The organism is Mesorhizobium ciceri WSM4083 (assembly GCF_000519305.1).
Taxonomy (GTDB): domain Bacteria; phylum Pseudomonadota; class Alphaproteobacteria; order Rhizobiales; family Rhizobiaceae; genus Mesorhizobium; species Mesorhizobium ciceri_B.
Genome location: NZ_KI912610.1, coordinates 214972 through 324640, shown reverse-complemented (window position 1 = coordinate 324640; position 109669 = coordinate 214972). Strand labels below are relative to the sequence as shown.

Below are 109669 nucleotides of genomic sequence, written 5' to 3'. Positions count from 1 at the left end.
CGCCGGCTACCGGCGTGCCGAGGCAAAACAACGCCGCAATCAGCGACAGGAACGAACCGATCGTCTTCAAGCCCAATACATCCCCCATCCACGAGCAATGCTACAGGCCTTGCGCACTCTCGGCCAGAGCGGTGAGGTCGTCATGCCAGAACCGCCGCGGTTTGGAAAAATGCTGTGACTTGGCGCAACCATTGGGATAATTGTTTGTTGGGTTGAGCCCCGGAGCAACGGGGGAAGTTCGCAGCGCGAGGAGTTGCCATGCTCTGGAGAGGCCGTCGTCAGAGTGACAATATCGAGGACGACCGTAGCGGCGGTGGCGGACTCGGCGGCGGCGGTGGCCAGTTCCGCATTCCGATCGGCGGCCGCACCGGTGGCGGCGGCAGCATCTTCCTCGTCATCCTGGTGGTGCTGGCCGGATGGTATTTCGGCTTCGATCCGTCGACGATCCTGGGTGGCGGCGGCGGACTGGCGCCGGGCGGCGGCGGCCAGATCACCGATAACAGCGGCCAGGACAGCGGTGCCACACCGGCCAATGATGAGATGAAGCAGTTCGTCGCGACCGTGCTGGCCGAGACCGAGGACACCTGGACCGGCATCTTCAAGTCGCAGGGGTTGACCTATGAGGATCCCAAGCTGGTGCTGTTTTCCGGCCAGGTCCGTTCCGCCTGCGGCTTTGCCTCCGCCGCGGCCGGACCGTTCTATTGTCCCGGCGACCACAAGGTCTATCTCGACATGACCTTCTTCCAGCAGCTCGATCAGCAGTTCGGCGCTTCGGGCGAATTCGCCCGGGCCTATGTGATCGCGCATGAGATCGGCCACCATGTCCAGAACCTGACCGGCATCATGTCCAAGTTCAACCAGATGCGGCAAAGCATGGGCGAGGTCGAGGCCAACCAGATGTCGGTGCGCATCGAACTCCAGGCCGACTGCTTCGCAGGTGTGTGGGCGCATTACACCGCGCAGAAGGGCATTTTGGAGCAGGGCGACATGGAGAGCGCGCTGAATGCCGCCAAGCAGATCGGCGACGACACGCTGCAGAAGAAGACGCAGGGCTATGTCGTGCCGGAAAGCTTCAACCACGGCACCTCGCAGCAGCGGCAGACCTGGCTGGCGCGTGGTTATAAGAGTGGCAAGCTGTCGGAATGCAACACGCTGAGTGGGCCGATCTGATAGCCGCTTCCGGACACTGACCTGACGGCCAAGACGCCGTCAGGGACTGTCAGGATGAACGCATCCGGATTGTTCCCTTATTGTTCCTTGCGGCGGGCTCGCCTATAAGGTGCGTCCGCCTGCGCCCCAGGGCGAGCAGAGGAGCTTGACCCAGCATGATCGACCCCAAAACCGCCAGACGGGGCCTTGCGCTCGTCTTCACCACGCTGCTGCTCGACATTATCGGCTTCGGCATGATCATGCCGGTGCTGCCGGCCTATCTCCGGGAATTGACCGGGGTCAGCATCAGCGGCGCGGCGATCGAAGGCGGCTGGCTGTTCTTCGTCTATGCGGCGATGCAGTTCGTCTTCGCGCCGATCATGGGCGGCTTGAGCGACCGGTTCGGACGGCGGCCGATCCTGCTCGCGTCGGTGCTGACCTTCTCCATCGACAATCTGATTTGCGCGATCGCCTGGTCCTACCCGATGCTGTTCATCGGGCGTGTGCTGGCCGGCATTTCAGGCGCCAGCTATTCGACGACGTCCGCCTTCATCGCCGACATTTCGAACGATGAGAACCGGGCAAAGAATTTCGGCCTGCTCGGTATCGCGTTTGGCGTCGGCTTCGTCATCGGGCCGGTTCTGGGCGGGCTGCTCGGCACGTTCGGGCCGCGCGTGCCGTTCTATTTCGCCGCCGGGCTCGCCTTCGTGAACTTCCTGATTGCGCTGTTTTTCCTGCCGGAAACGCTCGATGACAAGCATCGCCGCCGCTTCGAATGGAAACGCGCTAACCCGGTCGGCACGCTGCTGCAGATGCGCCAATACCAAGGCATCGGCTGGATCGGGCTCACCTTCTTCCTGATGACGCTCGGGCACATGATGTATCCGGCGGTTTGGTCGTTCGTCTCCAGCTACCGCTATGGCTGGAGCGAGCAGCAGATCGGCTTCTCGCTCGGCGCCTTCGGCCTGTGCGGCGCGATCGTCATGGCGACGGTGCTGCCGCGCGTGATCCCGAGGCTTGGCGAGTGGAAGACGGCGGTCATCGGCCTGACATTCACGGCAGCCAGCGCCTTCGGCTACGCCTTCGCGTCGCAAGGCTGGATGATCTATGCGGTGATCGTCGTCGGCTGCCTGGAAGCGCTGGCCGATCCGCCGCTGAGGAGCCTCGCCGCCGCCAAGGTGCCGCCCTCGGCGCAAGGCGAGTTGCAGGGCGCGATGACCTCGATCTTCTCGATCACCTCGATCATCACGCCGCTGCTCTATACAGCGATCTTTTCCTGGTTCACCGGGCCAAGCGCGCCGGTGACCTTCGGCGGTGCGCCCTATCTGGTCGGCGCATGTTTTCTGACGCTGGCGGTCATCGTCTTCGTTACCAAGGTGGCGAGGCCCGTGGCGCGCACAAACGTCGCCACCGGCGTTGCCGAAGATGGAGCACAGGTATGAGCCATGACAGGCGCATTGCCCTCACCAGGGAGGGCCATCCCATAGGCCAGCGAGGGCCGGGCGGTGGCTTGGACATTCCGATGCGTTCGCTGTGAAGCGCCAATCGTACCTGACGCTTGCGCCGCCCCTCATTGCCCTGCCGGGCATTTCTCCCCGTATAGTGACGGAGAGAAAGATGCTGTTGTCCGATGGTTTCACCAATTATCAATGTTGCGAGAAGAACGCCAAGAGTGCGGCCAGCTTCCTTCTCCCCGCCACTATACGGGGAGAAGATGCCGGCAGGCAGATGAGGGGCGGCGCAAGCGGATCGCGCTAAGCCCGTTCGGCCAGCAATTCCTCGCCGCGCTTTTCGCGGATCAAATTGACAAAGCGGCGGAACAGGTAGTGCGAATCCTGCGGGCCGGGGGAGGCTTCGGGGTGATGCTGGACCGAGAACACCGGGCGGCCGGTCAGCGTGATGCCGCAGTTCGAACCGTCGAACAGCGAGACATGGGTTTCCTCGACGCCTGACGGCAGCGAGTCGGCATCGACGGCAAAGCCGTGGTTCATCGAGACGATCTCGACCTTGCCGGTGGTGTGGTCCTTGACCGGATGGTTGGCGCCATGATGGCCCTGGTGCATCTTGGCGGTCTTGCCGCCCAGCGCCAGTGCCAGCATCTGGTGGCCGAGGCAGATGCCGAACACCGGGATATCGGTCTTCAACAGATCCCGGATCACCGGTACGGCATAGTCGCCGGTGGCTTCCGGGTCGCCGGGGCCATTGGAGAGAAAAATGCCGTCCGGCTGCATTGCGAGGATTTCCTCGGCGCCGGTCTTGGCCGGCACCACGGTGACCTTGGCGCCGAGGCCGGCGAGCAGGCGCAATATGTTGCGCTTGACGCCATAGTCGATGGCAACGACATGCATGGAGGGCTCGGCCTGTTCGCCAAAGCCTTCGTTCCAAATCCAGGGCGTCTCGCGCCAGACCGAGGACTGGCCCGAGGTGACTTCCTTGGCAAGGTCAAGCCCGATCAGGCCCGACCATGCGGCGGCGCGGCGCTTCAGATCGTCGATGTCGAACACGCCATCGGGCGCATGCGCGATGACGGCGTTGGGCATGCCCTTTTCACGGATCAGCGCGGTGAGCGCGCGCGTGTCGATGCCCGACAGGGCGACGATGCCGCGCTTCTTCAGCCATTGGTCGAGACCCGTGCCGGCGCGGTAGTTGGAAGGGTTGGTGACATCGGCCTTGAACACGGCGCCGACGGCACCAGCGCGGGCGGCGGGATTGAGGTCCTCGATGTCCTCGTCATTGGTGCCGATGTTGCCGATATGCGGGAAGGTGAAGGTGACGATCTGGCCGGCATAGGAGGGGTCGGTGAGGATTTCCTGGTAGCCGGTCAGCGCCGTGTTGAAGCAGACTTCGGCGACGGCGGAGCCGGTGGCGCCCAGGCCGCGACCTTCGATGACGGTGCCGTCGGCCAGCACCAGAAGGGCGGTCGGCTTTTCAGTGGCCCATGCGGGCGTCGAGGCGGGCGTCATCTCGGCCATGCGGCACTCCTATCAGGCCGCGCGCTGCAACCGGCCCGGCGGGCCATCTGCGCGGCAAACGGCGCGAAGCGGCGATTTCGCGGCTTCCACGCAGTCAAATTTCCGTTCATGCAAGGCCCAGTACATAGGGGAAGGGGGCAGGGCGGTCAATGACCATGAGAAATGCCGGAACGTTTTATTTCACCTAGCAAAATCAGTGGCTTGGTCCGGCATATCAGGGTTTGCCTTGGCTCGCCCCCGGCGCTATTGTCCGCGCCGATCGAAGGAGAATGCACCATGCGCGGCAAAATCGCCGAATCCCTGAAGAGCGCGATGAAGGCGCAGGACAAGCATCGGCTGCCGACATTGCGGCTGATCCAGGCGGCCATTCACGACCGCGACATCGCCAATCGCGGTTCGGGCAAGGAGCCGGCCAGCGATGAGGAGATCCTGCAGATCCTGGCCAAGATGGTGAAGCAGCGCGAGGAATCCGCCAAGGCCTTCGACGACGGCAAACGGCCGGAACTGGCCGCGCAGGAGCGTGGCGAGATGGAGATCATCCGCACCTTCCTGCCGACACAATTGGACGATGCGGCGGTGACCGCGGCGGCGCGTGAGGCGATCGCCGCGACCGGTGCGGCCAGCCAGAAGGACATGGGCAAGGTGATCGCCGCGCTGAAGCAGAAATATGCCGGCCAGATGGATTTCGGCAAGGCGAGCGGCATCGTCAAGGGGCTGCTGCAGTAGGCGGCCGACCGGGCGCTCCCCGAATCAGGTCCGTCCGGAATCCAAGTCCGGGAATTGGAACCCGGACAGCGCCGAGATGTTTATCCGTCATGCAACGGGAGAGATGTCATGACTGAGAACGAAACCCGCTATGAAACCGGTGCGACGAAATATCCGGCAAAGACCGATGCCGACGCTTCCGATGAATTCTCCCAGGATGCCGCCGCCAACAAGAAGCCCGCCGGCGGAATGGGGCTCACCCGCAGGAAGGATGAAGTGGACGACCGAACCCGCCAGTCGGACGGACAAAACCCGCCGCGGCAAGCCACGCCGAGCGCCGCAACCGAAAAGACGTCCGGGGCCGGCCCCGCTATCGCGGAGCGTTCCAAGGACGCCAAGGCCCCGAAGAGCGGCCGCCAGCCTGGAGCGTATGTCAAGAAGTGACCGCTGACGAGACCCGAGAGGTCTTGGCATTGCATGGCCGGTCATTAACGACCGATTTCCACTTGCGCCTTTCGCGACTGGTTGGTCGGTATCCTCCTCGGCTCTAATGCGCGGCGCAATGCCGGCGCCTCCTGCTGGATGTGATCCCACAGCCGGTTCGCGATCGGCCCATGCGGCCGGTCGCGGCGCCGCGCCACCACCAGTTCGTCGGTGCGGCCCGGCAGATGACGGCCGGCAATGGAGCGCAGGCGCCCGTCCTGCAGTTCGTCCTCGATCAGGAAGCGGGGCAGGTGGCCCCAGCCCAGGCCCTGCAGGATGATCTCCTTCTTCATGCCCTGGTCGGCGACGAGGCATTGCGGCGCGCCTTCGAGCAGCGAATAGTTTTGTTGTGGCGAATGGCGGGCGCTGTCGCGCATGACGCATTGGGTGAGTGCCTGCATCTGGTCCAGGGCGATCGGCTGCTCGATACGATCGGGCAGAAAGCCCGGCGCCACCACGGGAATGAAGGACACCTTGCACAGATCGACCCATTCCACCCGCGCATCGCCCTTGTCGACCCAGTGCAGGATCAGATCGGCTTCGTCATCGAAGAGGCGCTCGCATGGGCCGCCCACCGCTTCGAAATGCAGATGCAGGCGCGTGCCGGGGCACTGTGCGAAGAACCGCCCTAGCATGCCCAGCACCTGCGGGCGCGGGCACAGGTCGCCTATCACCACATGGATCTCGCTTTCTTCACCCATCGCCAACTGGGCGGCATGGACGCGCAAGCCGTCCAGCTCGCGCAGCAGCGATAGCGCTCGGCGGTGGAACGAAAGCCCGGCCTCGGTCGGACGCACGCGATAGCCGCTGCGATCTAGGAGGCTAAGGCCGAGCTGTCGCTCCAGCTTGGCGACGGCGGCGAACACCGCGGGGTGCGAGCGATGCAGCACGGCCGCCGCAGGCTGAAAGCCTCCGGTGCGAACCACCGCATCGAAGCATTGAAGGTCGTGGAGGGTAAATTCGGCCATGTCGGTTTTTATTACAGAGATTGTCCTGTCTTTGTAATATAAACAAAATTGTCCCTCCGCTACGTTTGGCCTCATTCAAAACGTTCCAAAAGGAATTTTCATCATGAATGAGCTGAATTTCGTCACAACCGGCGACGGCACGCGCATCGCCTACCGCTTCGATGGCGAGGCAAGCAAGCCGGTGCTGGTGCTGTCGAATTCCATCGGCACCACGCTGCACATGTGGGACAGGCAGATCGACGAATTGTCGAAGCACTTCCGTGTCCTGCGCTACGATTTTCGCGGCCATGGCGGATCGAGCGTTCCCGTCGGCGCCTACTCGCTCGACCGGCTTGGCCGCGACGTCATCGAGTTGCTCGACGCGCTCGACCTGCAACGCGTACATTTCCTTGGCCTGTCGCTCGGCGGGTTCGTCGCGCAGTGGCTCGGCATCCACGCGCCCGAGCGGATCGACCGGCTGATCCTGAGCAACACCTCGTCTCATCTGGCGCCGGCAAGCTATTTCGACGAGCGGATCGCCGCCGTGCGACAGGCGCCGGACATGTCGGAAACCGCCGAGACGTTCCTGAGCAACTGGTTCCCCGCGTCGATGGTTGCCGCCAACGAGCCCGTGGTCGAAGAGTTTCGCACCATGCTACTGGCTATCGACCGGCAAGGCCTGGCGGGTCTGTTCGCGGCGGTTCGCGACGCCGATCTTCGCCGCACCGTAGCACTGATACCCCGGCCGACGCTGGTGATCGCCGGTCAGCACGACACGGTGACAGCAGCCAGCCACGGTGAGATGATTGCCGCGGCGGTGCCCGGCGCGAAGCTGGTTGTGCTGCCCGCGGTCCATCTGTCGAACATCGAATATCCGGCAGAGTTCATCCAGGCTGTGGTCGATTTCCTGCGCTGAGCCGGAGCGCAAACCGACGGTGATTGAGGTTCGCAGCCTGCCAGGGTGCGGACTTCAAGATGCTTCGCAGATCGGCAGCGGCTGCGGCGGCGGTGCCGGGTGATCCTTCCTGTATTGGGCGATGATCGGCTCGAGGGTCTTTCGCGGCCAGAATTTCGGCGTACCGATTTCCTTCAGACAGGACGCGTTCCAGTAGGCGCCCGGCTGTGAATGGTTGGCTGCGACCGCGGCGATGTCGCGCGATTCCGGATAGATGTAGAGCGTTGTCGGATTGTCCTTGACCATCGGGATGATCTGCTGGGCATCCGCCGGCGACCAGCTGGTGCAGCCATTGCTGCGACCGCCGGCATAGTCCACCAGCTTGCCGAACGGCACGAAGCCGTCACGGTCGGCATGCGAGCTGTTCGGGTTTTTGCGCAGGCACATGCCGCGCAGAACCTGGGCCGCATGGCCGCCGATCACCCGCTGCCTGGCGTTCGCAGCCTCGCCTTCGCCGTCGAACTGTATGAAGGTGCGCTGGAAAGCCACGTCCTGTTTCGCAGCGGTGCGGTAGTAGCCCTTGAACGACGTTTTTGCCTCGCGGGTGATATAGCCGCCGCCGGCCGTCAACGACGAATCCATCGCATTGCCGAAGTTCTTCGCGCACCGTTTGCCATTTGAAAAATCGACCACGCCGTTCAAATTCCGGCCACTGCCGTGGCCCGACGAAATCGCGCGAAACGACCGGCTGGCTTCGCAGATGACGTAGTAGCGACGGCCAAGCACGCCATCGCCCAGATCGCTGGGGCGCGTCGCATCCATGGCGAAGTAGCAGGGGTTCTTGACAGCACCTTGCGCGACCTTCTTCCGGTAAAGCGCGCGGGCTCGTTCGAGGACAATTTGTGAGATCTGGCCGTCGCTGTTGCCGACATGAGCCTGCAGCCAGGCCGGAACGTCAGATGGTGCGGCAAAGGATCGAGCCGACATCGTCAACGCAATGGCGGCGACGAAAAAGCTGGCGACGACGCCCAGAGAAACAGATCTCAACCGCACCGGATCAATTCTCCTGTCGAAGCGAATGGCGATTCCTTGCGGCATTGCCGCGAGAATCGATCATAGATGGCCTCGCATTATCAGGCGAAACACATCTTGTTTAGCGTACCCGCATGAGATCCGTAGAGCAGGTCGATCCATGCAAACAGCCTACGCCGACATGCTGGCTCCGGGCTTGCGGCGGGCGGCTTCGCATCCTTGAAGCAGGGCAACGAACCCGGGTTGGCGGATTCCTTCGGAGCCCTCGGCGTCTTGGCTGACGGAGCATCAAACGAAAAACCCGCCTGTGCGGCGGGTCACTGGCGCAAATCAGCACCATGGACAAATATGTACCATAGCTGAGGGCAGGGAGTCAAGAAAAAATTCCTATCTTGAAAAGCCGCGAATTCGGAGCCCTGATCCCTGGAGGTCCACGATTTTCGATCCGCAGGGATTGAGTTATGATCTGATTCTGGCGCGGTCCACGCCACCTCCCTCGCCGGGAAAGCATCGTTCATGCAGGGCGCTATCCAATCACTGAACCGACTGTCGAGCGCCAGGCATAAGGAGGGGTTGCGAAAAGGCTCGCACCAGGAGGTTTGCATGAAGCTGTCCGCGCCCGTCTACCATTTGAAGCGTCAAGCCAGGCTTTTGTCCCGCGAGGGTAAAATTGCGCTGCACGAGGCGCTTGACCGTGTCGCAGCGCAGGAAGGTTTCACCAGTTGGAGCTTGCTTGCAGCCAAGGCAGCCAAGGCGGCGCCTGCCGGCGTACTGTTTGCGCAACTTGCGCCCGGCGATCTTGTCTTGGTCGGGGCGCGGCCTGGCCACGGCAAGACGCTGATGAGCCTCGAGCTCGCGGTCGAAGCCATGAAATCAGGTCATCGCGGCGTGTTCTTCACGCTGGAGTATACGCAGCGGGATGTGCTCGACCGGTTTCGCGTCATCGGGGCGGACCCGGTGCAGTTCAACGACCGGTTCGTGTTCGACAATTCCAACGCGATCAGCGCCGACTATATCGTCAAGGCATTGGGTTCGGCACCGCGCGGCACGCTGGTGGTGATCGATTATCTGCAACTGCTCGACCAGAAGCGTGAAAACCCCGACCTGATGGCGCAGGTTCGCACGCTGAAGGCCTTTGCCGGCGACAGGGGATTGATCCTCGTCTTCATCTCGCAGATCGATCGGTCATACGATCCGGCGAAGAAATCGGTTCCCGATATCGCCGATGTGCGGTTACCGAATCCTCTGGACCTGTCGCTGTTCAACAAGACCTGCTTCCTGAACAAGGGCGAAATCCGGTTCCACGCTGCAGGCTGACGATCCGGTCAGCCAGCCTTCATTGGGCCGCTGCCGGTAGATTCAGAGGCCGCGCAAGCAATGCCGAACCGTGCTGTGCGCGCAACGTTTCGGCCGCCTGGCGAACCACTTCGGATATAAGCAGCAGCTGTTTGGCGATCGGGCTTGTCTTGCGCCAGATCATGCCGATCGTCCGCGACGGTTGGGGGTTGGCGAAGTGGGCGATAGAGACCGACGCCGAGCGTGTCTCCACCGGCACGGCCATTTCGGGGATCAAGGTGACGCCGACGCCGGCGCCGACCATCTGCACCAGGGTCGACAGCGAGCTGCCGTCCAGCAACTCCCTTGGGCGCGCCGAATGCATGTTGCAGAACGATAGCGCCTGATCGCGAAAACAATGGCCTTCCTCGAGCAGGAGCAGCCGCATCTCGCGCAGCATTTCGCGGTTGGGCACCGGCTTTCCCTCATCCTCGCCGGGCCGGACCAGCACGAAGTTCTCGGCAAACAGCACGATTTCCGTCAGTGAGGGTTCCGACACCGGCAAGGCGACGATGGCCGCGTCGAGCCGGCCGTCGGCCAGTTCCTGGATCAGCTTCTGCGTCTGCGTTTCGCGCACATGGATATCGAGTCCGTCATGCATGCGGGCGAGGTTGCCGATGATGGCAGGCAGAAGGTAGGGTGCGATCGTCGGGATCACGCCGATGCGCAACCGTCCCACCAGCCGGTCGCGAGAGGCGCGGGCCAGATCCGTCAGCTCATCCACCGAGCGCAGGATGTCGCGAACGCGCAAGGCGAATTCCTCGCCGAAATTCGTCAGCCGGACCTGGCGTGGGCCTCTTTGGAAAAGCTCCGTGCCCAGCGTTTCCTCCAACTCCCGGATCTGCACCGAGATGGCGGGCTGCGAGATCGCGCAGGCATCCGCCGCGCGTCCGAAATGGTTGTGCCGCGCCAGTGCCTCGAAATAACGCAACTGCTTCAGCGTCAGGTTTGTCATAATGTCATCTTATCGCTGTAATCAGGAAATCCAACTTAAATTAATCAAGCGGCTTTGCTATAGGAGTCGCAACGAAGATGAGGAGCAGCCGGGACCGCCTGGTGAGGCGCATGCCCGCAGCAACAGGACATCCAACATATTCGGTCGCGTATCGGGCATATGGTCATCGCGCCAGCCATGAAACGGACCGCCTCCAGGGACATTCGTGTCCCTGTTCACGCAGCAGTTGAACAGCTCAACACAGCCACGATCGGAGAAGAACATGGACGCACAGACCGATGATCCCAGCGCCGGCAAATGCCCCGTTGCACACGGATCCTCCAGCAGGAGCAACCGTGACTGGTGGCCCAACCAACTCGATCTTGGCGTCCTCCATCAGCAATCGAACCTTTCGGATCCGATGGGCGAAGAGTTCGACTATGCCAAGGAATTCAAGTCGCTCGATCTCGATGCGGTGATCAAGGACCTGCACCACGTGATGACGGATTCGCAGGAGTGGTGGCCGGCCGACTTCGGCCATTACGGGCCGCTGTTCATCCGCATGGCCTGGCACAGTGCCGGCACCTACCGCATCGGCGATGGCCGTGGCGGCGCCGGGGCCGGCCAGCAGCGTTTTGCTCCGCTCAACAGTTGGCCGGACAATGCCAATCTCGACAAGGCGCGCCGGCTGCTGTGGCCGGTCAAGCAGAAATATGGCCGCAAGATCTCCTGGGCCGACCTGCTGATCCTCACCGGCAACGTCGCGCTGGAATCGATGGGCTTCAAGACCTTCGGTTTCGCTGGCGGCCGTGCCGACGTCTGGGAACCCGAACAGGACGTCGATTGGGGTTCGGAAACCAAGTGGCTCGACGACAAGCGCTACTCCGGTGACCGTGAACTCCACGGTCATCTCGGCGCCGTGCAGATGGGCCTGATCTATGTCAATCCGGAAGGGCCGAACGGCAAACCGGATCCGCTGGCTTCGGCACGCGACATCCGCGAGACCTTCGCGCGCATGGCCATGAACGACGAGGAGACCGTGGCGCTGATCGCCGGCGGTCACACCTTCGGCAAGACGCACGGCGCCGGCGATGCCGCGCTGGTGGGTGCGGAGCCGGAAGGCGCCGGCATCGAGGCGCAGGGCCTCGGCTGGTCGAGCAAGCATGCCACCGGCATTGCAGGCGACGCCATCACCTCGGGCCTCGAGGTGACCTGGACCACGACGCCGACCAAGTGGAGCAACAGCTTCTTCGACAATCTGTTCAACTTCGAATGGGAACTGACCAAGAGCCCGGCAGGCGCTCATCAGTGGACGCCGAAGGGTGGCGCCGGCGCCGGAACCGTTCCGGATGCCCACGATCCGTCCAAGCGCCGGGCGCCTGCCATGCTGACCACCGATCTCGCACTGCGGGTCGATCCGGCCTACGAGAAGATCTCGAGGCGCTTCCATGAGCATCCGGACCAGTTCGCCGACGCGTTCGCCCGCGCCTGGTACAAGCTGACCCATCGCGACATGGGTCCGGTCGTTCGCTATCTCGGCCCGCTCGTGCCGAAGGAAGAGCTGATCTGGCAGGACCCGATCCCGGCGGTCGACCACGAACTGGTCGGCGAGCAGGACATTGCGTCGCTGAAGGCGAAGATCCTGGCATCGGGCCTGTCGGTCTCGGAATTGGTCTCGACGGCGTGGGCGTCGGCCTCGACGTTCCGCAATTCCGACAAGCGCGGTGGTGCCAACGGTGCACGTATCCGGCTGGCACCGCAGAAGGATTGGGAGGTCAACCAGCCTGCTGAACTGTCGAAGGTGCTGGCGAAGCTGGAAACCATCCAGAAGGAGTTCAACGCGGCGCAGACCGGCGGGAAAAAGATCTCGCTGGCCGACCTCATCGTTCTCGGCGGTGTCGCCGCGGTCGAGAAGGCGGCGAAGGACGGCGGCCACGAGACCAAGGTGCCGTTCACGCCGGGCCGCATGGATGCTTCACAGGAACAGACGGATGTCCATTCCTTTGCCGCGCTCGAGCCGAAAGTCGATGGCTTCCGCAACTATGTCAGGGGCAAGCAGCCGATGTCGGTCGAAGCCATGCTGGTCGACCGGGCGCAATTGTTGTCGCTGACCGCGCCCGAGATGACGGTGCTGCTCGGCGGTCTGCGCGTGCTCGGCGCCAACACGGCCAAGTCGAAGCACGGCGTGCTCACCGACCGGCCGGGGACGTTGACCAACGACTTCTTCGTCAACCTGCTCGGCATGAACACGGTCTGGGATCCGGCCGCCGGCTCCGACGAAGTCTATGAAGCGCGCGACCGCAAGACCAAGGCGGTCAAGTGGACCGGCACCCGTGCCGACCTGATCTTTGGCTCGCACGCCCAATTGCGCGCGCTTGCCGAGGTCTACGGGTCGGCGGACGCCAAGGCGAAATTCACCAGGGATTTCGTCGCAGCATGGACCAAGGTGATGAACGCCGACCGCTTCGACATCGCCTGAGATCGCTAAAGGTGCTCCGGTGCTGCGGCGCCGGATCGCCAGTCCTCCCAAGGACCCAACGCCAGGGCCGTGTTTCCAGTGATGGGAGCGCGGCCCTTGCCGTAAGAGACTGCGCTTTGGTGGACCGTGCCTTCCCGGGCAGGGGTGCTATCTTGTCGGTGTAGCGTCTGCACCGGTGCATCATGGTCGAAATCGTCAAACCCGCGCTTGAACATTTGCCGTCCTACAAGGCGGCGCTCGAACGCGGCTGGTCGCCGGACAATGTGCGATTTCTGGAAGCGACCCGCGAGCAGCTTGCGGCGATCGAAAGGGATCCAGTGGCTTTTCTCGCCGATCTCGACGATCCCCAGGCCAAGGGCGGTCCGATCACCTTGCCCGACGACAAGCAAGTGCCGCGCCTGCCGGGCTTCCGCCGCTGGATCTGGGATGGCGAGGCATCGGGCTCGATCGGTTTTCGCTGGCAGAAGGGCACGGCAGAATTGCCGAAGCATGTACTCGGTCATATCGGCTATGCGGTGGTGCCGTGGAAGCGACGGCGCGGCTACGCCACCGAGGCGCTGCGGCTGATGCTGGAGGAGGCGAGGGCGGTCGGCCTGCCTCATGTCGAGATCACCGCCAAGCCGGACAATCCGGCCTCGCACAAGGTGATCCTGGCCAATGGCGGCAAGCTCGTAGAACGCTTCTTCGAGGACGCCGCCTATGGCGGGGCGGAGAGCTTGCGGTTCCGGATCGAGTTGTAGGATGTGTCTCAACCATGCTCATCGGCGCACAGCGCGTGGTCGGACAGCGCGCGGATGACGTAGCAGTCGCCGACCGTCTTGCCATCGCAGCACGTGGCAATGCGTTCAAGCTCGGCTTCCAGCCGCTTCAACTGAGCAATCTTTTCCCGCACCGAGATCAGTTGTTCCTCGGCGATCTTGTCGGCGTGGCCGCAGGGTTGCTCGGGGTGGCCGCTCAAATCGATCAGAGAGCGGATGTCCTCGACGGCGAAACCGAGATCGCGGGCGTGGCGGATGAAGGCCAGCCGCTCCAGCTCTTGCCTGGAATAGCGGCGCTGGTTGCCTTCCGAGCGCTCGGGCGCCGCAACCAGGCCCATCTGCTCGTAATAGCGAATGGTCGGCACCTTGACCCCGGTGCGGCGCGAGAGATCACCGATCGAAAACATGTTTTTTGCCTCTTGAAGCTCTAGTGACTAGAGCAATTACAGTGCCCGACATCAGCATTCAAGACCCATGCGGCGCTGCCGCGCGGGCAAGACAGGCAGGTTATGTGATGACGACGCCGCTCAAGCAGGAAACAATCGGGCAGACACGATTCAAGATCGGCGGCATGGACTGCGCCTCCTGCGCGGCCAAGATCGATACGGCGGTGCGTCGCCTCGATGGCGTCGCCGATGTCTCGGTTTCGGTGACCGGCGCCAGCATGACGGTCAGCCACGGCGGCGCACTGCCGGAAGACAAAGTGCTGCAGCAGGTGGCGCGGCTCGGCTACGGCATCGTCAAGGCCGAGGCGCATGTATCGCCGATGTCAGACAAGGCGCACGCCGATCACGTCCACGATGACCATGAAGGCCACGATCATGCGGGCCACGATCATGGCCATGCCGAGATGGGGCAGGCTTGGTGGCGTTCGCGCCGGGCGGTGCTGACGCTGGTTTGCGCGGCGGCACTTCTCGCCGCCTATGGCATCGGCCATCTGTTCCCGGTGGCTGAGCGCTGGGTGTTCCTGGCCGCGCTGTTGGTTGGCCTGGTGCCGATCGCACGGCGAGCGCTGATGGCGGCATTGGCCGGCACGCCGTTCTCGATCGAGATGCTGATGACCATCGCGGCGATAGGCGCCGTGATGATCGGCGCCACGGAAGAAGCCGCCGCCGTGGTGGTGCTGTTCCTGATCGGCGAACTTCTGGAAGGTGTCGCCGCCGGCCGCGCGCGGGCGAGCATCCAGGGGCTTGCCGATCTGGTGCCGAAGACGGCGTTAGTCGAGCGGGCGGGCGGCACATCGGAAGTTTCCGCCGAAGACCTTGCGGTCGGCGATGTCATCCTGGTGCGGCCGGGCGACCGTATCCCGGCCGACGGCGAGATCGTCGAGGGGGCGAGCGATATCGACGAGGCGCCGGTGACCGGCGAGAGCACGCCCAAGCGCAAGGGCGTCGCTGACGCCGTCTTTGCCGGCACGATCAGCATCGACGGCGTGCTCAAGGTGCGGGTGACGGCGGCCGCGTCCGACAACACCGTCGCTCGAATCGTGCGGCTGGTGGAGGAGGCGCAGGAGGCCAAGGCGCCGACCGAGCGCTTCATCGACCGCTTCTCGCGCACCTACACGCCGGCGGTGCTGGCGGTCGGCGCGCTGGTTGCGCTGCTGCCGCCGCTGCTTGTCGGTGGCGACTGGAACGAATGGATCTACAAGGGCCTGGCGATCCTGCTGATCGGCTGCCCCTGCGCACTGGTCATCTCGACGCCGGCGGCGATCGCCGCTGGCCTTGCGACCGGTGCGCGGCGCGGCCTGCTGATGAAGGGTGGCGCCGTGCTGGAAGGCTTTCGCCGGATCACGGCGGTGGCCTTCGACAAGACCGGCACGCTGACCGCGGGCAGGCCCGTGGTCACCGACATCATGGCCTATGGCCGCGATGAACGCACCGTGCTGGCGCGGGCGGCAGCGCTCGAGCAGGGTTCCAGCCATCCGCTGGCCATGGCGATCCTGGAGCGGGCCAAGGCCGACAAGGCGCCGGTGCCGCCGGCCCTGGCGGCGAAGGCGATTTCGGGCAAGGGGGTCGAGGGCAGCGTCGGGGGCGTCGCCGTCTTCCTCGGCTCCGGTCCAGCGGCGGGCGAACGCGCCGACATGACGCAAGTGCAGCGCCTCGCCGTCGACAGCCTCAACGGCCAGGGCAAGACCGTCTCAGTGCTGGTCGCCGACGGCGTGGTGGCAGGGCTGATCGCCATGCGCGACGAGCCGCGGCCGGATGCGGCGGCCGGCATTGCGGCGCTGAAGGCCGAGGGCATCCGCACGATCATGCTGACCGGCGACAATCGCCGCACGGCCGAAGCCATCGCCGCTTCGCTCGGGATCGAGGCGCGGGCGGAGCTGTTGCCTCAGGACAAGCAGCGCATCATCGGTGAATTGCAGCGCGAAGGGCTGAAGGTCGCCAAGGTCGGCGATGGCATCAACGACGCACCGGCGCTCGCCGCCGCCGACATCGGCATCGCCATGGGCGGCGGCACCGATGTGGCGCTGGAGACGGCGGACGCGGCGATCCTGCATGGCCGCGTCATGGACGTCGTGCGGATGGTAAGACTGTCGCGGGCGGTGATGGCCAATATCGGCCAGAACATCAGCGTGGCGCTTGGGCTGAAGGCGGTGTTCCTGGTCACCACCATTTTGGGCATCACCGGCCTGTGGCCGGCGATCCTGGCCGACACCGGCGCCACCGTGCTGGTCACCGCCAACGCCATGCGTCTGCTGCGCTGGCGCGGGTGAGTGGTCTATTCCGCCGGAGCCGTCAGCGGCGGCGTGGCGTTGCTGCGCCCTTCCCAGACATAGGATGCCAGCGCCACCGCGACGGCGATCAGCATGGCGATGGCGCCCAACAGCGGCAGGCTGCGATAGCCATAGCCGCTGTTCAGCATCGCGGCGCCCAACGACGCGGCCAGCGCGATGCCGACATTGAAGCCGGACGGAATGAGCGACGAGGCGAGGTTGGAAGCATCTGCCGTCCAGGCCAGGATGCGGGTCTGGATCGGTGTGCCGATGGCGAAGTTGAGACCGCCCCAAATGACGATGGCCACAACCATCGGCAGAGGATAGGGGCTGACGGCGTAGATGACGGCCAGCGTCACCGCCTGCAGCGCCAGCATGGTGATCAATGACGGCATCAGCTTCCAGTCTGAGAGCTTGCCGCCGAGGAAGACACCGAGCGTTGCTCCGACGCCGTTGAGCAGCAGCACCCACGGGACCAGGTTCTCGTCGAGCCCGGTGACCTCCAGCAGTGTCGGGGTGATGTAGGTGAACAGGCCGAACTGGCCGATCATCAGCATCAGCATCAGGATCAGCGAGGTCCAGACCTGCTGGCGGGCCAGCACGCGAACCTCGCGGGCGAAACCGGCAGGCTTGGCCGACGATCCGGTCGTGCGCGGCAACAATGCCGCCATCGCAAGCGTCGCCGCCACGCCCAGCGCGCACATCACCCAGAAGGTGGCGCGCCAGCCCCAGATGTTGCCGATCGCGGTGCCCGCCGGCACGCCGATGACGTTGGAGACGGTGAGGCCGGACAGGATGACGGCGACAGCCATGCCGCGCTGGTCCTCGCGCACGAGACCGACGGCGACGACCATGGCGACGCCGAAATAGGCGCCATGCGCGACCGCCACGGCAATGCGCAACAGTAGCATCGAGGTGAAGTCGGGCGCCAGCGCGCAAGCCGCCTGGCCAATGGTGAAGGCGATGGCGAGGCCGAGCAGCAGGCTCTTGCGTGACAGCGACTTGGTGGCGAGCGCCAGCAGCGGACCGCCGATAGCGATGCCGCAGGCATAGCCGGAGACGAGATAGCCGGCCGAGGGAACCGAGACGCCAAGACCGTGCGCCACTTGCGGCAGCACGCCGGCAATGACGAATTCAGTGGTGCCGAAGGCAAAGGCGGCGATGAACAGAGCTATGAGCGGAAGCGACATGGCAAGGCCTTAGCTGGAACGGCCTAAAACCACGGATGGGCTTTGCGGGCAATGAAGAAATTGTTGTCGCGAGTTTATCTTTTCTTCATCGGGCGCGGCGATGAAGCGCCGATCTCCCTCCTTGTGGGGGAGATCGCCGACAGGCCAGAGGGGGGCGCTGTCCCGCCAGCCTTTCAAAGAGGCGGGAGATCGGCAGTTTCAACGCCTCAGCTCGCCTTCAACCGCGACCCCGTCAGCAGACCGCGCTCTTCGAGCACCGGATAGGCCATCGACGCCAGCAGCGAATTGATCTGCTTCAGGTCGCGGATGGTGTCGAGATGGATCGAGCTGGTCTCGACGCTCTTGGCGGTGCCGTCGCGCAGGCGAACAAAATGGCTGGCGCTGGTTTCCTTTTCGCGATCTCGAAGCCGGTCTTTTTCCAGCACCAACTGGCGGGCGGTCTCGGGATCGCGCGACACCAGAACGTTGAAGGCAAGCCGCGCATTGGCCAGCACCGAACCATGGAAGGCGCACAGCTCGGCCCAGCCCTCGTCGGTGAATTCCAGCCCGCGCTCGAACTTCTTCTTCACATGCACCAGCATGTTGCGCACGATGATGTCGCCGACCTGCTCGAGCTTGACGCAGGCGCCGATCAGTTCCTGACAGCGCAGCGCCTCGTCCTCGGTCAGCGGGTTCCTGGTCAACTTGGCGAGGTAGAGCTTGATCGCGGCGTGCTTGCGGTCGACGCGGTCGTCGAGTGCGGCCAGCGCCTTGATCTTGTCGGCGTCGGCACTTTCATAGAGCTCGATGATGCGCTTGAGCATTATCTCGATCGTCTCGCAGACCCGCACCACCTCGCGGGTGGCATTGGCCAGCGCCTGGCTCGGCACGTCGAGCGCGCTTTCGTTGAGCGCGGACAGCTCGACGACGTCAAGCGAGGCGGCCGGCACGGGCTTGGTGCCAAGTGCGACGATCTTCTCCGAAGCGCGGTAGACGAAGCCTGCCAGCGGCAGGCCGGCAAGCAGGATCAGCACATTGAACAGGATGTGGGCATTGACGATCTGGTCGGCCGCCGTCGAACCGAGAAAGGCGAAGTGCGGCCTGAAGATCATGACCAGGATCAGCATGACCAGCGAGCCAAGACCGCGCATCAGGAGATTGCCGATCGGCACGACGCGCACCTCGGGGCTCGACGAGCGGGTCAGCATCGGCGCGATGATCGAGGAGCCGAGGTTGACGCCGAGGATGAGAACGACGCCGAGTTCGGGCGTGATCAGGCCGCGGCCTGCCAGCGTCGCCATCAACAGCACCGCTGCGATGCTCGACTGGAACAGCCAGGTGATCAGTGCCGCCAGCAGATAGGCGGTGATGGAATCGGTCGAGAAGTAGTTGATGATGACCGGCATGAGCTGGCTGTTGCGTAGCGGCTCCGACGCCTGGCCGATCATCTCCAGCGACAGGATCAAAAGGCCGATGCCGACCAGGATGCGGCCGGACTGGCGCCAGTCGCGACGCTCGGTGGCCATGAACATGACCGTGCCGGTGATCAGGCACAGAGGCACCAGCAAGGTGAGGTCGAAGGTCAGCAGCTTGACCACCAGCGCCGAGCCGATCTCGGCTCCCCGCACTGCCAATTGACCCGCGGCGCCAGAGACGATGCCAGAGCCGGCAAAGGAACCGACCAGCAGCGTGACGGCGGTGGAGCTCTGCAGGGCGATGGCGAGGCCGGTGCCGGCCAGCACCGCCATCATCGGATTGCGCATGGTGGCGCGCAGGCGATGGCGCAGCACGTCGCCATAGGCGCGTTCGACACCGGTCTTCACCATGCGGGTGGCAAACAGCATCAGCGCCACGGCGCCGGCCAGATGCAGAAGGACGACGGACCCGCTCATTTTGCTCCCCACATGCAAACAGGGCGCCTGCCCTGTTTTGCGTGGCGATCAGAAGGAAAACCGAGGGTACGAATCATGTTCATGGCGGTGACTTATAATAACTTGAATATTTTAGCCGGATAATAAAATCTTGTCGATTTCAAGGGCCGCTGCCGCGCGACGGGCGGTGTCGGAAAATGGACGGACGCGCAAATGGTTGCATTGCGGGGCACGCGCGAGGCGAGGGATCGTCCGGTTTGCCATATGTGCTGGCTTAGGCGTTTGCGACGATGTTCAGCTCCCTTGGATAAATCAAGGAATTCATTACACAATTGTAATGCGTGCGTTCAGTTTCGGTTCATAGGTGGCCCGCTATTCCCTGGGCATCGACAACCAAGGAGACTTCTCATGAAACGCATTGTCCTTTCCGCCCTCGCTTTCTCGATGCTGGCCGCCACGTCGCTCACCGGCCAGGCCGCACCGCTGAATGCACCGAACGCTCCGCAGTCGAACTACAGCCAGGTCGATTGGCAAAAGCCCACCAACAGGGATGTCAAGAAGCGCATCATCCAGAAGCGCGTCATCCATAAGAAGGTCGTGGTGAAGCGTAACAACTGGCGCAATGGCCAGAAATATTCCGGCTGGAGACAGCACCGGCCGGTCCGCGACTACGGCCGCTACGGCCTGCATCGCCCCGGCCGCGGCCAGGAATGGATCCGCGTCGGCAACGACTATGTGCTGGTCGGCATCCTCTCCGGCGTCATCTTCGGTACGCTTGCCGCGCATTAAGCCTCCAGGCATGTGCTGAACCCGGAAGGAGGCGGCCCGCAAAGGCCGCCTCCTTTTTGCTGTCCGCGGCCAATTCACCGCAAATGTGAAGTCTGAATCGGCTTGTCGAGAATATCACAATGTGCGATATTCTAGGAGTGAGGCGGCTCATTCTTCTCCCTCTGGCTGCCAAGGCGCTGCGAAAGCATCGGGCGGATGCCGAGAGAATTCTGTCGAAGATAGAAGCATACGCGCCAAAGACCCGAGCAGCCTTGCAAACATGGTCAAGGCCTTGCAAGGCTCGACCGCTCTGCGTTTGAGGGGGGTGACTATCGTGTGGTGTTCGAGGAAACGGATCAAGAGATCATCGTCACCAGGATCGGGCCGCGCGGACCGGTTTATGATTGAAGGGATGCCAAGATGAACAACGTTGCCTATGTCACGACGCCAGGCGGCGAGGAACTGGCCATCCTGCCACGCAGTGAGCTGGATGCACTTCGGGAATCACTGGATCACGCGCAGGCGCTGGGCAGCTTTCGCGCAGGCCAGATTCCCGGGCTTACTCCGGATGAGGCGCGGGCTCTTGTCGCGGCGGTCTCTCCGCTCGCCTTCTGGCGCAGATATCGCAAACAGACCCAGGCTGTTCTTTCTGCATCCGTCGGAGTGACGCAGAACTATCTTTCCGAGATCGAGAACGGAAAGCGTGGAGGGGATGTCGCGCTTTGGCTGCGACTGGCTCGCGCGCTTGAACTGCCGGTCGAGAATCTGGTCGACGAAGGCGACTGATCGACCGGCAAGGCCTCTTTTGCCTGTGGAAACCGGGTATGGCCCGCATTAAGGGTCGTCGGAATTCGCGGCTATGATTATATAATCGGGAAACGAGTTCCCCGATGCGCTTTCCACCCGCCTTCCTCGACGAGATACGCGACCGCGTGCCGATTTCATCGGTGATCGGCCAGCGCGTTGCGTGGGATCGCAAGAAGACCAACGCGCCACGCGGCGACTATTGGGCGTGCTGCCCGTTTCATGGCGAGAAGAGCCCATCCTTCCACTGCGAGGACAAGAAGGGCCGCTACCACTGTTTCGGCTGTTCGGTTTCGGGCGATCATTTCAAGTTCCTCACCGAACTCGATGGGATGAGCTTTCCCGAAGCGGTCGAAAAGATCGCCGACATGGCCGGTGTGCCGATGCCGGTTCGCGATGCGCAGGAGGAGCGGCGCGAAAAGGAACGCGCCAGCCTGACCGACGTCATGGAGATGGCGACCGCCTTCTTCCAGGAGCGACTGCAAGGGCCGGAAGGTGCCAAGGCGCGTGCCTATCTGCGCGACCGCGGACTGACGCCGGCGACGCAGCAATCGTTCCGGCTCGGTTTTGCGCCCGACAGCCGCAATGCGCTGAAGGAGCATCTCGCCGCCAAGGGCGTGCCGAAAGCCGATATCGAGGCCTGCGGACTGGTGCGCCACGGCGACGACATTCCGGTTTCCTATGACTGGTTCCGTGACCGCATCATGTTCCCCATCCCGGATTCCAGGGGCAAGATCATCGCCTTTGGCGGCCGCGCGCTACAGCCCGATGCGCTGGCCAAATACATGAACTCGCCTGACACCGAGCTCTTCCACAAGGGCAATGTGCTCTATAATTTCGCCCGCGCCCGCAAGGCCTTGGCCAAGGGCGGCACGGTCATCGCCGTCGAAGGTTATATGGACGTGATCGCGCTGGCGCAGGCCGGCTTCGAGAATGTCGTGGCGCCGCTCGGCACCGCGCTTACCGAGAACCAGCTCGAACTGCTGTGGCGCATGGCGCCGGAGCCGATGCTGTGCTTCGACGGCGACAAGGCCGGGCTGAAGGCAGCGTGGCGGGCCGCCGATATGGCGCTGCCGTCTGTGCAGGCCGGCCGCTCGGCGCGTTTCGCGCTGCTGCCGGAAGGCAAGGATCCCGACGATCTGGTCAAGGCCGAAGGACCGGATGCATTTCGTCGCGTTCTGGCCGAGGCGCGGCCGCTGGTCGACCTTTTGTGGATGCGGGAGACGGCGGGCGGCGTCTTCGATACGCCGGAGCGGCGGGCCGAGCTCGAGAAGACGCTGCGCGAACTGACCAGCCGCATCCGCGACGAAAGCCTGCGCTACCACTACCAGCAGGAGATGCGGGAGCGTGTGCTGAGCTTCTTCGGCTCGCAGCGCAGTGCCCGGCAAGGTCGCCAGGGGCAGGACTGGAAACAGGGCCAGGGCAAGACGGCCGCGCCCGGCGGGCAGTTCGCCAAGGCCGGCAGCGGCCGCATGGCGATCACCGAAAGCCTCGGCCAGTCGGCTTTGGTCAAACGCGGCGGCGAGGGGATGTCGGTGCGCGAGGCGACGATCATCGTCGCGCTGATCAACCATCCGGCGCTGATCGACGAGAATTTCGCCCATATCGAGTTCCTCGATCTCGCCAACTCCGATCTGAGGCGGCTGCATGCGGCAATCCTCGACGCAATGGCGCATGACATGGCCAATGACCGGCAGGCCGTGATTGCGACGATCGAACGCGCCGGCTGCGCCGAGATCTGGGAGCGGGCCGTCGGGCTGATCCGGCGAATGCGGCAATGGCCGGCGCTGGAGACCGCCGCCCTTGAAGATGCCCGCGATGCTTTCAGCCAGGCGCTGCACTTGCAGCGCAGCGCGCGCACCTTACATAAGGAACTGAAACAGGCGGAAGCGGCGCTCGCCACCGATCCCACAGACGAAAACTACCGGCACCTGATCGAAATTCAGGCGCAATTCCAGGATGTGCAGGCCACGGAAGCGCTGATCGAAGGGTTTGGCGTCTCCTCGGGCAGGGCAGGGCGAGCTTAGTTGGAAGCGAGTGAATTGAGAAAGCGTCGTTGCGCGTCCAAATGGCGCGTAACGGGCTAAGTCGGGTAATTGATTCGCTTTTTTCATGCGAATCATGCGAGAGGCGCTTGACCTTCTGGCAGATTGGCGGAATCAGGACGATTCGAAACGTTAACCCGAACCCGCGTCACGGGAAAACAAGCGATGTGAGGTACTGGTCACTGGACAGGCAGCCCGCCTGCCACAGATATCAGGGTTAATCTGGACTTAATGCATGTCGCCCAAAAGGGGAAACCCGATTTGGGCAACGACATACACCAAACGAAACGAGTTGATGCAGTTACTGGCCCGGTGAAGCGCGTTTCATAAGCGAGCGCATCCGATTTGACTGGTCCGACAGCTTACGCGGCTTTGAAGTTCGGCCGCTAGGAGAAGATAAAGACTATGGCGACAAAGGAAAAGGAAGAGGTCGAAACCGAACGCGAAGGCGCCACCGATGGCCCTCTGCTCGACCTTTCCGATGATGCTGTCAAGAAGATGATCAAGGCCGCCAAGAAGCGCGGCTATGTCACCATGGACGAGCTGAATTCGGTGCTGCCCTCAGAGGAAGTGACCTCCGAGCAGATCGAGGACACGATGGCGATGCTGTCCGACATGGGCATCAACGTGGTCGAGGACGACGAGCAGGGCGAGGAGCCCGAGGCCGCCGACACCGCGGCCGACGCCGAGGAAGACGCCAACGAGCTGGCTGAGCAGACCGGCACCGCGGTCGCCGCTACCACCACCAAGAAAGAACCGACCGATCGCACCGACGATCCGGTGCGCATGTATCTGCGTGAGATGGGCTCGGTCGAGCTGTTGTCGCGCGAGGGCGAAATTGCCATCGCCAAGCGCATCGAGGCCGGCCGCGAGACGATGATCGCGGGTCTGTGCGAAAGCCCGCTGACCTTCCAGGCCATCATCATCTGGCGCGACGAACTCAATGAATCCAAGATCCTGCTGCGCGAGATCATCGATCTCGAAGCCACCTATGCTGGCCCCGAGGCCAAGCAGGCGCCGGTGGTCGAGCGCGTCGAGGAAGCCAAGGTCGAGGACAAGCCGCGCCGTTCGCGCGACGACGAAGACGACATCACCAATGTCGGCGCCGATACGCGTGGGCTGACGGATGACGACGACGAAGACGAGGACGAAGCGAGCCTGTCGCTGGCCGCAATGGAAGCGGAACTCCGCCCGCAGGTGATGGAGACGCTCGACGTTATCGCCGACACCTACAAAAAGCTGCGCAAGCTGCAGGACCAGCAGGTCGAGAACAGGCTCGCCGCCGCCGGCACGCTGTCGCCCAGCCAGGACCGCCGGCTGAAGGAGCTCAAGGACCAGCTGATCAAGGCGGTGAAGTCGCTGTCGCTCAACACGGCGCGCATCGAGGCACTGGTCGAGCAGCTCTACGACATCAACAAGCGCCTGGTGCAGAACGAAGGCAAGCTGCTCAGGCTGGCCGAAAGCTACGGCGTGCGCCGCGAGGAGTTCCTGAAGGAATATCAGGGCTCCGAACTCGACCCGAACTGGACGCGCGCGATCGGCAATCTGACCTCGCGCGGCTGGAAGGAATTCACCAAGAACGAGAAGGATGCGATCAAGGACCTGCGCGCCGAGATCCAGAACCTCGCCACCGAAACGGCGATCTCGATCCTGGAATTCCGCAAGATCGTCAACCAGGTGCAGAAGGGCGAGCGCGAAGCGGCGATCGCCAAGAAGGAAATGGTCGAAGCCAATCTGCGCCTCGTCATCTCCATTGCCAAGAAATACACCAATCGCGGCTTGCAGTTCCTCGACCTGATCCAAGAAGGCAATATCGGCCTGATGAAGGCGGTCGACAAATTCGAATACCGCCGTGGTTACAAGTTCTCGACCTACGCGACGTGGTGGATCCGGCAGGCGATCACGCGTTCGATCGCCGATCAGGCGCGCACCATCCGCATTCCGGTGCACATGATCGAAACGATCAACAAGATCGTGCGCACCTCCCGCCAGATGCTGCACGAGATCGGCCGCGAGCCGACGCCGGAAGAACTGGCCGAAAAGCTCGCCATGCCACTCGAAAAAGTGCGCAAGGTCTTGAAGATCGCCAAGGAGCCGATCTCGCTCGAGACGCCGGTCGGCGACGAGGAGGATTCGCATCTGGGCGATTTCATCGAGGACAAGATGGCGATCCTGCCGATCGACGCGGCGATCCAGGCCAATCTGCGCGAGACCACCACGCGCGTGCTGGCCTCGCTGACGCCGCGCGAGGAGCGCGTGCTCAGAATGCGCTTCGGTATCGGCATGAACACCGACCACACGCTGGAAGAAGTCGGCCAGCAGTTCTCGGTCACCCGCGAGCGTATCCGCCAGATCGAAGCCAAGGCGCTGCGCAAGCTCAAGCACCCGAGCAGGTCGCGCAAGCTGCGCAGCTTCCTGGATAGCTGAGACTTACCAATGCAAAGAGTTCAAGGGCGCCGATGGCGCCCTTTTTTTGTTGTGGGACGCACTCTTGCGGGCGAGGCCCTTCGGTAGGATAATTTCGGTGTCGGATGCATTTTCTGGGCGACAACCCGGATGCCCGCCCCGGCGAAGCCGCCGTGCTCCGTGGCCCCGGAGGGAGGTGTGCCATGACAAGCTACATCGTGCTGATGAACTGGACGGAGCAGGGTGCCAGAAACGTGCGCGAGTCACCGAAGCGGCTCGACGCCGCCAGGAGGCAGCTGGGAGACATGGGCGGATCGTTCAAGGCGTTTTACCTGACCATGGGCGAATACGACATGGTGGCGGTGGTCGAAGCGCCTGACGACGCGGTGCTGGCGCGCTTCTCGCTGATGCTGGCGGCAGCGGGTAATGTGAGGACGCGGACGCTGAAGGCCTTTCCCGAATTAGCCTACCGCGAGATCATCACCTCGCTCGGGTAGAGCCGTGACGAAACAGCGCGTGAAGCGCGTCGCCACCTTTGGCTAACGTGCGCTAGGATACAGCCATGTCCGAACCGCATTCTCATTCGCATCTGTGGCCCGGCGTGCCGCTCGCGCTTGGCTCGGCCGTCCTGTTCGGGGCGACGCCGCCGCTCAGCAAGCTGCTGCTCGATGGCGTCAATCCCTTCATGCTGGCCGGGCTGCTCTATCTCGGTGCTGGTCTTGGCCTGGCTCTGTACCGCCTGCTTCGGGGCAGGCAGGCCGCGGCCGGGGAGGCGCAACTGACCGCCGGGGATATTCCCTGGCTGGCGCTGGCCATCGGCATGGGCGGCGTCATCGCGCCGGTGCTGCTGATGTTCGGCTTGACCCTCAACACGGCGTCCAGTTCGGCGCTGCTGCTCAACCTGGAAGGGCTGGCGACGATGGCGATCGCCTGGCTCGTCTATCGCGAGAATGTCGACCGGCGCCTGCTGTTTGGCGCCTTCGCCATTCTGGCGGGCGCCGTTCTTCTGTCGTGGCAAGGTGAGGGCGTAGCCTTCAATCGTGGCGCCCTGCTGGTGGCAGGGGCTTGTCTGGCCTGGGGGATCGACAACAATTTCACGCGCAGGATCTCGGCCACCGACCCGGTGGTGATCGCCATGCTCAAAGGGCTGGTGGCGGGTGTCGTCAATGTCGGGCTGGCGCTTGCCGGCGGCGCCTTGTTTCCCCCGACGTCGGTCATTGCAGCGACCGCCGCAGTCGGTTTCTTCGGCATCGGGGTCAGCCTGGTGATGTTCATCGTGGCGCTGCGTCATCTCGGCACCGCGCGGACAGGGGCCTATTACTCGCTCGCTCCCTTCATCGGCGCGTTGCTGGCAATCGCCATCCTGGGTGACGCCGTCACGCTCAAGCTTGCGGCCGCCGGACTTCTGATGGGCGTTGGCCTGTGGCTGCATCTGTCGGAACACCATGAGCACGAGCACGATCATGAGGAACTGGAACACGAGCACAGCCATGTGCATGACGAGCACCACCAGCACCATCATGACGGGCCGGTGAGCGAGCCGCATTCGCACTGGCACCGGCATGCCCCGATGCGCCACCGGCATCCGCATTATCCCGACCTGCACCACAGGCATGGCCACGGCTAAATGCTGACCGTCTGGTACAACACGCGCTGCCCGGTCTGCGATGCCGGTATCAGCAGGCAGAAGCGGCGGCTGATCGAGGCGGTCAAGGCCGGGCGGATCGAGTTCCGAGACATCAATCTTGAACCCGCAGCGCTTGCCGGACATGGCGCGTCGCTTGAGGACATCCGCCGCCGGCTGCACGCCACCGATGCGGCGGGCAGGCTGCTGGTCGGCGCCGACGTTGCCATCGCCGTGTGGAAGGTCACGCCGGGCGAAGGCTGGCTGGCGATGGTGTTCGGCAATCCGGTTGCCTTGCCGGTGACACGCTTTGCCTACGACCGCTTCGCCGATCTTCTCCATGCCTGGAACCGCCGCAAGGGCCGCTGGTAGCCGTTCGTCATTGATGACCAGAAGCGCAAAGGTCCGGAGGACATCTCCGGACCTTTCGTGCGCGCTATCGGCTGGCCGGCTCGCGGAGCGAAAGCAAGCCTCTGGCGCCACATTCAGATACATCGTAAGATATATCTTGACTCTCTCGATTGTCCTGCCTAATTAAGATATATCGTAAGATACAACTCAAGGAGCAATCGATGCACAAACATTTTGGGAACAACCATTTCGGCGAACGCATGTTCATGCACATGGCCGGCAAATTCGGCGGCAAATTTGGTGGCAGAGGGGGCGGCGGCTTCGGCCCGTTCGGACATGGCGGTCGTGGCGGTGGACGCGGCGGCCCGGGCGACATGTTCCGCGCCGGGCGCATGCTGGCCGATGGCGACCTCAAGCTGATCACGCTGTCGCTGCTGGCCGAGGCACCGCGCCACGGCTACGACATCATCAAGGCCCTGGAAGAGCGCACCAGCGGCATCTACAGCCCGAGCCCGGGCGTGGTCTACCCGACCCTGACCTTCCTGGAAGAGGCCGGCTATGCCGCCTCCGCCGCCGACGGCAACAAGAAGGTGTTTTCGATCACCGAAGCGGGCCAGGCGCATCTCGCTGACAACCGCGAGATGATCGACGGCGTGCTCGACCATCTCGAGCGCTTCGGCCGCAAAATGGCCAAGGCGCGCGACTGGTTCGGCTGGAACGACGAGAGCGAAGAGGGCGGGCGTCGTGGCGGCCGCGGGGATCGTTCGGAAGCGCGCGACGAATTCCGCGCAGTCCGCCACCGGCTGCGCGCGGCTCTGGGCGACTTTGTCGACGCCCCGGCCGACAAGCAGGCCGAGGCGATCGCCATCCTCGAAGCCGCCGCCGAGGCGCTGGAGGCGCTGTCGCACAAGTAAGCTCGTCCGGCCATGGGACGCCGCCCTTGCCCGCTGCGCCAAGGACCGATAGTGAAATTCATCCCGCCTCACTCTACATGGTGCGGGATGAATGCTGTTGGAGGAAGTCCGATGTCTTTTCTGAAGCGTCTTTTCGGCGGTGGCGGCGGCGGAACCCAGACGGCCGAGCCGACGAGTGCAGCGCCAGCCAAGCAGGTGGAGCACAAGGGCTTCCTGGTCAGCGCCACGCCCTACAAGGCGGATGGCCAGTACCAGACGTGCGGCGTCGTCTCCAAGGAGATCGACGGCGTGGTGAAGGAACACAAATTCATCCGCGCCGACCGCTTCGCCGGGCTCGACGATGCCGTCGACATCTCGATCAAGAAGGGCATCCAATTGGTCGACGAGCAGGGCGAGCGGATTTTTGGGTAGATCACCGCCAGCAGATCACTGCCTAACCATGCGGGCTTCGCGCCACGCTAGCCCTCTCGTTCCGGGTTGACCTCCGACCGCCAGCGGATCAACTCGTCCTGGCGGGATCGATGGTCATCAGGCGGGTCCTGGCCTCGATCAGGTTCCTTCTCGCGGCCCTTATCCGGCCGCACAATGCCAGGTTAAGAGCGACGCCGCCTTCCTCGTCCAGCAAGTCATTGGCGCGCTTCAGAGAGTGCTCAGCTCTCTTAATGCGCAGTCTGGCGTTGGCCGCTTCGATGCTGTGAATTTCAATCATTGTACCGCGTCCTTTGCGGTTCCGGTCCCTTCATGGACTAAACCGTCGCTGATCATATTGGTTCCGGCTGTGAATGTGGCTGCGGCTATTTCGTTGTCGTGTTGAATTCACGGTTTGCCGCATAGTCGATAACGAAGGTGCCCTCGGGAGCGCGAACGCCCTGCCTCACATTTGATATAGTCACCGTTGTGGTAAGTCCCTTCTCGTCGGTGAGGCTCCATCTGCGCAGATCGAGCGATTTTCTGTCGAACACCATGGAGATGTTCGAATTGCCGAAAGCCGATCTGTCGGCCAGCTTGACGATGATCTGAGCGCCGTCGTCTCTGATGCTTTTGAGGCGACTGCCGGAGAAGTCGACCTTGTTGTCGAGCAGCAGCTTGAGCGGCGTCTTCGAGAGAGCATAGAGCCGCGATGTCTTCAGTTTCCTGTTGTAAACCACCAGGGATTTACCATCCGCAATCACGCTGATCCCAGATTGGCCTGCATAATTGAACCGGATCTTGCCTGGGCGTTGGAGAAAAAACCTGCCATGTTTTTTCTCCGCCTTCGGGCCCGACTGCACGAAATCCCCTGACATGGATTTCACCGATGAGAAGTGATCGGCAATCGTCTTCGCATCAACCGGCGCGGCCGAAATCGCAATCGTGGACGCGATATTCAACGCGGCAGCGCCGACAGCGGCAAACAAGAAACCCGGCAACTTTTTGATCCGATAGGCCATTCGACTACTCCTGGCAGACGCGTGATCGAAGGAGATCACGCGCCTTGAGATCAGTAACCGTCCGGGCACCTTGCAACGTAAACCCGGCCGTACCGATCGCGATATCTGCACTGGCCGGCTTCGCTGGCGTGGCCGATGACGGCCCCGGCTATCGCTCCGACCGCACCGCCTACAACCGCCCCTTGCACAGGGTCTCCGGCCACCGCGGCGCCTACGGCCGCGCCACCCAAGCCGCCGATGGCGGCGCCTTGTTCGGTACGGGAGCACGCCGAGAGCGGAATGAGCAGGCTCAAAATGAGCAGCGTCTTTTTCATCGTTTCTCTCCTGAGGCTACTATTAGCCAAAGCTTAAATGCTTAAGAGAGCTTTTCGATCCATCGCCCGTTGCCTGCCATTCAAGCCTGGCCGTGGCGGAGCCGCGCGCCTTCGGCTCAAATGGTACCCTCACTGGTGTGGACGGGTGCGCGAAGTCGTCGGTCGGTGCAAACGTTGGCCATGGACTTCCGTACTCGCACAAGGGGGAACGGATGAAACAGGGGACAGGATCCGCGGCGAACCGAACGGACCAGGCTGACTGTGCGCCTGGCCAGCAAGGTTTGGGAAATCGACCCGGGCTAAGCCGGCTGCAACTCCCTGCGCGGCAGTGGCGGGAACGCGATGGCGATGCCGACCGCGCCGAGCCCGATAAGAGCCGAGCCGATAAACAGCCAGGAATAGTTGGCGTAGGCGTCGAACACCATGCCGCCGGCAAGCGGTCCCAGCGCCATGCCGAGGCTGGACAGCATGGTGGCGGCGCCGAACACGGTGCCGAGGATGCGCTGGCCGAAATATTCGCGCGCCAGCACCGCATAGAGCGGCATGACGCCGCCATAGGTGGCACCGAAGATAATGGCCAGCATGTAGAACTGCTCAAGCCGGCTGATCGAGAGATAGGCGGCAATGACGATCGCCTGGATCGCCAGGCCCGCGATCAGCACCGGCTTGACGCCCAACCGGTCGGCCAGCACGCCGTAGAAGAGCCGGCCGCCGAGGCCTGCCAGGCCTTCGACACTGTAGATCGAAACCGCTGCCATGGGGGCGACGCCACACAGCATGGCGTAGCTGACCATATGGAAGATCGGCCCGGAATGTGCCGCGCAGCAGGCAAAGAAGGTCAGCCCGAGCACGATGAATTGCGGCGAGCGCAGCGCCTGGCCGACCGTCAGGCCGGCGCCTTCGGCAACCGGCGCGGAGCCGGTATCGGCCACGACGGGCTTCGGCGGCTGGCGCACCAGCAGCACCGCCGGCAACAGCAGCACCCAAGCGGTAATGCCGATGTCGAACATGGCGGTTCGCCAGTCATAGGCGGAGATCAACCAGCGGGCGAAGGGCGAAATCGTCATCGGCGCCACGCCCATGCCGGCCGAGACCAGTGAGACGGCAAGGCTGCGGTTGGTGTCGAACCAGCCCGTGGTCAGCGCGATCATCGGCGCGAAAAAGGCGCTTGCCGCGAGACCGACCAGCACGCCATAGGTGATCTGGAAGCTCAGCAGCGAACCGGCGCGGCTGGCCAGCACCAGCGCCAACCCGAGCAGCACCGCGCCGATCATCACGACGATGCGGGCGCCAAAACGGTCCGATATCGCACCCCAGGCGAAGCCACCAAGGCCCATCACCAGGAAGTTGAGCGTCATGGCGCTGGAAATGCCGGCGCGCGACCAGTTGGTGTCGATCGCCATCGGCTCCAGGAAGATCGCCAGCGAAAACATCGTCCCGATGGCGACACAGGACATCAGCGCGCCAGCGGCGACGATGACCCAACGATAGGAAAGGCTCATTCAAATCTCCCATGCCAGAGGGCAGCGCTGCGCGCTGCTTGCACCCGAAGGACGCCGGCACCGGGTTCGATCCTACAATCCGGTTGCATTTTTTATCCAGTTTGGCGTGACGCCGTTTTCGGTAGCTCAGATCGGCAGTTCCGACGTGTATTTGATCGTCTGGCTGGGGACGTCGGTCTTGACGTTCTGCACGCCCTTGATGCGGCTCAGATGCTCCGACTGGAAGCGGCGGTAATCGTCGATGCCGGCCGCCACCACGCGCACCATGGCGTCGCAATCGCCGAGCATCAAATAGCACTCCATCACTTGCGGCAGCTTGGCGACTTCGGTGGCGAAATGCTCGATCGTGTCCTCGTCCTGCGTCTTCAGCCAGATGCGGGTGAAGAAGGTCAGACCCTTGCCGATGCTGGCCGGGTTGAGCACGGCGACGTAGCGGTCGATGACACCAGCCTCCTCCAGCAGTTTCACGCGCCGCAGGCAAGGCGATGGCGACAACCCGACTTCATTGGCCAGATCGTTGTTGGCCATGCGGCCGTCGCGTTGCAGCGCCCGCAGGATCCGCTTGTCGATCTCATCCAGCTTCATGGCTTTGGATTCCATCTATTCTGTGATTTGTGACACTCAATGCCAAAATTCGGTGAAAGACAACAATCTTCGCAACCAAATTGCGAGCCGATATCGGTATGTTTGCCGCCGACATCAGTTGATTTCAAACACAGGGAAGCGGCGGCCGCGAGGCCAGCTGATGGATAGCCATGAGCATTTCACAGGCAGTCGAGACGGCGGGCGACGGTTCGAGATCCGAGTTCCGCCGTGGCGTGGCTTCCTGCGCGCCGGTGCTGTTTGGCACCATCCCCTATGCGCTGGTGCTCGGCGCCCAGGCCACGCAAAAAGGGCTGAGCACGGTCGAACTGTCCGCGATGACAGGACTGAACTTCGCCGGCGGCTCGGAATTCGCGGCGATCCAATTGTGGACGTCGCCGCCGCACGTCGTGCTCATCGTCGCCATCACCTTCCTGGTCAACAGCCGTCACCTGCTGATGGGTGCGGCACTGGCGCCGTTCCTGCGCCACCTGCCACGGCGCAAGGTGTTTCCGGCGCTTTTCTTTATGTGCGATGAAAGCTGGGCACTGGGCCTGGCCGATGCCAAACAGCGCACTGCTGCCGGCATCACGCCGGCCTTCAGCCCGCGCTACTATATGGGCGCGGCGCTGGCGATGTATCTCACCTGGGTGGCCTTCACCACGCTGGGTGCCTTGCTCGGTCCAATGCTCGGCGACGTCGGGACTTATGGTTTCGACATGGCGTTCCCGGCTGTCTTCCTGGTGCTGATGCGCGGCATGTGGACGGGTATGGCGGCGGCGCGGCCCTGGCTGGTCAGCCTGGTCGTTGCGGCAATGGTCTATCTCTTCGTTCCCGGTGCCTGGTATGTCGCCGCGGGCGCCATGTCGGGACTGGTCGCGGCCTGGCTGATGGCGGGTGATGCATGATCGATGGCGTGACCCTTCTCACTATCGTGCTGATGGCCGGCGTCACTTATCTCACGCGCATCGGCGGCTATGTCGTGCTGCGCAACCGCACGCTCAGCGGGCGTGCCACGGCTGTGATGGAAGCGGCACCCGGTTGCGTGCTGATCTCTGTCATCGCGCCCGCCTTTGTGTCGAGCAATCCGGCCGACCTTCTGGCGCTAGCCATTACCTTAGTCGCAGCCACGCGATTTTCCATGCTGCCGACTGTGCTGATCGGGGTCGCTTCGGCGGGTCTGCTCCGACATTTCATCGGCTAGAACGCAAAAGGCAGGCGCGCACGCCTGCCTTTCGATGCGGACAAATTTCGGCTCTTTACGCCGCCGCCGCGACACCACGGCTGGCAGCCACCACGGCATCGACCTTGGCGGTCGCCTTGGCGAGCGCTGCGGTCACCGCGTCAGGGCCCATGCCGACACCTTCGATGCGGATGACATCGACATCGGTCATGCCGAGGAAGCCGAGCACGCCGCGCAAATAGGGAATGGCGTGATCGAACTGCACGGCAGCGCCTTCCGAATAGATGCCGCCCGAAGCCAGCACGATATAGACCTTCTTGCCGGTGACGAGACCCTTGGGGCCGTTCTCGCCATAGGAAAAGCTCTTGCCGGAACGAGAGATGTGATCGACCCAGGACTTCAGCGTCGAGGAGATGTTGAAGTTGATGAAGCCTGTGGCCAGGATCACGGTGTCGGCGGCAAACAGTTCGTCGAGCACCACATCGGAGACGCCGACGACCTCAGCCTGGCGCGCAGTGCGGGCTTCCGCCGGCACGTAGATGCCGCTGGCGTAGTCGGCGTCGATATGGGGGAGCGGATTGGCGACGAGGTCGCGCACGACGAGCGTGTTCGACGGATCGGCGGCGACGAGCTTTTCGGCGAATTCGGTAGCGATGCGGGTCGAATGGGAGGCGGCGCCGCGCGGGCTCGAAGTAATGAGAAGAATGGACATTTTGGGCTCTCCAGCGGTTGGAATGATTTGTCCCGCCAGATATGGGGCTTTCGATCCATTCAATAAACTGGTATATTTTCTATACGACCCATCTATAAGTTAGATATCACGATGCAGCCCAACCCGACGCTCGATCAACTTCAGATCTTTGTGACAGTCGCCGAAGCCGGCAGCTTCTCGGCCGCCGGCCGCAGGCTCAACCGGGCACAGTCCGTGATCAGCTACGGCATCGCCAATCTCGAGGCGCAGCTGGGGCTGAAACTGTTCGAGCGCGAGGGTACCCGCGAGCCGCAATTGACCGAGATCGGCCGGGCGATGCTGGAGGATGCGCGGCGCATGATCGGCGTGCTGCAGCGCATCCGCTCGCGCGTCGACGGCCATCATCAAGGGCTCGAGGCTGAAGTCGCGCTGTCGGTCGACGCAGCGTTGCCGTCGCCGGTGCTGGTGCGGGTGCTGAAGGCGTTCGAGGCGCAGTTTCCGACCGTGATGCTGCGCCTGCATATCGGTACGCTCGGCCTGATCCCCGATCATGTCGTCAGCGGGCAGGCCGACCTTGGCATTGGCGGCCTGCTGGGCGATGTCGATGTGCATCTCGTGCGCATCGGCTTCATGTCGATCGTGCTGGCCGCCGCGCCCAGCCATCCGCTGGCCCTGCTGCCGAAGCCGGTGGCGATCGAGGATGCGCGCGAACACACGCAGCTTGTCGTCACCGACCAGTCGGAGCGCACCAAGGGGCGCGACTTCGGTGTCTTCGCCTACCGCACCTGGCGGCTGACGGATGTGCGCACCAAGCATATGCTGATGCGCGAGGGGCTGGGTTGGGGCGGGCTGCCGCGCTGGCTGATAGCAGACGACCTGGCGACTGGCCGGCTGGTCGAAATCGACCTCGAATCCTTCAGGGAGGTGAGCTCGCCGCTGTTTGCCATGCACCGCAACGATCGCAGCCCGAAGCCGGCGGCGGCCTGGCTGATCGACCAGTTCAAGCGCCAGCTCGGCTGCTTCAACGAGTTCGAGCCGGGCGAGGTGCCTGAGGAAGAGAGAGGCCATCGATCAGCGCCATGAGCACGGCGCGGTAGTCCTGAGCTGACGCACCGGCCTCGATGGCCAGGGCGGCGCGGTCGAAGGCGGAGCCGAGCAGGGCGGTCAGCGCGTCGGCCGGCAATCTCGTCATCGTTTGCGCCCGCATCGCCGCGACCAGCCCTTCGCGCAGCGAACGGTTGCCGTGGCGGTTGTCGATCGCGTCCATGGCGGCGCGGCCAAGCACGGCCGGGCCGTCGAGCAGCAGCAGACGCGTGCGGCCTGGCGCGCGCATGGCGGTGAGATAGGCGTCGGAACCGGCAATCAGTGCGTCCCGGGCATTGAGCGATGGGGGCGAGGCGTGCTCGATCTCCTCGGCGACCGCTGTCGCCTCCTGCTCGACCACGGCGGCAAACAGCGCCTGCTTGTCGGCGAAGTGATGGTAAAGCGCGCCGCGCGTCACGCCGGCGGCAGCGACGATCTCCGGCGTGCCGGTCTCGGCATAGGATTTTTCCGTAAACAGCTTTCGCGCCGCGGCAATCAGATCGGCGCGCGTCGCCTCGGTGCGGTCACGGTTGGAACGACGCGCGGAATCGCGTTGCATACATGCAGCCTGTATGTTAATTCAATCTACATGCAGACTGTATGTTAATTGACGGGAGAAGGAAAGATGAAGACGACGAGCTATTACCCGGTGCTGATGACCGGCGACGTCGCCGGCACGACGGCGTTCTATGTCGAGTATTTCGGCTTCCAGCCGCTGTTCGAAAGCGACTGGTATGTGCATCTGCAATCGGTGGACAACAAACGCGTCAATCTCGGCATCGTCCAAGGCGACCATGAAACGATCCCGGAAGAGGGGCGGGGCCGCACCTCGGGCCTGCTGATCAATTTCGAGGTTCGCGACCCGGACGCCGTCTATGAGCGGATCGTCGCCGCCGGCCTGCCGATCCTGCGCTCTCTACGCGACGAGCCCTTCGGCCAGCGCCATTTCATCACCAAGGACCCCAATGGCGTGCTGATCGACGTCATCAAGCCGATCCCGCCCAGCCCGGAGTTTCTGGCTCAATTCGTTGAAGGGGCCGCTGCCTAGACGAGAAGACGAACGGCCTCAACTTGCCCTTGCGACCGGCGTCACCGTCACCTGGCTGACGCCGGTGCGGCGCACTACCGTGCACAGCGTCTCGCGGCTGATGCGCTCGGCGTCGAGCACGCGCACCAGGTCGTCGACGCCGGTGACCGGGCGGCCGTCTATTGCGGCGATGATGTCGCCCTCCTTCAAGCCGGCCTTGGCCGCCGGGCCATCCTTCTCGACGCTGCGCAGCCGCACCGCGGTATTGGTCGACACTTGCGACAGGAGCGCGGCGCGTCGCGGCAGATTGACGGTGTCGGCCGAGACGCCGATGAAGGCGCGGCGCACGCGGCCGAAGCGGATAATCTCCGAAATGACGAAATTGGCGGTGTTGGAGGCGACCGCGAAGGCGATGCCTTGCGCGCCATGGATCATAGCGGTGTTGACGCCGATGACCTCGCCGGCCGACGACACCAGCGGCCCGCCGGAGTTGCCGGGGTTGAGCGCCGCGTCGGTCTGGATGACGTCGTCGATCAGCCGGCCGGTGGAGGCGCGCATGGAACGGCCGAGCGCCGAGACGACGCCCGAGGTGACAGTCCATTCGAAGCCGAGCGGATTGCCGATGGCAATGGCGATCTGGCCACGCCGCAGCCGCTTGGAGTCGCCTAGCGGTGCCACATCGGCAAAGCTGCCGTCAGCGCGCACCAGCGCGATGTCGGTGTCGGGATCGCGGCCAAGCACGCGGCCTTCGCTCGACGACCCGTCCGGCATCGAGACGCGCACTGTCCTGGCGTCGCCGACGACATGGAAATTGGTGACCACCAGCCCGTCCGGCGCGATGACGAAGCCGGAGCCATGGCCGCCCTGACCGCCAACGCGCTCGATGCGGCAGACGGCCGGGCCGATGCGGTCGACGGCGTCCGCAACGGTCGTCGAATACGCGTCGAGCAACGTATCATCGGTTTGGAATTTGGCGGCGGCGAGGGCCATGGGAGGGCTCCGTGTGTTCAGGCTTGATCGTGACTATATGTGCGGAGCGGCTGGAACCGCAGCGACCTGACCAGATGGCCAGTCAAACCGGCAACTAGCCGTCAGGCGAGTACCTCTGGACGCGCTGTCGAGCGATATCTGGGGCATGGATGAACCCAGGAGACCAACATGACCGATTTCAATCTGAGTGCGTTTTCGCAAGCCATCGCCGATCTCGCGGCACAAGCGGCGCCGGCAACGGCTGGCTTCGCCACGCATCATCACCGCACGGCAAGCGCCTTCCACTGGCGTGACGGCTATTTCGTCACCGCTGAAGAGGCTGTCGAGGCCGGCGAGGAGATCGAGTTGGTGCTGGCCTCGGGCGAGACGGTGAAGGCCGAGTTGGTTGGCCGCGATCCATCGACCGGCGTCGCCTTGCTGAAGCCCGCCGGGGCTGTCAACGCCGTGCCGTTGGCCAAGGCTGACGCGGTGCGGCCGGGCAACATCGCCATTGCCATCGGCAGCAGTGACGGTTCCGCTTTGGCTGTTTCGGGCTCGGTGGGCGAAGTCGGCCCGGCCTGGCGCTCGATGCGCGGCGGCACCATCGACCGGCGCATCAATCTTGCCGTCGGCGCCGGCGGCCGTTTCGAGGGCGGCCCGGTTCTCGACGCCAAGGGTGCGCTGATCGGCATGCTGTTGTTCGGACCGCGCCACAGGGCGCTGGTGATGCCGTACGAGACGATCGAGCGGGCGGTCGCGACCCTCCGTGAGAAAGGCCATGTCGCGCGCGGCTATCTAGGCGCCGGCCTGCATCCGGTACGCGACCGCGACGCGCACGGCGCGATGGTGATGAGCCTCGATGACGACGGTCCCGCGAAGGCCGCCGGTCTCTCTCTTGGCGATATCATCGTGGCGTGGAACGGTGAGGCGGTGCACGGCCCGCGGGACCTGATCCGCAGGCTCGGACCCGACAGTGCCGGCGCTTCGGTTACGCTCGGTGTCGTGCGCGGCGGCGAACAGCGCGATGTCGCGCTGACAATCGGCGAAAAGCCGCTGAGCTGAGGGCATCCATGGACACGCTCACCAGCGACAGGATCATGCATGACGGTGCCGTCTCGCGGCGGCTGGTGGTGCTGATTGCGCTTGGCGATGCGTCACGCGCCGAGCGCCTGGCGGCTTCGTTGGCCGCGAGCGATGACCTGCTGCCGGTGGTGGCCGGCAGGGCCGACGTCGCCATCGTTGACAACCGGAGCGGTGAGGTGCCGGCCTCCATTCCAAGGGTGCTGCTGTCGGGACGCGCCGCTGGCGATCGGGCTGTCGGTCAGGTCATGGCGGTACTGCCATTGAGCGTGGACGATTTGCTGATCGCCGCGGCTGCGCGGCTGGCTGCGGCCGGCTATCGCGTCTCGAGCGATGGCAGACGCCAAGAGGATTTCCATGCCGGCGATGGCGAGCCGTTCGAGGATGAAGCCTCCGACGAGCATGCCACCCGGCCTTCGCTGTCGCCACGCGAGGCGGAAGTGTTGGCGCTGCTGGCCGAGGGTGCGCCCAACAAGGTGATCGCGCGGCGGCTCAACATTTCCGTGCACACGGCGAAGTTCCACGTCGCCGCGATCCTGATCAAGCTCGGCGCCGCCAACCGCACCGACGCGATCGCCATTGCGATGCGGCAGGGGCTGGTGCTGGTTTAGTCGTAAACCCTACGCTGCGTAACGCGGTGTCCAGCGTGTCGGGTCTTGCGCTGTGGTCGCCCGCCGCGCAAAGGTTTGCGCCTGTTGTGTTGCAAGGGAGGCGCAAGGAAATGTCGCTCAAGGGAAAGACGCTGTTCATCTCCGGCGGGTCGCGCGGCATCGGGCTGGCGATCGCGTTGCGCGCCGCGCGTGACGGCGCCAATGTGACGATCGCCGCCAAGACCGCCGAGCCGCATCCGAAGCTGCCGGGCACGATCTATACGGCGGCCGAAGAGATCGAGCAGGCCGGCGGCAAAGCGCTGCCTGTGCTGTGCGACATCCGTGAGGAGGCGCAGGTGGCCGAGGCGGTCGCCAGGACCGTGGAAAAATTCGGCGGCATCGACATCTGTGTCAACAATGCCAGCGCCATCCAGCTCACCGGTACGCTGGAGACCGACATGAAGCGCTACGACCTGATGCATCAGATCAACACGCGCGGCACCTTCCTGGTGTCCAAAATGTGCATTCCGCACCTGAAGTTGGCGCAAAATCCTCACATCCTGAATCTGGCGCCGCCGCTCGACATGAAGGCCAAGTGGTTCAGGAATCACGTTGCCTACACGATGGCCAAGTTCGGCATGTCGATGTGCACGCTGGGCATGAGTGCGGAGTTCGCCAAGGACGGCATCGCCGTCAATTCACTGTGGCCGATCTCGACCATCGACACGGCGGCGGTGCGCAATCTGCTCGGCGGCGCGACGGTGGCGGCGATGAGCCGTTTGCCCGACATCATGGCCGACGCCGCGCATGCCATCTTCATGCGCCCGGCGCGCGAGACAACAGGTAATTTCTACATCGACGAGGAGGTGCTGCGCGCCGACGGCGTCAGCGATTTTTCAGCCTATGCGCCAGGTGCGACCGGGCCTTTGGCCGGCGATTTCTTTGTCCCTGATGAGGTGTTTGCCCGCACGGACAGCAAGATCAAGAGCATCTACTAGATCCGCGTTATTGTGAGCGTCGAGCTAAGCCGTCCGCCGTGGCTGAGCCACGGCAAAGCCTCGCTCAAACAAAGCGATAGGGCGCCAACCCTGCCGGACTGATTCATGTCCGGCAGGCGCAGGCTCACGCCTCGTCCTTCTTGCCTTTGCTCAGGCCCATCAGCCGGTCGATATAGGCGAGCATGAAGGCCGAGACGACGAAGGCGAGGTGGATGATGGTCAGCCACATCAACTGGTCGGTCGTGTAGGTCGACGAGTTCAAAAACACCTGCAAAAGGTGGATGGACGAGATGGCGACGATGGTCGAGGCGACCTTGACCTTCAGCGAACCGACATCGATCGTGCCCAGCCAATGCACGCCGTCGTCGCCGCCGTCCTGGTCGTCGAAGCGGCTGACGAAATTCTCGTAGCCCGAGATGATGACCATCACCACCAGCGAAGCGACAAGTGCTGCATCAATGAGGCCGAGCATCTTCAGGATGGTGTCGGTGTCATCGAGCGTGAACGCCAGGGTAATGAACTCATAAAGCTTCTTGCCGAATGACAGCGCATAGACGGCCAATGCCAGGGCCAGGCCGATATAGAAAACGACGAGCAACCAGCGTGAAGCGAGAATGATCGATTCGATGGCGAGTTCGAGACGCTTCATGGGATGATTCCGGCTGGTTATCTCTCAGACAATGGCCCTATTCGGCTAGGCCGCCACCGTTTGCAAGACAAAAAACCCCGCCGAACAAGGTCCGACGGGGTTCAATGCGTCCCGCTGGAGTCGGGACGGGGCAGGGAACGCCCAGCACCGAATTTGGGGTGGCTGGGCTCGCGATTCAATGAGCCGTGTCTAATGCCCGTACAATTCTTGTTGAACCCGTCACATCCACCCATCCCCGGCGGTGCCGGGGATGGGTGCTTCTCGTGCCGATTCCACAAACCAGATCATGGTTTTGAAATCATGACCTAATTGTTGCTGGCCACAGGCGCCACCAACGAGGTGATGCGGCGGATGCCGACGCGCCGGTTCTCGCGGTTTGGCGCCGTCGTGTTGACCTTCAGATACTCCTCGCCATAGCCCTGCGTCGTCAGGTTTTCCGGCGGGATGCCGAAGGCGTTGGTGAGCGCTTCCGCAACCGATTCCGCGCGGCGATCGGAAAGGGCCAGGTTAGCCTCCGGTGTGCCGACCGCGTCTGTGTGACCTTCGATCAGGAAGGTCTCGGCCGGGTTCTTCTTCAACAGCTTCTCCATGGCGGTGGCGACGCCCTCGAGCTTCTGCACCTCGGTGTCGGAGATCGAGGCCGAACCGAATTCGAAGTTGAGCGTGTCGAGATCGACGCGGCGTGCGATGTCGCGCACGCGGGCCGAACGCTTGACCTCGTCTATCGAGTAGAGGCGCTGGACTTTCTCCACCGGCGGCTGTTCGAGGAAGGTGTAGTAGTCGTCCGGATCCTCGACATCCTCGGAGTCCAGAATGTACTCCTCGCGCGGGATGGTCAGTCGCATCGGCGGCAGGTCATCGCCTGGATCGCGCCAGTCGCTGTCATCCTGATAGTGCCGCTCGTCGACATAGCTCAGCACATATTCGCGTCCATCCGGCGCAATGCGCGAACGCTGGATGACGTCGCCATAGCGGTTGCGGATGGTGACGATCTGGACACCGTTGTCGCGCTCGACGATTTCCCGGGTGCGATTGCCCGAAAGATCCTCATAATAGACGTTCCTGGCGCCGCGGGTCATGCGCGGGGCGTCATTGCTCTCGACGAATGTCTGGTTGTTGAACTGCAGGATGACGCGGTCGCCGAGTTCCCGGACGACGTCGACGCCTTTCGGACGCCGGCGGTCACGGACGTTCTCATCGGGCGCACGCTCTACGCGCGTGCCCTTTTCCTCGGTCACCGGCGCAATCTTCTCGGGCTTGATTTCCTGTTGTGCGGCCCTGTCGTCGGTGGGCGGCGGACCTTGGTCGATGGGAGCAGCCACCGGCTTGCGGCCCTGATCGCCACCTTGCTGGGCATTTTGCCCGCCATTCTGCTGCTCGCCATCCTGGGGGACGATCTTGTCGCCCTGCTTGCGACCGCCTCTGCGCTCGGCGTCCTTCTGGCTGTCCAGGATGGGAGCGGCGTTTGGATCGGCCGGTGCTTCGCCTTGCACCGGGTTTTCGCCCTGTGCCGGTGCTGCCGTCTGACCATTGGCCGGTTGTTCGCCGGTGGCAGGCTGTTCGGCTGTCGCCGGCTGCTCGCCAACAGGTTTCCTGCCGCGCTTCTTCGTCGTGTCCTGGGGCTGCTCGCCCTGGGCCGCAGGCTGTTCGCCGGCAGGGACCGTCGCCTCTCCAGCGGGAGCTTCCTTCGGTGCCGGGGCGGCTTCAGGTTGGGCCTGCTGGTCCTGCCTGTTCTTCTTGCGCGGCTTGGCCTGCTCGCCGGGCTGATTGTCGTTGGCCGGCGCGACCTGTTCGGCCGGCGCCTGCTCGGTTTGCTGCTGCTGGTCACGCTTCTTCCTGCGCGGCTGCTGTTCCTCGGCTGGTGCTGCCTGTTCGGCCGGCGCCTGCTCGGTTTGCTGCTGCTGGTCACGCTTCTTCCTGCGCGGCTGCTGTTCCTCGACGGGTGCTGCCTGTTCGGCCGGCGCCTGCTCGGTCTGCTGCTGCTGGTCACGCTTCTTCCTGCGCGGCTGCTGTTCCTCGGCGGGTGCGGCTTGTTCGGCTGGCGCCTGCTCGGTTTGCTGCTGCTGGTCGCGCTTCTTCCTGCGCGGCTGCTGTTCCTCCGCGGGTGCTGCCTGTTCGGCCGGCGCCTGCTCGGCCTGCTGCTGCTGGTCGCGCTTCTTCCTGCGTGGCTGCTGCTCCTCGGCGGGCTGCTCGCTCTGGGCAGGCGCGGCCTGCTGTTCAGGCTCGGCCTTCTTGCGCTCGCGCTTCTGTTCGGGTTCCGCCTGCTGCTTTTGTGCGCAGGCTTCGGCCGCTTCGCCCTCGGCGCATGCTGCTTGCGCCAGGATGAATGGGGCTGCCGTGCGCTGGGCAAGGCCGGACGCGACACTTCCCTGAAGCGGGAACGCGCCCAACGGCGCGGATGCCATCAACAGGCCAAGTGCGGTGCCTGCCAGAATCCGTGGTTGGCGTTTCATCGAAATTCTCCTTGTGGGGTCCCATCCTTGCCGAAACCGATCTTGTGCCGATTGGTTCCAGTCTGGCACGGATAGAGGCCGTAGGGGGCGATTGACCGACCTTTTGAAGGCAACTTCGTGTCATTCACCTGGCGATAGCCGCAATTGCGACCATTGCCGCGCTTGACCTTGCCCGCGGCCGGGGCCACATCCCGGAAATGGAAACGCCATTCTGGAAAACCAAGGCGCTGGAGGCGATGAGCCCGGCCGAGTGGGAATCGCTGTGCGACGGCTGCGGTAAATGCTGCCTGTCAAAGCTCGAGGACGAGGACACCGGCGAGATCTACTGGACCAGCGTCGGCTGTCGGCTGTTCGACGCGGAGACCTGCCGCTGTTCGGACTACGCCAACCGGCTGGCGCGTGTTCCCGACTGCGTCGGGCTGACGCCGCAGAATGTGCGAACCATCAGCTGGCTGCCCAGTACCTGTGCCTATCGGCTGGTGGCCGAGGGCCGCGACCTCTACTGGTGGCACCGGCTGGTGTCTGGCAGCGCCGCGACCGTGCATGAAGCCGGCATCTCGATGCGCGGCCGGGTCAAGGCGAGCGAAACCGATCTTGCCGAGCCGGAAGACTATTTCGACTATGTGCTGGACGAGGAGCCGTAGGACCAGCGGCGGTGAGCAAGAGCCTCGCGTTTGAAGACATTCGGCCAATCCGCGGGGTCGGAACCGGGCGCCGGGTCAGGCGTTGTGGCCTTCACCAAGGGCTGGGGACGACGGCAAATGGCCGGAACTTTCCTTCTTCCCGCCATATGAACCGGAGATGAACGGCAGGTTCGTAAAGAGTTCAGACAGGCAAGCGCATTCTCCCCCCATCGGTTCACGAGGACGGGCGAAGGCCCGCAAAAAGGAGAGAAGACGATGTTCAACACGATCAAGACGGCAGCCCTTTCGGCCCTGGTCGGTCTCGGCACGCTGGCGGCCGTTCCCGCTCACGCCGACAGCCTTTACCTCGGCTTCGGCAACAACAACGACCCGCGTTTCGGCGTCTATGCCGGTGACGACGGTTATCGCCATCGCCGTGACGATCGCCGTGGCGACTGGCGCCGTGGCTGCTCGCCGGACCGCGCCCTCGACAAGGCCGAGCGCATGGGCCTCCGCCGTGCCCGCATCGTCGACGTCAATCGTCGCACGGTGAAGGTGATGGGCCGCCAGGACGGCGACCGCGTCGTCATCGTGTTCGCCAATGAGCGCGGCTGCCCGGTCATCTATCGCTGAGGCTGAGGCTGGAGTCATAGAGGCATGATCCTCTGCGAGGATCAGCCTGGAGACACGACCTTCTGTGAAGGTCGGTCTGGCGGCATGATCTTCTACGAAGATCAGCCGGGACTAGCGGAGCCCCTTTCCGTTTGAAGGGTGTGGCTCGAAAAAACCCCGCGGGAGCAATCCCGCGGGGTTTTTCATGCACGCTGTTGGCCGGTGATTGCCGTGGCGAGCAAGGCTCAGCCACGGCAATCGTCAGAGCAGCTTACTTCAGTTCGAAGGTGACCGTGACCTGCACGTTGTAGGAATTCTCGCCGGCCTGTACGGGAGCCGCAGCACCCGCCGCGTCGAAGGCCTTGGCGTTGATCGGCATGGGCGTCGGCGCGATGTTCTGATCTGATATCTCGAGCACCCGGCCGAGGCTGACGCCTGCGGCCTCGGCCAGCGTCTTGGCCTTGGCCATGGCGTTGGCGACCGCCTTCTTGCGCGCCCCGGTGACCGTGGCTGCCGGGTTGTCATTGGTGAAGGCGATGCCGCCGCCCTGGTTGACGCCGAGCGACACCGCCTTGTCGAGGATCTCGCCGGTCTTGTCGACATCGCGCACCCGCACCGAAAGCGTGTTGGTCACCTGATAGGCGACGAGTTCGGCTTCCTGGCTGCCGTCCGGCTTGTTGGTGTAGTTGTAGCGCGGGTTGATCTGGATGCCAGCGGTCTGCAGATCGCGGTCCTTGATGCCGGCGGACTTCATCGCCGCGATCACAGCGGCCATGGCGTCATTGTTGGCATCGAGCGCGGCGCGCGCGGTCTTGGCCTCGCGCATGACGCTCAGCGTCAGGACCGCCAGATCGGGGGCTACGGTTGCTTCGCCTTCGCCCGACACGATGATGCGGGGCGGCGTCGGCAGATCGGCGGCTCCAGCCATCGCCGGAAAAGCGATTGCAGTGGCGAGCGCGAGAGGCAAAAGATGTCTGGTCATGAAAATCTCCTTGGTCTGCGATCAAGTCGCAAGGGGTCGCGTAGAGCGCGATTATGGGTTGATTTGGGCGATCTGCGGAAGCCCGTCGGGAAAGCCTTGTGCCGCGATGCGAAAAACATTAATCCAGCCCGCGTGGGGCCTGTAGCTCAATGGTTAGAGCCGGCGGCTCATAACCGCTTGGTTGGGGGTTCGAGTCCCTCCGGGCCCACCATAACCATTGATTTTATTGAGAAAAAGTGGCCTGGGCCCAAAACGTTTTGGGCCCATTATGGGCCCAAGGCAAAGACCGTGGTCCCGGTTTGTTCCGACTCGATTTGACTATCTGACGATGCGGAGGTTTGCCCGTCGCTTGATGGCATCCCGTTTCGCCTCGCGCTCGTTGATAGCGCGAGCAATATCAACCGCGATCCGCTTCTTGTTGGCCTCACGCACATATTCATCAGTTACAATCATGGAGGAATGGCCCATCGCTTCCATGATGGCTCGCGCTTGGATGTTGCATTCAGCGAGGTAGGTGCCGAAGGTGCGGCGCAGGCCATGGAGCGTGTAGCCGGCAGGAATTCCCGCCTGCCGCGTCCAGTGCTGCATCATACCGGTCAGGCTCTTTTCCGAAAATGCTCTGCCATAGGCGTTCTTCAAGACAGTGCCGCCTTTCGAGCGATCGAGCGGATCCAAGGTCGCAGCTAGCTTGTCGACGACTGGAATGAACATCTCCCGCCCGCCATGGCGGTTGCGGTTCTTCTTCTGACGGAAATCAAAGGCCTCGATTAGCACCAGCGAGCCGTCGAACAGTTCGATCTCTTCGGTTAGAAGATCATCCCACGCAAGAGCAGCGATATCGCCGCGACGATTTCCGAGCCAGAAGCCGAGTGCATAGCAGGTGCGTGCGGCTGTCCCGATGGGGTGTCGCTCCTCGAACCTTTCGCGCATCGCGATCGGCCAGGCCGGGTTCTTGGTCGATTTGGGCACTCGCACGCGGATGGACAACGAGGGATCGTCCTGCGGCTTTATCCATTTTTCGATGTCGGTCGCGACCCATACAAGCTTCTTTATGGCCACCAACATGTGTTTGGCGACCGTACGGTTTGTTCTGAAGATGCCTTCAATTATGGCGCGAAGCCGATCCGCGTCGAGGTGTTCGACTGGCGTTTCGCGCCACGTCAGCGGATAGGCAGGATCGACCTTCAGGCTGAGAAAGCGCTCGATCAGTCGCGCATTCTTCCGCTGCGTTGCTTCATCAAAATCCAGCCACTCCATTGTGGTCTCAAGTCGACGCGCGGCATGGCCAAATGTTTTTGGCAGTGCCCGACCGGGCAAATCGATAATAACTGCATTCTTGTTTTGGCCCTGCGTGGCCTTCTCGTAAGCCACCTCGAACTCGGGATCTCCTGGCTTACCGGGAAGGTGGATTTCAGGCATGCCCTTTGCGCGGTAGCGATAGATTAGCTTGCCGTTCTTGAAGCGCGAAGATACCCCAGGGTAACTGGCGTCCTTAAATGGGCGAGCCATCAAATGCTCCTTTCAGGACCCTTTCAGATTTGCCCATAGCGACGGGTTTCGCTTTCGATGGCAACGCGCAGGAGCACCGGGTAAGGAAAGCCTCTTCCTTGCTCTATGCCTTCAAAGGTGCGCTTCGGTATTCCCAGCATCTTGGCCGCGGCTGCGGCAGTGAACCCTTCCTTGGCCCGCCATGCTTTCACGTCTTGCGCAAGTTTCTCATTCTCGTTCACGCCATGCCTTTCGCAAGTCTATCATCGTACTACGTCTGCAGCAGCGTATACGCAACAAGCGTAGTTTCTATCTTTTTTCTACGTCCCGTTTGCTTCGTTCCAACAGCTCTTGAAGGCCGCTATCTTTGTCCGGCAACGAGGTGAAAGCAATATCTAGGGCTACACGATCCCAGACAGCGCGGCTGTTGATGCGCTTGGGCTGGGGCATCCGCCCATCTGCAACCATCTCGTCAAAAAGCGTCGATCCGACACCGATGTAACGAGCCGCTTCCTCACGAGATAGCCCTCGTGGGGCATACGAGATAGCGTCACTCTTCATGGACGCTGCCTCGGTCCTGGTGATCCGGGCGTGTTGGTATCGAAGCGCAAAGCCACATCCTAATTGCCAATTCGGAGCGAGGATCTCGTGTTGGGCTACAATAAGAAGAGCCTCGTTAAGCGGAACCGGCCTGACTGGTTCGTTCGGCGTAAACTGGCAGCAACGTGTGTACAGCTGCATTCCGGCAGGAGAGCATCCATCGGCAGGTCGGCGGACGGCTTTTCGCTGAGCTGGTGATCAGCGACCCACTACTCTGGCGCGTTCGGGGCCGATGCGGACTGGCAGCTTTCAGCAGCTGCGGAGGCGATCGGATGTTCAACTTAGATGGGTCTAGGCCTGATATCGGCCCTAATCGGAGATCTGCTGTGCGGGCTTTGGTCTGTCGTTTCGAGGTCTATGTCTCCGGAAAGTTCTTGCAAGAAGTGACGTTTGCTCTACTCGGTGACGGTCAGCCGACTTGTGCACGGCGCACGGCAACTGCGAGCGAGGCATCACCTGCCAAGACAGCGGCCAGAGGCGAGACTTCTGTTATGCCAATTTGCACTAAAGTTATTTTGGGGGATCTGAAATGCATATTGCTCATCTGGAAATCGCCAATTTTCGCAAATTACTTTCGGTACGGATCGACCTGGCCGACAAGACCACGCTTTTTGTCGGCGCAAACAACAGTGGCAAGACCTCTGCCATGCTGGCGCTCCGACGCTTCCTTACTAAACGCGGCAGGACTTTCGAGAAGCATGACGTGACACTGTGCCACTGGGCCGGCATCAACGCCCTTGGACAAGCCTGGATCGACGCCGAGGGAACCGCGCCTCCGGATCTTGAACAGGACTCCTGGATACCGTTCCTGCCTGTCCTCGACATCTGGCTCAACGTCGCCCCCAACGAGCTGCACTTCGTGAGCAATCTGGTGCCCAAGCTCGATTGGACCGGCGGCAAACTCGGCGTGCGTTTGCGGCTCGAGCCCAAGGATATGCCAGCGCTCCATAAGGAATTCATGGATGCGTTCGCGAACACCCAGAAGATAAAGGCCGCAATTCCAACCGCAAGCGCCGAGTCAGGCGCTGCTCCCGCGCCCTCTCCGAAGCTAACTCTGTGGCCCTCGTCGCTGATGGATTTCCTGGAGCGACGCCTCAACGCGCATTTCGAAATACGAGCCTACACGCTTGATCCAGACAAACTTGTAGAACCCACGGACGCAATGGCTCAGCCGCAGAAGCTCATTGCCGGTGTACTGCCACTTGATGGCGACCCTCTTGTCGGACTCATCCGGATCAACGAAATCAGCGCCCAGCGCGGGTTCGGCGGGGCGCATCGCGGCGACGACGACGACGAAGGAGTGTCGTCGCCCGGCGGCCTCAAGCTTTCCGACCAGGTTCGCGACTATTACAAGCGGCACCTCGATCCGTCGGAGTACCCTGATCCGACCGATATCGGGGCCCTGCAGGCGGTCGAAGAAGCCCAGGACGCCTACGACCTGAAGCTGACCGAGAGTTTCAAGGAAGCCTTTACCGAGGTCGAGACGATGGGTTATCCGGGGATCACCGATCCTAAGCCGCATGTCTCGACCCGACTGAAACCCGTCGACGGCCTAAACCACCAGGCGGCCATTTCTTTCCAGGTGGACGTCGTAAGGGGGGATGGCGGGATCGTACCGGTACTCCGGCTACCAGAGGGAAACAACGGCCTTGGATACCAGAACCTCATCTCGATGATCTTTCGGCTGATGAGCTTCCGGGCGGCCTGGATGCGGGTGGGGAAAGCCTCCAAAGCGCCTGATGCGGGCCAGTTGGAGCCTCTGCACCTCGTTCTCGTCGAAGAGCCCGAGGCACACTTGCACGCCCAGGTGCAGCAGGTCTTCATAAAGAAGGCATACGAGGTGCTGAGGGCCCATGAAGACCTCGGAGCGAACCCGGGGCTGCGCACGCAACTTGTTGTCAGTACGCACTCCAGCCATGTCGCCCATGAGACACCCTACAGCTGCCTCCGGTATTTCCGTCGCCTTCCAGCCGGCATGAACAAAGTGCAGATCCCGACCTCGGTGGTCATTAACCTGACCAATGCGTTCGGCGAGGAGAGCGAAACAAAGCGCTTCGTCACGCGCTATCTCAGGGCGCAGCACGCTGACGTGTTCTTTGCTGATGCCGTGATTCTTGTCGAAGGCTCCGCCGAGCGAATGTTCTTGCCCAATTTCATCGCGCGAGACTATGCCCGGGTGAACCAAGGCTATGTGAGCATGCTCGAGGTGGGCGGCAGCCACGCGCACCGATTCAAGCCGCTGATCAATCTTCTCGGCATCACCACCCTCATCATCACCGACCTCGACGCCCAGTCGGGCGAAGCCGTGCAGCCAAAGATCGGAGAAAACCAGGTCACCAACAACGATACGCTCAAGTCGTGGTGGCCACAGAAAACCAAGATCGACGAGCTCCTCCAGCCTGATGTCGACAAAGTCCTCAAGCAGACCGCCCTGCATGAAGTGCGCGTGGCCTACCAGATGCCTGTCGAGATCGTTTGGCCCGAAGCCACGTCAGCCCAGACTGCGATCCCTTACACGTTCGAGGACGCCCTTGCGTTCACCAACATGAAATTCTTCTCCGAGCTAGAAGGCATCGGCCTTGTCGCCAAGTTCAGGGAGGCCATATCCGGTTCGGCAAATGTGGGCGAGACCGGGGCGAAGTTCTTCCAAGCGCTTCGCAAGGGCGTAAAGGCCGAGTTCGCGCTTAACGTCCTGGGGGCAGAGGGCTTCGAAAAGCTTGCTGTGCCTGCATATATCGCCGACGGACTGGCCTGGCTGAACGGGCAGCTCGAGAAAAAGCAGATTGAGGTGCTGTCTACGGACCTGGGGGCCGACAAATGATTGCCGATCAACTCGACGACGGTCAGCGGGACAAGAAGGCGGACGAGCTTATTCAAGCATGCCTGAACCTTGACACGCCGCAAAGCTTCTTCCTGTACGCAGGCGCTGGTTCGGGCAAGACGCGTTCGCTCGTCGATGCGATCAATCATGTCCTGTTGACTCCGACCGGCAGGCGCCTGGCCCTGGCAAGGCAAAAGGTTGGCGTGATTACCTATACGAACGCTGCCTGCGACGAGATAGCCAGCCGTCTCAAGTATGACGCGCGGGTGGAAGTCGCGACCATCCACGCGTTCGCATGGTCCATGATCAGCGGGTACAACGATGACATCCGGATATGGGTCAAGGGCAACCTGGAGTCCCGGATTGCTGAGCTGGAAGAAGAGATCGCCGGCGCAAGGAATCAAGCTACGAAGACGTACCAGGACCGGGTCCGCTCCCTGGCGAGCAAACGCCGGAGGTTGGCTGCCCTGCCGGGAGTGAAGAAGTTTATCTACAGCCCTATCGGTGACAACCGGACGCGCGACGCGCTCAATCACTCCGAGGTGATCTCGATCACCTCAGAGTTTCTGACGAACAAGCCGGTCCTGCAGTTGCTGCTAACCTCGAGATATCCGTTCCTCTTGGTCGATGAGAGCCAAGATACCAACCGCCACCTCATGGACGCCCTGCTGACGGTGCAGGTAGCACATACCCCGACATTCGCCCTGGGCCTGCTTGGTGACACCATGCAGCGCATCTACGCGGACGGTAAGGTCGATCTGGGGAAGAACCTGCCGGGCTGGGCTTTCCCCCAGAAGGCCATGAATCATCGCTGCCCACACCGCGTGATAAGACTCATCAATCGAATTCGCGCCGATGCGGATGGCCTCGTCCAGGCAGGGCGGCGCGACAAGCCTGAAGGGTTTGTCCGGCTGTTCGCTCTTCCCATATCCGTTCCGGACAAGATGGCGGCGGAGGGGCTAATCGCCAAGGAGATGTCGGAGGTGACTGGCGACCCCGCCTGGGCCTCGGCGTGTCGTGACTTCAAGACGCTCACGCTCGAGCATCACATGGCGGCCGTCCGCTTCGGCTTTGCCCAGATGTTCGAGCCGATCTATTCCGAGGACAGGCTGCAGACGTCGCTGCTCCAGGGAACGTCGGCGCCGCTACGCTTCTTCAGTAAGGAGGTCCTGCCTCTCGTCAGGGCGCTTCGGGGCGAGGACGACTTCACGGTGGCCGCGGTGGTGCGGAAGTTTTCGCCACTGCTCGATCCCGCCGTGCTCAAGGCAACCCCGGAAAAGCAGATGGAGCAGCTGGCGCGCGCTAGCGAGGCGGCCCGTAGCCTGAAGGCCATCGTTGACAGCGCCCAGAACCCAACGTTCCGCGACGTACTCCAGAACGTCGCTCGGACCGGCCTGTTCGCCGTACCGGACGCATTACTTCCGTTTGCGCAGCCCGACGATCCCGACGTCGTGGATCAAGAGCCGAGCGAAGGCGCAACGTCCGAGGCCTTCGATACGTCCGAGACAGCTGCGTGGCGGACGATGCTGGCTACGCCGTTCGACCAGATAGAGGCTTACGACCAGTACGTGAGCGGGCGATCGCCATTTGGCACGCACCAGGGGGTTAAGGGATTGGAGTTTCCCCGGGTCATGGTCGTCATCAGTGACGATGAAGCACGAGGGTTCCTATTCAAGTACGATAAGCTTTTCGGTGTCGAGCCAAAAAGCGCTACCGATCTGAAGCGTGAAGCCAGCGGCGAGGAAACGAGTATCGATCGGACCCGGCGGCTCTTCTACGTTACCTGCAGCCGCGCCGAGGAGAGCCTTGCCATCGTGTGCTACACCTCGAACCCGCAGGGGCTGGTGAACACCGTCGTTTCCCGCGGGTGGTTCGACGGGACCGAAGCGTCCGTGGTTACACTGTAGCTCGTTGTTTGGTCGCCAGCCGAGATGCAGTCGCACCTACGAAATACTTCTGTCTCGCTTTCCGAGCAGGGAATGATCTGGTCGGCAAAGCTGTCGGAATCGCGGAAGTCCGCTTTGGTGCAAATGTGGTTTCCGCAGTGCGCGTAAATGTCCCCTTCTGGGATGCCACCGCGCTCCGCTCAGTTTCGCCGATTGAAGCGCGATCCTGACAATTCAGCCTAGGGCCGGACCCTGACCCGCAGCTTTCCGCAGCAACCGTGAGGATAACCGCCGTTCGCTGGAGGCTCCTTCGGCAACGATTGTCTTGGAAAGAACTCCCTCGTCTCACTCTGCCGCACATTCGGCCACGCACCTGCAATTATCGGTCTGGAAACCGATTGACGCTTCCTAACCGATCGCGGCCTATCTTGATCGCCTCGTTCAGGCATGCAAAGTAGTCCATTCGTTCGTGCTTCCGGTGTTCGCAGATTACTGCGGTTGACGCCTTCTTTACATGGATTGACCATGAGACTTTCAACCGTCTATGCGCGCTTTTACAAGTCATTTAACTTCGACCATATCCGCAAGGCGACTCCCCAGGCCCAGCCCAAGGGCGATTGGGAAATGTTTCGTGACGCCTGGTATCCCTACGTCGAGGTCGAGTTCGACAGTCGGATTACGACCATCGTCGGCGCAAATGAATCTGGGAAGAGCCACCTTCTGAGTGCGGTCGAGAAGGCCGTGTCAGGGATTGGCTTCGAGCAGCGCGATCTTTGCCGCTACTCGCCCTTCTTCAGCGTGGAGCGGGAGGCTACCTGCTGGCCCCACCTTGGCCTCGGCTGGAGTATGGTCGAGCCGGACGAGGCGGCAGCGATCGCCCGTGTCGCGGGCGCAAAAACTGTACAGTTCGACCACTTCATGATGTTTCGGGAGACGCCCGAGGCACTCGACATTTGGATCCCAGACCCCAATGAAGGGTGGACGAAGCGCGTGGTTGCGGCGCGACAATCAACGGATCTTCCGCATATTTGGTGCAGGGGCGGCGTTCCCTTGGTTGCCCCGTCTGTTTCTACGGTCGTTAGGCGGCTGCCAGCAGCCTGTTTCTCAGCAGCGGATACCCAGAGCGCCCATACATCTGGCGCTTGATGGTCTTGAGACGGTTGATCTGTCCCTCGACGGGACTGGTGCTCCAGGGCTGGGTGATCGCGGCCCGAACGGCGGCAATGTCACGGCCGATGCCTGCTGCAAGGGAAGCCAGTTCGCTGTCCGTGGCGTCGTCGATCCATTGCTCGAGGCCGGCATCATCGTCGCCGCGTATCAGTGCAGCGAAACGTCGAGCCAGGTCACCCGCCTTCAAGAGCTCCGGCGCGCAGTCATAGAGATNGCCCAAGAATTGCTCGGTCTGCTCATCGAGCAAANTCGGGTCTTCGCTCAGCAGCCATGCACAGTTTCGGCGCGACGGCGGCCGCCATCGCGCATTTGGCGGAGCGGTCGATGAGCACTGCTGGCGGGCGGCGGTCCACCTGTAGACGGTCGCCTTGCTGCCTGCAAAGCCGCGGCGCTTGATTTCGCTCCACAGGTGCAACCCGTTACGTTGGCCTTCCTGCCAGCGTCCTTCGAGATACTCCTGGAAAGGATCCATGAGAACCGANAGCTTGGCGAAGACGTTGATGCGACTGATCTCCCCCCGCTCTGTCGCTACGCTATGCACACATCTTCTGTGACTGGCGTGACTGATCGGTGTGAGGCTTGATTACCACGTGGTTCCCCCAATCCGTCGCTGCTTCGCAGCGCCACCTTTCCCCCTCCGGAGGGAAAGGAAAGGAGCGTTGCTGGACGGGCGTTGACGGCAAAAAGCCTGGCGCCTTTCCTCTACCCCGTCGATCGGGGGAGAGGTGGCTCGGCGAAGCCGAGACGGAGTGGGGGTCGACCAGCGCCGCATGCATGCGCCAAGCTGCCATGCACCCTATCGCCAAAGACCAGTTGCCTGGAAATGTGTGCATGCCGTAGCTTGCGGGGGAGATCGCTAGCTTGCCCGTCCACATCGCAAGGTGCCGAACGCAAAAGAGGGCGGCCGAAGCCGCCCTTTTGGGGAATTGGGTCCCTCCATCAAAGGAAAATGATCACCCTGCCGTGCCTGTGGTGATGGTTGTAGTGCTTCCACCAGAACTTCTTGAAGTGCTTCTTGTGATGATTGTGGTGATGATGATGGCCGTGCATGCCGTGGGCTGACGACGTGCCGACAGTGCCGGCGAGCGCGCCGGTGGCGACGAAGATGGCGACGAGGCCTGAGGTAAGAGTGCGCTTGAACATGATGATCTCCTGGATCTTTTGATCGAGGCGACCCATTCGCCTCTGACCATCAGTCGGCGCGGCGCGGGGAAAGGTTCGAAGGGTGGACGAGATTTTTGTGAAGGAGCGAATAGTGAGTAGCGAATAGCGAGTAGGAAAGCAGGAACGCCACTCACCAATCGCTACGCCGCTATTCGCTACTCACTATTCGCTATTCGCTCACCCCATCCCCGTGACATGACGCAGCCAGAAGGCCAGCGCGATGAAGCCGATGATGGTGGTGACGCCGGTCCAGTCGACATTGGCCTTCTTCACATCGCTGATGATCTTCACCACCAGCATCCAGGCCACGAAGATGATCGGGAGAATGACGACAAATCTGATCATGCGACACCCCTGCTCGAAGCGATTGCACCTTCCCCTAGATGTAGGAAGCAATCCGGCACTTTTCAGGATGCCACTCCCCGACAGCGCATGGGACATGCCGGGAAAAAAGGAGTTTTGTCTTTACTGGCGCAACAAATATGCTAACCGGAGCGCCGTGCCCTTGTAGCTCAGCTGGTAGAGCAGCGGTTTTGTAAACCGAAGGTCGGCGGTTCGATTCCGTCCGGGGGCACCAGTCTCCACCCGACACTCCCTGGGAATCAACCAGCTCAAGGGTTTCAACGCCCCCGAGGTAGACCGGGAATACAAGCCGCTTAAACAGGGTACGAAGCCGGTACCCCAGTAGGCGGCGGGCCCCTAGTGGCGTTCCTTCAAAACCGGGCTTCGCGCAACAACGAATTCCAATCGGTGCCAACGAGCCCTATCAAATCTCGCGCATCGTGTTCTGAAATGCCGACTTCTTCAGACAAACGTCGGGCAAGCAATTGCTGGTTGCCTTTGGCCTCACGCCCGTCGCCATCTTTTCTCATTGGGTCCTCCTTTGGACCAACCTCCGGAATGGCGTTTAGTTGAGGGCTAAAAAGCCCGCCCGGTCACGGCAGCGGCAGGCTTCCAAGGAGGACGTGCCGGGATCGTCGGGTCCCTGCCGCGCCAGAGCTGTTAGCATTGGCTGTTCCATCAGAAGCGCGTCGCTGGCGTCAGCGGCTAAGCGACTTAGCTCCTGGATCGATCTTTCTTCAAAGGCTTGGAACCTTTGGCTTCAGCCGCGAGGCGTTGTTCTCGAAGTCGCGCAGTTTTTGTATCGCGCGCCTCCCTCTCTGCCGCGTTAGCAATCTTTGCCTCACGGTCTGCACGCTCCAATCGGTCTTTGTCGACGCGTCGCTGGGACAGTTTTTGGCCTCCTACCAGAAGGCCCTTCAATTACCAGTTCGCTAAAACGTTCCCATTCGTCGGACTGATTGTGGCCCGCCGACCCACGCCCTCGAAGGGGATTCAATTAGACAGAGCTAAAATGATGGCACCGGGAAACCTTTTTGCGACATCGACATTGTCGGGTTGCATGGCTCGCTTCTACTTTGATCTGACTGACAACGGCGAATTTTATCCCGACACTGAGGGCACGGAGCTTCCGAGCATAGAGGCCGTGGAAGATGAAGCCGCACGGGCGCTTTTGGAAATAGCGAGAGACGCGATGCCGGACGGCACCTATCGTCAGGTAGCGTTCCACGTTCGCGACGATACCAACGCCGCTTTGTTGGTGGTTAAGGTCACGTTCGAGCTTACACGGTTGGGCAGCGATCGAGACGGACCAAAACGGCGGCCCCCGACTAGGAGATAACCGGCAGACAGTGCTACATGGGGGATGAAATTTTCCCCCCGGCTTACATCGTCTACCTTCCTCCGCTGCCTTGCCGCCCCTATCTAGCTGTCACTTTGACGGCAAATGGCGCAATCACGGCGGCGCCATTTGACACGGCGGATGAAGCCGCAACGTTCAACAAGCTGATGGCGAAAACGGAAATATCCCGGCAAGCCGATTTGAATTGAACGACGCCGAGGTCGGGCAAGATTGTCCGCGAGGGTCTACCCCCCCTTCGATGGGGTTGTACTAGCGAGAGCCCTGCGTGCCCGCCTTGCCCATGAGCGAGCGCGAATGCTCGTCTTGCTCGAACAGATTGCTCACGCCTGGATGCTCGTTCAAGACACTGCCGCGATTCGCTCCCACGTGCGCGCCACCCTTCGTATCAAACCGTACGTTGAATCCTTCTTGGGTCACGCGTGACAAGAGAGTAAATAAATCCCTTCGCAGGAAGGGAGGCCGCGATGGCAGAAACGCATATAGAAGTCGCACGCGCGGTTATAGAAACCAGCTTTCGGTTGCGGCACCATTCCCTGACCGGAACTGCCTCATTTCGCCGTGATATGGACCACTCCCGACGCGCAATCGAGGCCTCGCGCCAACTGCTCAAGCGCCTTCGCCAACGTCATCGCGATGACATGGCCCGAGGTTGGGAAGGTCTGGACCCAGTTCCTGTTGCCGTCTCGGCCTTCGATGCCGACATTCTCCGCTCTGCCTTTCGAAACCTGGTCAGGGAAACAAGCGTTCCAGAGTGTGAATGGCGCCACATGGCTGAAAGCCTGGTCCGCGAATATGTCGGGTGCGAGCGGGTTGACGTTGGCTTGTTGGACTGGATTACCCACAAGTAGTCGGCGGTATAAATTGCGTACCAACGCAAAACAGCCCGCCCCGCCCACATTGCCGGTGACACGAAACGGGCTGCGGAAGCCCGCATGCGATGCTTCCTGCAATCCAACTTTGGACGAGTACGGATGTTCCGTTAGCTTCTGCTGAAAAGCGGTACATTCTGCTGCTGTGGTCATTCGACACTCGCCGGTAGAGTAGACCCGCCGCTCCATTTGCGAAGCGACGGGCTCTCGCCCACCCCATAACTGTCACAGCAATTTAGATGCCAAGCTCTTTGACCCGTTATGGAGCACAGCCTTCGCCTTGCCCGTCGGTCCTGCCAGTCGCCTTCTCGTCGCTCTACCTCGACATCAATGACCATGTACATCATGCCGGATCGTTGGCTGCGATCACAAATTGTCGGATTCGTACGAAGCAGAGTTCTGTGCGGTTCCAACCCTTTAACTTTGTACACCCCTGTTTTGTAATTCGGCGGCCGAGGGGACGCCGTGCATCGGATCGCATTTCACTGTCAATCGCGCGCCAGAGGGCGTATCTTCTCGAAATCGTCTGCACGTGTTTACGGGCGCGGACGGCAGGGAGATTGGAAAGCTCTTGCCCCAAGCGGGATTGAGCTATGACCAATCCAGAGAACGATTCCTATAAAAACCAATTGTTGCGTCGACTTAACCCTGGTGACCTGGGGCTTTTGCAGCCACACCTTGAACTGTGTGACCTCCAGCTGAAAATGACCTTAGAGAAAGCCGATTCGGAGATCGAGACGGTTTACTTCCTGGAGGACGGCATTGCCTCTGTGGTCGCGACGGCTTCAGGTAAGGAGGCCGAGGTAGGCCTTGTCGGCTTTGAGGGAATGACCGGTGCCGCGCTCGTGATGGGCGCTGACTATGCGGCGCATCAATGTTACATTCAGTCGCCCGGCAGTGCTTTCAGGATCGGAACCGAGCCCTTCAAGGAGGCTCTTGCGAACAGCCCGACGTTGCGCCTGTTCCTGTTGCGCTATGTCCACTACTTCCACATCCAGACCAGCTATACGGCCCTCATCAACGCAAAATCAAACCTTGAAGAGCGGTTGGCGCGTTGGCTTCTAATGTGTGACGATCGGGTCCACGGCGAACGCCTTGCGATCACCCATGAGTTTCTCGCCGTCATGCTTGGAGCAAGACGCCCAGGCGTTACCGTTGGGCTGCAAGTGCTGGAAGGACGCGGTTTCATCTATTCTCGACGTGGCGAAGTGCATATCAGGGACCGCAGCGGCCTTGCGGCCTGCGCAAATGGCACTTACGGCAAACCAGAGGCCGAGTACGCTCGGCTGGTTGGATGAGAGCGCCTTCCCAGCATGCCGGACGTGGACCACTATAATACGTGGTTCCAGACACTTGTGCCTCGCGCCAGCAAAACAGCCCGTCCCAACATTGCCGATACAGGAAACGGGGTGCGGAAGCCGCGATGCGATGCTTCCTGCCATTCAACTTTGGACGCGCATGGATGTTGCGTTAGCTTCTGCTGACATGCTGCAGTCAGCTACCGCAATACCGAAAGACGTTCATATCCCGTGGGTCAGTACAAGGTAAATAGCGGGGACGAGCATCAGCCAGCCGCTCAGTCCAAGAACCACCAAGATGGCCATGCGCTCTGTTCGCCTGACAAGGTCGACAATGTTTTCCCTGTCCGGCAAAGCGACGGAGGCCACAAATCCGGGCGCATGATCATCGTTGCCGTTTCCCGGTTGGTTCGCGCTGCCACTCTCATTCGATCTCTGGACCAATGTCATCGTTATCGTTCACCAAAGGAATGTAGCCGGCCCGTTCTCGGCGCGTGAGCCGGAACGGGCCGAGGCGGAAGATCAGTTAAAATCGAAGGACGACCGAAGGACCACGTCGGCGGTAGCACCGGACGCGACGGCGACCATGCCGCCAGTAACTGCGGCAGACCCGTCTCCAGCCCCGCCGGCGGCGGTGGGGACGGTGGTGCCAGTCCCGATGGTAGACCTGCTGCACTTCTGCTTGTGCATCCTCGTCAAAGGCCTCTGTTTGTGGCGTTTCGAGTTCATCGAGGATGCCGTGTCCAGCCCCTGGAACACCCGCCATTGCATCAATTGGGCGGATAGCGCTCGCAAGGGCCGCTGCCCCGGCAACGCCAAACATTGCAGTCAAGAAGGATCGCCGATCCATAATAAACCTCCCAAGGTACATGAGCTAAAAATGCGCCCACGCCTGCCGAATGAGCAGACGTGGGCGGACGGTGAAGTACGGACCCGCAGCCGCCGAAGCGGCTCGCGGGTCCTATCAGCGCAGGAAGGGACGTAGCTGCGCCGATCCACGCCATGTCAGCCAAGAACGACCCCCATCACCAGGAAGGTGATGGCTGTTGCGAAAATCGGTGCGAGCAACCATCGCGCCTGGCCGACACTTTTTTCCACTGTTTCTCTCCGAATTTGGAGAGACAACAACCTTTAGGCCTAAGCCGTTCCGCCTACTCCCAACGGGTAAGACCATTGCGTCTTCCAACCGGACTTTGGTCCTGCGCGGATTCAGACAGAGGCCCGTATGAGGAACGTTTGGCCTGGCGACGTGTTCGGGTGGCTGGCGCCCAGCCGGTCGTGCTGCCGCCAGGTTAAAAGAGGAGAAAAACAATGAGGATACACCTAAGCAGCGCCGCTGCGGCGCTCTTGCTGTTGGCCAGCGTCGGCGCGGTTGCGGCACAGGATGTGGTTATCACACCGGAACAGGACACCGTCGTCCGCGAATACGTGAACAGGCAACCCTTGGCTTCTGTGAAGCTTCCGGGGGTGGAGTTGAATGTCGGCACGGCTCTGCCAGACACGGTCGAACTCCACGACGTTCCCAACGTCAAATACCGCTACACGGTGGTCGACAACCGAACGGTTTTGGTGGACCCGAGCACACGCAAGATTGTGAAAGTCTACGACTGAAGCTTCGAACCGGCCACGCCCGCCGGCAGTGATGCCGGCGGGTTGCGCTCGTCAAATCGCCACTGAATCGGACAAATGAAAATGATGAACCCTGAAGTCGAGACGTCGCAAGCGCTCGTGGCGCGCCTGGTTGATCTCCAGGCGAGAGCGCGGGCAGCACGTATAAATGAGGCCGAAGTAAAGACCTTCCAAAAGGTCGCAGTCGTCAAGGATGACGGTCTCGGTCAGTCGGCTCAGAATCTGGCCGTTCCAGCTTCGATGGCGACATAGTGGTGCACGAGGTCACACCCCAATCGCCGCCACAAGAATTCGGTTCTGCCCGCGGATCGCCGCGCGCACTTCCAACACCCCAAGTTGTGCTGTCTCCTATGACGCGCTCGCAACCTGGGCCGATGCCCCAACCCTGATGAACGTGTTCCGCACCCTGACCGATTTGTAGACGTAGGCGACCCAGAGCCCTGTCAGCACAAACGAGACTATGGGGGCCACCAGCGCATCGCCTGCGAGCACCAGGCTCACCGGAACGCCCAGAACTGACGCAACCCAGATCGTGTCCAGCACGAAAACGACAGGGATGGCGAGCCACTGGAGCAGGAACAATTGCGGAAAGCGGTGGCTACGCCGCAGCATCGAAACGAGCACAACCAGCTGAAGCGCCAGAAATGCCAGATTGAGAGCAACCTCGCCATACACCACCAGGGGGCCATTTGAGAGGGTCATGAGTTGCTGGTAGCCTTCGGCCGAATTGGCGAAGTCGGCGATGGTACGCAGCGGCGACAAAGTCTGACCGATCGCCAGCAGCATCAGCCAGCCGCCGAAGCCCACAAGAGCCCCGGGATTCTGCGACGGCTTCGCGGCTGATCGAACAGCAAAGAAAACAGGCACGCCGATCAACAGCAGCACGATCGCCCAATGCCAGATGGAAAACGTCCCCATTTACCCCTCCCCCATTTATACCCCTATAGGTTGTATCAGATTTCAAACTCAACTCAAGAGGCGGACCTCCGCGTGAAGTGACCTATATGCCGAAGCGACAATTTCTCCTGTCTGCTCCTGACTCCTCACACCGCAATCGCCGCCACCAATATCCGGTTCTGCCTCCGTACCGCCGCGCGCAGCTCCGGTATCTTCGCCGCATCGCGCTTCACGAATTCGATGAACATCATGTTCATGTTGTTGAAGATCAGTTCGCCGAGCGCCGCGCCGTCGATGTCCTGGCGTACCAAGGCGAGCGCCTGCAGCCGGGAGATCAGGGCGCGGATCTGTTCGGTCAGCGCGCGGTCGAGCGCGGTGTAGGCCTGGCCGAACGGGCTGTCGGGCAGTTGCGTCGAGATCGCCATGGCCTGCCGCCACATCTCCTTGCTGAGATAGTGCAGCGAGTGCTCGATATAGATGCCGATCAGCGTGTCCAGCGCGTCGCCGACATTGGCCGGCGGCCTGGCGACGACGCCCTGCCCGGCATTCAGCACCTCGTTGACCTCCAGCGAGACGATGGCGCCGAGGATGTCGCCCTTGTTCTCATAGTAGTTGTAGATCGTGCCGACCGAGACCTCGGCCTGCGCGGCGATCGCCTCGATCTTGGCGCCTTCATAGCCGGCCTCGCGAAACAGTTCCGCCGCCGCCTCGATGATGCGCCGGTGCCGGTCCGCCTTTTGCCTTGCCCGCAATCCGCTCATCCCAGCCTCTTGCCATAAAAACAGAATTGACTCAATTTTAGAATTGGTTCAATTTTTTGCAAGAAGCCACAAAGGCAAGGGAGAACACTCGATGTCCGCGAAATCCGCATCCACGAATCCGCAGTCCATTCTGAAAAACCATCTGCATGCGGCGTGCGCCGCCACGGCGCTGTTGCTCGGAGCCGGCAGCGCTACCCAGGCCGCCGACCTCAACGCGCTGATCTGGTGCGATCATGCCGATCCGGCGCTGCTGCAACCGTTCGAGGAGGCCAATGGCGTCAAGGTCAACGTCAAGGAATTCGAGGGCACGGGTGCTGGCCTCGCCATCGTCGAACAGTCGCAGCCCGGCGATTGGGACGTGATGGTGATCGACAGCATCGACGTGCCTCGCGGTGTCGAAAAGGGCCTGTTCGAGCCATTGCCGGAAGACAAGCTGCCGCTGGCCGACCTGTTCCCGCAGGTGAAGATGGACGGCTCCACCGTGGTCGGCGGCAAGCGCTACGGCATCACCGAAAAGTTCGGCTACAACACGATCGGTTACAACAAGACCAAGGTCGACCCGGCCGACATGCAGTCGATGGCAGCACTCACCGGCGACAAGTACAAGGGTAAGGTCGCCATCTACGACTACTACCTGCCGGTCATCGGCATGGCGGCGCTCGCCATCGGCAAGAAGACGGCCGATCTCACCGAAGCCGACCTGCCCGCCCTCAAGGACGAGCTCTTGAAGATGAAGGCCAATGCCAAGCTGGTCGGCGAAGTGACCGCCAGCCAGACGGCGCTGGCGACCGGCGAGGTCGACATATTGGTCGGCGGCGGCGAATGGGTGACGGCGGGCCTGGCCAAGGAAAACCCGGCGCTGGACTTCTCCATCCCCAAGGAGGGTGCGGTGCTGTGGTCGCAGTCGCTGGCCATGTTCAAGGATTCCAAGAACAAGGACATGGCGCTGAAGTTCATCCAGTACATTATGAGCCCTGAAGGCCAGGCGCGGCTTGCCACCTCGTCCTGCTACTGGGGCATGCCGGCCAACACCAAGGCAGCACTCACCGACGACCAGAAGAAGGTCCTGCGCTTCGACGAACAGCCCGGCTTCCTCGCCCGCGCCCAGGCCTATCCGGCGCCGAACGCCGATCTCGACAAGAAGATGCAGGACATGTGGACCGAAATGCTGCAGGCGAAATGAGCCGATAGCGCTCATGAGCAGCTCGGCAAACAAAGGACGTGCCCTGCCCCGGGCGGGCTCTGCTCTGCCCCGGGCGGCCCTGCCCTGGGCGCTGGTCACGCCGGCGCTCGGCTGGACGCTGCTGTTCTTCGTGCTGCCCTTCATCGCCATGGGGTTTTCCAGCCTGACGGCGCATGAGGGCGGCGCCTTCACGGCGTCCAACTACAGCCAGTTCTTCACCAACCCGTCCTACTGGCAGGCGATGGTGAACTCGCTGCAGGTGACCGCGATCGTCACCGTGATCTCGGTGCTGCTCGCCTATCCCTTTGCCTGGATCCTCGCCGAACAGGTGCCGGAGCGCTGGCAACGGCTGGCGCTGATGTTGGCGGTTCTGCCGTTCTGGACCTCCTATGTCGTGCGTTCCTACTCCTGGCTGCTGGTGCTGGCGCAGAACGGCGTCGTCAACCGGGCGCTGACCAGCTCCGGCCTGTTTGCCGAGCCTGTGCAACTCGCCAACACGCGTTTCGCCACCGTCACCGGCTTCGTGCATTTCTTCGTCATGCTGTTGACGCTGACCATCTTTGCCAACCTCAAGCAGCTCAGCCCGAGCTACCGCAAGGCCGCCGCCGATCTCGGCGCCGGGCCGGTGCGCACCTTCCTGCATGTCGTGCTGCCGCTGACCTTGCCCGGCATCATGGTCGGCGCCTTCCTGACCTTCGTGCTGTGCATTGGTGACTACATCACGCCGCAGATTCTGGGCGGCAACAACGAGCTGCTGATGCCGCAGCTGGTGATGATGCAGATCGGCCGGCGCGGCGACTTTCCGCTGGCCTCGGCGCTGTCGATCATCCTGATGGCGGTGGTTACTATCGCCTACCTCGCCTGCGCCCGCTGGCTGAAGATCGAGCGGGCCTGAGATGCGCAAGGTCGTCCGCATCGCTTCCTGGCTCTACGCGCTCGCCGTCTATGCCTTCATCTTCCTGCCGGTGGTCGTGCTGGTGCTGTTTTCGCTGCAGGCGACGTCGTTCCCGATCCCGCCCTTCACCGGCCCGTCGCTGCGCTGGTACGATGCGGTGCTGTCGGACACACGGCTGACCTCGGCGCTGGTCAATTCGCTGCTGGTAGCGTCCATCTCGTCGCTTGCCGCCGTCACGCTCGGCTTCCTCTGCGCCTGGGGTTTTGCGCGCTTCGTGCTGCCGGGCTCCGGCCTGCTGCGCGGGCTGATCACGCTGCCGCTGACGGTCAGCTATCTGATCATCGGCATGGGGCTGCTGGTGCTGTTCAACTGGGCCGGCGTGCCGAAATCGCTGCTGGCCGCCGGCATCGGCCATGTCGTGATCAACCTGCCGCTGTGCTTTGCCATCATCTACAGCCAGATGGGCAACCACCAGATCAACATCGAACGCGCCGCGCGCGACCTCGGCGCGCCTGAATGGAAGGTGCTGCTTTTGATCACCGTGCCTGTCATGGCGCCTGCCATCTTCGCCGGCTTCTTCCTGTCGATGACCTTTTCCTGGGACGAGTTCGTGATCTCCTTCCTGCTCACCCGCTTCGGCACCACACTGCCGGTCGAAATCTGGAACCTCTTGCGTTCGGGCCTCAATCCCAAGACCAACGCCGTCGGCTCGCTGGTCTTCGCCGTTTCCATCGTGCTGGTGGTGCTGTTCGAACTGACATTGCTGCGCAGGAGAAAGGCATGACCGCTCCCCTGGTCGATATAAGTTCCATCTCGCATCGCTTCGGCCAGCACACGGTGCTGAAGGATGTCTCGCTGCAGATCGAGCCGGGCAGCTACACCATCCTGCTTGGGCCCTCAGGCTCCGGCAAGACTACGCTGCTCTCCATTCTGGGTGGCTTCGTCACCCCCAGCGAAGGCAAGGTGTTCATCCGTGGCGAGGACTGCACCTCGGTACCGCCGGCCAAGCGGCCGACCACGACGGTGTTCCAGGACTATGCGCTGTTCCCGCATATGAGCGTCGGCAGCAATGTCGGCTTCGGCCTGCGCATGCAGGGCGTCGACGGCGCGACACGGGCGGCAAAGGCGCGCGACGCGCTGGCGCTGGTCGGCCTCGCCGCCGCCTTCGACAAGAAGCCGCATCAGCTTTCCGGCGGCCAGCGGCAGCGCGTGGCGCTGGCGCGGGCGCTGGTGATCGAGCCGGCGGTGCTTTTGCTCGACGAGCCGCTCGGCGCGCTCGATCTCAAACTACGCCGGCAGATGCAGGACGAGTTGAAGGCGATCCAGAAGCGCGTCGGCACCGCCTTCATCCATGTCACCCACGACCAGGAAGAGGCGATGGCGCTGGCCGACCATTGCGTGGTGATGAATGACGGGCGCATCGAGGACGAAGGTCCGCCCGAGCGCGTCTATCACAGGCCGGCAACGCGCTTTTCCGCCACCTTCATGGGCGAAAGCACGATCCTTGCCGGCACAGTCACGGAGACCAAGGACCGGACAAGCACTGTGGCGACGCCGGTCGGTCCGGTCTCGCTGCCCGGCGCCCTGCCGGTGGGAGCCGCCGTTGTACTGGCCATACGGCCGGAGCATCTTGTCCTCGGCGAGGCCCGCGGTGGTGTCAGGCTCGGCACGGCTGGGGTGAGCGACGTGGTCTTCCAGGGCAGCTTCAAGCGCGTGCTTGCTGTCTCCGTCGAAGACCCCTCCCTTCACTTCATCGCCAGGCTGCCGGCGACTGCCACCGTCCGGCCGGGCGACACGGTTGCCGTTTCGTGCGATACCGACCAGATCATCCTGCTGACGGATTGAACTTTCCTAACGGATTGAAAATGGGCACACTTTCGGTCATCGAGGCACCAGACTGGTACGAGACCATCCGCATGAGCGATGGCGTGACCTTGATCCACGAGCCGTGGATAAAGCCGTTCTTCCGCTGCAACATGTGGCATGTGCGCGGCCGCGACCGCGACCTCCTCTTCGACACCGGGCTTGGTCATTTCAGCCTCCGGCGTCACGTGCCGCTGGTCAGCGAGCGCAAGCTGACCTGCATCGCCAGCCACACGCATTTCGACCATATAGGCTGCCACCACGAATTTCCCGAGCGCTGCGTGCACGCGGCCGAGGCCGATATCCTCGCCGATCCGCGCAACGAATGGACCGCCGCCGGCACCTATGCGACCGACGCAATGTTCGACGGCATGCCGCAAGGCTGGGACACGGCGCGCTATAGTATTCTACCCGCACCCGCCGGCCGTTTGCTCGACCATGGCGACGTCGTCGATCTCGGCGACCGCGCCTTCGAGGTGATCCATACCCCCGGCCATTCACCCGGCGGCATCGCGCTCTACGAAAACAGGACGGGCATCCTGTTATCCGGCGACATCATCTATGACGGCCCGTTGATTGACGATGTCTACCACTCGGACATATCAGATTACATGGAGACACTCACGCGCCTGCGCGACCTCGACGTCTCGGTCGTGCATGGCGGTCATTTCCCGAGCTTCGGCAAGGTGCGCTATCGCCAGCTTGTCGACGAGTATCTGGAACAGAAGCGGCAAGCCGGCTGCCATCTGCGGCAGCCCTAGAAAGCGGGTTAGAGCATCAGTTCGAAATGCCGCGGAAACGCCTGATGCAGCAGAAGCAGCATGGTCTTGCGCAGCACGTTGGTGTCACGGCTGGACGGATTGAGATGATCCCAATACCAGGCGCCATGAACCAGATAGTTCAGGCTCTCCGACAGGGTGTCGATGTCGACGCCGGTATAACCGCCGCTGCGCGAAATCTCGATCAGCAGCTCGCGCGCCTCGGCGGTGTAGGCGAGATCGCCCGGCATGCCGATTTCATTGTAGATCTGCATGCTCTTGCGGTCGCTGGAGAACACGACGAAGACCGAAACCCATTTCGGGTGCTGGCGGGCGAAACGTTGCGCGCAATCGACCGCGCCCAGGGCCCGCTCAACCGGCGACAGGCCGGGCGCCCGCACCAGCGTCACCCACAGCTCGTCGTATCGATCGCTGAGATACTGCAGGACGGCGCGAAACAGGTTCTCCTTGCTGCGGAAATGGAAGACGACCAGGGCATTGGACGAGCCGACATGTTCGGCGATGCGCTGCATGGTGACGCTTGCCAGCCCCTCCTCCGCGATGAGCTCGATGGTGGCGTCGATGATCCGCTGCACGCTGGCTTCGCCGCGTTCGCGCCGACGGTCCTTGGGCGGCGCGGCATCGTTTGCCGAAACCCCGTCCTTGGCCATTGCGCCTCTGTATTTTACCGCTGTAGCCTTGCGTTGCGCCATCTTCGTCCAGTTCCTTTCGAACCCCTTGCGGCAGCGATCGCCAGCCCGCCCCAGGTCCGGGCATTCGAGGCCGGCTCACCACAAGCAAAGCCGGAGATCAAGCAGCATCGCGGCAAGGGCCGCATCGCCCTGTTATAGCGACGGACGCGTTTCGGCGTTTGTGTACCATTGCCCGTTGGCCCTCTCATAGGCCATGGCCGCCCGGAAAACATCGGCATCGCAATAGGTGCGGCCGACGATCTGGATGCCCGTCGGCACACCGCTCGCCGCCCGGCCCGAAGGGATGGACAGAACCGGACAACGGCTCATCATGTTGAACGGCGTCGTCATCACCCAGCCAAGCGAGGGGTTCACCTGCTTGCCGTTGATCTCGACCGTGCCCGTGGTCTGATCGAATTCCGCAGGCACGGAGGGAAGCGCGTTGGTCGGGCAGATCAGCACATCGTAGGCCTCCAGCAGCGGCCCCAGCGTCTGGTACATCCTGGCCGCCACCTCCAGTGTTCCGACAAAGTCCGTCGCCTTCGACTTCTGCCCATCCTCGGCGAACTGCCTGGCGTAGCTCGTCATGTCCTTGCCGTGCTCCTTGAGCAGCTGCGACAGCGAAGCGCCAAAGAGATGCTCGAGATAAGCCATGCCCGCTCTGAGCACTTCGTCTCCCCAGCCCAGATCGACTTCCTCGACCGTGGCGCCGAGCGAGCGGAACACATCGCAGGCGGCAAGCGTGTTCTTGCGCACATCGGGGTCGACTTCGAAAGAACCAAGGTCCATCGAGAAAGCAATCTTCCAGCCCTTGATCGGCTTGTAGTCGCTGGGCAGCCGCAGTTTTGGGCGCAGCGTGGCGATGTCGAGCGGGCTCGGTCCGGACATGACGTTCTGCAGCAGGATCGCATCCCCAACGTTTCGCGCTAGCGGTCCGGTGTGGCAGTAGAAATCGAGATTGAACGGCGGCTCGTCCGGATTGCGCCCGTAAGGCGGCTTGAAGCCGACAAGACCGCAGGCCGACGCGGGAATGCGGATCGATCCGGCAATGTCCGAACCGGTGGCGATCGACGACGTGCCGGACGCCAGCGTCGCCGCGGAACCGCCCGACGAACCGCCGGGCGTGAAATCCTGGTTCCATGGATTGCGCGTCACGCCCCAGCGTTTCGACCAGGTGTAGCCGGCGCAGCTGAATTCTGGCGTCGCCGTTCGGGCATGGACAATGCCTCCGGCCTTGATGACGCGCTCGTTCATCGTCGAGGTATGGCCACCGATGGCGTCCCCGGACAGCAGCGAGCCATGCGAGGTCGGCTTTCCCTTGATGTAGCTCTCGTCCTTGATGCCGATCGGCAGGCCCTCGAGCGCCCCGGTCTTGGCACCCCTGGCGTATTTCACCTCGGCTTTCCTGGCCAGGTCCATCGCCTCGTCGAAATGCGTGAAGGTGAGGCAGTTGATCGTCGCCTTGGTTGCCTCGGCGCGGCGGATGGTGGCCTGCATCAGGTCGACAGGCGAAAGCTTCTTCGCCTTGAACAGCCGCAGCGCCTCGCTGGCCGGCATGTAGCAAAGGTCGAGATCGGTCATGGGAAGTCTCCTGCGATCTGCGCATCGCGTTTGGCATGGACGGGAGATGACCGCGCCGCGTGCAGCGGCGCGGGAAAGCCTGGTCAGGTCATTTCTGCAGGTCGGTCCAGATCTTCGTGTAGAGCGCCTGCACGTCGGGCGGGCAGGCCAGCATGAACTGGCCCTTGGCAGCGAATTCGGTGGGGATGTTGACTTCCGGCGCGGTCTTCATGTCGTCGGGCATGAAGGCTTCCGAGCCCTTGATGCCGTTCGAATAACGCGCAAAGGCTGAGATCAGTGCCGCATTCTGCGGATCCATGATGAAATTCTGGAACAGCTTGGCGTTGTCGACATTCTTGGCGTCCTTGAGGACAGCGACATTGTCCATCCAGATCGGATAGCCTTCCCTAGGATAGCCATAGACGATCTTGTCGTTCTCAAGCCGCTCGCGCAGCGATATGCCGTTCCAGTTGACACCCGCGGCGATGTCGCCCCTGCCCAGGCCATCGACGGCCGCATAGTCGAGCGAAAGCCATTTCGCCTTGGCCTCCACCAGCTTGTCATGCACCTTCTTCAGCATCTGCATGTCGCTGCTGCAATATTTGCCACCCTCGTAAGCGATGGCGAGGAACATGATGTCACCCATTTCGGGAACGACATTGATCTTGCCGACGAGTTCGGGGGGTGGGTCGAGGAAGATCGCCGATGTGTTCGGGTCGCCGGCATAAACCGACTTGTTCACCGAAATGCCGGTCGTGCCCCACTGCCATGGAACGGTGTATTTACGGCCCGGATCGAATGGAACATCGACCCACCTGGGATCGACGTTCTTGAAGTTTTCCATCTTGTTGGGATCGGTCTCCAAGAGCAGACCTTCGCTAATCCAGACCGGCACGACGCTCGCCGAGGGCACGACGATGTCATAGCCGGAGGCGCCCTGCCGGACCTTGGCCAGGGCGGTATCGTTGGAATCATAGTCGGTGACGGTGACCTTGACCTTGTAGGTCTCCTCGAACTTCTTGATCAGGTCGGGGCTGGTGTAGTTGCCCCAATTGTAGATGTTGAGCTCGCCGTCGGCACGGGCCACGCCCGTGACAGTCAGCAGCGACAGGCCGATGGCCGTCGCGGTCAGTTTCCAGTTCATGCTGCATGCTCCCATTGTTGGGACCGGCGGCGTTACGGCCTCAGGTCCGTTTCCTGCTGACGAAAAGATGGCCGCGACAATGCCGATCGACGCCGCGAGAACGGCCGTCGACATCGCACTCGCGGCATGCGGCGCGCCGGCAACGGCAAGCCGCATCGCAGTCGAGATAGTCCCCTCTTCATGGTGGCCATTCACCGGCTGGCGCCGGCTGTCCAACTCAATTCTCGACCTCAGGAGTAACTATGACTAAACATACAGTCAATATCTTTTCAAGGATACGGCCATGGCTCGCCGATTGATGCGCCCGATGCGGTGAGTGGGCAGCAGGAAGAAGCTTGGCCGCGGCGTAGGGCGCGTCAGGCCGTTGAGGCCGCAATGGCTCCAGCCGCAATTCGCTGGCGGAACCAATCGAAGGTGCGCCCGATGCCTTCCTGATAGCTCGTCCTGGCTTCCCAGCCAGGAAGGACGTGCCTCGCCGAAGTCAGGTCCGGACGCCGATTTGTCGGATCCTGGGGAGCCGGAGGGTGGTGCTCGATGCGGCTGCCGGGGACGAGCGAGCTGACGAACTCAGCGATGCGCAGGACCGAAACCTCGTGGTCGTTGCCGATGTTCAAAGGGCCGCGATGCGAGATGCCGTCGCGCCAGAAGTAGCGTTCCAGCCCTTCGACGATGTCGTCGACATAACCCCAACTGCGCGATTGGGAGCCGTCGCCATAAACCGTCAGCACCCCGGTTGTCAGAGCCTGGATGGCAAAGTTCGAGACGGCGCGTCCGTCGTCGATGCGGGTTCGCGGCCCATATGTGTTGAAGATCCTGACGACGCGAATGTCGAGCCCGCCAACCCGCTGCTGCTCGAACAGCAATGCCTCTGTGCAGCGCTTGCTTTCATCATAGGAGGCCCTGGGACCGGTGCAGTCCACCGATCCCCTGTAACTCTCGGGTTGCGGTGAAACCAGAGGGTCGCCATAGACTTCCGAGGTCGAGGCGAAGCAGAAACGGCCGCCGGGCTTGAGCAGCGTCAGAAGATTGAGCGCGCCGCCGACGTTGGCCTTGATCGTGCGTACCGGCTCGCGCATGTACCAAAGCGGCGAAGCCGGCGACGCGAGATGGATGATCTCATCGAAGCGCTGAAGGGATGAAAAGCTTTCGGCATCGGCAATCTGCAGATCGAAACGCGGATCGGCGACATGTGCGACGTTGTCTCGCGTCCCGGTCCAAAGATTGTCGACGACGACCAGCTTTTCCAGATCGCTTCGCCGCAACAGGCGGTCGACCAGATGTGAACCCAGGAAACCGCAGCCGCCAGAGACCAACACGCTGCGTGACATGGACCCCCCTCCAGACACCCGGCCAGTCAACGAGCCACAGGGCTTGTTTCCCAACAACAGCGGATACGAGGCTACCCAAAAGCCTTTCCGCCAATCGATGCACCCATCTACACCGCCAAGCGCCGCGAGTGCAAACAGCAAGCCTTCACGATAGAACGTGCGGCGGCCGACCGGCCTCTGCTTTTAAGGAGAGAACCTGCCGCGCGATGTCGCGCACCGAAGCGGCCAATGCCGCCGGTCATCCGGAAGATGATCAGGACATTTCAGCGCTACAGCGCCCTTTGCGGACATGGCGCTCCGGCTGCATCACCACAGCGCGACGCCGTGGGCTGCGGCCGGAAGCTCGTTTCTTCGGACTGGCGCACCAGTTCGGCAAAGAGCAGCGCGAAGCTTCCCAGCATCAGAAAGACGATGATCAGGCGTGTTACCGGCAATATGTCGGCCTCGACTGGCTAGCCCCCACGCCACCCATCCACTGCCGGCTAACATGACCGATCCGGCTTTACGAGACTTTAAGGCCGGTCTTAACCATCACATTCGCGTAGCCTTTGACATGATCCGCGAACGGCAAGCCCGCATCCGCCGACCGGCATGGCCGTACCATCCGGGATGGCGTTGCCATCCGGGATGGCACCTCCCTTTGCAGACGTACCCCGCCCATGCTACCCCGGCCCAGCAACCGGCCGCTGCCAACCGGTCGTCATCGGGGAGCCATGAGCAAAGCCGCCAGCCGCATCGCCTTCGTCTCGTCCGACACCGCCGACGCCAAGACGGCGCTGGAAAGCCTGTCGGCGCGCTATGGCCAGTCTTCCGTCGAGGAGGCCGGGATCGTCGTTGCGCTTGGCGGTGACGGCTTCCTGCTGCAGACCCTGCGCGACACGATGGGAACCGGCAAGAAGGTCTACGGCATGAACCGTGGCACCATCGGCTTCCTGATGAACGAGTATCGTTCCGGTGGCCTGACGGAGCGTCTCGAAGCCGCCGTCGCCGAAACGATCCGCCCGCTGGAGATGCTGGCCGTGACCTCGGAAGGCGAAACGATTTCGGCACTGGCGATCAACGAGGTGGCGCTGTGGCGCCAATCGTACCAGACGGCCAAGATCCGCATCACCGTCGACGAACAGGTCCGGCTTGAGGAACTGAACTGCGACGGCGTCATGATCGCAACCCCGGCCGGGTCCACCGCCTACAATCTTTCGGCGCACGGACCGATCCTCCCGCTCGACGCGCCGCTGCTGGCGCTGACCCCGGTCAGCCCCTTTCGCCCGCGCCGCTGGCGCGGCGCGCTGCTCTCCAACAAGGCGACCGTGCGCTTCGACATCCGCGAGCCGGAAAAGCGGCCGGTAAACGCCGCCGCCGACCATACCGAGGTCAAGGCGGTGACCTCGGTAACGGTGCGAGAATCACCAACGGCGACAGCAACGTTGCTGTTCGATCCCAATCATTCCTGGAACGAGCGTATTCTCGCCGAACAGTTCCGCTATTGAGCCGGCGCTGCGACCGACAGGTCGATTAAGCATCCCGATTAAGGTTACAACTTCACAATCGTGCCATTGCTGCCCGTTTCTGTTGACAAATCGAGGGCTTGCTCCTAATTGCAATACCGATCTTGCAGGCGCGTGGCGCTTGCCGCGACGCCATTAGACGCCGTTGCGCTTCCCCGAACCAGCCAAAGACAACAACACTTGTCCTCAGACACCACGACCGCTCAAGAAGCGTTGACCTTCGCAGACCTCGGCCTGTCGCCGAAGGTCCTTTCCGCAGTCACCGACGCCGGCTATCTCAAGCCGACGCCGATCCAGGCTGGTGCGATCCCGCACGCCTTGCTCGGCAAGGATATTTTGGGCATTGCCCAGACCGGCACTGGCAAGACGGCTTCCTTCGTGCTGCCGATGCTGACCCGCCTCGAAAACGGCCGGGCCCGCGCCCGTATGCCGCGCACGCTGATCCTGGAGCCGACGCGCGAGCTCGCCGCGCAGGTCGAAGAGAATTTCATCCGCTACGGCAAGAACCACAAGCTCAACATCGCGCTGTTGATCGGCGGTGTCTCATTCGACGAACAGAACAAGAAGCTGGAGCGTGGCGTCGACGTGCTGATCGCGACGCCCGGCCGCCTGCTCGATCACCGCGAGCGCGGCAAGCTGCTGCTCAACGGCGTCGAGATCCTCGTCATCGACGAAGCCGACCGCATGCTCGACATGGGCTTCATCCCCGATATCGAGCGCATCTGCGAGATGATCCCGTTCACCAGGCAGACGCTGTTCTTCTCGGCGACGATGCCGCCGGAAATCACCAAGCTGACCGAGAAATTCCTGCACGCGCCGGTGCGCGTCGAGGTGTCGAAGGCCGCGTCCGCCGCCACCAACATCATCCAGCGGCTGGTCAAGTCCGGCTCCAAGCCCTGGGACAAGCGCGAGACGCTGCGCAATCTGATCAAGGCCGAAGACGCCGAGTTGAAGAACGCCATCATCTTCTGCAACCGCAAGGTCGAGGTGGCGGAACTGTTCCGCTCGCTGCTGAAGTATGATTTCGACGCCGGTGCGCTGCATGGTGACATGGACCAGCGCGCGCGCATGCAGATGCTGGCCAATTTCCGCGACGGCAAGCTGCGCTACCTCGTCGCTTCCGACGTCGCCGCGCGCGGCTTGGACATCCCCGATGTCAGCCACGTCTTCAACTATGACGTGCCGATCCATGCCGAGGACTATGTCCACCGCATCGGCCGCACTGGCCGCGCCGGGCGCTCTGGAAAATCCTTCACCATCGCGACCAAGTCGGACACCAAATACATCGACGCGATCGAGCGGCTGATCGGCAACAAGATCGAATGGCATGACGGCGACCTGTCGACAGTGGTCGCCAGCGAAGGCGGCGAGGACGATGCTCCGCGTCGTGGCAAGGGCGCGCCGCGCCGCGCCGGCCGCAAGGACGACGACCGCGGCAGGGAAAAGGGCGGCGAGCGCAAACCGCGCGAACGCCACGCCAAGCGCAGCGAAGACACGGCACCGGAAACAGTCCGCGAGGACCAGCCGGTGGCCGAGGCCGCAGCCGCCGACGTCGGCGAACGGCGCTCGCGCAAGGAAGCGATCCGTTCGGAAAACACAGAGCGCAAATCATCCGATCGCAACGAACAGCGCGCACCGGAACGCGGTGACACCCGGCCGCAGCGCGACAACAGCCGCCCTGCCCGCCAACGCCACCAGGAAGACAACGATTCCACCGTTGGCTTCGGCGACGACATGCCGGCCTTCATGCGGATTGTCGCCAAGGTCTAATTCCCGACCGCTTCGAAGGCGAGCCGGCCACTCGGCTGCCTTCTTGGCAAAGCTTCCAGCCTGACTCGCCCGTTACATCGGCCCAGGCATCATCTTGGTCGGTTTTTCCAGCATCGGAAACTCGGCCTTGTTGCATTTCACGTTCGGGTTCGTCGGACTGAACATGCCGTTCGGATTGTCCCCGAGCCAGGCATGAAGGTCGTAGTGGACGAACTCCTTCGGGATGAGAGGGTAGTGCCCCTCCATCGGCCCCATGAAGGTTTGGCCAAACAGCTTCGGCGGCTCTTTGGTGTCCGGCGTCAGCGGCACCAGCCATTCCACTCCGACCAACTTCAGGCCCTTCTTGGTCGGCTCGTAGATCAGCACGTTTGGCCTCATCGGATCGAGCTTCTGGCCGACACTCGGGACATTGACGAAGTGGATGCCCATGGCGCCCTTCGGGTAGTCCATCGCGCCCGGTATCTTTTCTCCGCTGTAGTATACGCAGCCGACCGTCGACAGATAGAGGTCGCGGACGGCAGCGGTGTAATCCTCATATTTGGCGAGCGACTTTTTCAAGGCTTCGATGTCGGCCTTGTTGGCGTCCTCGGCCCGAGCCGAAGCAACGTTCAACCACGCGCCCACCAAACCTGTCAGAACGAGGACGCCGCAGCGCCCAAGGCTGGCTGTTCTTGTCATGCATTCCTCCCAGATTTCTGATCTGGCCGTGCAAGACCGAGGCGGAAAAATGCTGATTGCGCGGCCAGTTACACCGCCTCATCCCCTCAGGAACAGCGACGATGCTATCCCTTTCCATGCCTGCGGGAAACAGTTATTTTAGCAGTAGCTAATCTTATGGTGCAGATCGAAGAGCGTCGACATCCGCTCAAACAAAAACGGCCCCCACGCGGGAGCCGTTTCGCATTGGTTTGCCGAACAGATCAGGTGAGCGGCGACAGCTGTATCTCGACGCGGCGGTTCTGGGCGCGGCCTTCGGACGTGGCATTGGATGCGACAGGGCGCGTCTTGCCGAAGCCGGTGACTGCGAAGCGGCGCTGATCCACGCCCTGACCGGACAGATAGTTCGCCACCGCCAAAGCACGACGCTGCGACAGATCGAAATTGTGCTGGTCGCCACCGGTCGAATCGGTGTGGCCGAACACGTCGACCGTGGTCTGCTTGAACTTCTTCAATACCAGCGCGACAGAGTTCAGGACCTGGTAGAAGCCGGGCTTCACCGCATCCTGATCCGAGTTGAAAGTGATGTCGGACGGCATGTTGAGGATGATCTGGTCGCCGCTGCGGGTGACGCTGACGCCGGTGCCCTCGAGTTGCCGGCGCAGTTCGGCCTCGTTCTGGTCCATGGTGGCGCCGATGGCGCCGCCGGCCAGCGCGCCGATGCCGGCGCCGATCAATGCGTTGCGGCGGTCGTTGCCGCCGGCAAGCAGGCCAAGGCTGGCACCCGCCAGGGCACCAAGGCCGGCGCCGGCCGCCGTATTGGAAATCTTCTGGTCGCCCGTATACGGATCGGTGGTGGTGCAGGCGCTCACGAGCACAGCCGTCGCCACGACGACGAGCACAGTCTTTTTCATAGGATGGTCCCTCTCCAAGTCACGCCTTGCGGTGGCGCCAAATCAGCCCTTCCCGCGACTTGTACCACGAATTGCGGCGAAAAGCGGAACGGCAAAAGCGCCGCTGACGGCTTTTCCCGAGGGACCGATACACGGTGATAGCGCCGCATCGCCGGGCCGCAATCGTTGGGATCAGGCTACCAGAGATTCTTGCCGTCTATGACCACCACTTCGACATTGTCGAGATCGAAATCGTCGAACAGCCGCGCGTTGACGCTGATCTTGGGATTGTCGAAATCCGGCTCGCCGGTCGACCAGTCCGGCGTTTCGGTAAAGGTGCCGCAGCCGCAGGTGGCGCAAAAACCGTGCTTTACGGTTTTCGATCCCCAGCGGTAGAAAGAAACGTTTCCCATCGGACTGGTGAGCTTGAATTGCGAAGGCACGTAATAGGCCCAGAGCGAGCCGCGTTTCGAGCAGAAAGAACAGGTGCATTGCGTCACCGTCTGCGGTGCCTGCGAAACCTCGAATGTCGTCGCCTTGCAATGACAGCTTGCCTTGATGGTCATCAACGAACTCCTCCTGTCGCCCCGCCACCCTGTGCGGCAAAGGCAGCATAAAGAGGTGCTCCTGACAACTGTCAGTCACCAGGCATCCACCGAACCGCGGAAACCCGCCTGCGACCCCCGTCAGACGCGACCGCGGACGTCCGACCGCCGTCCTGTCGTCAATAAGAGCGCGGCGGCACGAACAGGCAGATCGTCTTGCCGGCGTCGAGACCGGCCTGATGCGCGCACCAGTGGAAATCGCCGTCCGGGCTGTCCTTGACACGCTTGTCGGTCATTGGAACGATCTCACCCGTTCCGGCGATGACATAGCCCTCGGGTTTTTCCAGCACTTCGCCTGTATGGGTCGTGCGACAATCATAGTTGGCGCAGCATGCGAACGGATAACTCCAGCCTTGTGGCTTTGCCGCCGTGGGCGTGGCGTCATGCGCGAAGGCAGGTGCCGTCAGCATTGCCATCGCGCCGATCGCGAACAGGGAAAACAAAAGTCGGCCAGCCGGTTGAACGGCATTGGCCGATCTGAGTGTGGCAGCAGACATGGAAACGTTCCTTTCAAACGAGCTCAAGCGTTTCGCTTGCCCGTTCCCGGAACGTATCTTCCCAGTGGCCGGATCGTCGGGTCGCAGATATGCCGCGTCCGGCCATAAATGCTTTTTGTCTCCCAGCGTTTGGATGCTGGGCTGATTCCTTGGTCGGCGCAAGAACATGCATTCCCGACATCGTTCTATGGACGTCAGGCATCCGCTACCGCCGACGAGATGAGGCCAAGGTCAATTCCCGGCAAACGGGCGTCGAATAAACGGAATTGGCCCGCTGTGGTTCCAGCCTATTGTCGGTCAGAGCCGACAATCACGTGCTCTTGATACTGCGGCAGGTCATCGGTGATGGTGAACCAGCCCGCCTTCGAACCGACGAAGATGTGCTCGGTTGGACGGATGGACGGATCGTCGACGAGCGTTCCCATGGCGACATGGACGTAGGCGCCGTCGCGCACGAGCGAATAAAGCAAGGAGCCGCACCGGCCGCAATGCGCGTTATGGCCGCTTTCGTCGCCGAAGATCAGGAGCTTGTCCTCGCCTTCGGTGAGGACAAGCTTTTCACGCTCGATACCGGCGAAAGACTTGAAGGCCGAACCGGTGGTGCGCCGGCAGTCCGAACAGTGGCAATTCGCGGCATAGAGGAATTCGTCGGCGACCTCGTAGTGAACCGCGCCGCAAAAGCATTTTCCGGTGAGCTTGCTCGGCACCCTCTCCTCCGTCGCTGTGGTGCGCAGGGGTATGTTCAGATTGAGGTCAGGCCGGCCTCACCTGAATATGGACATATCCTAATCCAGATCTGCTACGGCTTCGCCCGCACCGCCTTCGATGCGCTGCGACAACGAGGCTTCCATGAAATCGTCGAGGTCGCCATCGAGCACGCTCGACGGGCTGGTGCTCTCGACGCCGGTGCGGAGATCCTTCACCAACTGGTAGGGCTGCAGCACATAGGAGCGGATCTGGTGACCCCAGCCGATATCGCTCTTCGACGCTTCGGTGGCGTTTGCAACCGCCTCGCGCTTCTTCAGCTCTTCCTCGTAGAGGCGCGAGCGCAGCATCTCCCAGGCCTTGGCCTTGTTCTTGTGCTGCGAACGTTCGGCCTGGCAGGCGACCGCGATGCCGGTGGCCAGATGCGTGATGCGCACCGCCGAATCGGTGGTGTTGACGTGCTGGCCGCCCGAGCCGGACGAGCGATAAGTATCGATACGGACATCGGATTCGGAGACGTCGATCTCGATCGTGTCGTCGATAACCGGATAGACCCAGACACTGGCGAAGGACGTATGCCGGCGCGCATTGCTGTCATAGGGCGAGATACGCACAAGGCGATGAACGCCCGATTCCGTCTTCATCCAGCCATAGGCGTTGTGGCCTTTGATCATCAATGTGGCGGACTTGATGCCGGCCTCTTCGCCGTCATGCATTTCCAGCACTTCGACCTTGAAGCGACGGCGCTCGGCCCAGCGCGTGTACATGCGCAGCAGCATCGAGGCCCAGTCCTGGCTTTCGGTGCCGCCGGCGCCGGCATGGATTTCGAGATAGGTGTCGTTGGAATCTGCTTCACCCGACAGCAGCGTCTCGACCTGGCGGGCCTTCGCTTCGCCTTGCATCGAGCGGATCGCGGCTTCCGCCTCGGCAATGACCCCCTCGTCGCGCTCTTCCTCGCCGAGCTCGATCAGGCCGATATTGTCTTCCAGCGCCTGCGTCAGACCTTTCACCGAGGCGATGCCTTCCTCGAGGCCCTGGCGTTCGCGCATCAGCTTCTGCGCTTCCAGCGGCTCGTTCCAGAGGCTGGCGTCCTCGGCGCGCACATTGAGGTATTCAAGCCGCTTTATGGCCTGATCCCAGTCAAAGATGCCTCCTCAGCAGGGTTATCGCCTGCCTGATCTCGTCGACAATATTCTGCGTTTCCGCGCGCATGGCTGGCTGTTCTGTCCTGTTTGCTGAAATCGGTCGGCGCGATACATAGGCAGGCCGCCGCCGGCTGTAAAGCAAAATGGGCTGGCGCCAAGGCCAGCCCATCCGCTCCTGAAAATCGTCAGTAGAGGCCGCCGCCGCCGGACTGGATGGCCTGATTGGCCTGCGGCGACAACGCGCCGCCCGTGGCATTGGAGCCGTCGGCGCCCATGCCGATGACCCAATAGCTGTCGGCGGGACCGGTACCCGGCTTGAAGGCTTCGATGATGGTGCCGGGATCGCCCGATGCGGCACGCATGCCGGTCTTGCGGTTGATGGCGACCAGGTTCATGCCTTCGGGCACCTTGAAGTCGACATTGGGCGTGCCGTCCAGCGCCACCCGCATGAAGTCCTTGAAGATCGGGGCCGCGAGGCCGCCACCGGTGGCGCCATGGCCAAGGCCGCGCGGCGTGTCGTAGCCCATGTAGAGGCCGACGACGAGGTTGGGCGTGTAGCCGATGAACCAGGCGTCCTTTTCGTCGTTGGTCGTTCCGGTCTTGCCGGCGATGTGGCGGCCGAGTTCACTGATGGTGGCGCCGGTGCCGCGTTGCACGACACCTTCCATCATCGAGGTGATCTGGTAGGCCGTCATCGGATCGAGCACCTGCTCGGAATTGTCGACGAGTTCCGGCTCCGGCTGGTTCTGCCATTCGGGCGCATTGCAGCCCTGGCAGCCACGCTCGTCCTGCTTGAACACCGTCTTGCCGTAGCGGTCCTGGATGCGGTCGATGAGCGACGGTTTGATCGACTTGCCGCCATTGGCCATGATCGAATAGGCCGACACCATGCGCATCACGGTGGTTTCGCCGGAACCCAGCGCCATCGGCAGATAGGGTGCCAGATGGTCGTAGACACCGAAGCGCTCGGCATATTCGACGACCAGTTTCATCCCCATGTCATTGGCAAGCCGCACCGTCATCAGGTTGCGCGACTTCTCGATGCCGGAGCGCAGGGTGGCCGGACCGGCGACGGTGCCGTCATAGTTCTTGGGCGTCCAGCTCGTGTTACCGCTCTGGATCGTGATCGGCCCGTCCATGATCACCGAGGCCGGCGTATAGCCATTGTCGAGCGCTGCCGAATAGACGATCGGCTTGAACGAGGAACCCGGCTGGCGCATGGCTTGCGTGGCGCGGTTGAATTCGGACTGCGCATAGGAGAAGCCGCCGACCATGGCCAGCACGCGGCCGGTGTGCGGGTCCATGGCGATCAGGCCGCCTTCCACTTCGGGCACCTGGCGCAGGCTGTAGGCGCCATCGGCACCATCGTTTTTCTGCACGAAGATGACGTCGCCCGGCTTCAGCACCTCCGCCGGCGACTTGGCCTTGACGGTCTTGCCGGCAACCACATGGCGCATGGCAAAACCCATGTCCTCCTTGCTGACGGTGCCTTCGACGCGCTCCTTGACGATCTCGCCCGACGCCTGCCGGGCGGGCTGCAGGCCGATCGACAGCCCGGTCGCCGAACTGTCGAGCACGACGGCGAGCGACCATTCGGGAACATCCTCCAGCCCCTTCACGGCGCCAAGCGGCACGCCCCAGTCGCCCGACACGTCGATCGATGTCACCGGCCCGCGATAGCCGCGCAGCGTGTCGTATTTCATCAACCCGTTCTGCATCGATTTGCGGGCAATGAGCTGGATCTTCGGATCGAGCGTGGTGCGGACGGAGAGGCCGCCTTCGTAGAGCGCATTCTCGCCATAGCGGGCGATGATCTGGCGGCGCACCTCTTCGGTGAAGTACTCGCCGGCGAACAGATAGGTGCCGCTGCGGCGCGGCGTCACGCCCAGCGGCTCGGCCTTGGCCTTGTTGCCTTCCTCACGCGTGACGTAGCCGTTCTCGACCATCTGATCGATGACCCAGTTGCGGCGCTCGATCGCGCGATCGGCATGCTTGAAGGGGTGGTAGTTGTTCGGCCCCTTCGGCAGGGAGGCCAGATAGGCGGCCTCGGCCACGGAGAGTTCGTTGACCGACTTGTCGAAATAGGTCAGCGCCGCACCGGCGACGCCATAGGCGCCGAAGCCGAAGAAGATTTCGTTGAGGTAGAGCTCGAGAATACGATCCTTGGGATAGGCCTGCTCGATGCGGAAGGCGAGGATCATCTCCTTGATCTTGCGCTCGTAGGTCTGGTCCGAGGACAACAGGAAGTTCTTCGCCACCTGCTGGGTGATCGTCGAGGCGCCGACCTGACGCCGGCCCGAGCCGAGATTCTGCAGGTTGACGATGATGGCGCGGCCGAGGCCAGTCACATCGATGCCTGGGTGGTTGTAGAAATTCTTGTCTTCGGCCGACAGGAAGGCCGCCTTGACGCGGTCCGGTATGGCCTGGATCGGCAAATACAGGCGTCGTTCGCGCGCGTATTCGGCCATCAGCGCGCCGTCAGACGCATGGATGCGGGTGGTCACCGGCGGCTCGTATTTGGCCAGCACCTCGTAATCGGGCAGATCCTTCGACAAATGGCCGATGTAGATGGCAACGCCCGCCGCGACCAGAAGGGCCAGCGTCGTGCCGATGCCGAAAAAATAGCCAATGAGACGAATCATACCCGCTCCAGTCCTTGGTTCGGGAATTTCCTAAACGAAGCCGCCTTTCACGCAAGCTTTCGAGCCGGTCCCAATCCGTAATCGAAAACCCTTGTCGCCGCCATGTGGACAAAATACGGCAACGCCTGATTTCGCGGCCGCGAGCCCGAAATAAAAGCTCTGAGTGTTGTCGTCGCGCAACGCCGCCTCTGGTTGCAGGCGCCGCCTTGCATGTCAACCTCCGGTTCCCGGTCCGGCCTTGGCCGACGCGAACAGCGCGACGGCGTTGGTTATGCTCTGGGCCGCCTTGCCGCGCCAGTCGGCGTTGAGCAGTTGCGCCTCGTCCTTGGCGTTCGAGAGATAACCGAGTTCGACCAGCACTGACGGCACATCGGGTGCCTTGAGCACCTTGAAGCCCGCCGAACGCTGCGGGTTGTTAATGAGGCCGACGCTGGTCGACAGCTGGCCGACCAGCGTGTGGGCGAAACTCATCGAGAAATTGTGCGTTTCGCGGCGGATCAGGTCGATCAGGATGTCGGTGACTTCCTTGTTGTCGTTCTTGATTTCCATGCCGGCGAACTGATCGGAGAGGTTTTCTCGGTCGGCAAGCGCCTGCGCCTCGGGATCCGAAGCCTTGTCGGAGACGGTGTAGACGGTGGCGCCGCGAATGCCTTTGACGCTGATTGTGTCGGCATGGATCGAAATAAGCAGGTCGGCCTCATGCTGACGGGCGATCCGCACGCGGTCGTCCAGACGCAGGAATTCGTCTGTGTCGCGCGTCATGAACACATCGTAATTGCCGACGGCCGCGAGTTTGTCGCGCAGCTCCGTGGCGAAGGCCAGCGTGACATTCTTCTCGATGGTGCCGTTCAGGCCCTCGGCGCCGCCGTCGATGCCGCCATGGCCGGGATCGATGACGACGGTGAACCGATGACCCGGATTGGAAACCGGCCCGGTGCCGACCCGGCCTCCCTTGTCGGTCGAAACGGTCGATCCAGTGGTCAGCGCCTGGTTGGCCAGCGCCACGTCGAACTCGCGCTCGGATGCCGCCGACATGTCGATGGCAATGCGGTAGCCGGTACCGTCCTCGTTCTTGAGCACGTCGAGCTTGTCGACGGCGAAGGGTCCCTTGCCGGTGAGGATCAGACGCGAAACGCCCTCGCCGAGTTCGCCCAGGCGCACGCCCTTGACCAGGCCCCGCGCCTTCAAATCCTTGGCATCAACGGCGAATCTCGTATTCGCGAGATCGATGACAAGACGGTTGGGACCGCGCAGCAGGAACCATTTGATATCGGGTTCGCGGTCGAAATCCATGACGATGCGCATCTTGGTGGCATCGCCGGCCATCTTGTAGCCTTTTGCCACGAGCCGAGCGTCGGCGGCATTGGCATTTGAGGAAAACGCGGATGAGGCAGCCAGCAGCAGCAAGAGGCAGAAAGCGGCCAGGATCCGGCCGCCGACACGACATCCCTTGTCTGTGAAGTCCGCCAATCCCATCTCTCTTCCAGTCGCTCCCGGTTTGGCGCCCGGCGCCCGGTCGTTTCGTCCAAATGCCGGTTAGGCCGCGAACTCGATTAACGATTGGTATCCAGAGAAGGTTAACCAAGCCTTTTCATGCAAGGGCCGCAAGCCTGGCTTACGCTACGGAACGGCTTTTTGCCGGCATCGGAAATCGGGGTTGCCTTCCACCCCGCCAAATCATAAAAGCGATGGTGGATCACTGCAATCCTGGAACCGCCCTCCTCCGCAGCTTCTTGCTACAGGGTCAGACGTAAAGGCGGCTCCTTTCGCTTCAGGCGAAAAGGGTTCAGGTGATCGCGACGAATTTCGCAGGCGTGCTCCCGTGGCGGGGGAATCGCCTGCGTGAGGAAAACGGCCGGGTTTGTTCCCGTGCCGGCTCTGTATGAGCAAACAAGCTGGTCCGGTCCGTCCGGGCTTTGGTTCAAAAGGTTCTGTTGGTGACGATGGCTTCAAGCGCAATCATGGAAAGGTCCGCATCAAACCGCGCCATTACGGCTGCGGGCGGCACCGCCATGGCGCTCAAGCGGCGGCCGACGGACGTTCAAATATCCGGCACCCACATTCCAGACACGCAGCAGCAGGCTTTGCCTCGCAAGCTGCGGCTGACGGCTGCCGGGGGGAAACGAAATAATGCCCAACAAAATGCTGATAGACGCCTCCCACCCGGAGGAAACACGCGTTGTCGTCATACGCGGTAACCGTATTGAAGAATTCGACTTTGAATCCCAGGACAAGAAGCAGCTCAAAGGAAACATCTACCTAGCCCGCGTAACGCGCGTAGAGCCCTCCCTTCAGGCAGCCTTTGTCGAATATGGCGGCAACCGTCACGGTTTTCTCGCCTTCAGTGAAATCCACCCCGACTACTACCAGATCCCGGTCGCCGATCGTCAGGCACTGCTGCGCGCGGAAGCGCAGGAGGCCGAGGACGAAGAGAACGAGGACGGCGACGGCGATGACCGCCAGAGCCGCGATCGCGGACGGCGCGGCCGCAGGCGCGGCGGCAAGCCCCGCGACCGGGGCGAGCACAAGCGCGATGCTGCCGATTCCGGCGAGGCAAGCGACGAAGCGGAAGAAGGCGCCGACGCTGGTGTCGAGGACATCTCGCACACGTCCGAGATCATCGAACATGCGGCCGATTCGTCCGAACATGCCGATGCGTCAGAACATGGCGAGGATTCCGCCGAGCAGGACGAAGGCGAAACCCGCGAAGGCGGCCCGACGTCAATCGCCGCCTCGGTCGAGGCCGATGTGATTTCCGAAGCCGTCCCGCAGGCCGAACAAGGCAGCGAAGCGACCTCCGGCGACAATGATCGCGGCATGCTGGAAGAAGTGCAGTCCTCGCATCCCGACGATCACGAGGTCGAATCGGTCGGCGCCGAGGATGCGCTGGAAGAAGTGCGCAACCGCCGCAAGCCGGTGCGCCGCCAGTACAAGATCCAGGAAGTGATCAAGCGCCGGCAGATCCTCTTGGTGCAGGTCGTCAAGGAAGAACGCGGCAACAAGGGCGCGGCACTGACCACCTACCTGTCGCTTGCCGGCCGTTATTCGGTGCTGATGCCGAACACGGCGCGTGGCGGCGGCATTTCGCGCAAGATCACCAGCGCGGTCGACCGCAAGCGCTTGAAGGAGGTCGTTGCCGATCTCGAAGTGCCGCAGGGCATGGGCGTCATCCTGCGCACCGCCGGCGAGAGCCGCACCAAGGCGGAGATCAAGCGCGACTACGAATATCTGATGCGGCTTTGGGAAAATGTCCGCAATCTCACCTTGCAGTCCACAGCCCCTGCCTTGGTCTATGAGGAAGGCAGCCTCATCAAGCGCTCGGTGCGCGACCTCTACAACAAGGATATCGACGAGATTCTTGTCTCCGGCGAGGAAGGCTACCGCGAGGCCAAGGACTTCATGCGCATGCTGATGCCGAGCCACGCCAAGGTGGTTCAGCCGTTCCGCGACACGACGCCGATCTTCGTGCGCAACGGCATCGAGGCACAGCTCGACCGCATGCTGCAGCCGCAGGTGACGCTGAAGAGCGGCGGCTACATCATCATCAACCAGACCGAAGCGCTGGTTGCCATCGACGTCAATTCGGGCCGCTCCACCAAGGAGCACTCGATCGAGGACACCGCGCTCCACACCAATCTGGAAGCGGCCGAGGAAGTCGCGCGTCAGCTCAGGCTGCGCGACCTTGCCGGCCTGATTGTCATCGACTTCATCGATATGGAGGAGAACCGCAACAACCGCTCCGTCGAGAAGCGGCTGAAGGATCACCTCAAGAACGACCGTGCGCGCATCCAGGTCGGCCGTATCTCGCATTTCGGCCTGATGGAGATGTCACGCCAGCGCATCCGCGCCAGCGTGCTGGAATCGACCATGAAGCCCTGCCCGCATTGCGGCGGCACCGGCCATGTGCGCTCCGATTCGTCGGTCGCGCTGATGGTGGTGCGGGCGATCGAGGAATTCCTGCTCAAGGATTCGCGCAGCCACATCACGGTGCGGACGCCGGCGGCCACCGCACTCTACGTGCTCAACCACAAGCGCGGCACGCTGGTGGAACTCGAAAGCCGCTTCGGGCTGACGATCACCGTCGAGGCAGACGATTCGGTGGGTTCGCAGCACTATGCAATCTTCCGCGGCGCGCTGGCTGAAAAGCCGGAAGGCTTTGTCGAGGCGCGCAGCTTCCCGGCCTATGTCGAGCCGGAAGAGCCCGAGGACGAGATTGTCGTTGCCGAGGAGGAGGATGACGAGGCGCCGGTCCAGGCCGAACAGCCACGCCAGCAGCCGCAGCAACAACCCCGCCCTGCTGCCGGTGGTGAGGAAGGCGAAGGCCGCGACCGCAAGCGCCGGAAGCGTCGGCGTCGGCGCGGCGGCAAGGATCGCGATCGCGAACATGGCGCCCCTGCGGACGGTGCTTCCGTCTCGGCTCCGGCCGGTGAGTTTTCGGACCCGGACTCGGCCGCCAGCGATGGCGACACGGACGTGGACGACAACGCCCCTGTCGGTGTTGCCGAAACATCCGAGACAGCTGAAGCTTCGGACGAAGGCCAGGGCAAAAAGCGCCGGCGCGGCAAGCGCGGCGGCAAGCGCAACCGCCGCGAAGACGGTGAAGGCGAGGCCGAGGCAAGTGCTGGCGAAGCAGCCGACGCGTCCGAGGTCGAAGTCCCGGCTGCCGAGGTGATCGCCAGCGAGCCGGTGGTTACCGCAGCGGCCGAAGAGCCGGTGGCGCTTGCCCCGGCCAATGACGACGCGCCGGCCACGGAGAAGCCGAAGAAGCCACGTCGCGCGGCCAAGCCGAAGAAGGCCGCGGCCGAAATTGTCGACGATGAGTCGGCTGCGGAGCTGGAAGCACCGGTCGACACGCCGGTCACCGCATCCGACGAGGCAGCCATCGCTTCTGTCGAGAAGGCACCGAAGGCCCGCCCGTCGCGGCGCAAGCCGGCGGCGGCGAATGCGCCGGTCGAGCCGGTGGTGTCTTCGACCGTAGCCGAGGAACCGGCCGCGAAAACCGAGGACAAGCCGAAGCGCGGCGGATGGTGGCAGCGGAAGGGCTTTTTCTAAGCCCTTCAGCCACCTGAGCTAGTTATCTGACAAAAAATCCCGCGCCGTCTCGAAGACGGCGCGGGATTTTCATATCTGCCGTTATGCCGGATCGCGAAGGCTAGAACGCTTCTTTGATTCTATGCATGCCGTTGTCCCAAAACCGCTGCGCACTTTTGGGCGACATGCATCACGGCGCGAAGATCGACCAGTTCATCATCCTGGCCAGCTTTTCCAGCGCGATCGACCCCAGCTTGGAATTGCCGTTGGCATTGAGGCCCGGCGACCAGACGGCAAGCGACGCCACGCCCGGCACGATGCCCAATATGCCGCCGCCGACACCGCTCTTGCCGGGGATACCGACGCGGAAGGCGAAATCGCCGGAGCCGTCATAATGGCCGCAGGTAAGCATCATCGCGCCGATGCGGCGTGCCCGTTCGGCCGACACCACGGAATGCCCGGTCGCCGGGTTCTTGCCGCCATTGGCAAGGAAGCGGCCGGCGAGCGCCAGCTGCCGGCAACTCATGGCGATGGCGCAGTGGTGAAAGTAGACGCCCAGCGCCAGCTCCGGCGCATGGTGGAGATTACCGAAGGATTTCATGTAGTTGGCAAGCGCGAAATTGCGATAGCCGGTGGCCCGTTCGGACGCCGCGACCTCCCGGTCGATGATGATCGTTTCGTCGTCGGCGAGGAATTGGATGAAGCGCAGGATTTCGCCGATCGCCTCGCGCGGCTGGTGACCGGCAAGCAGGATGTCGGAAATGACGATGGCGCCGGCATTGATGAACGGATTGCGCGGAATACCGTTCTCATGCTCGAGCTGCACGATCGAGTTGAACGGATTGCCTGACGGTTCACGTCCTACCCGCTGCCACAGCGCGTCGCCGACATTGCCGAGCGCCAGTGTCAGGGTGAACACTTTCGAGATGCTCTGGATGGAAAAGGCCTGGTCGGCATCGCCGGCCATCAGCACGCGGCCGTCATTGGTGACCGCTGCGATGCCGAACTTCTTCGGGTCGACCTTGCCCAGCTGCGGAATGTAGGAAGCGACGTCGCCGCGATCGGTGCGCTCGGCCATTTCGGCTGCGACTTCGGCCAACGCCCGATCAAGTTTGGAGGCCTGTTCAAGTTCCGGCATAGTGCTACCTCAACCAGCGTTCGAGGCGCGCCATTGCCTCGACCATGTCGTCGTGGCTGCCGGCATAGGAGAAACGCATGGTCCGGTGCCCCGCCTGGGTGTCGAAGTCGCGGCCGGGCGTCGCCGCGACATGCGCCTCGGCCAGCATCTTTCGCGCGAAGTCCATGCTGTCATTGGTATGCCTGGTGACGTCACAGAAGGCATAGAAGGCGCCGTCCATGGGCGCCGCCAGCGGAAAGCCGAGTTCCGGCAGGCGTTTCATCAAGAGCTCGCGATTCCAGGCGTAGCGGCCTTTGACCGCCTCCAGCTCCTCGGTCGCCCTGAACGCTTCGATCGCGGCGATCTGCGACAGTTCCGGCGGCGAGATATAGAGGCTCTGGGCGACGCGCTCGACCGGCCGCACCAGGTCTTGCGGCAGCACCATCCAGCCGATGCGCCAGCCGGTCATGCAGTAATATTTGGAGAAAGAATTGATCACCGTCACGTCGCCGCCATAGGCAAGCGCCGTGGTGTCGGGGGCGGCATAGGCCAGCCGGTGATAGATCTCGTCGGAAATGACGGCGATGCCGAGGTCTTGTGCCGTCCTTACCAGGGCCGCCAGTTCATCGGCCGGAATGACCGCGCCGGTTGGATTGGCGGGACTGGCGAAGAGAACGCCCTTCAGCGGCTTTTCACGATGCGCGGCCTCCAGATGGCCGGCATGCAGGTAGGCGGCGTCGCCAAGCTCGATCTCGACCACGTCGATGCCGAGTGCGGCCATGATGTTGCGGTAAGCGGGATAACCGGGTGCCGCGATGGCGACCCGGTCACCCCCATCGAACATCGCCAGGAAGGCAAGGTTGAAGGCGGCCGACGATCCAGTGGTCACCGCGATCCGGCCGGGCTCGATATCAAGCCCGTAGTGATCGGCGTAGTGTCCGGCGATCGCCTTGCGCAAACCTGCCAGTCCGAGCGCGTCGGTGTAGCCGATGCGTCCGTCCTGCAGCGCCTTGGCTGCTGCGGCGCGAACCAGAACCGGTGCGGGATCGGAAGGCTGGCCGACGGCCATCGAAACAACCGGCACGCCCTGGGACTTCAGCCGGTTTGCCTCTGCCAGAATGTCCATGGCATGGAAGGGCTCGACATTGCCACGGCGTGAGAGCGAAACGACCATTTAACCAGTATTCCCGATGACTGACGGCGCCAGGCACTGGCGCATGTGCCGCACAAATGCCCGATTGATGTGAGGATCACAAGTTGAGGAAGTTTCCGGCGCCGACTTTTCATCTTTCGCCCGCTCGTCTACCAGTGGAGCCATCATGTTGAGCCGACCCAGATCGACGATTGCCCAGGCAGCGCGCGTCTTCGCGACGCTCTCGCTTGGCGTTGCCGTTGCAATGGCGAGTTCGGTCAGTGCCTTCGCCCAGAACGTGCCGGTGGTGCGCGACGCCGAGATCGAGGCGCTGGTGCGCGATTACGCGCGGCCGATCTTCAGGGCGGCCGGCCTGGCGAATGACGGCATCGACATCGTTCTGGTCAACGACCAGAGTTTCAACGCCTTCGTCACCGGGCGCCGGCTGTTCATCAACACCGGCGCGCTGATGACGGCTGAAACGCCCAACGAGATCATCGGCGTCATCGCGCACGAAGCCGGTCATATCGCCGGCGGCCACCAGCAGAAGCTGCGCGACCAGCTCGAACGAGCCAAGACGATGGCCATCATCGCGACATTGCTTGGCGCCGGCGCCATTGTCGCCGGTGCCACAACCAGCAGCCGCGGTCTCGCCGGCGCTGGCATGGGCGTGGCCGCTGGCGGCGGCGAGATGGCACAGCGCAGCATCCTCGCCTATCAGCGCACCGAGGAGATGACGGCCGACCGCTCGGCGATCACCTATCTCAACGCCACCGGCCAGTCCGGCATGGGCATGCTGAAGACATTCCGCCGCTTCCAGACCGCACTGTCGCTTTCGGGCGCCCAGGTCGATCCGTATCGGATCAGCCATCCGATGCCGCAGGACCGCATCGCCAATCTCGAAGTGCTGGTGAAACAGGACCCCAATGTCGACAGGCCGGACCCGCCCGCGCTGCAGCAGCGCCATGACATGATGCGGGTGAAGATCGCCGTCTACATGGAAGGCCAGGCGGCCGCGTCGCGGCTGATGCGAAAGATGCAAGGAACCCTCGCCGCGCAGTACGGCGACGCCCAGTCGACCTATCTGTTCGGCAACATCGCCGCCGCTCTCGCCAAGACCAATGCACTGATCAAGGCGCAGCCGAAGAATGCCTACTTCCAGGAACTGCGCGGCGACATCCTGATGAAGGCAAACAAACCCAAGGAGGCTGCGGACGCCTATGCCAAGGCAGCCAGCCTCGATTCGGCTCGGTCCGGTCTGCTGCCGGTGTCCGTGGGCCAGGCACTGATGGCCGTCGGCACGCCCGACTCCCTCAAAAAAGCCGTCGTGCAGATCAACAATGGCCTCGGTCGCGACAAGGAAAATTCAGCCGGATATCGCTATCTGGCACAGGCCTATGGCGAGTTGGGTGACATACCTGGCGCGGAACTTGCCACCGCCGAAAGCCATTTCTATTCCGGCAACTACAAGGATGCGAAGATTTTCGCCATGCGGGCGCAGCAGCAGATGAAACGCGGCGAGCCGCGCTGGCTTCGCGCCCAGGATATCATAAACTACAGGCCGTCAACCAAGATCAAGTGAACCTTCCGGCCGCGCGCCACGACATAGCCAGACCGGAAAACAGGTAGAAGGAACAGGAACGATGAAAAAGGCACTGCTGCTGGGCACCACGGGGGTTGCGGTCGCCCTGGCCATGCTGGCTTTCGGATTCGTTGCCGGAAACACGCAGATCGCCAAGGCCGGTACCGCGCAGCCGGTCGAGACGGCGGCGGCCGATACCAAGATCGACCGCACCGAAGTCGAAGGCATCATCCGCGACTATTTGTTGAAAAACCCGGAAGTCCTCCTGGAGGTCCAGGATGCGCTTGAGGCCAAGCAGAAGGAAGAGCAGCGCATCGCTCATCTCGGCGTGATCAAGGATGCCAAGGACCAGATCTTCAACTCCGCTTTCGACGGCGTCGTCGGCAATCCGAACGGCAAGGTCACCATCGTCGAGTTCTACGACTACAATTGCGGCTTCTGCAAACGCGCCATCGACGACATGCAGGCGCTGACCAAGACCGATCCGGACCTGCGTTTCGTGCTCAAGGAATTCCCCATCCTGGGACCGGATTCACAGAAGGCGAGCGTGGTCTCGATGGCCTTCCACCTGATGCACCCGGAAAAGTACGGCGAGTTCCACAATGCGTTGCTCGGCGGCCAGGGACGCGCCACCGAGGCGGCGGCCATGAAGGTCGCGCTGTCGCTCGGCGCCGACGAAGCGGCGCTGCGCGAGAAGATGAAGGACCCGACAATCAACGAGGCCCTCGCCAAAACCTACGATCTTGCCAACAAGCTGGCGATCACCGGAACCCCGTCCTATGTCGTCGGCAACGAGGTGGTGTTCGGGGCGCTCGGGCAGGAAGTCCTGGCTGAAAAGATCGAGGCGGCGAAAGCCGCACTCTGATCTTGCTCGCCAGCTATTTCTCACGGGCACATTTCCGCCTGTTGTGGACAGTGAAAGAACGCACTTGCGCTCTTTCCGCGGGCGGCTATGCCCATTATAGAGGGCCCAGCGCGCCGGCTTGATGACGGCGCCGGGAAAGGTCGGCTTTTTTGAAAACGGTTTTCGTCCTGAACGGTCCCAATCTCAACGCGCTCGGCAAGCGCGAGCCGGGCATCTATGGCGGCAAGACGCTTGCCGCGATCGCCGACGACTGCAAGCAGGCAGGCACGGCGCTGGGGTTCGAGATCGATTTCCGCCAGTCGAACCATGAGGGCGACCTTGTCGACTGGATTCAGGAAGCTGGCGACAAGGCTGTCGGCATCGTCATCAATCCGGGCGCCTACAGCCACACCTCGATTGCCATCCACGACGCCATCCGCGCCGTCGCACCGCTGCCGGTGGCCGAAGTTCATCTTTCCAACATCCATGCGCGGGAACCATTCCGCCACGTCTCCATGGTCGCGCCGGTCGCCGTCGGCATGATCTGTGGCTTTGGGCCGCTCGGCTATACGCTGGCGCTACAGGCGCTGGCTGCACGCCTATGACCGGCCAACAAACAGAAGGCTCGAAAATGTCGATAAAGAAGACCGGTGTTGACCAGCAACTGATCCGCGATCTGGCGGGCATCCTGAACGACACCAACCTCACCGAGATCGAGGTTGAACTGGGCGACCTGAAGGTGCGCGTCTCGCGGCAGGCGCCGGCCGTTCATGCGATCGCGGCGCCGCAACCGGCCTATGCGCCGGCAGCAGCGCAGGCTGCCGCCGTTGCCGTGCCTGTGGTGGCGGACCTTTCCAAGAATGCGGTCACCTCACCGATGGTCGGCACGGCCTACCTGGCGCCGTCGCCGGACGCCAAGGCATTCATCGAAGTCGGCCAGAAGGTCAAGGAAGGCCAGACGCTGCTGATCATCGAAGCAATGAAGACGATGAACCAGATCCCCTCGCCACGCGCCGGCACGGTGACCGCGATCCTTTTCGAGGATTCGCAGCCGGTCGAATATGGCATGCCGCTCGTCGTGATCGAGTAGAGCGGGCCTGATGTTTCAGAAGATCCTCATCGCCAATCGCGGCGAAATCGCCCTCCGGGTGCTGCGCGCCTGCAAGGAACTCGGCATCCAGACGGTGGTGGTGCATTCGACCGCCGATGCCGACGCCATGCATGTGCGGCTCGCGGACGAGAGCGTCTGCATCGGTCCGCCGCCATCGCGCGACAGCTATCTCAACATCCATCAGATCGTTGCGGCCTGCGAAATCACCGGCGCCGACGCCGTGCATCCGGGCTACGGCTTCCTGTCGGAGAACGCCAAGTTCGCCGACATACTGGCCGCGCACAACATCACCTTCATCGGTCCGTCCGGCGACCATATCCGCATCATGGGCGACAAGATCGAGGCCAAGCGAACCGCCAAGCGCCTCGGTATTCCGGTTGTGCCCGGTTCGGACGGCGCCGTCACCGATCAGAAGGAAGCCAGGCGCATTGCCGCCGAGATCGGCTATCCCGTGATCATCAAGGCATCGGCAGGCGGTGGCGGGCGCGGTATGAAGGTCGCCCTCACCGAGGCTGACCTGGAGATCGCACTGCAGACAGCAAGCACGGAAGCCGGTGCGGCCTTCGGCGACGATGCCGTCTATATCGAGAAATACCTGGAAAAGCCGCGCCATATCGAAGTCCAGGTGTTCGGCGACGGTTTTGGCCGCGGCGTGCATTTCGGCGAGCGCGACTGTTCCTTGCAGCGCCGCCACCAGAAGGTCTGGGAAGAGGCGCCCTCGCCCGCCCTCAATGCCGAAGAGCGCGCCCGTATCGGCGGCATCTGCGCCAAGGCGATCGCCGACCTCGGCTATTCCGGCGCCGGCACGATCGAGTTCCTCTACGAGAATGGCGAGTTCTACTTCATCGAGATGAACACGCGCCTGCAGGTCGAGCATCCGGTGACGGAAGCGATCACCGGCATCGACCTCGTGCACGAGCAGATCCGCGTCGCCTCCGGCGGCGGCCTCTCGGTGAAGCAGGAGGACATCAAGTTCAACGGCCACGCCATCGAATGCCGCATCAACGCCGAGGATCCGCGTACCTTCACGCCTTCGCCCGGCACGATCACCCATTTCCACACACCGGGTGGTCTCGGCATCCGCGTCGATTCCGGCGTCTATTCCGGCTACAAGATCCCACCCTATTACGACAGCCTGATCGGCAAGCTGATCGTGCATGGGCGCAACCGCGTCGAGTGCATGATGCGGCTGCGCCGGGCGCTGGACGAGTTCGTCGTCGACGGCATCAAGACGACGTTGCCGCTGTTTCGCGATCTCGTCGGCAATGCCGACATCGCCAATGGCGACTACGATATCCACTGGCTGGAAAAATATCTGGCCAAGGAAGAGTAGCGCGGAGACGCGATGACCCGCCCCTACGCGCCCGGCTATCGCATCCCCACCGACCTGCTGCTCAAGGCCTACGCCTCGGGCGTCTTCCCGATGGCAGAAAGTGCCGGCGACCCGGAGGTGTTCTGGGTGCGGCCAGAGACGCGCGGCATCATTCCGCTCGATGGTTTTCACGCACCGAAAAGCCTCAGGAAAACGATCAGGAAGAACCCCTTCGACATTCGTTTCGATTTCGATTTCGAAGCCACGATCGACGGCTGCGCAGAAAAGCGGGTGGAGCGGCGCTCGACCTGGATCAATGCGCCGATCCGCGAAGCCTATGTCGAGTTGCATCGGATAGGTCATTGTCATTCGGTCGAAGCGTGGCGCGAGGACCGGCTGGTCGGCGGCCTCTATGGCGTGTCGCTCGGCCGGGTGTTTTTTGGCGAGAGCATGTTCGCCAGGGAGACGGACGCCTCCAAGACCTGCCTCTTCCACCTCGTCGAGCGCTTGAAGGCGCGCGGCTTTGCTCTGCTTGATACGCAGTTCACCACCGAGCACCTCAAGCGGTTCGGCGCGGTCGACGTGCCGCGCGGCAAGTATGAGAAGATGCTCGCCGATGCGTTGAAGGGCGAGGCCGTGTTCTATCCCTGACGCCCCCAATTCTATTCCTGAGGATTGAGCCTACTTCCCGGTGGCGGCTTCCAACGGCGTCTGCGAATGGAACATCATCTTCCAGCCGTTGACGCGATGGACATAGCCGCTGCTGACCAGCGCGGCATAAGCCTCGCCGTTCTCCCGCGTCGCACGTGCCTCGTAGGTCAGCATGATGATGTCGCTGCCCGGCTCGATAATGCCCTTGAGATCTATCTGCAGGTCGCGCCAGCGGTTGGGCTTGGCTGCGGTCTTGGCGAGATCCGCATTGTCCATCGCCTGTGCCATCTGCGGAAACGCCACCAGGCATTCGGTGTCGACATTGGCCGCATAGTAGGCCGCGTCGCCCGTCCAGAATCCCTTTTCAAGTTCCAGCAACTCTGCCTTGCCGGCCGTGATCCGCTTGCTGTCTGACATCGGAAGATCCTCCCTGCGCATAAATGCGCGCTCATCCGTGCTCCAACGTATGGTGGCAAGGACGGTTCCGGAGGATCAGTTGGTGTTGGTCGTATCGGGTTCCGAAGCGTCCGGCTCCGTCACATCTGGCTCTGTCACGTCCGGAGCAGTCGCGGCTTTCGGTTTGGCCGCGGCGGGCTTGGGCGCCTCGGCTTTGGTCGAGTCTGCCTTGGCGCCATCGGGCGCCGGCACATCCGACTTCTGCTTGCAAGCCTTCAGCCAGACGTCGTAGACGGCATGCTCGACGGCATTGAGGCCGGGGCTTTCGGCAAACATCCAGCCGGTGAAGATGCGGCGGATCTTGCGGTCCAGCGTGATCTCGTCGACCTCGACGAAGGAATCTGTCTTCGGCTCTTCGGTCTGTGGCCGCGAATAGCAGACGCGCGGCGTCACCTGCAAAGCGCCGAACTGCACCGTCTCGTCGATATAGACATCGAAGGTGATGATGCGGCCGGTGATTTTGTCGATACCGGCAAACTCGGCAACGGCATTGGTGACCCGGTCCGCTCCCGCAGGCGGCGCCGGCGCGGGTGCCGCGGGCTCAGGCGAAGCGGCGAAGGCCACGGTGCTGACGGCAAGACCGGCGGCTAGCGCCAGACTGGCCGATATAGAGTAGGAAAAGCTCATGCAAAGATACCGGTGGTTCGCGCCCGGGTGATTCTGTCGATCGCCAAGGCTAGTCGCCGTTTTCTGATCAGCAAGCAGCTAAACACCAATTGTGGCGATAAAGGACCGGCTTGCACCCTGTCGCTACGACCCGGGTGTCCAGGCATCGTAGTCGCCGGTGACCTGCGGGCGGTGCTGATTGGTCAGCACCGAGCCCTTCGGACGATAGGCCGCCGGGCTGCCGGTCAGGTTGGGCTGATGCGGCTTCTGCCAGTCGCGCGGCTTGTAGTCCTCGCTGGACGGCGCGACGTCGACGCGGTGGTGCATCCAGCCGTGCCAGCCGGGCGGTATCGCCGAAGCTTCCGAATAATTGCGGTAGATGACCCAGCGGCGCGTGCGGCCTTCCGAATCGATGCCGCCTTCGTAGTAGACGTTACCCGTTTCGTCCTGGCCGACCTTCTTGCCATACCGCCACGTGTGCAGGCGGGTTCCTATCGTCTGGCTGTTCCACCAGGTGAAAAACTGCGTAAGGAAAGTCTTCATTTCAAAACCCTCGCGCCGGCAGCGCCCGTTTCCTGCTTATGGCGTCAGGCCTTGCCGAAGGCAAGGCTTTTGCCATGGCGTGCGCGCAAATGGCTTGCCGGAAACCCGACACAAGCCTGTGATCCCCCCAGGTCGCTGCATCCACGCTTGCCAAGCCTTTGCGGTATTTCTAAAGCTCAGCGCGCCCATGCCTGCATCCAGCCCGGCTTGAGGCCGAGGGAGGTGACGATTGGCCACGGAATTGCCGACCACCGACATTCGCATCAGCGCCGAGGCGATTCGCCACCGTAAGGGCGGCACGCCGATCGTTTGCCTGACCGCCTATACCTATCCCATCGCCCGTCTGCTCGATCACCATGTCGACCTGCTTCTGGTCGGCGACAGTGTCGCCATGGTCCTGCATGGCCACAAGACGACGCTGGGTGCCTCGCTGGAGATGATGATCGCACATGGGCAAGCCGTGATGCGCGGTTCGGCCAGTGCCTGCGTCGTCGTCGACCTGCCGGCCGGCAGCTATGAGGTTTCGGCAGCACTTGCCGTGGCCTCGGCGCGGCGGGTCGTCGACGAAACCGGCTGCCAGGCGGTGAAGCTCGAAGGCGGCCTCGACATGACCAGCCAGATCGAGGCCATCGTCGCCGCCGGCATTCCGGTGATGGGACATATCGGCCTGCAGCCGCAATCGGTCGAGAAGGACGGCGGCTACAAGATCAAGGGCCGCACCGAGGAGGCTGTTGCGGCATTGCTTCGCGATGCTCTCGCCGTCGAGAATGCCGGCGCTTTCTCGGTGGTCATCGAAGGCACGGTCGAGAGGGTCGCCGCCGATATCAGCCGCCGCCTCGCCATTCCAACCATCGGCATCGGTGCCAGCGGCGACTGCGACGGCCAGATCCTGGTCATCGACGACATGGTCGGGCTGACTGTCGATCGCGTGCCGAAATTCGTCAAGGAATACGCCGATCTGCGCAGCGTGATCTCGCAGGCCGCGGAAACCTATGCAGCCGAGGTGCGAAACCGGACATTCCCGGGCCCCGGCCATGTCTTTTCGGCGACAAACAGCAGGGATGATGCATGAGCCAACCCGTGATCGTCGACAGCGTTGCCGAACTTCGCGCGCAAGTCCGGGACTGGCGGCGCGACGGCCTTCGTGTCGCCATGGTGCCGACCATGGGCGCTTTGCATGACGGGCACATCTCGCTGGTTAGGATCGCACTCGAAAAAGCCGAGCGCTGCGTCGTGTCGATCTTTGTCAACCCGACCCAGTTCGCGCCGAGCGAAGACCTCGACAAGTACCCGCGCCAACTCGCCCGCGATCTCGACCGGCTCGGCGCGGCAAAGGCCGATCTTGCCTTCACACCGACGGTTGGCGAGATGTATCCAGCCGGCTTCGCCACGAAAATCTCGGTCGGCGGCCCCTCCGGTGGGCTCGAATCGGACTTTCGGCCGACCTTTTTCGACGGCGTCGCCACCGTGGTGGCAAAGCTCCTCCTGCAGGCAACGCCCGACTGTGCGGTCTTCGGCGAGAAGGACTACCAGCAGCTCTGCGTGGTGAGGCAGCTCTGCCGCGACCTCGACCTGCCCGTCGAGATCATCGGCGCGCCAACGATCCGCGACGCCCATGGTCTCGCCATGTCGTCACGCAACGCCTATCTCGATGAGGCCGAACTGAAGATCGCCCGCCAGCTCAACGTGATATTGCGCAAAACGGCAGTGGCTCTGGCGGCAGGCGCCCACCAGAACGACGCAACCGAAGAGGCCAGCCGCGACCTCATCGCCGCCGGTTTCCGCGAGGTCGACTATGTCGGGGCCCGCGAAAGCCTGACGCTTGCGCCATGGCGTCGAAACCGCGAAGGGCGTCTTCTCGCAGCAGCATGGCTCGGTAAGACCAGGCTGATCGACAATGTGGGGGTTCCCGCTGCCTAGCGCGAAGGCTCGATCCCTCCGCGGCGGATTGCTGCCGCGCCTAGCTCTCGCTCTTTTGTCGGCCGGCCCTGACGATCAGGTGTCCCGCGACGATCCCAACCACCCCGGCAAGGGCTTTCACCAATGCATCGATGAGGCGTGCATGGCGACCGGGATCAATGAGCTGAAGCAGTTCCAGCATGCCGGCGGTCACAGCCACGAAGATCACGACCTGATACAGTCGGTTGGGGAAGCCGATCGCCAGGGCGAAGCCCAGCAGGACATAAGCCAAGGCACGCTCGACATTCGCTTCAGCGAGGTGCGGCCGCATCTGGATCGGCGACAAGGTCGCGAAAATGATGATGGCGAGCAGCGCCAGCGCTGTAATGCGGGACAGTTTGGTCATGCCCTTGCATATCCGTCGTGAGCCGGCACAGCAAACGCCGCGATGACGCATGGCCGGATCGCTCTATTCATCCCGGTGGCAATCTATCCGAGCGACTTCTCGAAACTCAGCGTCGTCGGCCTTGAGGTATCACGGGACTCCTCGGCGGCACTGACAGGCAAGAACTCTTTCGACCGATAGAAGGCGATGGCGCCGCCATTGGCCTCCTCGACCTCGACGCGCAGCGTTCGCGCTTCCGGGAAACTGGCCTCGACCTCGTCGAGCAGTGCTTGCCCGATCCCTCGCCTTTGGCAGTCCGGATGGACGTAGAGCTGGTTCAACAGGATGATTTTCGCATCGGCGGTGGCGGCGGCGAAAGCCATGCCACCGATCCGCTTGCCGTCATCGGCCACCAGGAATTCCGAATTCGGCCGCGTCAGCCGCGAGCGGAGCGAAGCGATCGAGTGCCATTCGTCGGTGATCTCGGTGACTTTGGCAGCACCATAAATGGCATCATAGGTCGCATGCCACGTTTCCACCAGCAGCGTCCGCACAGCGGCAAGGTCGCGTTCACCTGCGGTGCGGACGAACACGGCGCTACTCGATGCCCAGCTTGGCCTTGACGAGGTCGTTGACGGCTTGCGGGTTGGCCTTGCCGCCGGTCGCCTTCATCACCTGGCCGACGAACCAACCGGCCATGCTCGGCTTGGCGCGTGCCTGTTCGACCTTGTCGGGGTTGGCTGCGATCACCTCGTCGACGGCCTTCTCGATGGCGCCGGTGTCGGTGACCTGCTTCATGCCACGGCTCTCGACCAGTTGGCGCGGGTCGCCGCCCTCATTCCAGACGATCTCGAACAGGTCCTTGGCGATCTTGCCGGAGATGGTGCCGTCCTTGATCAGGTCGATGACCGCCCCGAGTTGATCGGGGGAAACCGGAGCATTTTCAATGTCCTTGCCCGCCTTGTTCAGTTGCCCGAGCAGATCGTTGATGACCCAGTTGGCGGCCAGCTTGCCGTCGCGGCCGGCTGCCACCTTCTCGAAATAGTCGGCGATCGGCTTTTCCGACACCAGGATCGAAGCGTCATAGGTCGAGAGACCCAGCGAGGAGATCAGCCGCGCCTTCTTGTCGTCGGGCAGTTCCGGCAATTCCTTGGCCAGCGCATCGACATAGGCCTGGTCGAATTCCAGCGGCAAGAGGTCCGGATCGGGGAAATAGCGGTAATCATGCGCCTCTTCCTTGGAGCGCATTGAGCGCGTCTCGCCCTTGACGGCGTCGAACAGCCGCGTCTCCTGGTCGATCTTGCCGCCATCCTCGAGGATGGCGATCTGCCTGCGCGCCTCGTAGTCGATGGCCTGGCCGATGAAGCGGATCGAGTTGACGTTCTTGATCTCGCAGCGCGTGCCGAACTCGCCGCCCGGCCTGCGCACCGAAACGTTGACGTCGGCGCGCATCGAGCCTTCGTCCATATTGCCATCGCAGGTGCCGAGATAGCGCACGATGGTGCGCAGCTTGGTGACATAAGCCTTGGCCTCGTCGGCCGAGCGCATGTCCGGCTTGGAGACGATCTCCATCAGCGCCACGCCGGAGCGGTTGAGATCGACATAGGACATGGTCGCATGCTGGTCGTGCATCGACTTGCCGGCATCCTGCTCCAGATGCAGCCGCTCGATGCCGACCTCGATGTCCTCGAATTCGCCCTGGCGGTCCGGGCCGACCGAAACGATCACCGTGCCTTCGCCGACGATCGGCTGCTTGAACTGCGAGATCTGGTAGCCCTGCGGCAGGTCGGGATAAAAGTAGTTCTTCCGATCGAAGACCGACTTGTGGTTGATCTGCGCCTTCAGCCCCAGGCCGGTGCGGATCGCCTGCTTGACGCATTCCTCGTTGATGACCGGCAGCATGCCGGGCATCGCCGCATCGACCAGGCTGACATTGGCGTTGGGCGCCGCGCCGAAGGCGGTCGAGGCGCCCGAAAACAGCTTTGCTTCCGATGTGACCTGCGCATGGACCTCGAGGCCGATGATGATCTCCCAGTCGCCGGTGGCACCGGAAACAAGGCGCTTGGCGTCGGGTGTGCGGGTGTCGATGAGGGACATTGTGGCCTGCGTATTGGAACTCGGATTATGCATTTACGCATATTTTGGTTTGCAACTTCGCTAGTGCAAACCGCTTCGCGAGACAAGCGCCCAAAAAACACAAGCGCAAAGCCACGGACTGGCCTTCTCAGCCGCTTTCGCCTATAGGACGTCCATTCCAATGGAGAGTGGATGTCCACTTACGCTCAGTCCCGGTAAGGCCCTGACCTCCTGGCGAGGCAGGGCAGAAAACCTGAAACCCCGTGCCGCGAAGCTTCGCGGCGGCGGCATTTTTTGTTTTCCCGGAAGACTCTCACATGGATATTTCGCGCACTGAACAGCGCATCCTGCACCTGCTCGCGCAGGGCGGACGCATTGAAATCGAAAAGGACGAGAAGAAGCGGATCGCCTCCGTCAAATGCCTGACCCGCGACGGCTGGCACTATCCGGACGTCGATCTCGACATGTTTCGAAAGCTGAAGCGGAAGAAGGCGGTTTCGTCGTCGGATGGCGGACCCTACCGCATCACCCGGCGCGGGCTCAAACTCGTCCGTTCCGAACTCGACAACAGGTAAACCACGGCTCCGCCGGTCGGTTCTCCGGCCGGCGGTTCGCCTCACCGTTCAGGCGGTGGCGATATAGGCCCTGATCTGGTCGGCCTCGCGCTCGACATCCTCGATCCGGCGCTTGACCACGTCACCGATGGACACGATGCCATCGAGCATGCCGTCCTTCTCCACCGGCAGATGGCGGAAGCGGCCTCGGGTCATGATCTCCATCACCTCGTTGACGGTGTGGTTTTCGTTGCAGATCTTCACCTTCGGCGTCATCGCCGAACGCACGGCGATATCGAGCGCGGCTCCACCTTCGCGGGCGACCACCCGCACGATGTCGCGCTCCGACAGGATGCCGACGATCTTGCGATCGCCATTGGTGATGACCAGCGCACCGATCTTGTGCTCTGCCAGGATGCGGATGGCTTCGCTCAGCTTTTCGTTCGGCCCGAGCGTCAACACGTCATGGCCTTTTCTCTCGAGAATTGCCTTCACCGTCATGGCGTCCTCCTCTGCTTTGCCTGCCGGTTCCTGCCCTGACCGGCCTTCACGTAAGAGTGAACATCGTGCGCCGTGATCGGTTGCATTTCAAGTGCGGTGGTCGGTCGTCTCCCACTCGGGCGCCTGCCATCGCCTGTCGAACCAGCGCAGGCCGAAGAAGCCGGCGACAAAGCCGCCAATGTGGGCCTCCCAGGCGATCTGGCCGTCTGCCCCCGGGACAAAACCGAGCAGGCCGGTGGCGAGATTGATGACCATCCACATGGCGAGGAAGATCACGACACCGCGCAAGCGCAATACGAATGCGATCGGCAGGACAGGGCCGGCGAAGGCGGCCTTGCCGGCCGAACGGTCGGTGCGGAAGCCAAAACGCGCCGCAGCCCCCATCATGCCGGAGATCGCGCCGGAAGCGCCAACAAGCGGCGCCTCGCCATAAGGATGCAATGCCCAGAAAAGCGCGACCGAAGCCAACCCGGTTGCGGCGAAGAACAGCGCGAACCACAGCGTTCCCAGACGGTTTGCCAATGGTGAACCAAATGCGGCGAGCCACACCATGTTGATGGCGATATGGGCAAAGCCGCCATGCATGAAGGCGTAGGTGAAGGGCCGCGAAAACAGGAACCAGTCGAAGCCGTATTGCCCGGTGTAGAGAACGGGGATGAAGGCCCCGTCATACAGCAATGTCATCTGCTGGGATTCGCTCAACACATATTGCTGCAACAGATAGACGACGACGCAGATGCCGATCACCGCCAGCACGACGGGCGGCAGGTTGAACACCGGCTCGCGCCGCCGTGGCTCAGGGGCGCCCTCGACAGGGTCGATTTCCGAGGGCGTTACCGGTTCGCTCATTTGAAATTGCACTCAACGCGAGGATTCAGGTTCGAGCATCTAGATCACCGCGGACCGAACCGCAAACCGCGAATCGCCGCGGCGCGAATCAAAAAAAAGCCGTTCAAGGTTTCCCTTGAACGGCTGGTCGAGCCCCCTGCTCCCCTAAAACTCTTGACTGAAGTGCTGCCGATCGTCGCGAAACGACCGCTTCTGGAGTGGTTTTTGTGTGCCACGGGGCTCGCTTCGATGCAACGTAAACCACTTGTTAACCTTAACGGCCCCGACCCGTGAACAAGTGTTAACGACGCTGGCACGCTTCCTGCTCCGCAACGCATGTAGGTCATCGGAGGGCGCCCTTCTGTTCACCGATGGGACATCAGACGACAGATTGCGCGGAGCAGCATAGTATGAACCAGAATGGATCGATCACGCTGTTCCAATATTGGAACCGCCTGCGTGATGGACGCCCTGCCCCGAAGCGTTCGGAGGTCGAACCGGCCGACATCAAGTCGCTGCTGGCCGACACCTTTATCCTGGAACGTGACACGCGCGGACAGGCCGTATTCCGGCTGGCCGGCACGAGGCTTTGCGCCTGCTACGGCCGCGAACTCAAGGGGTTTTCCTTTCCATCGCTGTGGCGTGAGAAGGATCAGCGGCTCGTCTCGCGCCTGATCCATGGCGTCTTCGAGCAGAAGTCGGTCGTGCTGATCAGCTATGAGGGTTTTAGCCGCAACGGGCGCTCCAACAAGTTCGAACTGCTTGCCCTGCCGCTTGACGGCGGCGTCGAAAATCCACGCTGCCTGGGCGTCATCAGCGCCGTGGAGAAACCCTTCTGGCTGGGTGCCGATCCGATCACCGATGCGTTGATCGATTCGATACGCGTCATCGATCCGGAGAAGGAGCTCCTCAACAACCGTCCGGCCATCGATGTTCCCTCGCTCGCTCCCGATGAACTTGGAGCACCCGAGACGATCTCGGCGCTCGGCCGGGCGCGCCGCATCCGCCATCTCGTCGTCTTCGATGGCGGGCGCGAGGAATAGTCCGTTTGCGGCCTGATGCACGTCGCCCAAAACTGCGCGGCTGTTTTGGCACCGCGACCTGCAAAAAGGAAACCCTGGAGCGCCCGCTTTTTCCCTTTGTTAACCCGCTTTGTTGTACTTCTCTGATGAAGTTCCTCGCATCGGCGCGCGGGATGCCAAACGGGGTGTAGGCAGTCATGAGGTCAGCGGCGGTCGACTATGCGCCGTCCCAAGCTGAAAGGCGTAACTTTCAGCGCGTCCGGGTTAAAATCTACGGACGCTTCATGCTGGAAGACCGCACCGAACACCCCTGCCAGGTCGTCGACATGTCACCGGGCAATGTCGCGTTTCGCACCGACCGCATCGGCATGCCCGGCGAAAAAATCATTGCCTACATCGATCATATCGGCCGCATCGAAGGTGTCGTCACCCGCACCTTGCAGGACGGTTTCGCGATGACCGTCATCGCGTCGGATCGCAAGAAGGACAAGCTGGCCGCGCAATTGACCTGGCTCGCCAACAAGCATGAACTCGACCTGCCGGAAGATCGCCGCCACGAGCGCGTCGCGCCGCGCAATCCGACCAGCGTGCTGCAACTCACCGACGGCCGCCAGTACCAGTGCCGAATCATCGACCTTTCGCTCTCCGGCGCCGCGGTCGAGATCGACGTCAAGCCGGCGATTGGCATCCAGGTTATGCTTGGCACCATGCGCGGGCAGGTCGTGCGTCATTTCGAGGACGGCGTCGCCATCGAATTCGCTGTGATCCAGCGCCCCGAAACGCTCGATTCCGAATTCAACACGCCACGCACCTGAGCAGGCCCGACAGCGACACTCCAGGAAACCGGCCCTTGTGGCCGGTTTTTTGTTTTCGACGCCATGACTGGCATGCTTAGGCCACTCTTGGCAGGGCTTGGGAGCCCTCCGCGCGCCGAGATTGGCGCCTCAATATCCAAACGAATTAATACTCAAATGATTCAAATTTTACGTTTATTCTACTGGAGTTTTACTCAATATCTACTTCGGGCTTTTGCGTCAAATAAATCCACATGTGGCAATGTCTCCTTCGAACGGGGAGACTACAACAATGAAGAAAACGAGGGGCAAGCTGTTGCTGGTGGCAATGGCGATGCAGCTTTCCGCTTGGGGATCAGCATATGCCGCGGGACCGGCCTATATGCACACCGGCGGACGCACCACCCAGCCTGTTGGCCACTATGAGTTCTGCCAGCGCAGTCCTGGCGAATGCAGCGAACGGACCCCCAGGGGTGCGCCGGTCGAACTGACCCGCAAACTGTGGGCGACGATCGTCAACATCAACAATTCGGTCAACACCCGCATCAAGCCGCGCACCGATATGGAAAACTACGGTGCCGAGGAATATTGGGCCTATCCGGCCAATGGCTATGGCGATTGCGAGGACTACGCGCTCGAAAAGCGCCGCGAGTTGATGGATGCGGGCGTCCCCGCCGGCAATCTGCTGATGACGGTGGCGCGCCAGCCGAATGGCGATGGCCACGCGGTGCTGACCGTGCGCACGAGCCTTGGAGAATTCATCCTCGACAATCTGGAAACCAAGGTCCTGTCCTGGACGGACACCGACTACACCTATCTCAAGCGCCAGTCGGACCAGAATTCCGGCGTTTGGGTGACGATCAATGACGGCCGCTCCGACGCGGTCGCCAGCGTCCGCTAAAACAGAGATCAAGCGCGCCGCATGAATGCGACCGCTTAAGGAGAAACCCGGTCGAGTCCCCACCCTCCCCGTCCCCAACGACCGGGTGAAAGGAGCCGGCCCCGTCCCCGGGCCGGCTCCGCCATTTCTGGCGGAGACTCGAAAACCAATCAGGTTCCGAGATATCCACATTGCAAAGGCCAGCTATTGCGGCGCCGTGGGCTTATCCACGAGCTTCTCAACCAGTCGCCTGAGTTCCGAAGGTGTCGTGTGGCCGCCGACGATCTCATGGTAACTGATGCCAGCACGTCGCAGGGCTTCCTTTTTGACCGCATCACGTGCTGCTGCTGTGCCTTGGTGATGCGCATGGCCTTGGTATTCGAGCGCATGTCGAGGCAGACAGGCCTCGTCCACAAGAAGAAGGTCCACTCGTTTCGAGTTGATGCAGCTGTAGGCGTCCGCGTTCGCGCTGCGCAAAATTTCGCCCAGTGACACTTGGGCCATCACCTGCCATCCCGGATTACAGCTGATCACCATGCGATCAAGTTCCTTGAAGACGCGCACTTCACTCCTGTTGAGGAGCGGTTGAATAGTGAAGCTCGCACCCATGACAATCCGCAACTGGTCAGCAGGATCAGTTGGTTTCGGTGGCGCGGAAACAGGCTTCGGGGCAACCCATAGGCCGCTAAGGATGTCGCCCCCTCTGCGCTCTCTCGCCCAGCGCCTGCGGTTGCTCTCCCTCCATGCCTGCCTCCGTTTCCTCGATAGGAGACGTTCCAAGGCCATGCCAATGAAGACGCCAGCTAACAGAATGCAAATTAGCGAAAGAATTTGCTGCGTTTGCTCACTAAGCTGGAATGGCATGCCGGAAAGCTACCTCCGCGATGCAGATCATTATTCAGCGATGACTTATATCAGCAATCCGTGAAATGGTGTGCGCATCGTCGACCTGCTAGACGCATCGGACGACCGCCTTTCCACACGCAGGGGATCGGGGCATATAGGCCGATGGTTTCGCCTTCTGGATCACAGCGATGTCGGAAGTCCCGGAAGATCGATGCGAGCGCCATCGCCTGTTCAAGGCTATCGACGATGCCTTCAAGGCCGGCGACTTCGAGGGCCTCGGCATGGCGTTGGGCGGCTCTTCCCGCTGGTTCGACGAACGCATGCCGTTCGAGCTCGGCCTCGGGCATCCGCTGGAATATGCGATCTATTGGAGTCCCGTCGGCTTCATCTCGACCTTGCTGGGTGCCGGCTCGGATCCGAATTATCAGGATCACGGCGGGTTTCCGTCCATCATTGCGGCGCTGTCCACCGACCGGGCCGACAGGCTGGACATAGTGCGGGCATTGATCGAAGGCGGTGCTGACCCCAACATGCGGGGTGTGAACGATTGGACGCCGCTTCACTATTCGGTGGCAATCGGCAGTGTCGATGCGATCCGCCTGCTTTTGGCGGCGGGCGCCGACCCGGCGCTCGAAACCCGCATCGATGACTACAGGACAGCCATCGAGGAAGCCGAGATTGCTGGCTTTGAAGCCGGTGCTTCATTGCTGCGCGATGCGACGGCCGGGCGCGGCTCTGACAGACAGTGAGTTGGGGCACTACGAAACCACCGCCAGCAAATGCCGGGCTGGCCTCAGACCTTCTTCAACCCCGCCTTGAAGCGCTTGCCGTTGGCGACATAGTGCGCCGCCGAGCCGCGCAACCTGGCCACGGCCGCGTCGTCCAGCTCCCTGATCGCCTTGGCGGGCGAACCGACGATCAGCGAATTGTCCGGGAATTCCTTGCCTTCGGTGACCAGCGCACCGGCGCCGACCAGGCAATTCCTGCCGATTTTCGCGCCGTTCAGCACGATGGCACCCATGCCGATCAGGCTGTTGTCGCCGATCGTGCAGCCATGCAGCAAGGCGCGGTGGCCGATCGTGCAGCCTTCCCCGATCGTCAGCGGGAAACCGGGATCGGTGTGCATGACCGTATGTTCCTGCACGTTGGTGTCGGCGCCGATGACGATGGGCTCATTGTCGCCACGGATGACGGCGCCGAACCAGAAGCCGGCATTGCGTCCGACCCTGACGTCGCCGATCAGCGTCGCATCGGGTGCGATCCAGTTCGAGTCCGCATCGGCGAAGCTGGGCTCTGTTCCATCGATCGCATAAAGCGGCATTTCTGGTCTCCGAATCGTCTCAAGCGGGCAGCTCGGACCCTAGGAGACGGACCGTCCACGAGGCAATGGCAAGCACGACGACGCCAAGCGCCAAGGTCCACGCAATTGCCGTGCAGCCGCAGGACATCAGCGCCAACCTTGAAATGCGGCGCTGACGCCGGGCATCGATGGCATCGTTGACCAGCATGAAGGGTCCGGCACAGGCCGTGGCGAGGAGCGAGCGCAAGACATGTGACGGCGACACATAGGGTTCGGTGAAGGCGACCTTGCGGCCCGACGCCAGTTCCATGGCCGATCCGGCCAGCCCGCAGGCCGTCAACCCGACGACAAAAGCAAAGAGTGTGAGTTCCAGTGGTCCCATCTTAACTTTCCATTTACCATGAAATTGCACAGTCGTTCCATGCAGGCTGCAAGAGCCGTGCCGTGCGATGTGTGCCGCCCAGGGACACTGGAGGCGGACGGGCCGCCCGGGATCCGAGGACTGAGATGAAGCAGGCAGCGCTCGCCAACGAACTTACCGTGGTCGATTCCACGCTGATGAAGCGGGTGCTCTACGGGTTCGCGGCGCTCGCCCTGTTGTCGGTGGCGATCAGCCTTGGCGGCAAATGGTTCGGCCACTCGATCGCCATGGCCGGATACACCGACGACGCAACGGTCCACCAGGTGGTGATCGGCAACAATGTCATCGCTGTCCCGGCCAACGCCATCCGTTTCGCCCAGGCCCGGCGCGACGGCATCGCCTCGCGGCTCGACCTCTATTTGCGCTATCCCCAGATGGACGGCTACAGCGAGGCCGCGCGTGACGATTTCAACCACACGGGCACAGTCAAGAACATCGTCTTCCTGTCCTTCGAACAGCAGATGATGTCGCGTGACATGAGTGGCCGCTTCACGCCGATCTACAGCGCGTTGATCACCCGACCCGGCATTGCCGGGCCTGGCGGCACGATGATCTATGGTTTCAACGAGAAATCAGGCTATCTGAACGAGGTGCTGGTTGTCGGCAATCGCCCCGGCAAGGAGCCGTTCGTGGCCCGTTGCCTGAGCGGGCCGAGTGCCGAGCAATCGCTGGCGCCTTGCGAGCGCGACATTCAGGTCGGCGACGAACTCAGCCTCACCTATCGCTTCCCAAGGGAGCTTTTGGGCGATTGGCAGGCGCTCGACGCGGCAATCGTCACTGAAGCCGGGCGCGTTCTGAAGGCGGGACGCTAAGAACGCTTCAAGGGAACCGGCTGGCCGGCCGCATGGAGCCGACCGACCGCAAGATTTGCTGGCTCAGGCCAGATCGATGTCGAGAATCGCCATCGAAAAATTGTAGTCGCCGTCGTCCTCGTCCTTGAAGACGATGCCGAGGAATTCGTCGCCGACATAGACCTCGGCCGAATCGTCCTTGCGCGGCCGCGCCTTGACCTCGAGCTTGGGGTTCTGGAAGACGCGCTTGAAATAGGCGTCCAGCTTTCTGATTTCGTCCGGCTTCAACAGTCTTCTCCGATCATCGGGCTTGCTCGTTCGAACGCGCTTCTGGCACGTCGACAATGGCGATGTAAAGGCAAGCGGCCTGATAAGGCGAGACAACCGCCCGCTCCTGCCCGCGGCCGGAATCCGGCAGCAGACGACGGCGCCGTGAAAATCAGATGTCGAAACTGACGACCTGATCCATCGTCTGCGACGGCAGAAGCTGGTCCATCTGGCGCGACGGCTGATCACAGCCGGTCTCACCGACGACACGGGCCGGCACGCCGGCAACCGTCTTGTTGTGCGGCACTGGCGACAGCACCACCGAGCCGGCCGCTATCTTCGAGCAATGGCCGATTTCGATGTTACCGAGGATCTTGGCGCCGGCACCGATCAGCACGCCGTAGCGGATCTTGGGGTGGCGGTCGCCGCCGGCCTTGCCGGTGCCGCCCAGCGTCACGCCATGCAGGATCGACACATCGTCCTCGATGACCGCGGTCTCGCCGACCACGAGGCCGGTGGCGTGGTCGATGAAGATACCCTTGCCGATGCGGGCGGCCGGGTTGATGTCGGTCTGGAAGACCGAGGACGAGCGGCTCTGCAGATAGAGCGCGAAATCCTTGCGCCCCTGGTTCCACAGCCAATGCGCCAGCCGATGGGTCTGGATGGCGTGGAAGCCCTTGAAATAGAGCACAGGCATGATGAAGCGGTCGCAGGCCGGATCGCGATCGTAATAGGCCTGGATGTCGACACGCACCGTCGTCGGCCACTCCTTGTCGTCTGCCAGCATGGACTTGAACGTCTGGCGGATGAGATCGGAGCCGATGTCCTGGTGCGCCAGCCGCTCGGCCAGCCGATGAATGACTGCTTCTTCCAGGCTGTCCTGGTTGAGGATGGTCGAATAGAGGAATGCAGCGAGCAGCGGATCGCGGTTGACAGCCTCCATGGCCTCGTCGCGGATCGAACGCCAGATCGGATCGACCGGCTTCAATGCGCTGTGTCGGGAAATGCTGATGCTGTTCATCGCCGTCTCGTCCTGCGTCCTGCCTGGCTTGCCTGTTGTGCTTGCCTGTTGCCTGGCCGCACATATAAGCCAGATGATAGCACGATTGAACTCAATTTTCCTTAGTGCTTTGTCAAATGGATTTGGTTCGCGGGAATTCAAGCAGCCATGGAAAACGAACCCTTGATCGACGACGCGCTGAAAAGCGAGCTCTCAGCGCTCTACCGGGCACAGGGCCGCCACTACCACAACCTTGCCCATATCGAGGCGATGCTGGCACTCGCTGGCGACTATCGAGGATTGCTCGGCGACCCCGAGGCGATCGAAGCGGCGATCTGGTTCCATGATGCCATCTATGACAGCAAGGCCAAGGACAATGAGGCGCAAAGTGCTGCCCTTGCCGAAAAAAAGCTGGCGGGCCGCGCGGATCCTTCACGTCTTGGCCGCATCTCGGCAATGATCGTCGCC

The 109669-nt window shown here is 62.3% G+C and carries 116 protein-coding genes and 2 tRNA genes (2 of these 118 running past the window's edge); 62 read left to right on the top strand and 56 right to left on the bottom strand.

The features are described from left to right. Window positions 1–70, bottom strand: partial view of a hypothetical protein gene (locus MESCI2_RS0127560; RefSeq protein WP_245270482.1) — the 5' end (the start) only. The gene continues 2000 nt to the left of window position 1, outside the view; 70 of the gene's 2070 nt are visible here — the first part of the coding sequence; its start codon is at window positions 68–70; its stop codon lies beyond the left edge, outside the window. 188 nt (window positions 71–258) lie between these two features. Between MESCI2_RS0127560 and ypfJ the strand changes: the two genes are divergently transcribed. Together ypfJ and MESCI2_RS0127550 are read left to right on the top strand one after the other, a co-directional pair. After that, complete coding sequence (gene ypfJ, locus MESCI2_RS0127555; protein WP_027039290.1) at window positions 259–1170, top strand: KPN_02809 family neutral zinc metallopeptidase; 912 nt, start codon at window positions 259–261, stop codon at window positions 1168–1170. A 155-nt stretch (window positions 1171–1325) separates the two neighbouring features. Continuing rightward, window positions 1326–2591: a TCR/Tet family MFS transporter gene (locus MESCI2_RS0127550; RefSeq protein ID WP_027039289.1), complete on the top strand. Its 1266-nt coding sequence runs from the start codon at window positions 1326–1328 to the stop codon at window positions 2589–2591. Window positions 2592–2903: 312 nt separating this feature from the next. On the opposite strand, the gene carA is transcribed toward MESCI2_RS0127550, so the two are convergent. Continuing rightward, complete coding sequence (gene carA, locus MESCI2_RS0127540) at window positions 2904–4121, bottom strand: glutamine-hydrolyzing carbamoyl-phosphate synthase small subunit (RefSeq protein WP_027039287.1); 1218 nt, start codon at window positions 4119–4121, stop codon at window positions 2904–2906. Window positions 4122–4397: 276 nt separating this feature from the next. Here carA and MESCI2_RS0127535 point away from each other — a divergent pair, with 276 nt between their 5' ends. After that, entirely contained in the window at window positions 4398–4847 is a 450-nt protein-coding gene (locus MESCI2_RS0127535) for a GatB/YqeY domain-containing protein (protein ID WP_013530126.1), read from the top strand. A 108-nt stretch (window positions 4848–4955) separates the two neighbouring features. Continuing rightward, window positions 4956–5270, top strand: coding sequence for a hypothetical protein (locus tag MESCI2_RS0127530; protein ID WP_027039286.1), 315 nt, complete (start codon window positions 4956–4958; stop codon window positions 5268–5270). A gap of 44 nt (window positions 5271–5314) precedes the next feature. Here the strand turns inward: MESCI2_RS0127530 and MESCI2_RS0127525 are convergent, their stop codons facing one another. Continuing rightward, on the bottom strand, window positions 5315–6277 hold the full coding sequence (locus tag MESCI2_RS0127525; protein ID WP_027039285.1) for a LysR family transcriptional regulator: 963 nt from the start codon (window positions 6275–6277) through the stop codon (window positions 5315–5317). A gap of 103 nt (window positions 6278–6380) precedes the next feature. On the opposite strand from MESCI2_RS0127525, the gene pcaD reads away from it, so the two are divergent. Next, complete coding sequence (pcaD, locus tag MESCI2_RS0127520) at window positions 6381–7172, top strand: 3-oxoadipate enol-lactonase (protein WP_027039284.1); 792 nt, start codon at window positions 6381–6383, stop codon at window positions 7170–7172. A 54-nt stretch (window positions 7173–7226) separates the two neighbouring features. Here the strand turns inward: pcaD and MESCI2_RS0127515 are convergent, their stop codons facing one another. Continuing rightward, window positions 7227–8204 carry a hypothetical protein gene (locus MESCI2_RS0127515; RefSeq protein ID WP_027039283.1) on the bottom strand — a complete coding sequence of 326 codons (978 nt, stop codon included), beginning with the start codon at window positions 8202–8204 and terminating at the stop codon, window positions 7227–7229. A gap of 582 nt (window positions 8205–8786) precedes the next feature. Here MESCI2_RS0127515 and MESCI2_RS0127510 point away from each other — a divergent pair. Continuing rightward, window positions 8787–9500 (top strand): DNA helicase, encoded by a 714-nt coding sequence (locus MESCI2_RS0127510; protein ID WP_027039282.1) that lies wholly within the window; start codon window positions 8787–8789, stop codon window positions 9498–9500. Window positions 9501–9519: 19 nt separating this feature from the next. Here MESCI2_RS0127510 and MESCI2_RS0127505 read toward each other — a convergent pair whose 3' ends face one another. Continuing rightward, a complete protein-coding gene (locus MESCI2_RS0127505) occupies window positions 9520–10473 on the bottom strand; it encodes a hydrogen peroxide-inducible genes activator (protein ID WP_027039281.1) in 954 nt (317 codons plus the stop codon). Between the two features lie 262 nt (window positions 10474–10735). Here MESCI2_RS0127505 and katG point away from each other — a divergent pair, with 262 nt between their 5' ends. After that, complete coding sequence (gene katG, locus MESCI2_RS0127500; protein WP_027039280.1) at window positions 10736–12931, top strand: catalase/peroxidase HPI; 2196 nt, start codon at window positions 10736–10738, stop codon at window positions 12929–12931. 182 nt (window positions 12932–13113) lie between these two features. Continuing rightward, window positions 13114–13671, top strand: a complete 558-nt coding sequence (locus MESCI2_RS0127495; protein ID WP_027039279.1) for a GNAT family N-acetyltransferase — start codon at window positions 13114–13116, stop codon at window positions 13669–13671. An 8-nt stretch (window positions 13672–13679) separates the two neighbouring features. Here the strand turns inward: MESCI2_RS0127495 and MESCI2_RS0127490 are convergent, their stop codons facing one another. Continuing rightward, on the bottom strand, window positions 13680–14096 hold the full coding sequence (locus MESCI2_RS0127490) for a MerR family transcriptional regulator (RefSeq protein ID WP_027039278.1): 417 nt from the start codon (window positions 14094–14096) through the stop codon (window positions 13680–13682). 107 nt (window positions 14097–14203) lie between these two features. Between MESCI2_RS0127490 and MESCI2_RS0127485 the strand changes: the two genes are divergently transcribed. Continuing rightward, window positions 14204–16405 (top strand): heavy metal translocating P-type ATPase, encoded by a 2202-nt coding sequence (locus MESCI2_RS0127485; RefSeq protein ID WP_027039277.1) that lies wholly within the window; start codon window positions 14204–14206, stop codon window positions 16403–16405. 5 nt (window positions 16406–16410) lie between these two features. Here the strand turns inward: MESCI2_RS0127485 and MESCI2_RS0127480 are convergent, their stop codons facing one another. Next, window positions 16411–17595 carry an MFS transporter gene (locus tag MESCI2_RS0127480; RefSeq protein WP_027039276.1) on the bottom strand — a complete coding sequence of 395 codons (1185 nt, stop codon included), beginning with the start codon at window positions 17593–17595 and terminating at the stop codon, window positions 16411–16413. Window positions 17596–17801: 206 nt separating this feature from the next. Continuing rightward, the gene (locus MESCI2_RS0127475; protein ID WP_027039275.1) at window positions 17802–19466 is read right to left on the bottom strand and encodes a Na/Pi cotransporter family protein; all 1665 of its coding nucleotides are present in this window, start codon (window positions 19464–19466) and stop codon (window positions 17802–17804) included. A 387-nt stretch (window positions 19467–19853) separates the two neighbouring features. On the opposite strand from MESCI2_RS0127475, the gene MESCI2_RS0127470 reads away from it, so the two are divergent. From MESCI2_RS0127470 to MESCI2_RS0127430, 9 genes are all read left to right on the top strand, one after another. Further along, window positions 19854–20234 (top strand): RcnB family protein, encoded by a 381-nt coding sequence (locus tag MESCI2_RS0127470; RefSeq protein WP_027039274.1) that lies wholly within the window; start codon window positions 19854–19856, stop codon window positions 20232–20234. Window positions 20235–20633: 399 nt separating this feature from the next. Then, window positions 20634–20999, top strand: coding sequence for a helix-turn-helix transcriptional regulator (locus MESCI2_RS0127465; RefSeq protein WP_027039273.1), 366 nt, complete (start codon window positions 20634–20636; stop codon window positions 20997–20999). Window positions 21000–21103: 104 nt separating this feature from the next. Continuing rightward, window positions 21104–23044, top strand: coding sequence for a DNA primase (dnaG, locus tag MESCI2_RS0127460; RefSeq protein ID WP_027039272.1), 1941 nt, complete (start codon window positions 21104–21106; stop codon window positions 23042–23044). Between the two features lie 423 nt (window positions 23045–23467). Further along, window positions 23468–25489 carry an RNA polymerase sigma factor RpoD gene (gene rpoD / locus MESCI2_RS0127455; RefSeq protein WP_027039271.1) on the top strand — a complete coding sequence of 674 codons (2022 nt, stop codon included), beginning with the start codon at window positions 23468–23470 and terminating at the stop codon, window positions 25487–25489. A gap of 182 nt (window positions 25490–25671) precedes the next feature. Beyond that, window positions 25672–25965, top strand: a complete 294-nt coding sequence (locus MESCI2_RS0127450; RefSeq protein WP_027039270.1) for a GYD domain-containing protein — start codon at window positions 25672–25674, stop codon at window positions 25963–25965. Window positions 25966–26030: 65 nt separating this feature from the next. Further along, window positions 26031–27095 (top strand): DMT family transporter, encoded by a 1065-nt coding sequence (locus tag MESCI2_RS0127445; RefSeq protein WP_027039269.1) that lies wholly within the window; start codon window positions 26031–26033, stop codon window positions 27093–27095. Then, window positions 27096–27464 carry a thiol-disulfide oxidoreductase DCC family protein gene (locus MESCI2_RS0127440; protein WP_027039268.1) on the top strand — a complete coding sequence of 123 codons (369 nt, stop codon included), beginning with the start codon at window positions 27096–27098 and terminating at the stop codon, window positions 27462–27464. Window positions 27465–27664: 200 nt separating this feature from the next. After that, window positions 27665–28357 carry a PadR family transcriptional regulator gene (locus tag MESCI2_RS0127435; RefSeq protein ID WP_027039267.1) on the top strand — a complete coding sequence of 231 codons (693 nt, stop codon included), beginning with the start codon at window positions 27665–27667 and terminating at the stop codon, window positions 28355–28357. Window positions 28358–28468: 111 nt separating this feature from the next. Next, on the top strand, window positions 28469–28768 hold the full coding sequence (locus MESCI2_RS0127430; RefSeq protein ID WP_027039266.1) for an HlyU family transcriptional regulator: 300 nt from the start codon (window positions 28469–28471) through the stop codon (window positions 28766–28768). Window positions 28769–28856: 88 nt separating this feature from the next. Here the strand turns inward: MESCI2_RS0127430 and MESCI2_RS0127425 are convergent, their stop codons facing one another. The 5 genes from MESCI2_RS0127425 to MESCI2_RS0127405 form a co-directional block, all read right to left on the bottom strand. Continuing rightward, window positions 28857–29066 (bottom strand): hypothetical protein, encoded by a 210-nt coding sequence (locus tag MESCI2_RS0127425; RefSeq protein ID WP_027039265.1) that lies wholly within the window; start codon window positions 29064–29066, stop codon window positions 28857–28859. Between the two features lie 85 nt (window positions 29067–29151). Next, a complete protein-coding gene (locus MESCI2_RS0127420; RefSeq protein ID WP_027039264.1) occupies window positions 29152–29787 on the bottom strand; it encodes an outer-membrane lipoprotein carrier protein LolA in 636 nt (211 codons plus the stop codon). Window positions 29788–29837: 50 nt separating this feature from the next. Next, on the bottom strand, window positions 29838–30101 hold the full coding sequence (locus MESCI2_RS0127415) for a YMGG-like glycine zipper-containing protein (RefSeq protein WP_027039263.1): 264 nt from the start codon (window positions 30099–30101) through the stop codon (window positions 29838–29840). Window positions 30102–30400: 299 nt separating this feature from the next. Then, entirely contained in the window at window positions 30401–31603 is a 1203-nt protein-coding gene (locus MESCI2_RS0127410; RefSeq protein ID WP_027039262.1) for an MFS transporter, read from the bottom strand. Between the two features lie 126 nt (window positions 31604–31729). Next, window positions 31730–32188, bottom strand: a complete 459-nt coding sequence (locus MESCI2_RS0127405; protein WP_013530158.1) for an Lrp/AsnC family transcriptional regulator — start codon at window positions 32186–32188, stop codon at window positions 31730–31732. Between the two features lie 170 nt (window positions 32189–32358). Between MESCI2_RS0127405 and MESCI2_RS0127400 the strand changes: the two genes are divergently transcribed. Both MESCI2_RS0127400 and MESCI2_RS0127395 read left to right on the top strand, forming a co-directional pair. Next, complete coding sequence (locus MESCI2_RS0127400) at window positions 32359–33093, top strand: AzlC family ABC transporter permease (RefSeq protein WP_027039261.1); 735 nt, start codon at window positions 32359–32361, stop codon at window positions 33091–33093. Further along, a complete protein-coding gene (locus MESCI2_RS0127395) occupies window positions 33090–33389 on the top strand; it encodes an AzlD family protein (protein WP_027039260.1) in 300 nt (99 codons plus the stop codon). The genes MESCI2_RS0127400 and MESCI2_RS0127395 overlap by 4 nt, the downstream gene beginning before the upstream one ends. Before the next feature lie 55 nt (window positions 33390–33444). Here the strand turns inward: MESCI2_RS0127395 and MESCI2_RS0127390 are convergent, their stop codons facing one another. Further along, the gene (locus MESCI2_RS0127390) at window positions 33445–34080 is read right to left on the bottom strand and encodes an FMN-dependent NADH-azoreductase (protein WP_027039259.1); all 636 of its coding nucleotides are present in this window, start codon (window positions 34078–34080) and stop codon (window positions 33445–33447) included. A gap of 111 nt (window positions 34081–34191) precedes the next feature. On the opposite strand from MESCI2_RS0127390, the gene MESCI2_RS0127385 reads away from it, so the two are divergent. Beyond that, window positions 34192–35142, top strand: a complete 951-nt coding sequence (locus MESCI2_RS0127385; RefSeq protein WP_027039258.1) for a LysR family transcriptional regulator — start codon at window positions 34192–34194, stop codon at window positions 35140–35142. Here the strand turns inward: MESCI2_RS0127385 and MESCI2_RS0127380 are convergent. Beyond that, window positions 35081–35701 carry a TetR/AcrR family transcriptional regulator gene (locus MESCI2_RS0127380; protein ID WP_027039257.1) on the bottom strand — a complete coding sequence of 207 codons (621 nt, stop codon included), beginning with the start codon at window positions 35699–35701 and terminating at the stop codon, window positions 35081–35083. The two genes, MESCI2_RS0127385 and MESCI2_RS0127380, sit on opposite strands and share 62 nt — an antisense overlap. A gap of 66 nt (window positions 35702–35767) precedes the next feature. Between MESCI2_RS0127380 and MESCI2_RS0127375 the strand changes: the two genes are divergently transcribed. After that, window positions 35768–36190, top strand: a complete 423-nt coding sequence (locus MESCI2_RS0127375) for a VOC family protein (RefSeq protein ID WP_027039256.1) — start codon at window positions 35768–35770, stop codon at window positions 36188–36190. An 18-nt stretch (window positions 36191–36208) separates the two neighbouring features. Here the strand turns inward: MESCI2_RS0127375 and MESCI2_RS0127370 are convergent, their stop codons facing one another. After that, complete coding sequence (locus MESCI2_RS0127370; protein ID WP_027039255.1) at window positions 36209–37159, bottom strand: S1C family serine protease; 951 nt, start codon at window positions 37157–37159, stop codon at window positions 36209–36211. Between the two features lie 168 nt (window positions 37160–37327). Here MESCI2_RS0127370 and MESCI2_RS0127365 point away from each other — a divergent pair, with 168 nt between their 5' ends. From MESCI2_RS0127365 to MESCI2_RS0127355, 3 genes are all read left to right on the top strand, one after another. Beyond that, a complete protein-coding gene (locus tag MESCI2_RS0127365; RefSeq protein WP_027039254.1) occupies window positions 37328–38200 on the top strand; it encodes a S1C family serine protease in 873 nt (290 codons plus the stop codon). An 8-nt stretch (window positions 38201–38208) separates the two neighbouring features. Beyond that, window positions 38209–38829, top strand: a complete 621-nt coding sequence (locus tag MESCI2_RS0127360) for a helix-turn-helix transcriptional regulator (RefSeq protein ID WP_027039253.1) — start codon at window positions 38209–38211, stop codon at window positions 38827–38829. A gap of 110 nt (window positions 38830–38939) precedes the next feature. Continuing rightward, window positions 38940–39806 carry an SDR family oxidoreductase gene (locus tag MESCI2_RS0127355; RefSeq protein ID WP_027039252.1) on the top strand — a complete coding sequence of 289 codons (867 nt, stop codon included), beginning with the start codon at window positions 38940–38942 and terminating at the stop codon, window positions 39804–39806. 124 nt (window positions 39807–39930) lie between these two features. Here the strand turns inward: MESCI2_RS0127355 and MESCI2_RS0127350 are convergent, their stop codons facing one another. Next, window positions 39931–40455: a TIGR00645 family protein gene (locus tag MESCI2_RS0127350; protein WP_032901401.1), complete on the bottom strand. Its 525-nt coding sequence runs from the start codon at window positions 40453–40455 to the stop codon at window positions 39931–39933. A gap of 305 nt (window positions 40456–40760) precedes the next feature. Beyond that, window positions 40761–42908, bottom strand: a complete 2148-nt coding sequence (locus MESCI2_RS0127345; RefSeq protein ID WP_027039250.1) for an OmpA family protein — start codon at window positions 42906–42908, stop codon at window positions 40761–40763. A 197-nt stretch (window positions 42909–43105) separates the two neighbouring features. Between MESCI2_RS0127345 and MESCI2_RS0127340 the strand changes: the two genes are divergently transcribed. Continuing rightward, entirely contained in the window at window positions 43106–43552 is a 447-nt protein-coding gene (locus MESCI2_RS0127340; RefSeq protein ID WP_027039249.1) for a YcgN family cysteine cluster protein, read from the top strand. 255 nt (window positions 43553–43807) lie between these two features. Next, a complete protein-coding gene (locus MESCI2_RS0127335) occupies window positions 43808–44164 on the top strand; it encodes a hypothetical protein (protein ID WP_027039248.1) in 357 nt (118 codons plus the stop codon). A gap of 250 nt (window positions 44165–44414) precedes the next feature. On the opposite strand, the gene MESCI2_RS0127330 is transcribed toward MESCI2_RS0127335, so the two are convergent. Next, on the bottom strand, window positions 44415–45125 hold the full coding sequence (locus tag MESCI2_RS0127330) for an SIMPL domain-containing protein (RefSeq protein WP_027039247.1): 711 nt from the start codon (window positions 45123–45125) through the stop codon (window positions 44415–44417). A 135-nt stretch (window positions 45126–45260) separates the two neighbouring features. Here MESCI2_RS0127330 and MESCI2_RS0127325 point away from each other — a divergent pair. Then, window positions 45261–45336: transfer RNA gene (locus MESCI2_RS0127325), tRNA-Ile, on the top strand. Between the two features lie 107 nt (window positions 45337–45443). Here MESCI2_RS0127325 and MESCI2_RS0127320 read toward each other — a convergent pair. The 3 genes from MESCI2_RS0127320 to MESCI2_RS0127310 form a co-directional block, all read right to left on the bottom strand. After that, the gene (locus tag MESCI2_RS0127320) at window positions 45444–46634 is read right to left on the bottom strand and encodes a tyrosine-type recombinase/integrase (protein ID WP_027039246.1); all 1191 of its coding nucleotides are present in this window, start codon (window positions 46632–46634) and stop codon (window positions 45444–45446) included. Window positions 46635–46657: 23 nt separating this feature from the next. After that, window positions 46658–46855 carry a helix-turn-helix domain-containing protein gene (locus MESCI2_RS0127315; protein WP_027039245.1) on the bottom strand — a complete coding sequence of 66 codons (198 nt, stop codon included), beginning with the start codon at window positions 46853–46855 and terminating at the stop codon, window positions 46658–46660. Between the two features lie 67 nt (window positions 46856–46922). After that, the gene (locus tag MESCI2_RS0127310) at window positions 46923–47174 is read right to left on the bottom strand and encodes a helix-turn-helix transcriptional regulator (protein WP_027039244.1); all 252 of its coding nucleotides are present in this window, start codon (window positions 47172–47174) and stop codon (window positions 46923–46925) included. A gap of 568 nt (window positions 47175–47742) precedes the next feature. Between MESCI2_RS0127310 and MESCI2_RS0127305 the strand changes: the two genes are divergently transcribed. The 3 genes from MESCI2_RS0127305 to MESCI2_RS1000000138260 all read left to right on the top strand — a co-directional run bounded on the left by MESCI2_RS0127305 (window position 47743) and on the right by MESCI2_RS1000000138260 (window position 53066). Beyond that, a complete protein-coding gene (locus MESCI2_RS0127305) occupies window positions 47743–50034 on the top strand; it encodes an AAA family ATPase (RefSeq protein WP_027039243.1) in 2292 nt (763 codons plus the stop codon). Continuing rightward, complete coding sequence (locus MESCI2_RS0127300; RefSeq protein ID WP_027039242.1) at window positions 50031–51941, top strand: UvrD-helicase domain-containing protein; 1911 nt, start codon at window positions 50031–50033, stop codon at window positions 51939–51941. Before MESCI2_RS0127305 ends, MESCI2_RS0127300 begins: the two co-directional genes overlap by 4 nt. Window positions 51942–52445: 504 nt before the next feature. Continuing rightward, complete coding sequence (locus tag MESCI2_RS1000000138260) at window positions 52446–53066, top strand: hypothetical protein (protein WP_155936701.1); 621 nt, start codon at window positions 52446–52448, stop codon at window positions 53064–53066. Here MESCI2_RS1000000138260 and MESCI2_RS01000000135800 read toward each other — a convergent pair. From MESCI2_RS01000000135800 to MESCI2_RS1000000137590, 3 genes are all read right to left on the bottom strand, one after another. Further along, window positions 52999–53562 (bottom strand): transposase, encoded by a 564-nt coding sequence (locus tag MESCI2_RS01000000135800; RefSeq protein WP_032901400.1) that lies wholly within the window; start codon window positions 53560–53562, stop codon window positions 52999–53001. The two genes, MESCI2_RS1000000138260 and MESCI2_RS01000000135800, sit on opposite strands and share 68 nt — an antisense overlap. A 467-nt stretch (window positions 53563–54029) precedes the next feature. Next, window positions 54030–54233 carry a hypothetical protein gene (locus MESCI2_RS0127290; protein ID WP_027039241.1) on the bottom strand — a complete coding sequence of 68 codons (204 nt, stop codon included), beginning with the start codon at window positions 54231–54233 and terminating at the stop codon, window positions 54030–54032. 198 nt (window positions 54234–54431) lie between these two features. Then, window positions 54432–54599, bottom strand: coding sequence for a hypothetical protein (locus MESCI2_RS1000000137590; RefSeq protein WP_081738924.1), 168 nt, complete (start codon window positions 54597–54599; stop codon window positions 54432–54434). Window positions 54600–54755: 156 nt separating this feature from the next. On the opposite strand from MESCI2_RS1000000137590, the gene MESCI2_RS0127280 reads away from it, so the two are divergent. After that, a tRNA-Thr gene (locus tag MESCI2_RS0127280) sits at window positions 54756–54831 on the top strand. A gap of 136 nt (window positions 54832–54967) precedes the next feature. On the opposite strand, the gene MESCI2_RS1000000137585 is transcribed toward MESCI2_RS0127280, so the two are convergent. Continuing rightward, window positions 54968–55126, bottom strand: coding sequence for a hypothetical protein (locus MESCI2_RS1000000137585; protein WP_081738923.1), 159 nt, complete (start codon window positions 55124–55126; stop codon window positions 54968–54970). A gap of 482 nt (window positions 55127–55608) precedes the next feature. Between MESCI2_RS1000000137585 and MESCI2_RS1000000139355 the strand changes: the two genes are divergently transcribed. Beyond that, the gene (locus MESCI2_RS1000000139355; RefSeq protein ID WP_430981687.1) at window positions 55609–55935 is read left to right on the top strand and encodes a DUF6894 family protein; all 327 of its coding nucleotides are present in this window, start codon (window positions 55609–55611) and stop codon (window positions 55933–55935) included. A gap of 17 nt (window positions 55936–55952) precedes the next feature. Continuing rightward, window positions 55953–56144, top strand: a complete 192-nt coding sequence (locus MESCI2_RS1000000138255) for a hypothetical protein (RefSeq protein ID WP_155936700.1) — start codon at window positions 55953–55955, stop codon at window positions 56142–56144. A 360-nt stretch (window positions 56145–56504) separates the two neighbouring features. On the opposite strand, the gene MESCI2_RS1000000138625 is transcribed toward MESCI2_RS1000000138255, so the two are convergent. Continuing rightward, window positions 56505–56978 (bottom strand): hypothetical protein, encoded by a 474-nt coding sequence (locus MESCI2_RS1000000138625; protein WP_197031606.1) that lies wholly within the window; start codon window positions 56976–56978, stop codon window positions 56505–56507. 440 nt (window positions 56979–57418) lie between these two features. Between MESCI2_RS1000000138625 and MESCI2_RS0127255 the strand changes: the two genes are divergently transcribed. From MESCI2_RS0127255 to MESCI2_RS0127235, 3 genes are all read left to right on the top strand, one after another. Continuing rightward, window positions 57419–58123 (top strand): Crp/Fnr family transcriptional regulator, encoded by a 705-nt coding sequence (locus MESCI2_RS0127255; RefSeq protein ID WP_027039237.1) that lies wholly within the window; start codon window positions 57419–57421, stop codon window positions 58121–58123. A gap of 1311 nt (window positions 58124–59434) precedes the next feature. Beyond that, entirely contained in the window at window positions 59435–59734 is a 300-nt protein-coding gene (locus tag MESCI2_RS0127240; protein WP_027039234.1) for a DUF1236 domain-containing protein, read from the top strand. A gap of 75 nt (window positions 59735–59809) precedes the next feature. Then, entirely contained in the window at window positions 59810–60004 is a 195-nt protein-coding gene (locus MESCI2_RS0127235) for a hypothetical protein (protein ID WP_245270481.1), read from the top strand. 96 nt (window positions 60005–60100) lie between these two features. Here MESCI2_RS0127235 and MESCI2_RS0127230 read toward each other — a convergent pair whose 3' ends face one another. Continuing rightward, window positions 60101–60670, bottom strand: coding sequence for a DUF2569 family protein (locus tag MESCI2_RS0127230; RefSeq protein ID WP_027039232.1), 570 nt, complete (start codon window positions 60668–60670; stop codon window positions 60101–60103). 125 nt (window positions 60671–60795) lie between these two features. Then, on the bottom strand, window positions 60796–61410 hold the full coding sequence (locus MESCI2_RS0127225; RefSeq protein ID WP_027039231.1) for a TetR/AcrR family transcriptional regulator: 615 nt from the start codon (window positions 61408–61410) through the stop codon (window positions 60796–60798). A gap of 91 nt (window positions 61411–61501) precedes the next feature. On the opposite strand from MESCI2_RS0127225, the gene MESCI2_RS0127220 reads away from it, so the two are divergent. Genes MESCI2_RS0127220 through MESCI2_RS0127200 form a run of 5 tightly spaced genes read left to right on the top strand, consistent with a single transcriptional unit; the run spans window position 61502 to window position 66112 of the window. Beyond that, window positions 61502–62593, top strand: a complete 1092-nt coding sequence (locus MESCI2_RS0127220) for a polyamine ABC transporter substrate-binding protein (RefSeq protein WP_027039230.1) — start codon at window positions 61502–61504, stop codon at window positions 62591–62593. Between the two features lie 13 nt (window positions 62594–62606). Next, window positions 62607–63488 (top strand): ABC transporter permease, encoded by an 882-nt coding sequence (locus MESCI2_RS0127215; RefSeq protein WP_027039229.1) that lies wholly within the window; start codon window positions 62607–62609, stop codon window positions 63486–63488. Between the two features lies 1 nt (window position 63489). Further along, window positions 63490–64272: an ABC transporter permease gene (locus MESCI2_RS0127210; protein ID WP_027039228.1), complete on the top strand. Its 783-nt coding sequence runs from the start codon at window positions 63490–63492 to the stop codon at window positions 64270–64272. Further along, window positions 64269–65333, top strand: coding sequence for an ABC transporter ATP-binding protein (locus tag MESCI2_RS0127205; RefSeq protein ID WP_027039227.1), 1065 nt, complete (start codon window positions 64269–64271; stop codon window positions 65331–65333). The genes MESCI2_RS0127210 and MESCI2_RS0127205 overlap by 4 nt, the downstream gene beginning before the upstream one ends. Window positions 65334–65353: 20 nt before the next feature. After that, window positions 65354–66112, top strand: a complete 759-nt coding sequence (locus tag MESCI2_RS0127200; protein WP_027039226.1) for an MBL fold metallo-hydrolase — start codon at window positions 65354–65356, stop codon at window positions 66110–66112. Window positions 66113–66120: 8 nt separating this feature from the next. Here MESCI2_RS0127200 and MESCI2_RS0127195 read toward each other — a convergent pair whose 3' ends face one another. From MESCI2_RS0127195 to MESCI2_RS0127185, 3 genes are all read right to left on the bottom strand, one after another. Beyond that, on the bottom strand, window positions 66121–66822 hold the full coding sequence (locus MESCI2_RS0127195; RefSeq protein ID WP_027039225.1) for a TetR/AcrR family transcriptional regulator: 702 nt from the start codon (window positions 66820–66822) through the stop codon (window positions 66121–66123). A 132-nt stretch (window positions 66823–66954) separates the two neighbouring features. Continuing rightward, the gene (locus MESCI2_RS0127190; protein WP_027039224.1) at window positions 66955–68382 is read right to left on the bottom strand and encodes an amidase; all 1428 of its coding nucleotides are present in this window, start codon (window positions 68380–68382) and stop codon (window positions 66955–66957) included. Between the two features lie 88 nt (window positions 68383–68470). Further along, window positions 68471–69505, bottom strand: a complete 1035-nt coding sequence (locus tag MESCI2_RS0127185; protein ID WP_027039223.1) for an extracellular solute-binding protein — start codon at window positions 69503–69505, stop codon at window positions 68471–68473. Here MESCI2_RS0127185 and MESCI2_RS1000000138250 point away from each other — a divergent pair. Further along, a complete protein-coding gene (locus MESCI2_RS1000000138250) occupies window positions 69477–69755 on the top strand; it encodes a hypothetical protein (RefSeq protein ID WP_155936699.1) in 279 nt (92 codons plus the stop codon). The genes MESCI2_RS0127185 and MESCI2_RS1000000138250 overlap by 29 nt on opposite strands. A 106-nt stretch (window positions 69756–69861) precedes the next feature. On the opposite strand, the gene MESCI2_RS0127180 is transcribed toward MESCI2_RS1000000138250, so the two are convergent. Continuing rightward, the gene (locus tag MESCI2_RS0127180) at window positions 69862–70833 is read right to left on the bottom strand and encodes an NAD-dependent epimerase/dehydratase family protein (RefSeq protein WP_027039222.1); all 972 of its coding nucleotides are present in this window, start codon (window positions 70831–70833) and stop codon (window positions 69862–69864) included. 206 nt (window positions 70834–71039) lie between these two features. On the opposite strand from MESCI2_RS0127180, the gene MESCI2_RS1000000138245 reads away from it, so the two are divergent. From MESCI2_RS1000000138245 to MESCI2_RS0127165, 3 genes are all read left to right on the top strand, one after another. Then, window positions 71040–71324, top strand: a complete 285-nt coding sequence (locus MESCI2_RS1000000138245; RefSeq protein WP_155936698.1) for a hypothetical protein — start codon at window positions 71040–71042, stop codon at window positions 71322–71324. Between the two features lie 222 nt (window positions 71325–71546). Further along, complete coding sequence (locus tag MESCI2_RS0127170) at window positions 71547–72320, top strand: NAD kinase (protein WP_023812117.1); 774 nt, start codon at window positions 71547–71549, stop codon at window positions 72318–72320. Window positions 72321–72518: 198 nt separating this feature from the next. Beyond that, window positions 72519–74108 (top strand): DEAD/DEAH box helicase, encoded by a 1590-nt coding sequence (locus tag MESCI2_RS0127165; RefSeq protein ID WP_027039220.1) that lies wholly within the window; start codon window positions 72519–72521, stop codon window positions 74106–74108. 72 nt (window positions 74109–74180) lie between these two features. Here MESCI2_RS0127165 and MESCI2_RS0127160 read toward each other — a convergent pair whose 3' ends face one another. The 8 genes from MESCI2_RS0127160 to MESCI2_RS0127125 all read right to left on the bottom strand — a co-directional run bounded on the left by MESCI2_RS0127160 (window position 74181) and on the right by MESCI2_RS0127125 (window position 82728). After that, window positions 74181–74786, bottom strand: a complete 606-nt coding sequence (locus MESCI2_RS0127160) for a hypothetical protein (RefSeq protein ID WP_027039219.1) — start codon at window positions 74784–74786, stop codon at window positions 74181–74183. A 242-nt stretch (window positions 74787–75028) separates the two neighbouring features. Continuing rightward, a complete protein-coding gene (locus tag MESCI2_RS0127155) occupies window positions 75029–75679 on the bottom strand; it encodes an OmpA family protein (protein ID WP_023812120.1) in 651 nt (216 codons plus the stop codon). A 176-nt stretch (window positions 75680–75855) separates the two neighbouring features. After that, a complete protein-coding gene (locus MESCI2_RS0127150; protein ID WP_027039218.1) occupies window positions 75856–76224 on the bottom strand; it encodes a GFA family protein in 369 nt (122 codons plus the stop codon). Between the two features lie 158 nt (window positions 76225–76382). Beyond that, window positions 76383–76760: a hypothetical protein gene (locus MESCI2_RS0127145; RefSeq protein ID WP_027039217.1), complete on the bottom strand. Its 378-nt coding sequence runs from the start codon at window positions 76758–76760 to the stop codon at window positions 76383–76385. Window positions 76761–77047: 287 nt separating this feature from the next. Beyond that, entirely contained in the window at window positions 77048–77467 is a 420-nt protein-coding gene (locus MESCI2_RS0127140; RefSeq protein ID WP_027039216.1) for a GFA family protein, read from the bottom strand. A gap of 78 nt (window positions 77468–77545) precedes the next feature. After that, a protein-coding gene (gene prfB, locus MESCI2_RS0127135; RefSeq protein ID WP_127272597.1) for a peptide chain release factor 2 occupies window positions 77546–78677 on the bottom strand; the annotation gives its coding sequence in 2 pieces (ribosomal slippage) (window positions 77546–78610 and window positions 78612–78677; 1131 coding nt in all). 118 nt (window positions 78678–78795) lie between these two features. After that, window positions 78796–81252, bottom strand: a complete 2457-nt coding sequence (locus tag MESCI2_RS0127130; RefSeq protein ID WP_027039214.1) for a penicillin-binding protein 1A — start codon at window positions 81250–81252, stop codon at window positions 78796–78798. Between the two features lie 213 nt (window positions 81253–81465). Next, complete coding sequence (locus tag MESCI2_RS0127125; protein ID WP_027039213.1) at window positions 81466–82728, bottom strand: N-acetylmuramoyl-L-alanine amidase; 1263 nt, start codon at window positions 82726–82728, stop codon at window positions 81466–81468. A 654-nt stretch (window positions 82729–83382) separates the two neighbouring features. Between MESCI2_RS0127125 and MESCI2_RS0127115 the strand changes: the two genes are divergently transcribed. Further along, complete coding sequence (locus MESCI2_RS0127115; protein ID WP_027039212.1) at window positions 83383–86304, top strand: Rne/Rng family ribonuclease; 2922 nt, start codon at window positions 83383–83385, stop codon at window positions 86302–86304. Window positions 86305–86473: 169 nt separating this feature from the next. On the opposite strand, the gene MESCI2_RS0127110 is transcribed toward MESCI2_RS0127115, so the two are convergent. After that, a complete protein-coding gene (locus MESCI2_RS0127110; RefSeq protein WP_027039211.1) occupies window positions 86474–87421 on the bottom strand; it encodes a glutaminase in 948 nt (315 codons plus the stop codon). A gap of 4 nt (window positions 87422–87425) precedes the next feature. Beyond that, window positions 87426–88574 carry a pyridoxal phosphate-dependent aminotransferase gene (locus tag MESCI2_RS0127105; protein WP_027039210.1) on the bottom strand — a complete coding sequence of 383 codons (1149 nt, stop codon included), beginning with the start codon at window positions 88572–88574 and terminating at the stop codon, window positions 87426–87428. Between the two features lie 145 nt (window positions 88575–88719). Here MESCI2_RS0127105 and MESCI2_RS0127100 point away from each other — a divergent pair, with 145 nt between their 5' ends. The 6 genes from MESCI2_RS0127100 to aat all read left to right on the top strand — a co-directional run bounded on the left by MESCI2_RS0127100 (window position 88720) and on the right by aat (window position 94032). Beyond that, window positions 88720–90114, top strand: a complete 1395-nt coding sequence (locus MESCI2_RS0127100) for a M48 family metalloprotease (protein WP_027039209.1) — start codon at window positions 88720–88722, stop codon at window positions 90112–90114. 61 nt (window positions 90115–90175) lie between these two features. Continuing rightward, window positions 90176–90979 (top strand): DsbA family protein, encoded by an 804-nt coding sequence (locus MESCI2_RS0127095; RefSeq protein WP_027039208.1) that lies wholly within the window; start codon window positions 90176–90178, stop codon window positions 90977–90979. Window positions 90980–91128: 149 nt separating this feature from the next. Next, the gene (aroQ, locus tag MESCI2_RS0127090) at window positions 91129–91563 is read left to right on the top strand and encodes a type II 3-dehydroquinate dehydratase (protein WP_013531359.1); all 435 of its coding nucleotides are present in this window, start codon (window positions 91129–91131) and stop codon (window positions 91561–91563) included. 26 nt (window positions 91564–91589) lie between these two features. Further along, the gene (gene accB, locus MESCI2_RS0127085) at window positions 91590–92048 is read left to right on the top strand and encodes an acetyl-CoA carboxylase biotin carboxyl carrier protein (protein WP_013531358.1); all 459 of its coding nucleotides are present in this window, start codon (window positions 91590–91592) and stop codon (window positions 92046–92048) included. 10 nt (window positions 92049–92058) lie between these two features. Next, window positions 92059–93402, top strand: a complete 1344-nt coding sequence (accC, locus tag MESCI2_RS0127080) for an acetyl-CoA carboxylase biotin carboxylase subunit (protein ID WP_023812133.1) — start codon at window positions 92059–92061, stop codon at window positions 93400–93402. Between the two features lie 12 nt (window positions 93403–93414). Beyond that, a complete protein-coding gene (gene aat, locus MESCI2_RS0127075; protein ID WP_027039207.1) occupies window positions 93415–94032 on the top strand; it encodes a leucyl/phenylalanyl-tRNA--protein transferase in 618 nt (205 codons plus the stop codon). 30 nt (window positions 94033–94062) lie between these two features. On the opposite strand, the gene MESCI2_RS0127070 is transcribed toward aat, so the two are convergent. From MESCI2_RS0127070 to MESCI2_RS0127060, 3 genes are all read right to left on the bottom strand, one after another. Beyond that, a complete protein-coding gene (locus MESCI2_RS0127070) occupies window positions 94063–94449 on the bottom strand; it encodes a hypothetical protein (RefSeq protein WP_027039206.1) in 387 nt (128 codons plus the stop codon). A gap of 75 nt (window positions 94450–94524) precedes the next feature. Continuing rightward, window positions 94525–95115, bottom strand: a complete 591-nt coding sequence (locus MESCI2_RS0127065; protein ID WP_027039205.1) for a DUF2155 domain-containing protein — start codon at window positions 95113–95115, stop codon at window positions 94525–94527. A gap of 123 nt (window positions 95116–95238) precedes the next feature. Continuing rightward, window positions 95239–95637 carry an NADH:ubiquinone oxidoreductase subunit NDUFA12 gene (locus MESCI2_RS0127060; protein WP_027039204.1) on the bottom strand — a complete coding sequence of 133 codons (399 nt, stop codon included), beginning with the start codon at window positions 95635–95637 and terminating at the stop codon, window positions 95239–95241. A 229-nt stretch (window positions 95638–95866) separates the two neighbouring features. On the opposite strand from MESCI2_RS0127060, the gene panB reads away from it, so the two are divergent. After that, entirely contained in the window at window positions 95867–96709 is an 843-nt protein-coding gene (gene panB, locus MESCI2_RS0127055) for a 3-methyl-2-oxobutanoate hydroxymethyltransferase (RefSeq protein WP_027039203.1), read from the top strand. Beyond that, window positions 96706–97557, top strand: coding sequence for a pantoate--beta-alanine ligase (gene panC, locus MESCI2_RS0127050; protein ID WP_027039202.1), 852 nt, complete (start codon window positions 96706–96708; stop codon window positions 97555–97557). The genes panB and panC overlap by 4 nt, the downstream gene beginning before the upstream one ends. Window positions 97558–97597: 40 nt before the next feature. On the opposite strand, the gene MESCI2_RS0127045 is transcribed toward panC, so the two are convergent. The 3 genes from MESCI2_RS0127045 to gatB form a co-directional block, all read right to left on the bottom strand. Then, window positions 97598–97942, bottom strand: coding sequence for a hypothetical protein (locus MESCI2_RS0127045; RefSeq protein WP_027039201.1), 345 nt, complete (start codon window positions 97940–97942; stop codon window positions 97598–97600). 83 nt (window positions 97943–98025) lie between these two features. Then, on the bottom strand, window positions 98026–98514 hold the full coding sequence (locus MESCI2_RS01000000135795; RefSeq protein WP_032901398.1) for a GNAT family N-acetyltransferase: 489 nt from the start codon (window positions 98512–98514) through the stop codon (window positions 98026–98028). Window positions 98515–98518: 4 nt separating this feature from the next. Then, entirely contained in the window at window positions 98519–100018 is a 1500-nt protein-coding gene (gatB, locus tag MESCI2_RS0127035) for an Asp-tRNA(Asn)/Glu-tRNA(Gln) amidotransferase subunit GatB (RefSeq protein WP_027039200.1), read from the bottom strand. A 296-nt stretch (window positions 100019–100314) separates the two neighbouring features. On the opposite strand from gatB, the gene MESCI2_RS0127030 reads away from it, so the two are divergent. Beyond that, window positions 100315–100572 carry a YjhX family toxin gene (locus MESCI2_RS0127030; RefSeq protein WP_027039199.1) on the top strand — a complete coding sequence of 86 codons (258 nt, stop codon included), beginning with the start codon at window positions 100315–100317 and terminating at the stop codon, window positions 100570–100572. A 48-nt stretch (window positions 100573–100620) separates the two neighbouring features. Here the strand turns inward: MESCI2_RS0127030 and MESCI2_RS0127025 are convergent, their stop codons facing one another. Both MESCI2_RS0127025 and MESCI2_RS0127020 read right to left on the bottom strand, forming a co-directional pair. Continuing rightward, entirely contained in the window at window positions 100621–101052 is a 432-nt protein-coding gene (locus tag MESCI2_RS0127025) for a CBS domain-containing protein (RefSeq protein ID WP_027039198.1), read from the bottom strand. Between the two features lie 87 nt (window positions 101053–101139). Next, on the bottom strand, window positions 101140–101901 hold the full coding sequence (locus MESCI2_RS0127020) for a rhomboid family intramembrane serine protease (protein ID WP_027039197.1): 762 nt from the start codon (window positions 101899–101901) through the stop codon (window positions 101140–101142). Between the two features lie 389 nt (window positions 101902–102290). Between MESCI2_RS0127020 and MESCI2_RS0127015 the strand changes: the two genes are divergently transcribed. The 3 genes from MESCI2_RS0127015 to MESCI2_RS0127005 all read left to right on the top strand — a co-directional run bounded on the left by MESCI2_RS0127015 (window position 102291) and on the right by MESCI2_RS0127005 (window position 104597). After that, window positions 102291–102923 carry a PAS domain-containing protein gene (locus MESCI2_RS0127015; protein WP_027039196.1) on the top strand — a complete coding sequence of 211 codons (633 nt, stop codon included), beginning with the start codon at window positions 102291–102293 and terminating at the stop codon, window positions 102921–102923. Between the two features lie 176 nt (window positions 102924–103099). Next, complete coding sequence (locus MESCI2_RS0127010; RefSeq protein ID WP_023812149.1) at window positions 103100–103717, top strand: PilZ domain-containing protein; 618 nt, start codon at window positions 103100–103102, stop codon at window positions 103715–103717. Between the two features lie 271 nt (window positions 103718–103988). Continuing rightward, window positions 103989–104597 carry a transglutaminase-like cysteine peptidase gene (locus MESCI2_RS0127005; protein ID WP_027039195.1) on the top strand — a complete coding sequence of 203 codons (609 nt, stop codon included), beginning with the start codon at window positions 103989–103991 and terminating at the stop codon, window positions 104595–104597. Window positions 104598–104780: 183 nt separating this feature from the next. On the opposite strand, the gene MESCI2_RS0127000 is transcribed toward MESCI2_RS0127005, so the two are convergent. Then, on the bottom strand, window positions 104781–105440 hold the full coding sequence (locus MESCI2_RS0127000) for a DUF2726 domain-containing protein (protein ID WP_027039194.1): 660 nt from the start codon (window positions 105438–105440) through the stop codon (window positions 104781–104783). A gap of 170 nt (window positions 105441–105610) precedes the next feature. On the opposite strand from MESCI2_RS0127000, the gene MESCI2_RS0126995 reads away from it, so the two are divergent. Next, on the top strand, window positions 105611–106171 hold the full coding sequence (locus MESCI2_RS0126995; RefSeq protein ID WP_027039193.1) for an ankyrin repeat domain-containing protein: 561 nt from the start codon (window positions 105611–105613) through the stop codon (window positions 106169–106171). A 44-nt stretch (window positions 106172–106215) separates the two neighbouring features. On the opposite strand, the gene MESCI2_RS0126990 is transcribed toward MESCI2_RS0126995, so the two are convergent. Together MESCI2_RS0126990 and MESCI2_RS0126985 are read right to left on the bottom strand one after the other, a co-directional pair. Beyond that, a complete protein-coding gene (locus MESCI2_RS0126990; protein ID WP_027039192.1) occupies window positions 106216–106743 on the bottom strand; it encodes a gamma carbonic anhydrase family protein in 528 nt (175 codons plus the stop codon). 19 nt (window positions 106744–106762) lie between these two features. After that, window positions 106763–107104, bottom strand: a complete 342-nt coding sequence (locus MESCI2_RS0126985) for a DUF6949 family protein (protein WP_032901397.1) — start codon at window positions 107102–107104, stop codon at window positions 106763–106765. 125 nt (window positions 107105–107229) lie between these two features. Here MESCI2_RS0126985 and MESCI2_RS0126980 point away from each other — a divergent pair, with 125 nt between their 5' ends. Then, entirely contained in the window at window positions 107230–107955 is a 726-nt protein-coding gene (locus MESCI2_RS0126980; RefSeq protein ID WP_027039190.1) for a hypothetical protein, read from the top strand. A gap of 63 nt (window positions 107956–108018) precedes the next feature. On the opposite strand, the gene MESCI2_RS0126975 is transcribed toward MESCI2_RS0126980, so the two are convergent. Both MESCI2_RS0126975 and cysE read right to left on the bottom strand, forming a co-directional pair. After that, complete coding sequence (locus tag MESCI2_RS0126975) at window positions 108019–108222, bottom strand: DUF3126 family protein (protein ID WP_013531334.1); 204 nt, start codon at window positions 108220–108222, stop codon at window positions 108019–108021. A 151-nt stretch (window positions 108223–108373) separates the two neighbouring features. Then, on the bottom strand, window positions 108374–109222 hold the full coding sequence (gene cysE, locus MESCI2_RS0126970) for a serine O-acetyltransferase (RefSeq protein ID WP_013531333.1): 849 nt from the start codon (window positions 109220–109222) through the stop codon (window positions 108374–108376). Between the two features lie 147 nt (window positions 109223–109369). Here cysE and MESCI2_RS0126965 point away from each other — a divergent pair, with 147 nt between their 5' ends. Continuing rightward, on the top strand, window positions 109370–109669 hold the 5' portion of the coding sequence (locus MESCI2_RS0126965) for an HD domain-containing protein (protein WP_027039189.1). The gene runs 306 nt beyond the window's last position; only the first 300 of its 606 coding nucleotides appear in the window; the start codon lies at window positions 109370–109372; the stop codon falls past the right edge of the window.

What these genes read in the sequence shown, in the direction of transcription:
- MESCI2_RS0127365 (WP_027039254.1), top strand. Translation starts at nt 37,328, where the DNA reads ATGACCGATTTCAATCTGAGTGCGTTTTCGCAAGCCATCGCCGATCTC.
- MESCI2_RS0126995 (WP_027039193.1), top strand. Translation starts at nt 105,611, where the DNA reads ATGTCGGAAGTCCCGGAAGATCGATGCGAGCGCCATCGCCTGTTCAAG.
- MESCI2_RS0127335 (WP_027039248.1), top strand. Translation starts at nt 43,808, where the DNA reads ATGTTCAACACGATCAAGACGGCAGCCCTTTCGGCCCTGGTCGGTCTC.
- aat (WP_027039207.1), top strand. Translation starts at nt 93,415, where the DNA reads ATGACCCGCCCCTACGCGCCCGGCTATCGCATCCCCACCGACCTGCTG.
- MESCI2_RS1000000139355 (WP_430981687.1), top strand. Translation starts at nt 55,609, where the DNA reads ATGATGGCACCGGGAAACCTTTTTGCGACATCGACATTGTCGGGTTGC.
- MESCI2_RS0127030 (WP_027039199.1), top strand. Translation starts at nt 100,315, where the DNA reads ATGGATATTTCGCGCACTGAACAGCGCATCCTGCACCTGCTCGCGCAG.
- MESCI2_RS0127350 (WP_032901401.1), bottom strand. Translation starts at nt 40,455, where the DNA reads ATGAAGCGTCTCGAACTCGCCATCGAATCGATCATTCTCGCTTCACGC.
- MESCI2_RS0127195 (WP_027039225.1), bottom strand. Translation starts at nt 66,822, where the DNA reads ATGGCGCAACGCAAGGCTACAGCGGTAAAATACAGAGGCGCAATGGCC.
- MESCI2_RS0127425 (WP_027039265.1), bottom strand. Translation starts at nt 29,066, where the DNA reads ATGATTGAAATTCACAGCATCGAAGCGGCCAACGCCAGACTGCGCATT.
- MESCI2_RS0127300 (WP_027039242.1), top strand. Translation starts at nt 50,031, where the DNA reads ATGATTGCCGATCAACTCGACGACGGTCAGCGGGACAAGAAGGCGGAC.
- MESCI2_RS0127510 (WP_027039282.1), top strand. Translation starts at nt 8,787, where the DNA reads ATGAAGCTGTCCGCGCCCGTCTACCATTTGAAGCGTCAAGCCAGGCTT.
- MESCI2_RS0127025 (WP_027039198.1), bottom strand. Translation starts at nt 101,052, where the DNA reads ATGACGGTGAAGGCAATTCTCGAGAGAAAAGGCCATGACGTGTTGACG.
- MESCI2_RS0127390 (WP_027039259.1), bottom strand. Translation starts at nt 34,080, where the DNA reads ATGTCCATTCTTCTCATTACTTCGAGCCCGCGCGGCGCCGCCTCCCAT.
- MESCI2_RS0127450 (WP_027039270.1), top strand. Translation starts at nt 25,672, where the DNA reads ATGACAAGCTACATCGTGCTGATGAACTGGACGGAGCAGGGTGCCAGA.
- MESCI2_RS0127185 (WP_027039223.1), bottom strand. Translation starts at nt 69,505, where the DNA reads ATGAACTGGAAACTGACCGCGACGGCCATCGGCCTGTCGCTGCTGACT.
- MESCI2_RS0127020 (WP_027039197.1), bottom strand. Translation starts at nt 101,901, where the DNA reads ATGAGCGAACCGGTAACGCCCTCGGAAATCGACCCTGTCGAGGGCGCC.
- MESCI2_RS0127205 (WP_027039227.1), top strand. Translation starts at nt 64,269, where the DNA reads ATGACCGCTCCCCTGGTCGATATAAGTTCCATCTCGCATCGCTTCGGC.
- MESCI2_RS0127105 (WP_027039210.1), bottom strand. Translation starts at nt 88,574, where the DNA reads ATGGTCGTTTCGCTCTCACGCCGTGGCAATGTCGAGCCCTTCCATGCC.
- MESCI2_RS0127005 (WP_027039195.1), top strand. Translation starts at nt 103,989, where the DNA reads ATGAAGAAAACGAGGGGCAAGCTGTTGCTGGTGGCAATGGCGATGCAG.
- rpoD (WP_027039271.1), top strand. Translation starts at nt 23,468, where the DNA reads ATGGCGACAAAGGAAAAGGAAGAGGTCGAAACCGAACGCGAAGGCGCC.
- MESCI2_RS0127385 (WP_027039258.1), top strand. Translation starts at nt 34,192, where the DNA reads ATGCAGCCCAACCCGACGCTCGATCAACTTCAGATCTTTGTGACAGTC.
- MESCI2_RS0127290 (WP_027039241.1), bottom strand. Translation starts at nt 54,233, where the DNA reads ATGTTCAAGCGCACTCTTACCTCAGGCCTCGTCGCCATCTTCGTCGCC.
- MESCI2_RS0127320 (WP_027039246.1), bottom strand. Translation starts at nt 46,634, where the DNA reads ATGGCTCGCCCATTTAAGGACGCCAGTTACCCTGGGGTATCTTCGCGC.
- katG (WP_027039280.1), top strand. Translation starts at nt 10,736, where the DNA reads ATGGACGCACAGACCGATGATCCCAGCGCCGGCAAATGCCCCGTTGCA.
- ypfJ (WP_027039290.1), top strand. Translation starts at nt 259, where the DNA reads ATGCTCTGGAGAGGCCGTCGTCAGAGTGACAATATCGAGGACGACCGT.
- MESCI2_RS0127125 (WP_027039213.1), bottom strand. Translation starts at nt 82,728, where the DNA reads ATGGGATTGGCGGACTTCACAGACAAGGGATGTCGTGTCGGCGGCCGG.
- MESCI2_RS0127110 (WP_027039211.1), bottom strand. Translation starts at nt 87,421, where the DNA reads ATGCCGGAACTTGAACAGGCCTCCAAACTTGATCGGGCGTTGGCCGAA.
- MESCI2_RS0127480 (WP_027039276.1), bottom strand. Translation starts at nt 17,595, where the DNA reads ATGTCGCTTCCGCTCATAGCTCTGTTCATCGCCGCCTTTGCCTTCGGC.
- MESCI2_RS0127405 (WP_013530158.1), bottom strand. Translation starts at nt 32,188, where the DNA reads ATGAAGCTGGATGAGATCGACAAGCGGATCCTGCGGGCGCTGCAACGC.
- MESCI2_RS0127380 (WP_027039257.1), bottom strand. Translation starts at nt 35,701, where the DNA reads ATGCAACGCGATTCCGCGCGTCGTTCCAACCGTGACCGCACCGAGGCG.
- MESCI2_RS0127370 (WP_027039255.1), bottom strand. Translation starts at nt 37,159, where the DNA reads ATGGCCCTCGCCGCCGCCAAATTCCAAACCGATGATACGTTGCTCGAC.
- MESCI2_RS0127530 (WP_027039286.1), top strand. Translation starts at nt 4,956, where the DNA reads ATGACTGAGAACGAAACCCGCTATGAAACCGGTGCGACGAAATATCCG.
- MESCI2_RS0127345 (WP_027039250.1), bottom strand. Translation starts at nt 42,908, where the DNA reads ATGAAACGCCAACCACGGATTCTGGCAGGCACCGCACTTGGCCTGTTG.
- carA (WP_027039287.1), bottom strand. Translation starts at nt 4,121, where the DNA reads ATGGCCGAGATGACGCCCGCCTCGACGCCCGCATGGGCCACTGAAAAG.
- MESCI2_RS0127340 (WP_027039249.1), top strand. Translation starts at nt 43,106, where the DNA reads ATGGAAACGCCATTCTGGAAAACCAAGGCGCTGGAGGCGATGAGCCCG.
- MESCI2_RS0127230 (WP_027039232.1), bottom strand. Translation starts at nt 60,670, where the DNA reads ATGGGGACGTTTTCCATCTGGCATTGGGCGATCGTGCTGCTGTTGATC.
- MESCI2_RS0127330 (WP_027039247.1), bottom strand. Translation starts at nt 45,125, where the DNA reads ATGACCAGACATCTTTTGCCTCTCGCGCTCGCCACTGCAATCGCTTTT.
- MESCI2_RS0127410 (WP_027039262.1), bottom strand. Translation starts at nt 31,603, where the DNA reads ATGAGCCTTTCCTATCGTTGGGTCATCGTCGCCGCTGGCGCGCTGATG.
- MESCI2_RS0127495 (WP_027039279.1), top strand. Translation starts at nt 13,114, where the DNA reads ATGGTCGAAATCGTCAAACCCGCGCTTGAACATTTGCCGTCCTACAAG.
- MESCI2_RS0127505 (WP_027039281.1), bottom strand. Translation starts at nt 10,473, where the DNA reads ATGACAAACCTGACGCTGAAGCAGTTGCGTTATTTCGAGGCACTGGCG.
- MESCI2_RS0127215 (WP_027039229.1), top strand. Translation starts at nt 62,607, where the DNA reads ATGAGCAGCTCGGCAAACAAAGGACGTGCCCTGCCCCGGGCGGGCTCT.
- MESCI2_RS0127475 (WP_027039275.1), bottom strand. Translation starts at nt 19,466, where the DNA reads ATGAGCGGGTCCGTCGTCCTTCTGCATCTGGCCGGCGCCGTGGCGCTG.
- MESCI2_RS1000000138255 (WP_155936700.1), top strand. Translation starts at nt 55,953, where the DNA reads ATGGGGGATGAAATTTTCCCCCCGGCTTACATCGTCTACCTTCCTCCG.
- MESCI2_RS0127150 (WP_027039218.1), bottom strand. Translation starts at nt 76,224, where the DNA reads ATGACCATCAAGGCAAGCTGTCATTGCAAGGCGACGACATTCGAGGTT.
- MESCI2_RS1000000138245 (WP_155936698.1), top strand. Translation starts at nt 71,040, where the DNA reads ATGTCGCGCACCGAAGCGGCCAATGCCGCCGGTCATCCGGAAGATGAT.
- MESCI2_RS0127535 (WP_013530126.1), top strand. Translation starts at nt 4,398, where the DNA reads ATGCGCGGCAAAATCGCCGAATCCCTGAAGAGCGCGATGAAGGCGCAG.
- MESCI2_RS1000000138260 (WP_155936701.1), top strand. Translation starts at nt 52,446, where the DNA reads ATGAGACTTTCAACCGTCTATGCGCGCTTTTACAAGTCATTTAACTTC.
- MESCI2_RS0127485 (WP_027039277.1), top strand. Translation starts at nt 14,204, where the DNA reads ATGACGACGCCGCTCAAGCAGGAAACAATCGGGCAGACACGATTCAAG.
- MESCI2_RS0126985 (WP_032901397.1), bottom strand. Translation starts at nt 107,104, where the DNA reads ATGGGACCACTGGAACTCACACTCTTTGCTTTTGTCGTCGGGTTGACG.
- MESCI2_RS0127435 (WP_027039267.1), top strand. Translation starts at nt 27,665, where the DNA reads ATGCACAAACATTTTGGGAACAACCATTTCGGCGAACGCATGTTCATG.
- MESCI2_RS0127375 (WP_027039256.1), top strand. Translation starts at nt 35,768, where the DNA reads ATGAAGACGACGAGCTATTACCCGGTGCTGATGACCGGCGACGTCGCC.
- MESCI2_RS0127430 (WP_027039266.1), top strand. Translation starts at nt 28,469, where the DNA reads ATGTCTTTTCTGAAGCGTCTTTTCGGCGGTGGCGGCGGCGGAACCCAG.
- panC (WP_027039202.1), top strand. Translation starts at nt 96,706, where the DNA reads ATGAGCCAACCCGTGATCGTCGACAGCGTTGCCGAACTTCGCGCGCAA.
- MESCI2_RS0127400 (WP_027039261.1), top strand. Translation starts at nt 32,359, where the DNA reads ATGAGCATTTCACAGGCAGTCGAGACGGCGGGCGACGGTTCGAGATCC.
- accB (WP_013531358.1), top strand. Translation starts at nt 91,590, where the DNA reads ATGTCGATAAAGAAGACCGGTGTTGACCAGCAACTGATCCGCGATCTG.
- MESCI2_RS0127180 (WP_027039222.1), bottom strand. Translation starts at nt 70,833, where the DNA reads ATGTCACGCAGCGTGTTGGTCTCTGGCGGCTGCGGTTTCCTGGGTTCA.
- MESCI2_RS0127115 (WP_027039212.1), top strand. Translation starts at nt 83,383, where the DNA reads ATGCCCAACAAAATGCTGATAGACGCCTCCCACCCGGAGGAAACACGC.
- MESCI2_RS0127045 (WP_027039201.1), bottom strand. Translation starts at nt 97,942, where the DNA reads ATGACCAAACTGTCCCGCATTACAGCGCTGGCGCTGCTCGCCATCATC.
- MESCI2_RS1000000137590 (WP_081738924.1), bottom strand. Translation starts at nt 54,599, where the DNA reads ATGATCAGATTTGTCGTCATTCTCCCGATCATCTTCGTGGCCTGGATG.
- MESCI2_RS0127145 (WP_027039217.1), bottom strand. Translation starts at nt 76,760, where the DNA reads ATGTCTGCTGCCACACTCAGATCGGCCAATGCCGTTCAACCGGCTGGC.
- MESCI2_RS0127015 (WP_027039196.1), top strand. Translation starts at nt 102,291, where the DNA reads ATGAACCAGAATGGATCGATCACGCTGTTCCAATATTGGAACCGCCTG.
- MESCI2_RS0127550 (WP_027039289.1), top strand. Translation starts at nt 1,326, where the DNA reads ATGATCGACCCCAAAACCGCCAGACGGGGCCTTGCGCTCGTCTTCACC.
- cysE (WP_013531333.1), bottom strand. Translation starts at nt 109,222, where the DNA reads ATGAACAGCATCAGCATTTCCCGACACAGCGCATTGAAGCCGGTCGAT.
- MESCI2_RS0127010 (WP_023812149.1), top strand. Translation starts at nt 103,100, where the DNA reads ATGAGGTCAGCGGCGGTCGACTATGCGCCGTCCCAAGCTGAAAGGCGT.
- pcaD (WP_027039284.1), top strand. Translation starts at nt 6,381, where the DNA reads ATGAATGAGCTGAATTTCGTCACAACCGGCGACGGCACGCGCATCGCC.
- MESCI2_RS0127440 (WP_027039268.1), top strand. Translation starts at nt 27,096, where the DNA reads ATGCTGACCGTCTGGTACAACACGCGCTGCCCGGTCTGCGATGCCGGT.
- MESCI2_RS0127155 (WP_023812120.1), bottom strand. Translation starts at nt 75,679, where the DNA reads ATGAAAAAGACTGTGCTCGTCGTCGTGGCGACGGCTGTGCTCGTGAGC.
- MESCI2_RS0127235 (WP_245270481.1), top strand. Translation starts at nt 59,810, where the DNA reads ATGAAAATGATGAACCCTGAAGTCGAGACGTCGCAAGCGCTCGTGGCG.
- MESCI2_RS0127305 (WP_027039243.1), top strand. Translation starts at nt 47,743, where the DNA reads ATGCATATTGCTCATCTGGAAATCGCCAATTTTCGCAAATTACTTTCG.
- MESCI2_RS0127470 (WP_027039274.1), top strand. Translation starts at nt 19,854, where the DNA reads ATGAAACGCATTGTCCTTTCCGCCCTCGCTTTCTCGATGCTGGCCGCC.
- MESCI2_RS0127490 (WP_027039278.1), bottom strand. Translation starts at nt 14,096, where the DNA reads ATGTTTTCGATCGGTGATCTCTCGCGCCGCACCGGGGTCAAGGTGCCG.
- MESCI2_RS0127525 (WP_027039285.1), bottom strand. Translation starts at nt 6,277, where the DNA reads ATGGCCGAATTTACCCTCCACGACCTTCAATGCTTCGATGCGGTGGTT.
- MESCI2_RS1000000138250 (WP_155936699.1), top strand. Translation starts at nt 69,477, where the DNA reads ATGGCCGTCGCGGTCAGTTTCCAGTTCATGCTGCATGCTCCCATTGTT.
- MESCI2_RS0127130 (WP_027039214.1), bottom strand. Translation starts at nt 81,252, where the DNA reads ATGATTCGTCTCATTGGCTATTTTTTCGGCATCGGCACGACGCTGGCC.
- MESCI2_RS0127000 (WP_027039194.1), bottom strand. Translation starts at nt 105,440, where the DNA reads ATGCCATTCCAGCTTAGTGAGCAAACGCAGCAAATTCTTTCGCTAATT.
- gatB (WP_027039200.1), bottom strand. Translation starts at nt 100,018, where the DNA reads ATGTCCCTCATCGACACCCGCACACCCGACGCCAAGCGCCTTGTTTCC.
- MESCI2_RS0127255 (WP_027039237.1), top strand. Translation starts at nt 57,419, where the DNA reads ATGACCAATCCAGAGAACGATTCCTATAAAAACCAATTGTTGCGTCGA.
- MESCI2_RS0127355 (WP_027039252.1), top strand. Translation starts at nt 38,940, where the DNA reads ATGTCGCTCAAGGGAAAGACGCTGTTCATCTCCGGCGGGTCGCGCGGC.
- accC (WP_023812133.1), top strand. Translation starts at nt 92,059, where the DNA reads ATGTTTCAGAAGATCCTCATCGCCAATCGCGGCGAAATCGCCCTCCGG.
- MESCI2_RS0126990 (WP_027039192.1), bottom strand. Translation starts at nt 106,743, where the DNA reads ATGCCGCTTTATGCGATCGATGGAACAGAGCCCAGCTTCGCCGATGCG.
- MESCI2_RS0127170 (WP_023812117.1), top strand. Translation starts at nt 71,547, where the DNA reads ATGAGCAAAGCCGCCAGCCGCATCGCCTTCGTCTCGTCCGACACCGCC.
- MESCI2_RS0127445 (WP_027039269.1), top strand. Translation starts at nt 26,031, where the DNA reads ATGTCCGAACCGCATTCTCATTCGCATCTGTGGCCCGGCGTGCCGCTC.
- MESCI2_RS0127100 (WP_027039209.1), top strand. Translation starts at nt 88,720, where the DNA reads ATGTTGAGCCGACCCAGATCGACGATTGCCCAGGCAGCGCGCGTCTTC.
- MESCI2_RS0127220 (WP_027039230.1), top strand. Translation starts at nt 61,502, where the DNA reads ATGTCCGCGAAATCCGCATCCACGAATCCGCAGTCCATTCTGAAAAAC.
- MESCI2_RS0126980 (WP_027039190.1), top strand. Translation starts at nt 107,230, where the DNA reads ATGAAGCAGGCAGCGCTCGCCAACGAACTTACCGTGGTCGATTCCACG.
- MESCI2_RS0127225 (WP_027039231.1), bottom strand. Translation starts at nt 61,410, where the DNA reads ATGAGCGGATTGCGGGCAAGGCAAAAGGCGGACCGGCACCGGCGCATC.
- MESCI2_RS0127465 (WP_027039273.1), top strand. Translation starts at nt 20,634, where the DNA reads ATGAACAACGTTGCCTATGTCACGACGCCAGGCGGCGAGGAACTGGCC.
- MESCI2_RS0127210 (WP_027039228.1), top strand. Translation starts at nt 63,490, where the DNA reads ATGCGCAAGGTCGTCCGCATCGCTTCCTGGCTCTACGCGCTCGCCGTC.
- MESCI2_RS0127190 (WP_027039224.1), bottom strand. Translation starts at nt 68,382, where the DNA reads ATGACCGATCTCGACCTTTGCTACATGCCGGCCAGCGAGGCGCTGCGG.
- MESCI2_RS0127200 (WP_027039226.1), top strand. Translation starts at nt 65,354, where the DNA reads ATGGGCACACTTTCGGTCATCGAGGCACCAGACTGGTACGAGACCATC.
- MESCI2_RS0127420 (WP_027039264.1), bottom strand. Translation starts at nt 29,787, where the DNA reads ATGGCCTATCGGATCAAAAAGTTGCCGGGTTTCTTGTTTGCCGCTGTC.
- MESCI2_RS0127395 (WP_027039260.1), top strand. Translation starts at nt 33,090, where the DNA reads ATGATCGATGGCGTGACCCTTCTCACTATCGTGCTGATGGCCGGCGTC.
- MESCI2_RS0127160 (WP_027039219.1), bottom strand. Translation starts at nt 74,786, where the DNA reads ATGACAAGAACAGCCAGCCTTGGGCGCTGCGGCGTCCTCGTTCTGACA.
- MESCI2_RS0127360 (WP_027039253.1), top strand. Translation starts at nt 38,209, where the DNA reads ATGGACACGCTCACCAGCGACAGGATCATGCATGACGGTGCCGTCTCG.
- MESCI2_RS0127095 (WP_027039208.1), top strand. Translation starts at nt 90,176, where the DNA reads ATGAAAAAGGCACTGCTGCTGGGCACCACGGGGGTTGCGGTCGCCCTG.
- MESCI2_RS0127060 (WP_027039204.1), bottom strand. Translation starts at nt 95,637, where the DNA reads ATGAAGACTTTCCTTACGCAGTTTTTCACCTGGTGGAACAGCCAGACG.
- MESCI2_RS0127415 (WP_027039263.1), bottom strand. Translation starts at nt 30,101, where the DNA reads ATGAAAAAGACGCTGCTCATTTTGAGCCTGCTCATTCCGCTCTCGGCG.
- MESCI2_RS1000000137585 (WP_081738923.1), bottom strand. Translation starts at nt 55,126, where the DNA reads ATGAGAAAAGATGGCGACGGGCGTGAGGCCAAAGGCAACCAGCAATTG.
- MESCI2_RS0127065 (WP_027039205.1), bottom strand. Translation starts at nt 95,115, where the DNA reads ATGAGCTTTTCCTACTCTATATCGGCCAGTCTGGCGCTAGCCGCCGGT.
- dnaG (WP_027039272.1), top strand. Translation starts at nt 21,104, where the DNA reads ATGCGCTTTCCACCCGCCTTCCTCGACGAGATACGCGACCGCGTGCCG.
- MESCI2_RS1000000138625 (WP_197031606.1), bottom strand. Translation starts at nt 56,978, where the DNA reads ATGACCACAGCAGCAGAATGTACCGCTTTTCAGCAGAAGCTAACGGAA.
- MESCI2_RS0127240 (WP_027039234.1), top strand. Translation starts at nt 59,435, where the DNA reads ATGAGGATACACCTAAGCAGCGCCGCTGCGGCGCTCTTGCTGTTGGCC.
- MESCI2_RS0127070 (WP_027039206.1), bottom strand. Translation starts at nt 94,449, where the DNA reads ATGTCAGACAGCAAGCGGATCACGGCCGGCAAGGCAGAGTTGCTGGAA.
- MESCI2_RS0127310 (WP_027039244.1), bottom strand. Translation starts at nt 47,174, where the DNA reads ATGAAGAGTGACGCTATCTCGTATGCCCCACGAGGGCTATCTCGTGAG.